Consider the following 115,343-nt stretch of genomic DNA (forward strand, 5'->3'; position numbering starts at 1 on the left):
ATAACCAATGAGTCACCCTTATGTACCAGAAAGTCCTGAAATTCGAAGAAGCTTAGATAGCGTCGGACCATTACCCAATCGGACTGGGTCGAATAAGTTGCTACCTTGTTTTTTGCTATTTCATTAAATCGAAAATCTATTCGATCAAAACTGTCATATAAAGCGATATATTCAAGCCTTCCTCTATTGGAATTAGTTTTGGTCTTTAACATACTGTTGAACTCCGGCTTGTCAACGAACTGGATATGAATAACGCCGGGTCCAGTCCTTTCATCGCTACTTTCAGTGGCTGCTGTAGTGGCAACATGTTCCTGGGAATGCTTCGTACAACCAAGAAGAAGAATGAAAATAAGTATCTGGGTTAAATTGAAAAAGCAAAGTGCTAGAGGCTGCATAGTCAGATAGCTTTTTTGAAGTTGTGTGGCAGGTTCATAAAGTTTAACCAAGGCTTTTGCGAATGGAGATTAGGATGCAGTAGAAGTTATGGAGAGGGGATAACACACTCTTTCCAAAGAACGGAGATTGACTTCCTTAGCAGTATAAATTAGAACTAATTTCTTAGTTTTTTTATCTAACGGTCATTATACCGCCTATGTTCAGGATCTACCCTAACCGAGCTGCTCTTGAACGGATATTGTACTCAACATTGAAATACGCCCGTTTTTGTAAGTGATGCTTTACAACAAAGGCTGCTGTAGTAGTACCTGCAGTGGTGTCAGGTAAGTAGTAGTAGCCGTGTGCATGGTTCGCTCTTAGTCTTGATCTAACTCTTCTTTACTCGCGCCACCCTACCGGCATGGCCGAGGTTTGCTTCTCGGTATCCAGGCAGATAGCCGTGTAGGGACGACTGCGAGAGGAAGGGTCTAGTATTTCAATCATAGGGGATACCGGGTCCAAGGGAGAGGGTTCGGGGTTAGGCAGCCGACGGAACATAGCATAGAATATCTGGTCCACTCCCGATATCATATTGCCGCTTTCGTCCACTCCTCCTCCATAGGGGATACCACTAGTATCTTTACGATCTAGCCAGTATCTCTTCGTCGAGACGGCAGAAGCCGTAAATAAGCCCACTACTAGTTCCTGAGGATCTGCCCCATTCTGCACATTGCCGACAGAAGCGGTGGGAGGTAGATCGGCCACACCTCCATTGTTCTGGGTCTGCTCCTGCAACTCTTTGAAAAAGCGATAAGCAGAGGACGTCAGACTAGACTGCCGTAGCTCTACCAGAGAACCGTGTTGTTGGTAGAATGGAATCTTGGCTGCAATATGGTTAGCAATGGGAGCTCCGTCTGTATAGCCGTCAGCAAATATGTTAAGTTCATTATTAAAAAAGATAGCCCAACACTTGGTCCGGCAGCGATAATCATATACCCAATATGGTAATACTCCCCCATTATATTGTGGTGGTGGAGGTGGTGGATAATAACAATCTTCCAGAATAGAATCGCCTAATATAAAGTACCAATAGCCATTAGGATCGTATTTTACGATAACGTTATTTATAGAATATAACCCTCTCTCGCAGGTTCTGCACCATTCCTGCTTTTCCCATAGCTTCCAATCCCACTTGTAGTAGTTAGGCTGCCCCTCCGGGTCCTGCGTATCAATGTAGAAATCGTGTGCCGCACGGTAGCCGTTCAATAGTGTAGGAGAGAGGCTGTTGGGGTTGAATTCGGCCCGCACCTGTCCGATGGAGGGTACATCGGGCATGATCTGTTGCGTGGACTGGTAGGAAGTACCATCACCATCACTGAGGGTGAATCGTAGCTGGTAGGCATGGCCCACCTGCCCCCGAACATCAGCGGGAAGGGCGTACACGCCATCGTATGTTTCGTGGGCTTCAATGACTTGCGAAGAATCTACCACAACCTGTACTTTAGCCTTGGTAAGAGCCATAAAGCCGGGCCGGCCAGTAACGGGGTCACTCTTGGAGCGGTTGAGCCGGATGATCTGCGGCTCGGGCAGATTGGTGATGGTACCATCTACAATAACAACATTCAGATTACCTGGTAGTTGCGGATCGTAACTATCTACGCAGCCGGAAAGCAGGAGCAAAGTCAGAAGTAGAGGTAAAATGGCCCTGGAAGACATAGAGTGAGGTAGATGGTGGGAAATAATTGGTGCTAAAAAGGTAAAAATTTTCAGTAGTAAATAAAAGTTTAATTATATTTCTTCACCTTATTACACTACGGTTCCTTCCTACCCTCACCACCACACTATGACCCGACTGTACCTGCTGCTGTCTTTCCTCTTCCTATTGACCATTCCGGCACTGGCCCAGCTGAGCCACACCCTCTCGGGTACCGTCCGTGACTCGGCTTCGGGGCGCCCGCTGATGCGCGCCGCTATCATCATTGATTACGAGAGGACCACTACTGGTACCTACACCGACAACGACGGCCACTACGCCATCAAAGTACCCGCCGGACAGCGCATCCTGGTGGTACGCTATGTTGGCTACGTCCCCTTCCGCACCACCATCCGCGTCACCGGCGACACCCGCTACGATGTAAATCTGCCCAGCGTGGCCAGCCAGCTCGAAGAAGTAGTAGTGACCTCCAAAGCCTACGACCGCACCGTACGCCAGCCCCTGCTGGGCGTCACCCAGATCAACATCGCCACTCTCAAACGCATGCCTGCCGCCCTGGGGGAGGTAGATATCCTGCGCAGCCTGCAGATGCTACCGGGCGTGACCAGCGTGGGCGAAGCCGCCAACGGAGTGAATATCCGCGGTGGTACCACCGACCAGAACCTGATTCTGCTGGACGATACCCCCATCTTCAACCCCACCCACATGTTCGGCATGTTCTCGGTGTTTCCGCCCGATGCCGTCAGCGGTCTGGACCTCTACAAGGGCAACGTGCCCGCCCGCTACGGCGGAAGGGCCGCCTCGGTGCTGGACATCAGCCTCAAGTACCCCGACCTGGAGCAGACCCGCTTCAACGGGGGAATCAGCCTGGTCGCCAACCGGCTCACGCTGGAGACGCCCCTGATCAAGGGCAAGCTGGGCTTGCTGGTATCGGGACGCGGCGCCTTCAACGACTACCTGCTGCGGATGCTTTCGCCCCGCTTTGACCACATCCGGGCCAAGTTCGGCGACGGGACCACCAAGCTCTTCTGGCGGGTCAACGACCGCAATACCGTCACAGCTATGGGCTACCTGAGCTATGATCTGTTCCAGACCAATCTGCTGGGGAGCCTGGCCAATGTCAACTCGGTAGCTACCAAGTATGAGCACAAGACCGCTAACGCCATGGTACGCTGGTTCCACGCTTTCTCGCCCCGGCTCAACCTGCAGACGACGGCTCTGGTGGCGCAGTACGTACCCAGCATCCTCTCCATTGAGGATAGTACCAACAATGAAGTGGTACTCAAGCAGGCGCTGCTGCAGCGGCAGCTCAAAACCAACCTGAACTACCAGCTCGAAAACCAGAAGATCGAGCTGGGGCTGAGCAGCACCCACTACGGGCTCAATCCGGGGGAGCTGATCCCTAACCAGAGTCCGGCGGTCAGGTACCAGCGCACGCCCCCGGAGCAGGGGCTGGAGCTGGCCATTCACCTGGAAGACGAGATCAGCCTGACCGAGCAGCTGGCCGTGTCGGCGGGGGTACGTTACTCGCACTTTCAGAACCTGGGACCATCGGTAGTGCGACGCTACACCACCGGAGAGATCGTGGACGTAACGACGGTAGTGGACTCGGTGCGCTACGGAGCCGGTAAGGTGACGGCGCAGTACGGGGGCTTTGAGCCGCGGCTGGGTCTGCGCTACGCGCTGGGGGCCAATGCCTCACTAAAGGTAGGCTACAACCTGATGCGGCAGTACCTGCAGGTGGTCTCCAATACCACTACACCGCTGCCTACCTCCCGCTGGAAAACCTCCGATGCTCATATCCAGCCGCAGGTGAGCCAGCTGTTGTCAGCGGGCTACTTCTTCAATTCAAAAAACAGTATCCTGGAGCTGTCGGCGGAGGTGTACTGGCGCACTACCCGGCACGTGCTGGACTACAAGCCGGGAGCTAACTTCCTGCTGGACCCCTACCCGGAGACCAGCCTGCTCTCGGGCCGCAGCCGGGCCTACGGGCTGGAGACCATGCTGACCAAGAAGAAGGGGGAGCTGACCGGCTGGGTCAACTACACCTACGCCCGCACCTTCAACCAGGTGGTGACCGGAGCGGACTTCCACCAGCGGATCAACGGCGGCGACTGGTACCGTGCCAACTATGACCGCCCCCACAGCCTCAACGCCAGCCTGACGATCAACCAGGGCAAGCACCACAGCTTTTCATTCAACATCGCTTACAGCACGGGCCGTCCCTACACGGCACCCGAGGGTTTTATCCGCTACCAGGACAGGACCTATCCCTTCTACAACCGGCGCAACATGCAACGGCTGCCCGACTACCACCGCCTGGACTTCGCCTGGAACATCTATAACCCCAGCATGCGCTCTAAGCGCTGGCAGAGCCACTGGACCTTCACGGTCTACAACCTGTACGGTCGCAAGAACGCCTACTCGATCTACTACCGCACCGAGGGGCAGGCGACCAACCCCTACCGGCTGGCTATCTTTGCCGCCCCCATTCCGAGCCTAACCTATAATGTTAAGTTTGAGTAGATGAAAAAGCTCCTGTTAAACTTAAAAGAAAAGGCATGGGTGGTCGTGATGGCCATATGTCTTGTGCTGGCGGGTTGTGTAGATGCTTTTGATCCACAGGTAAAAGCTACGGTGGATGTACTGGTGGTAGATGGTATGATTACTAACCTGCCCGAGCCGCAGATTATCCGCCTCAACCGCTCCCGCGCTGATCCGGTCACCGGTCGCTTTGGTACGGCTCCCATTACGGATGCTACTGTGGAGGTAGTTGTCGATTCGGCACAGGTGGTAGCCGCTCATGAAACCGTGGCTGGTAGCTACCGGCTCCCCAGTGACTTCCGGGGGCAGGTGGGACGTGCCTATCAGCTGCGAATCCGGCTCACAGATGGCACTACCTACCTGTCTTCCCAGCAGATAATGCCTTCAGTATCACCCATCGAACGGGTGCAGGTGGAGTTTAACCCGCGAGTACCACGACCGAATCATAGCATTCACACCATGGGTGCCCATGAGTTCTATCTGGACATGCAGGACCCCGAAAGTCAGCACAACTACTACAAATGGGACTGGACGCTCTACGAGAGGAAGGAGTGGTGCAAAAGCTGCGCAAATGGCGTTTATGCGGTTTACAATATCCTGCCCAACTATTACTTTCACAAGATGTTTGTATCGGGGAACGAGCTATTTGAAGACTGTTTTATACCTTCCCCTGTACCCAGTGGTAGTGGCGATGTACCTTCGGTTCCGAGTAGGTACTGGGTGTACGACTACCGCTGCCGAACCCGCTGCTGGCAGATTATTCACAACTACAACCTGAATCTTTTTAATGATGCCCTGAGTAACGGGGGCCACATACAGCTACGAAAAGTAGGCGTGGTGCCCTACTACCAACGGTTGCCGGGTTTGGTGGTCATCCGGCAGTCAGGCATTACTCCGGAAGCCCACGCGTTTTTTACCTTGGTCGAAACCCAGACCCAGAACTCGGGTGGCCTGGCGGACACGCCACCCACGGCTCCTATCGGAAACATCCGGAACGCGGCCAATCCGAAGGAAATAGTAGTCGGTTTTTTCTCGGCTTCTTCGGTTACGGAATTACGCTACTGGCTCGACCGAAAGGACGCTACTGGCTTACCCATTGGAGCTTATGATGAAAACGGTGAAATTCTGAACTGGGACGAAGAGCTGTTTTATGCCCTTATTGGCCGTCGTCCTACTCCCGAACCGACACCCCCCGATCCGCCTGCAATCAATATATACGGAGGTCCGCCCCGTGTACCTACGGCTATTTGTGAGTACAGCAATACAAGTACTCCGTTTAAGCCCGAAGGCTGGCGCGACGAGTAGGGCTGTTGTCAGATAATGAAATAATACCTATTAGTACGCCGCGCCACTACCTCCGCCCCCAAAGTCTCCGCCGCCGAATTCCGGACCTGACTGCGGCTGGGGGAGGTCACCGGCTACCTGCATTGCTACGATGTTTCTGGTCAGTACCGCTATTTCCAGGTCTTTCTCCAATGCGTATATAAATCCGTTTCTGGGTACTTTCAGCCAGCGCATCAGGGATATGGCAGTACCAAACCCTACCAAACCCAGCAGGGGAAGCGCCCACTCGCCGGGTAGGATGGGGTGGTAGTGGTGCAACGTACCCAGAGAGGCGACCAAAGCCAGGCTACCTACCACCAAAAAAGAAAGCTTCTTCCAGCGCAGAGCCGCGAACAGGTAAAGTACGGGAATGGTAAAGGTCAGGAGCCAGAACAAGCCGGCGAAGGCAATCTGCGGAGAAGGGCCATAGATGGAGTTAATCATGGCGTTGCCCTCCCGCACTACCAGGTAGTTGCCCGCCGCATAAAATAGGATCAAAGTGGCCATGTGTACCCAGTTGAGGCTAACTTTCCAGTAAAAGCTTTCATCACGTTTCCGGAACCGATGTACATACAACCAGACTAGCCCGGCGTAGATCATGACCAGAAAAGGTAACAGCAGCTTACCCCACGGGCTTTCCATAGCCAGCGATGCAAGTACATAAAGACCCGTCAGATAAGTACCCAGGGCGATGACCGGTTCGCCATAGCGGTAGGTAAAGAAGACGGGAAAGGGCAGGTACAGCAGGGCCACAAGCCAGGGAGGGGTATCAAACGCGGACGTAATGTCAAGAACCGGTGGTAAAAAGGAAAGTACAATGGCGTACAGCAGGGCGTTGTCGATACCCGAAAAATAGAGCTTACGGTCTTTAATCAGGTAGTTGAGAAAGTAGAAAAGCCCCAGGCCGTACAGAGGCGGGAAGTAGTTTTCGGAACCGGGCAGGTCGGCGAAGGGAAGAAAAAAAATGGCTCCTGCCGAAATACTGATGAGCGAAAACACGAACAACCCAATCCAGACAAACCAGTGGGGGATGTAAGGTACTTCGGTGTATTCCCTGGTAATGGACCGTTCTGCCTCTTCGGATATTAAATTTTTGGCTGTCCAGTCGCGGACCCGTTTCCGGACCCATCTATTTTTCAGAAGCACTTCATTGTAGGCTTTCATGGGATTGGGGGGAAGGTTTACGAAGTAATTTCTTAAAATTCAGAAAGAACCAGATCACCCCGCCAGCGCTCAGCATAAAGTACAGAGAACCCAGAAAGACACCGATCTCGGCGGGTAAATTAGTAAAAAGCAGGTAGGTGAATCCGATATAGCCAAAAAGTACGCTGATCAGCAGAAACAGGAGTGAACTCTCTTCCCGGGCATTCTGAAAAAAATACCAGCACCCTATCCCCAGCAGCAAAGCAAATACCGCCTGCCATGCATCCATGGTAAACATACCTCCAAGGCAAGCAACCAGATAGAGGGTACCAGCTACCAGCAGGTAGGTATAAGAAAAATGCCGCTTGATCCCCCGCTTTTCCAGGAGCCAGCTGAGAGCCACTACCAACAGTCCGAAAGCAAGGGCCGTTTGAATCACCGCCGGGTCAGAAAAATCATTTTTGACCAGTACCTGATCGGGCGTGGCCGTAAGCCCCACCCACGAGGCCAGCGCCGTAAGCCCCAGCGAAAGTACCCCCTGATGGTCGAAGCGGTAGGCCAGAAAGAGAAAGAACAGGGCGGGCAGGAAAACCGCCAGTCCGTAGCGGGTACCAAACAGGCCGTACTGGTATTGCGCGTAGCCCTCCAGCGCCAGGAAGAGCAGACACCCCAGCAGCAGAACTACCTCGACAAAGGACGAGCTATGTACTACTTTTCCGAAGCTGAACGATTCACCTTTTTTGAAAACATAGACGAAGCAGGCGGCTGTCAGCATGGCCAGTAATGCCATTAGTACGGTATGGCCCAGGGTATCGATATTCTGGTAAATAAGTACTCCCGCGCCTGTCACGAAAGCACTTAACGACACGTACAGCAGCATGCGCAGAAACCCAAATAGGGAAACGGGCTTCTGTTGCTCATACTGGCTCAGGAGTTGCTTTTGCCCCGACTCAATATGCTGCTTTTGTTCCAGTTCCGATAGTAATTGCTGTATATTCATAGGTGGCCGAAAGTGAGGTAAGTTGTCTGATGTTCAGGTGATTGGCGCACTTTGGTGTAAATATCAAAAACTGTTTGTAAATAACCACGTTTATTTATTGAGTATACGTCAGTTTGTATTATTGATACTATCTTATAAATCCCCTAAATAACTTCATCATGAAAATTACCTATTTCGGACACTCCTGCTTTGGGGTCGAAACCTCCCACGTTAAGCTCTTGTTCGATCCGTTCATTACTCCTAACCAGCTGGCGGCTAACATAAGCGTAGACGATATTGAGGCCGACTATATCTTTATCTCCCACGGACACGAAGACCACGTAGCCGATGCCGTACATATAGCCAAACGGACGGGGGCTACCGTAGTGGCTGCCTTCGAGATAACGCAGTGGCTGGGTAAGCAGGGGGTGGATAAGGTACATCCCATGAACACGGGAGGCAAGTGGACGTTTGATTTTGGGATGGTGCAGATGGTGCCTGCTTTTCATTCGAGCAGCCTGCCCGACGGCAGCTACGGAGGCAGTCCGATTGGATATGTGATACAACTAGGTGGGTATAGCTTTTACTTTGCCGGTGACACTGCGTTGTATTCAGATATGCGGCTAATCGGGGAACAGTACAATCTGGATTTTGCATTCCTGCCCATTGGCAGCAATTTTACCATGGATATACACGATGCCCTGCGGGCTACCAAACTGCTGGATACTGATAAGGTATTTGGTATGCACTATGATACATTCCCCTACATCAAGATAGATAAAGAAGCGGCTGTGAAGCTGGCTGAGGAGAAGCGTGTGGACCTGCACCTGCTACCGGTAGGAGGATTCCATCTGATGCAGCAGTAAGTCAGAAGCTTATTATACCTATTTAAAACAGCCAAGGCGTTGGACACCCTGGCTGTTTTATTATTCATCGTTGTCGCTGTACCGGTCATTTCGCCAGGGGTAGGCGGTGTTGGAGTAGCCTCGGTCTTCCCAGAAGCCAGGTTTATCTTCACTCATGAATTCTATTCTTTTTATCCACTTGGAGCCTTTCCAGGCGTACAATTGGGGGACAATCATCCGTACCGGTCCACCGTGCTCTAAGGAAAGAGGCGCTCCATCGGCCGTATGTACCAGCAGTACATCCGGTTTCAGGGCTTCTTCGAGGGAGATGTTGGTGGTGTAGGTATCGTAGCCATAGCACATGATATGGGTAGCCGTCTCCTTAGGCTGCACCAGCGCTGCCAGGTCCATGAGCCGGACACCTACCCAAGGTACATCCATACGCGACCAGGTGGTGACGCAGTGAAAGTCACTGACATCTTCCGTCTGGGGCATTGCCATGAAATCATCCCATGTGAGTATGACCGGGTTTTCCACCTCGCCTCTAATGGTCAGCCGCCAGCGTTCCAGCGATACGTCCGGGTGATAGCCAAGGTCCAGCACGGGCCACTTCTGGGTCAGGTACTGACCTACCGGCAGCTTAGGCATACCATGCCGATTAGCAGGTCCGGTACCCAGGGGACGATCATCAGCCACGGAAGGGGTAGCTTTCATCTTCTCCTCAAACCGGGCTTTCAGCTTCATCCGGGCCTCTATGATCTTATCGAACTTGTTGTTTGCTTCCATAAGCTTTATATTGATTACAAGTTACTTACTTATTCAAGTACCCTTTGGCTTCTTTGATAATGGATTTATAATAGGTGATATCCAGACTTTTCTTATAGTAGTCTCTGGCCTGAGACTTGTTACCGGCCCGGTCAGCGATGCGGGCCAGTCCCGCGTAGGCCATCGCGTGGTACTCCCGCGTAAACTGCTCATCGTAAGGTGTACGCAGGGCAGCCAGGTACTCCCGCTGGGCCTGGGCATCATCTTTCTCCTTTTTTTCTTCCACCAGCCCCTGAAAAGTGCGCCAGGCTATCGGATAAAATCCGCCGGTGTAGCGTTTAAGAAAGTTAATTTCATCGGTAGCCTCGTCGTATCGTCCGGCTTGTATCAAAGACTCGGCATATACCATTTTGTACACGGGGTTCTGCGGGTACCAGCTATTGAGCTTACTGCTATATACCGTGGCCTGGTCAGGTCGGGACTCTTGCTCGAGGTAGATACGTGCAAGGTAATAGCTGGCTTCGGCGCGGGTGATTACCCCAACGCGGGTGGCGGTATCGACCTGCTTGATGCCTAATGCTTTATTACCACTCTTAAAAAAGAACATGACGGGCTTGACTATAGGGTGGTCGTTGGGGTACACCTCTACGTAGTAGTTGTACATGCCGGTGGTGAAGAAGAACTCAGGGTTCTTGTCAGTGAGTTTCATGCCGGCCATGAGGGCATTATAAGCACTTTTGGCTTCGGTCGCTGCTTTGATCAATTCCCTTTGGTAATTATACATCAGTGCGCGGAAGCCATGCGCCGCCATGGTAAAAAACACAGCCTCGGGGTTGGTACTTTCCCTACCGTACTGCTTATCTACCGCTGCCAGGCATTGATTAAGGGTAGCGATGTACTCCTGCGACTTCGCTTTGTTGTTCTGGATGGGTAGGTACTGCCAGTACATCTGAAAAGCCTTCAGTAGGTGAGTGACGGGATGATTGGGGTAGCGGGCCCTGACCTGCTGGCTGATCTTGTTAGCTTCTTCAAAGTCGTAGTTGTAGATATGGTCAATGCTTTCCTGAATAAGTTTCATACCGGCCGGATCATTGAGTAGCTGTGCCTGGGCCGTTGGAGGAACTGTGAGATAGAAGAGGAAAAGTAAAATGGAGTAGAGGGTTTTCTTCATGGCTATGATTAATGCGGTATTGAGATTTGGCTGATTACAGCCGGAACATTAGCTTTGTTGATAACGTTAAAAATAGAGTCTGCGTTTCTCAGGCTTATTATTTACTACTACGATATATGATCAGATACGAACATTTTGTTTTAAGTAATGGCTTGCGTGTGTATGTACACGAAGACCATTCTACACCGATGGCCGCGGTGAATATACTATATAATGTAGGCTCACGGGATGAAGATGAAAAGCGCACCGGATTTGCGCACCTGTTTGAGCACCTGATGTTTGGTGGCTCACAGCACATCCCCAGCTACGACGAACCCGTACAGAAAGTGGGGGGGGAGAACAATGCCTTTACATCCCCTGACATCACCAATTACTACATCACTCTCCCCGCTGATAACCTCGAAACGGCCCTCTGGCTGGAGTCAGACCGGATGCTGAGTCTTTCCTTCGACCCTAAGGTGCTGGAAGTACAGCGGAAAGTAGTGATAGAGGAGTTTAAGCAGCGGTACCTCAATCAGCCCTACGGTGATATCTGGCTGAAGCTTCGTCCGCTGGCCTACAAGGTACATCCCTACCGCTGGGCTACGATCGGCAAAGATATTACTCATATTGAAGAGGCCGTTATGGAAGATGTGCAGGATTTCTTCTTCCGCTTTTACCGCCCCAATAATGCCATACTGGTAGTTGCCGGTGCTGTTAATCCAGAGCAGGTAAAGCAGTTGGTGGAGAAATGGTTTGGTCCTATTCCGGCCGGTGAACCAAACGTGCGTCAGTTGCCCAATGAGCCGGTTCAAAATGAGCCACGCTTCCTGGAAACTTCCGCCCAGGTACCTCTCAATGGACTAATCAAGGCCTGGCACATGCCCGGACGCTTTGAGGAGGGTTTCTTTGCGGGTGATCTGCTAAGTGATATATTAGGTAGAGGAAAGTCGTCGCGGTTGTACCGCCACCTGTTGAAAGAAAAGCCGCTATTTAATAGCGTGAGCGCCAGTATTACCTCTTCTTTGGATCCGGGACTGTTTTTGGTGCGTGGTTTCCTGAATCCCGGTGTTACGCTGGAAGAAGCCGATGCGGCCGTCAATGAGCTGATCGCTGACCTGGTACAGAACGGAGCAACGTCTGATGAGGTAAGTAAAGTGAAAAATCAGTCGGAGGCTACCCTGGCATTTTCGGAAGTAGAGCTACTCAACCGCGCGATGAACCTGGCCTTCGCGGCCAACGCCGGTAATGCCGAATGGGTCAACGAAGATGCTGACAAAATCCGGGCGGTAGATGCCGAGGCTATCTACCAGGCGGCCCGTACGATACTTCGCCCTGAAAACTGCTCAACGCTGTACTACCGGGCCGAAGCTAACTAAGAGCCTACATTCTTAAAGTAGAAAGCAGCAACTACCGGTACCTCTGAGCCGGTAGTTGCTGCTTTTTATAGCCTCCTGCCTCACATACTACCTCCGGCTGTTGTCTTTTCAGTTGGATCTTCCCAATTTGCAGAGTAGATTTCCTGACTGTGCCCTTTCCGGTAAGAGCCGGTTCTACATCTCAGTCCCATTCTTTACCGTTTAATCTTATAGTATGATTCCTTTCCGCGTAGGGCTAGGCTACGATGTACATCAGTTTGAAGAAGGCCGCCCTTTCTGGCTGGGAGGTATACTTATTCCCCATACCCACGGTGCTAAGGGACACTCCGATGCGGATGTGGTGTGTCATGTACTGTGTGATGCCCTACTGGGGGCCGCCAATATGCGGAACATCGGGTACCACTTCTCCGACAAGGACCCACAGTGGAAGGGAGTAGATAGCAAGCTGCTACTGACCAAAGTACTCGAGATGATCCGTGACAAAGGCTACGAAGTAGGCAATGTAGATGTAACGGTAGTACTGCAGCAGCCTAAGCTGAACCCGCACATACCCGCTATGAAGGCGTGCCTGGCGGGGGTAATGGGTGTAGATGAAGAGGCTATCTCTATCAAGGCTACTACCTCGGAACACCTGGGATTTGTGGGCCGGGAGGAAGGTATTGCTGCTCATTGCGTGGCTCTGATTTACCGACCCTAGTTAAGAATATTACAATACCACCATAACCTTTCCTTTTTTACGACATGAAAAAACTATTGTTTTTGTCGCTTGCTCTGGGAGTAGTACAAGGGGTCGCAGCGCAGACCGGTACTGTTCCTGAACAACCCCTGGGCTTTGAAGAGTACGATCCCGTTTCTACCCTGAAAGTAGAGGAGCACGTAGTCCGTAAGGCTAAGTTCCCTTTTATAGATGTGCATAACCACCAGATGCGCATGGCTGATCAGGATGTGAACCACCTGGTGGCGCAGATGGATAGTATGAATATGGCTGTGATGGTAAACCTGAGTGGCCGGGGCTGGTACCAGGAATGGAACGAAGGTACTGCCCACCTGAAAGGCTCATTAGACAACGTAAAGAAGAACAACCAGGCCAAGCGACTGACCGTTTTTACCAACCTTCAGTTCAAGGGCTTCGGCGAGCCCAATTGGACGGCTAATGCCGTGAAGCAGCTCGAAGAGGATGTGAAAATGGGCGCTAAGGGCCTAAAAATATACAAGAGCCTGGGCTTTAGCGGGATCAGGGATGACAAAGGCAAACGTGTAAAGGTGAATGACCCGCGTCTGGACCCGGTATGGGCCAAGTGTGGCCAACTGGGTATACCTGTGCTGATCCATACGGCCGATGTACCTTCGTTCTGGGACCCGCTGGACCGCTACAATGAGCGTTGGCTTGAGCTAAAGACGCACCCCAACCGCAAGCGTGATGCCAATGATCCGGCTCCATTTGAAGACCTGATCGGGGAGCAGCACGACGTATTCCGCAAGCATCCTAATACTACCTTTGTCAACGCCCACATGGGCTGGTACGCCAACGACCTCCGTAAGCTGGATAGCCTCATGCAGGTATTCCCAAATATGTACGTGGAAATCGGAGCGGTAATAGCCGAACTGGGCCGTCAGCCTCGCAGCGGTAAGAAATTTTTCGACAAGTGGCAGGACCGCATCCTGTTTGGTAAGGATAGCTGGGTACCAGCGGAGTACACTACCTACTTCCGGGTACTCGAGACCGAAGATGAGTACTTCCCCTACCACAAAAAGTACCACGCGTTCTGGCGTATGTACGGCTTAGGTCTTTCGGATGATGTCCTGAAAAAGGTCTACTATAAGAATGCCCTGAAGATCATCCCCGGATTAGATAAGTCTCAGTTCCCGAATTAAATAGGCAGGTAGTAAGCTAGCAGAGACAAGCAGTACTTACCTATGATTAAATAGAACGGGTTGCAAAAAAGCTCTGTAAGGACGATTCACTACAAGGTGTCGCCCCTACAGAGCTTTACTTTTTTTATAGCTTTTTCTTCTACTAAGATCTGGCCCCGCTGGGGCCGGGGAGCGATCTCATCTCAGCATAAGAAGCGATAATGTTGAGCTGGATTTTTGAAAATGTCTGGTCAGAGGTTTTATTTTTGGCTTTGTACACGGTTCCTGTGGCACCCCTTTTGAAAAACTCTTCAACCTTCATTTCTTACCCAATGACTATCACTCGCGTTGAAATATTTAAGCTCAGCATCCCGCTCAAGGCACCCGTAACCATTGCCATTGGTACCATTGAGGAGTCCCGGAATATAGTAGTAAAAATCCATACTGAGGACGGTATCTACGGGATAGGAGAGGGCTCGCCCTTCTGGATGATCGTGGGTGAAACGCAGGAGACTTGCTTTGCCGCTGCTCAGGATTTCGCGCGCCTGCTCATTGGACGTAACGCTTTGGATATAGAGGGTTGTCTTGCCGCCCTGGACCGGTACCTGACCCGAAACTACACCTGCAAAAGCGCCTTTGATATGGCCCTGTATGATCTGGCGGCCAAGCAGGCCCGAATGCCCTTGTATCAGTACCTGGGAGGGGAAAAACGCAGCATCACCACCGACGAGACCATATACATAGGTACACCGGAAGCTATGGCCGCTGATGCGGTGCAAATCAAAGCACGCGGCTCGGAGGCCATCAAAGTCAAGCTGGGTACCAATGCCCCGGATGACATCCGGCGGGTAAAGGCTATCCGCGAAGCCATCGGAGCGGAACTACCTATACGGGTGGATGCGAATCAGGGCTGGGATTACGTATCAGCCGTGAAGGTACTTAAGGCCGTAGCCGACCTCAATGTGGAGTACTGCGAGCAACCCGTGAAGCACTGGAACTACGAAGACATGGCGCGGGTACGGCATAATTCACCCGTACCGATCTGTGCTGACGAATCCCTCTTTACGCATACCGATGCCTTCCGTCTGGCTCAGATGGGGGCTGTGGACTACTTTAATATCAAGCTTTCCAAGAGTGGAGGCATCAACAATGCCCTGAAGATCAATGCAATCGCCGAGGCGGCGGGTATCTCCTGTATGATCGGCTGTATGTCTGAGAGCCGCCTGGCCATCACGGCTAACGCGCATCTGGCCTCCGCCCGTACCAATATCCGTTTTTACGACCTGGATTCCGCTTTCGAGCATGCGGTGGACCCCGTTCTGGGCGGAGCCCAGTACCACAACCATTACCGGCTGGAATTACCCGAGTCCCCCGGTCACGGGGCTGATCTGGATGATAAGTACCTGAGCCGGATGGAGCGGGTGGAGATAAAGTAGCAGGCTTTACCTGGCTGGTTATACCTCTTCGGTCTGAAGCTGTTTTTCGTAAAGCTCGCGGTAGGCGCCGTTCTTTTCCATGAGTTCGGTATGAGTCCCCTGCTCTACGATCTTCCCATCATCCAGCACTATGATCCGGTCGGCCAGTTTGGCGGAGGACACCCGGTGCGAGATGATCAGGGACGTACGGTGGTCCATGATCCGCTTCAGGTTGTTCAGGATGATGTTTTCGGTATTGGTATCTACCGCCGAAAGACAGTCATCCAGGATCAGGATCTTCGGATCGCGGGCAATGGCGCGGGCAATCGAAAGACGCTGCTTCTGCCCACCGGAGAGTGTAATACCCCGCTCGCCCAGTCGGGTGTCAAAGCCCTTGGGCAGGTCTACGATATTCTGGTAGAGGTCAGCGTCCTTAACTGCCTGCTCTATTTTATCTTCCGAAATGTCCGGAGAACCAAAACGGACGTTGTTGGTAATTGTATCCGAGAATAAGAACACATCCTGTGGTACGTAGCCCATCTGCTGACGCAGGTACTGCACATCGTAGTCCCTGATAGGCTGTCCGTCGATCAGGATTTGACCCTCGGTAGGATCGTACAGGCGGGTGACTAGCGTAGCCAGGGTACTCTTGCCCGAGCCGGTAGTACCCAGTATGGCTACTGTTTCACCGGCTGCTATATCCAGGTTAAAATCATGTAGTGCCCGGATACCGGAATCAGGATAAATAAAGCCTACATGCTGGAAGTTAACAGCTCCCTGCACCGGAGTACGCAGATTCTTATCGGAAACCAGGTGGTTTTTCTCTTCCATGAACTCATTGATACGTGCCTGGGAAGCAGCCGCCCGCTGAATCTGGCTGGTGGTCCAGCCCAGAGCCATCACAGGCCAGGTCAGCATGTTGACGTACAGGATAAACTCCGTAATATTACCGGGGGTCAGGTTGCCGTTGATGATCTCCTGACCACCCACATACACTACCAGGACGTTGCTCAATCCTACCAGTAGCAGTACCAGGGGGTAGAACAGTGCATCTACCTTGTTCAGGCGAAGTGATTTATCCTTGAAGTCTTTGGTCTCCCTCTTAAAATTATTAATAGAGTGCTTCTCCTGCACAAAGGCTTTTATAACCCGTATACCCGAGAAAGCTTCCTGTACGTAGGTAGAGAGGTTGGAGAGCTGACGCTGAATCTCCTCTGACCGCTTTATAATAATACTATTAACAATATAGATACTTACTGAAAGCAGGGGCAGGGGCAGCAGCACATAAAAAGTCAGCTTAGTACTTACTGTTAGCATGTAGGTGATCACCAGTATAAACAGTACGATCAGGTTCATGCCGTACATCAGCGAAGGTCCCACATACATCCGCACTTTACTGACATCTTCCGAAATTCGCGCCATAAGGTCTCCCGTGTTGTGACGGCGGTAGAAGCTCATCGGTAGCGACTGGTAGTGCTCGTAGATGTCGTTCTTCAGATCATACTCGATATGCCGCGACATCACAATAATGGTCTGACGTACCAGGAAGAGGAAGATCCCTTTGAGCAGCGCCATGAGCAGGATCAGAAGACCGTACAGCAGGATAGCGTTTTGGAATACATCGTACATCCGGCCCTGGATGGCTGCTCCATCAAAAAGGTAATAAATATCCAGTGTTTCGCGTACCAGGTCCAGCGCATAGCGTACCAACTGAGCTGGTATAATTCCAAAGAGGTTGGAGATAATGGTAAATACAGTGCCTAATATCAGGTACCACTTGTATCTAATAAGGTATTTGTTGAGGTACGCCAGTGCTTTCACGTGAACAGTATTTGAGGAACAGGGAAGAATTCAGCCTACCCTTTAACAGGTTTCTAACACAGATAAATCCTAAATCGTTGCAAAAATAACCCCCATAGAGTGGGAGTATCTTCCGATTGTGAACAAAAAAATCTAATTTTGCAGATAAATAAAATTATCTGAAGTATTCAGGCAATTGGGGGTTCTTTAGTAACCAATCTGTCGTTGCCTGTGTTTTGTTCACAGTAAAGGTACAAGTGAAGTAAGGAATTGTGAACTACTTTTTTTAAAACATACATCGTTCTTTGCTTTACTGCCACATTCAATTACCAATAGTAGTCCGGTTAGATGCTGAATAGAAGATTATTAAGAACCAAGGCTGTACAGGCCCTGTACGCCAGCCGTTTAGCGGCTGATGCCAACCGTCTGGTAGCCATTGATGATATTGCCGAAGTGTATGCTCCCGACCTTAACTCCATGGAGCCCCAGAATCGCGAGAAACTGGAAGGTCTGAAGCGACTTGCCGTTATGACCTTTGATGAGATCATCAAGAATGGCAAACCCAATGAGGACGAAGATATTCCTTTCGAAGTCATTCAGACGGCCCGCAAGGTGTTCAATGGATACGAAAAAAAGCTTGATCCCAAGCGTGACAAAATAGCGGGTATCTATCCTTTCTTCAACGGATACAAGAAACAGACTGAACTGGATCGTCAGAAAATGGTACGCCGGGTACTGGACGAAACGGAGGCGATCTACGACGAGTTTCTGAACGTACTTCTTCTGATGGTTGAGTTGGGGCATCAGTCCAAAATAGACCGTGAACGGGAGTTTGTCGATCCGGAATCAGATTTCCCGAGGGAGTCAGGCCTGGATAACAATGTGGTAATCCTGAAACTACAGAACCATGAGCCCCTGCAGCAGGAAGTAATCCGGCGCGGCATCAGCTGGGGGAATGATATGGCGATTGTACGTAAAACGTATCGCGAAGCCCTTCGTAATGACGAAGACTACATAGAGTACTGCAAGAAGAACAAGCACACAGCAGAGGAGGATGAGCAAATGGCCCAGCATGTGTTGCGTAAGATTATCCTTAAGCATGAAATACCCGTTGAATTCTTCGAACAGCGTGACCTGTACTGGGTAGACCACAGTGAGCTCATTCGTAGCCTTGCTATCAAAACATTAAAATCAGCCGAAAAGAACGGAGAGCTTCAACTGGCCACTCTAACCGACGATTGGGAGGGAGATCGCTACTTTGTGGAAGAACTTTTCCGCCGGGTAATCGAGAATGATGAGCAGTATGAAGCCTATCTTAATGATCAGTTGAAAAACTGGGACCTGGAGCGCATAGCCCTGGTGGATATGATCATCATGAAAACCGCTCTGGCTGAGCTGATTTACTTCCCTGGTATACCGGTAAAGGTATCTATCAATGAGTACATCGAGATAGCTAAGCGGTACAGTACTCCCAAGAGCGGAAAGTTTGTAAACGGGGTACTGGATGTACTGGCCGAAAAACTAAAAGCCCAGGGTATCATTAAGAAGAGCGGACGAGGACTGATTGATAATAAGTAAGAGTACTCTTCCGAATTGGAACATTGGGAAGAGTATTGTTAATTTATAGCAGCGAACTAAAAACTGTAATCAATATAACCATGAGTTCAACTAGCCGTACACTACTGGCATTCCTGACCGGCTGCGCTACAGGCGCCGTGCTGGGTCTACTATATGCTCCTGATAAAGGAGAAGTAATGCGTGACCGACTATCATATCGCCTCTCCAAATACCGGGAGGAGCTCGAGCAACTGATTGCGGACCTGATTGAAGGAAAAAATCTTCCTGAAAGTCTTGCCAAAGTTGAAGGCGAACGCGTCGTAAGCGATGCCCGCGAAAAGGCAGAGCGACTGCTTGAGGATGTGGACCGGCTGATGGCCCAGATAAAAAGTCAAAACCATTGATCTTAGCTGATTTATGAAAAAAATACTAGTTGCCATAGTGGCCCTGGGCCTGGGTGGATCAGTGGTATCGTGTGGAGGTAGTGATAGCAAGGGAGGTAGTAACGAACTACGGGATAAAATGCCGGTTCTGGCCCTGCAGGATAGTGCCGCCTATAACTTCGGTACTATCAAGGAGGGGGAAATAGTAGAGAAAAAATTCAGCTTCCGTAATACGGGTGAGTTTCCTCTGATCATTAACAACGTAACCGCCTCCTGCGGATGTACCATTCCGGAGTGGCCACGCGACCCCATTGCTCCCAACGAGGAGTCAAGCATCATGGTGCGTTTTAACAGCAAAGGCAAGCCCGGACCTCAGGTCAAGACGGTGACCGTCTATGCCAATACAGAACCGGCTATATCTGAGCTGCGACTGCAGGGTATTGTGGAGAGTGTGCCGGATTCCACGCTGGCTCAGCAGTAAATTATTATTTAATCATCCGAAACAACGACTAGAGTTAATTAATCGTACTATGCAACTTTCACTTCTGGCTCAGGCACAACCCGGTGGCTCACAGGCTATGATCTATCAGATCGTTATGTGGGTAGGTATTATCGGTGTGTTTTACTTTTTCATGATACGTCCGCAGCAGAAAAAGCAAAAAGATCAAAAACAACTGCTGGAAAACCTGAAAAAGGGTGATAGCGTCGTGACCATAGGAGGCCTGCACGGTAAAATATATACTGTAGAAGCCACTACCGTCACCCTTGAACTGGATAAAGGGGTTAAAATGACCTTTGAAAAATCTGCCATCGCTCGTACGGTTACCGCCGCCTGACCGGACTTTTAAGGATACATTAGATTCACCCTTCTCCAACCCCCGTTGGTACTATATCTTAAGAAGTTTTGAACAATCCTACTTCACGGACTGGCAAGTTAAAGACAATTGTAGTGTGCCTTCTGGCCGCTACTTTTTTCTGGTTGATGAATGCGCTCAATAAGGATAATTACTCCCTGCGCCTCAGCTATCCTATCAACTTTGTCTATAACGACTCTGCCTTTATTCCTGTGCAGCCACTCCCCAATACCGTTTCGGTAAATGTATCAGGAGATGGCTGGAATCTGCTCCGAAAATCATGGTTTAACTTCAATGCGCGTCCGGTAGAGTATAGGGTGACCAATCCTCTGACGGCCAGCTTTATCAACTCCACATCGCTTACAGATCAGCTCATCGAGCAGTTTCCCGGCATGCGGGTCAACTACGTGGTGGCTGATACCTTCGAGATTGGTTTTGAGCGGAAGATCAGCCGTACCATTCCTGTTCTGGTGGATAGCGCAGCTATCAGCATGAACGATGGCTACGTCATTTCAAGCTTCATTAACCTGTCGCCGTCACAAATTACTGTAAGTGGACCGGCCTCAGTCATTCGGCAGTACCCTGATTCCATCATTCTGGAGGTACCTGCTCGTCGTATCCAGAATAACTACGACGAAAGGTTACCTGTCCCGCTGCCTTCTCATCCTCTGGTTACGGTCAGTGAGCAAGGCGTGCTGGTAAGCTTTGAAGTAGCTCAGTTGCTCCGACCCATGCCTACGCGCTAGCGGCTATGGACAGACCTCTGCAGATAGGTATCACGGGAGGGATTGGATCCGGCAAAAGTGTCGTTTGCCGGATCCTGGCCTGTTTGGGGGTACCTATCTACGAGGCAGACGAGCGGGCCAAGTGGCTTACTAATCACGATCCTCAGCTTCGTAAAGAAGTAGTAGAGCTACTGGGGCCGCAGGCCTATAATGCGGTTGGCGCCTACGACCGCGCGTACGTAGCTTCCCGTGTATTCAGTGATCCGGTACTGCTGGAAAAGCTCAATCATATCGTACATCCCCGCGTTTTTGCTGACTCAGATCGTTGGATTGCTCGCTACGCACACGTACCCTACGTAGTTCGTGAGGCGGCTCTCATGAATAAAGCCGGACAGAAAAATAACCTTGATTATGTAGTGGTGGTGAATGCGCCGGTACAACTTCGTTTTGAGCGCACCCGCAAGCGCGATCCGCAACGCACGGATGAAGAGATCCGGGCCATTATGCAGCGACAGGTACCCGATGAGGAGCGATTAAAAATTGCTGACTTCGTTATTTACAACGACGAGTCATCCGCCCTGATCCCTCAGGTACTCTATCTACATCAACTCATTCTGGAAAAGCGGAGCTTGTAGTCTACTCTCTTAGAAATCGACATCCAGCCCCAGTGACTGCTGCAACTCCCGCAGGTAGGGGTTTTTCTCAGCCATGTAGTTGAATTTTTCCTGTGGCGTATAAGGCATACGCTTTACTTCCTGCGGGGCTACACGCGGCTCTATATTGAGCGATGATTCCTGAAAGCGCTGACGCAGGAAAGTCAGCAAGTCTCCCCTGAGAGCCTGTATAGTTTCTTTCTGCAGATCATTATCCAGTGCCATACGTATGGTAGTACCATCCAGCTCTACCTCCCGGTTCAGAGTTACTTCTTCGGTAATGGAGTCACGTTCCTGCTTACGAATCTCAATAAACTCCTTCCAGGCTGCATTCAGATTTTCTACGGTAAGCGGAGTGGCCTTTTCTGGATGATAGTGCTGCGGTTTGCTGTTTTCCTTAACGGGAGCTGTTTCCCGTATATGATCTTCGGAAAGGGTAGGGGTAAGTAGTTGCATGGTACTCCGGAGCTTGCTCACAGCCGGCCGTGGAGGGGCTGCAGTAGCTACGCCCTGAACGGCAGGCTCTGACACCGCTGCTACGGGAACAGGAATACCCGTGGGAGCGGGAGGGTGATGGGGAGCTACGGGAGGTGGCGTCCCGTTCATTATACCATTGCTTTTGGCGTAGGTGGGGGAGGCTGGCTCGGTAGTTACCGGCTGGCGAGGCTCATCTTTTTTTTTTGCCGTATCATCTACGGCTATCAGGTGGTCAAGATTAAGTACATGGCTTAAGTTAGCGAGCTTCATCAGGCACAGCTCCACGTGCAGGCGCTGGTTCTTGGCCGCTTTGTAGTTGATGTCACACTGGCTGCCCACGCTCAATGCCGACAGCAGGAAGCTCATCGGTGCCTGGGCCGACTGCGACAGGTACTTCTGGTGAGCGGTCGTTGATACCTGCAGGAGTGGTATGGTAGCCGGATCTTTGCACACGAGCAGGTTGCGGAAGTGTTCCAGCAGGCCCACCACAAACAGGTGTCCGTCGAAGCCCTTGCGCACTATTTCATCAAACAGGACCAGCGACTGCGCTACATTTCCTTCCATCAGGGCATCTGTAACCCGGAAATAGTAGTCATAGTCGAGTATGTGCAGGTTTTCGAGTACTGCCTGATAGGTAAGCTGATTGCCGCTTGAGAAGGTCACGTTCAGGTCGAACATTGAGAGAGCATCCCTTAATCCTCCATCGGCCTTCTGACCAATCAACTCCAGTGCTTCTCGTTCGGCATCAATGCCTTCCTTTCCAGCGATATTATCCAGATGGTCAGCGATGTCAACAGATCGGATGCGGTTGAAGTCAAAGATCTGACAGCGCGACAGGATCGTGGGCAGTATCTTGTGCTTCTCGGTAGTAGCCAGGATGAATATAGCATAGCTGGGGGGCTCTTCCAATGTTTTCAGAAACGCGTTGAAAGCCGCCTGCGACAGCATGTGCACCTCATCTATGATGTAGATCTTGTACGAGCCGGTATGGGGTGGGTACCTGACCTGGTCAATGAGGTTACGGATATCTTCTACAGAGTTGTTTGACGCCGCGTCAAGTTCGTGAATATTGAAGGAAGCATTGTTCTGAAAGCTTACACATGATTCACACTGACCGCATGGTTCTACGTCATCACCCAGGTTCTGGCAGTTGATAGTCTTGGCCAGAATACGGGCACAGGTAGTCTTACCAACCCCACGCGGACCGCAGAATAGGAAAGCCTGCGCCAGGTGATTGGTACGTATTGCGTTCTTTAAAGTAGTAGTGATATGTGATTGCCCCACCACCGAATCAAAGGTGACCGGGCGGTATTTTCGTGCCGATACGACAAAATGCTCCATGGGTGCAAGTTACTGCCGCGCCGCGGATTTTCAAAGCGGATTGTTATCGATCAGCTCATAAATCCGGACGTAATCCACGACCATTTTCTGGGGGAAAATACTGTCATCCACTCCCTTTTCACCTCCCCAGGTACCTCCAATGGCTACATTCAGGATCAGATGAAACGGCTGGTCAAAGGGCCACTCCCGCCAGGTATATTTGTCTTCCCGCTTATACGTAAAATTCGTCTTGCCATCTACTTTAAGCGTTATCCTTTCAGGAGTCCATTCGCAGGTATAGGTATGAAAATCAGAGGAGGCGCTCTTGATGACCATGCTGTTGCCTTTCTGAGAAAAGGCTTTATTATGAATATTGCTGTACACCCGGTTCTGGTCAAAACCAGCGTGTGCCACCAGGTCTATGCCCCCGTTATCGGGCCAGAACTCCGTACCATAGGTATTCTGACTAGCTAGAGCCCAGATAGATGGCCAGGTACCCCGGCCACTAGGCAGTTTGGCCCGTACCTCTACCTTTCCGTAGGTAAAATCCGCTTTGTCCTTAGTCACTAGTCGTGCCGAGCTGTACTGCCTGTTGGCAGAGGCCTCCTTGCGGGCTGTGATAATCAGCATGCCATCTTCGACCCGGGCATTTTCCAATCTATCGGTGTAGTTCTGTAGCTCGTTGTTGCCCCAGCCGTGTCCGCCCAGCTCGTAGCTCCACTTCTCCGCATCAGGCTTACCCGTATAGCTGAACTCCTCGCTCCACGAGGGCGTACTACCAAATGAATAATTGGATGAACTGTCGATTTCTTTCTCTTTGCATGATATAAATAAGAAAGCCAGGAAGCAGGGGTAGAGTAGGGGGGTAATCTTCATTGAATAGAGTGAGTGGTACAGATGTTTCTAATGGAACAAAGTGCTCCTTATAGTTACTGTACCACTAATCGTGCCATGTTATAGATTTAATTAAATTATTAGGGATTAGAGCCGTATGTATCTGATCCAGATGCTACCTATACTGCTTCTCTACCAGCTCATAAACCCGCACATAGTCCACGAGCATTTTTTGAGGGTATACCGTTTCGTCTATCCCTTTTTGTCCGCCCCAGTTACCACCAACAGCTATGTTCAGGAGCAGGTGAAAAGGCTTGTCAAAGGGCCACTCCTGCCAGCCGTACTGGGCCTCCTTCCGGAAGGTAAAGTAGTCTTTGCCGTCTACCAGTATGGTTACCCGCTCCGGTGTCCATTCACAGCTGTATATATGAAAGTCTTCAGAAGCTCCCTCTACCATTATGTTGTTGCCCTTGTTGGTTTTGATGGAGTGGTTAAAGGCCTTGGTGTGGATGTTGCCATGTACCCGGTTTTGATCATAGCCTACGTGCTCCATAATATCGATCTCGCCGTTATCGGGCCAGAATTTGTCCCCGTAGGTATTCTGGCTGGCCAGGGTCCAGATGGCTGGCCAGGTACCCCGGCCGCTCGGCAGTTTGGCCCGAACTTCAAATTTCCCGTAGGTGAAGTCGCCTTTACCCTTGGTGACCAGGCGGGCTGAGCTGTATTGTCTGTTGGCAGAGGCTTCCTTGCGGGCTTCAATAATCAGCATTCCATCTTCGACCCGGGCATTTTCCAATCTATCGGTGTAGTTTTGTAACTCGTTGTTGCCCCAGCCGTGTCCGCCCAGGTCGTAGCTCCACTTTTCCGGATTGGGCTTCCCTGTATAGCTGAACTCGTCGCTCCACGTAGGTGTAGTACTAAAAGTATATTCTTTGACCGGACCAGGATTGACTAAGGAGGATGGTAAGGTATTTGTTTCCTTTCCGCGGAAGGCCAGGAGTATAGATAGTAAAGAAAATGCGCCACTTACTACTACTATTGTTCGTTTCATAGGGATAAAGGGTGAGTTGGTGTTACTAATAAAGAAGATTAATCAGAAATATAATGAAGTCATTACAACTTCGGACCGAAGTAAGCATAAAGCCATCGGAGTGGAAACTCAGCAAGCAGTCGGCTATTCTGACCATGGGTTCCTGTTTTGCGGAAGTACTGGGTACACAGTTAAAAAATTATAAGTTCAACGTACTATCAAATCCTTTTGGTACTGTTTTCAACCCGGTTTCGGTAGTTAAGCTGGTGCGTATGTCATTAAACGAAGAATTGCCGCTTATGGGGCATTTCGTGATAAACAATGACGGCATCTGCCTCCACCACGACTTTCACTCGTCACTCTGGGCCCCCGACTCCCAGACCCTCGACGTAAAGCTACGTACCCGGATGGCAGAAGTAAAACAGTACTTGCTACAGACCGATACGCTGGTACTTACTTTGGGTACTTCCTTCGTGTACAGATCAGTCCGGACGGATGAATTTGTGACCAACTGCCATAAAATACCTTCAAACTTATTCAGGAAAGAGCTTCTGTCACTGGATGTCATCAACCGGGAGCTGGAAACGCTGGTAGCTATGCTAAAAAGCTATAACCCTAACCTGCGCCTGATCCTGACCGTAAGTCCGGTCCGGCATACCCGGGATACGCTACCTCTTAATCAGGTTAGTAAGTCTATCCTGCGGGTGGCCTGTCATATGCTGTCGGAGGCACATGAGCACGTGACCTACTTCCCCAGCTACGAGATTATGATCGACGACCTGCGCGACTACCGCTTCTACGAGCCTGATCTAATTCACCCCAATGAGGTGGCCCAAGACCATATCTTTCGTACTTTTGCTGAGTCATTTATGGAAGCCACTACGCTTGAATTGATCGAAGAGTGGGATGCCATACAGCGCATGCGGCAACACCGGCCTCAGCATGGTATGACCGAAGCACACCGGAAATTACTGCTGAATCTGTCCGAGCGACTGCAAAATTTGAGCGGGCAAATGGATGTGCAGCAGGAACTCATGGAGGTAGAAACGGAGCTACGCAACTTTCCGGCCCCGGAGTAAACTCATTTGAAAAGATAGGTGTTGTCAGTAGTGGACCCAACCAGATATTATTAATTAATCTATACCTCAACTACGCTTACCTCAGCCCCGGCTGATTAGTTACAATGGGAGAATTTACTGTCAATAAAGAAAAAGTACTGAAGGCCCTCAGCACCGTAGAGGAGCCCGATCTGAAAAAAGATCTGGTAACCCTTGGGATGGTGAAGGATATTGAAGTGGGCGTCGATCAGGTGAGTTTTACGGTCGTATTGACTACACCTGCCTGTCCGCTCAAAGAACTGATTCGTCAGCGTTGCGTTACGGCCATTCATACGCACATCAGTCCTGATATCGAAGTAATCGTTAATCTGACTGCCGATGTGACATCCAGTCGTCAGGGAGCGGTGATGATACCGGGAGTAAAAAATGTCATAGCCGTAGCCTCCGGTAAAGGTGGTGTAGGTAAGTCTACAGTAACTGCTAACCTCGCCATGGCACTGCACCGATCGGGTGCGAAGGTAGGTATCATTGATGCTGATATATACGGCCCCTCAATACCGGTTATGTTCGGTGCGGAGGATATGCAGCCTACTATTACGCCACGCGACGGTAAAAACTTTATCAACCCGATCAGCCAGTACGGAATCAAGATGATCTCCATTGGCTTCCTGACTCCGCCCGATAGCGCGGTAGTATGGCGTGGTCCGATGGCGAGCCAGGCACTGCGTCAGTTCTTTGCTGATACGCACTGGGGCGAACTGGATTACCTGCTTATAGACCTGCCTCCGGGAACCAGCGATATTCACCTGACCCTTGTTCAGACGGTACCCGTGACTGGTGCTGTGATCGTAACGACACCTCAGAAAGTAGCTCTGGCTGACGCGAATAAAGGTCTGGCCATGTTCAAGCAGCCCCAGATCAATGTACCTGTACTGGGTGTGATTGAGAACATGGCCTACTTCACTCCGGAGGAGCTACCTGATCATAAGTACTATATATTTGGTAAAGGAGGAGGTCAACAACTGGCCGAGCGCCATGAGGTACCCTTCCTGGGGCAGATTCCTCTGGTACAGAGCATTCGGGAAGCCGGGGATGAAGGTCGTCCGGTCGTGATGAATGACGAACCGGTAACCAGTGGTGCATTCAAGGAGGTCGCTGCTGTACTGGCTCAGTACGTTTCTATCCGGAATGCCTCGGCCGATAAGACCAAAGTAGTAGAAGTGCGCGTTTAAGAATTAACGGGTCCGTTTGATTATTTCGTAGAAATGTTGCATTTTAGCGCATATACTGATACAATGAACACAATCGAAAAAGAAAAGACAATGGGACTGATCGAGCAGGCACTCGATTCGGTACGTCCCTATCTGATAGCGGATGGTGGCAACGTGAAGCTGGCTGAACTCACAGATGACTTTATAGTGCGCCTGGAATTGACCGGTTCGTGTCAGACGTGCCCCATGAATGCTATGACCTTCCGCGCCGGCCTCGAAGAAGCCGTTCGTAAGGCAGTGCCACAAGTGCAGAAGGTAGAAGCCGTGAATGTTCCGGCCTTAGCCTGATATACTATCATTCAATAGCAGGTTTACCTACGTAAAGATTTACTATTCATAAATGCCGGCTGTACACAACTAGTATGTGTACAGCCGGCATATTGTGTTTTAAGGGGGCCAGGTTGCATAATTTGGTCGGCCTAAATCCACAGGTCCAATGAACTTACGGTGGTGCTTTTCAATTACCCCGTCAATCCCTATCTTGCGCCCTCCTCATAAAACATTGGTTACGTCATGCGTATTGGCATTTTCTTCGGGGGACCTTCCCGTGAGCGTGAGATTTCTTTTGCCGGTGGTAAAACCGCCTTTGAACACCTGGATAAACAACTATTTGAACCGGTTCCGGTATTTGTAGATAGCTTTGGGCGTTTCATTAAGCTGGACCCCCGATGGATGTACGAGGCCAGCATCCGTGATTTTTTCCCGAGCCCGGTTCAGCAGACGGATGGGTATCGCGTTTATATCGAATCATTACCCCACCTGGCGCACGTAGCGGTTTCACCCGAGATAGGTGAACTGATTACCCCCGATAGATTCAGCGATCATTTTGACTTTGCCATGCTGGCCATGCACGGTCCTGACTGCGAAGACGGAGCCATTCAGGGACTACTGGAGTGGTACCGTATCCCGTACAGCGGACCGGGACTGATGGGCTCGGCGGTAGGTATCGACAAGGTACTTCAGAACGAGATGATCGCCCTGGCCAACGGACAGGACAAGCGCATGATGGTAGTACGGTACGACCAGTGGCAACAGCAGGACCGTCAGCAACTATTTGAAGAGGTAAAGCAAAAGCTGGGAGTACCTATAGTCGTGAAGGCGCCTCACCAGGGGTCTTCCATTGGGGTAGCCATAGTCCGGCAGGATAGCTACGATGAATTTGTGATCGCTCTTAATCAGTGCTTTTTCCAGATGGAAGTAGCGGCTGACCAGTGGCAGGCTATGGACCAGGAGGCGAAGCAGGCCTGGGCGCAGCGCATCGCTAATCTGGACGAGGGGATCGGCTTTCCGGTGGTAGTGAATGATATATTCCTTTACCATCCCAAAGAACTATTTACCTACCTGAATCAGGCCTTCGCAACATCCAGCAATACGCTTACGCTATCCAGTACTAACGCCGAAGACCAGGTACTGCTTGAGACCTACGTAAGCGGGCAGGAATTTTCGTGCGGGTGTATTCAGCACGACGACGGATCTACGCTGGTACTGCCCCCAACCGAGATCATCAAAGTAGTAGAGGTATTTGATTTTAACTCAAAATATAAGCCCGGAGCAACCCGTAAGCGTATTCCTGTTACTACTACCCTGGCTAATAACCAGAAGATCCAGTACAACATCGGCCTGGTGTTCCAGCGATTAGGTATTAACGTATGCGCCCGTATTGACGGCTTCCTGACGCCGGAGGGGGAGGTTCTTCTTCACGATCCGAATACCATTCCGGGTATGTCGCCTACGTCACTTATCTTTAAGCAGATGGCTGAGATAGGGCTGAATGTTACCCAGGCTATTACTTACTTTATCAGGCAGTCAATCCGGGAGCGTATCCGTAGCGGCAAGGATACCTGGCACCTGCGGCAACTACTTCAAAAGCTGGATGATAAGATCAGTTCGCAGCAAGCTGTTAGCCGACCGGCCAAAGGCATACTCTTTGAAGCGACCGATGAGCAGTACGCCAGGGCCCGCCAGTGTTTCGGGAAGTACAATGCCGAAGGTAAATGCACGCCTGTGCCGATACTGAAAGTAGCTGATACTACGTACTATCAGCTACCCGTACAACTGATGTTCAAAGACTACGTAGAGGACTTACTGGCACTGGTTAGCGAGGAGCGTGACCCACTTCTGGTGGAAACCTCGGAGCAGGCTGCCCCACTCACTGCTTTCTACGCCGGTATGGTTGAGTATGGCATAAAAACGTATAGTAGCCTTGATAGCATCACTCCCATAGAAGATTGGATTGTTCTGGGGAGCGAAAAGATTTAAATTACTTATAGGATATATAAACCAGAAAAAGAGCTGCATAGGCTCTTTTTTTATGAGGTTCCCATTGCTATTTTTTTATATTTGTGACTGAGGGCAAGGAAAGAGTGGGTGAAATTTAGTTATTAACAGGAATAGGAATAACCAAACGCAATATGGCTAATGGCGCAGAAAAAGTAAGGCTAGCTCTACAGAAGGAGAATAAGGGTTGGAAAAAATGGGGTCCCTACTTATCCGAACGCCAATGGAGTACCGTACGGGAAGACTACAGTGGCAATGGCGACGCCTGGAGCTACATTACACATGAAATGGCTCGCTCCAAGGCCTACCGATGGGGTGAAGAAGGAATTGGTGGTTTCTCGGATAACAAGCAACATATATGCATGGGGTTTGCGTTCTGGAACCACCGGGATAAGTTTCTTAAAGAACGTCTATTCGGCCTTACCAACCGCGAGTCCAATCATGGCGAAGATGTAAAGGAGATGTACTACTACCTGGATAGTACTCCTACGCATTCGTACATGAAAATGCTCTATAAGTACCCTCAGCAGGCCTTCCCTTATGATAAGTTGCGCCAGGAAAACGCTCGACGTGGCAAAGCCGATCAGGAGTATGAGATCATGGATACCGGTGTATTCGATGAGGATGACTACTTCGATATATTTATGGAATACGCCAAAGCCGATCAGGAGGATCTTCTGATGCGGGTGACGGTGCATAACCGCGGGCCAAAGGACGCTCCCATCACGGTGCTGCCTACCATATGGTTCCGCAATACCTGGTCGTGGGGCTATGAGGCCTTCAACTACAAGCCCATGATGAACGGTATCTCTAACCGGCTGATCGAGGTGACGCACCGCAAGCATGGTAAGTTTAACCTCTACCTGGAGGATGCTGACCAGCTCCTTTTCTGCGAAAACGAGACCAACTTCAAGAAGCTCTACGGTACTAATAATACGACTGCCTATCCAAAGGATGGCATCAATGACTACATAATCAGTGGCCGGAAAACAGCTACCGTTAATCCGAATCAGATAGGTACCAAGGCGGCGGGTAGTTTTACCCGAATGGTGCCAGCCGGAGAAAGCGTAACGATTCGTATTCGGTTGGTGAATCAGACCAAGTCGGAACCTTTCAGTGGATTTGATGATATTTTTGCCAAACGTATCCGGGAGGCGGATGAATTTTATGGCGATCTGCAGAAAGATGTAGATGATATAGAGCTGTGTTCTATTCAGCGGCAGGCCTACGCGGGTATGCTATGGAGCAAGCAGTTTTACTACTACAATGTATACGAGTGGCTGAAAGGCGACCCTTCGCAGCCGGAGCCGCACCCCTCGCGCAATTGGGCACGTAACTCATCCTGGCGGCACCTGTATGCGGCGAACTTGATCTCGATGCCCGATAAGTGGGAGTACCCGTGGTTTGCGGCCTGGGATCTGGCTTTCCATTGTATACCTCTGGCGCGGGTAGATGCGGACTTCGCTAAACGCCAGCTCGAAATCCTGCTCCGTGAGTACTACATGCATCCCAACGGGCAGATACCGGCCTACGAGTGGAATTTTTCGGATGTAAATCCGCCCGTACATGCCTGGGCTACCTGGAAGGTGTACGAGATAGACCGCGAGCAGAATGGGGGAGTAGGGGACATAGAATTCCTGGAAAAGATATTCCATAAGCTCCTGCTGAACTTCACCTGGTGGGTCAACCAGAAAGACGAGACAGGCAACAACATATTCAGTGGTGGCTTCCTTGGGCTTGATAACATCGGGGTATTTGACCGCTCTACGCCCATGCCTTTTGGTGGGAAGCTGGAGCAGGCCGACGCGACCGGCTGGATGGCCATGTATACCCTTAACATGCTGCGTATCGCGGTAGAGATATCGCTGAAGCAGCCTGTGTACCAGGACATGGCCTCTAAGTTCTTTGAGCACTTCCTGCACATAGCCGGTGCCATGGAATCAATGGGGGGCGAAAATCTTACCATCAGCCTGTGGGACGAGGAAGACCAGTTCTACCACGACGTCATTCACATTCCCAACGGACAAAGTATCCTGCTCAAGGTACGTTCTATCGTAGGACTTATTCCGCTCTTTGCCGTTGAGATCCTGGATCCGCAGATGCTTGACAAACTACCTGTATTCAAACGCAGGGTAGAGTGGGTAATAGCCAACCGACCCGATCTGGCGCGCCTGATATCGCGATGGTTTGAGTCCGGTAAAGGGGAGAACCGTCTGCTTTCGATCTTGCGGGGACACCGCATGAAGATGATGCTGAAGCGGATGCTCGACGAGCAGGAGTTCCTTTCGGACTATGGTGTACGGGCGCTCTCCAAGTACCATAAGGATAATCCTTACAAGTTCTTTATTAATGGTGAGGTACTGGAGGTGGAGTATACCCCGGCCGAAGCCCTGACCGATATTATGGGTGGTAACTCCAACTGGCGGGGGCCCATCTGGTTCCCCCTGAACTACCTGATCTTTGACTCCCTGCTCAAATTCCACTCCTACTACGGGGATGACTTTGAGGTAGAGTACCCTACCAATTCAGGCAACCTGACTACTATTAATAAGGCGGCCATGGGTATTGCCGACCGCCTGATCAATATTTTCAGACGTGATGAAAATGATCGCCGGGCTGTTTATGGTGATTGTGAAAAGCTTCAGAATGATCCTCACTTCCGCGATCACATCCTGTTCTATGAGTACTTCCACGGAGACAACGGGCGAGGCTGTGGAGCCAGTCACCAGACCGGCTGGACGGGGCTGGTAGCTGAGCTGATCCTGCAGGTAGCGCGTTCCGGGGAGATTTCACAGCCAAAATCTGAGATGATGTTGGACAAACATTAAATATTAAGTTTCTTTACCCGGTTTAAATATCCAACCATAACGCATACACTCATAACACATCTTCCGATCACATGGCCGTACAACTTGAAAGTAATGTTCTGGATAAAGTAAATTCCTGGCTTAATGGTAATTATGATATTGATACCAAGGCCGAAATCCAGGATTTGATTGATAATGAAAAGACGACTGAACTCACCGACGCTTTCTATAAAGATCTTGAATTTGGCACTGGTGGTTTGAGGGGGCTGATCGGCATTGGGTCCAACCGCATGAACCGCTATACCATCGGAGCGGCTACGCAGGGGCTTGCCAACTACCTCAACAAAACATTTGCCGGCGAAATGATCAAAGTAGCCATCGCGTACGACAGCCGTATCAAGTCCGATGAATTCTCGCGTATCACGGCGGATATCTTCTCGGCCAATGGCATCAAAGTATACCTTTTTGAATCACTGCGTCCTACGCCTGAGCTGTCTTTTGCCATTCGGCTACTGGGCTGTCACAGTGGTGTAGTGGTGACTGCTTCGCACAATCCCAAGGAGTACAATGGCTACAAAGCCTACTGGGTAGATGGCTCACAGGTAGTAGCTCCGCACGACAAGAATATCATCGATGAAGTAAATGCTATTACTTCAGTGGATGATATCAATTTTGATGGTGATGATTCACTGATTGAAATCGTCGGTAAGAATGTTGATGAAAAGTACCTGGACCAACTCCTGTCACTATCGATTTCCAAAGATGCGATCAGCCGTCAGAAGGCTTTGAAAATCGTATATACTCCCATTCACGGTACAGGTATTACGCTGGTGCCACAGTTGCTGCAGCGTATGGGTTTTGAAAATGTAACGGTAATCGAAGAGCAGGCCGAGCCACAGGGTAATGGTCAGTTCCCGACTGTAGTATATCCTAATCCGGAAGAGACCGAAGCTATGAGCATGGCTATGGAAAAAGCCCGTGAGATAGACGCTGATCTGATCATGGGGACTGACCCTGACTCAGACCGCGTAGGGATCGGTGCCAAGAACCAACATGGCGAGCTGCAACTACTTAATGGTAACCAGACCGCCAGCCTGCTCATCTACTACCTGCTAAATGCCTGGAAAGATGCGGGCAAACTAACCGGTACTCAATTCGTTTGTAAAACCATTGTAACTACTGACCTGATTGATCGTATGGCTGAGGCTTACGGGGTGAAGTGCTACAACACTCTGACCGGCTTTAAGTACATCGCGCAGGTGATCCGTGAGAAGGAAGGAATAGAGCAATTCATTGGTGGTGGTGAAGAGAGCTACGGCTACCTGATCGGTGATGCCGTTCGGGACAAAGATGCCATTGCTTCCTGCGGAATGATCGCTGAGCTAACGGCTTATGCCAAGGATAAAGGCCTGAGCCTGTTCGATATGCTCATGGAAATCTACAAGCAGTTCGGGTTCTACTACGAAGGCTTGATCTCGCTGACCAAGAAGGGTAAGTCAGGAGCGGATGAAATCCAGCAGATGATGGCTGATTTCCGCACTAGTCCTCCCAAGACGCTGGCCGGTTCGGAAGTGATCCGTATGGATGATTACAAAGCACTTACTACGACCGATCTTCGTACGGGTAACAGAGAGGAAATACCTTCCGGAGAGATGGGTATTGAGCCTTCAAACGTACTCCAGTTCTTTACTGCCGACGGTACCAAGTTTACATGTCGTCCGTCAGGTACTGAGCCTAAGATCAAGTTCTACGTGGGAGTACGTGCCGCATTAGAAAGCAACGAAGACTTTGATGCCGTATACGATAGCCTTAAGCAAAAGGTAAAATCAATTGGCGAAGAGCTGGGGCTACAATAACAGTCCAATCCCGCTCGAATAGATTAGTCCTCCGGGGTATTGGCCCCGGAGGATTTTTTTTATTTTATACAGGCAAAATCGTTCTGTCGCGGCTGCTTTGCCAGGCCAGGTCTATTACCCGGGTGGTGAGGAGTACCTCTTCCGGCTTTACGGCAGGTTCAGATTTATTCACGATTACATCATATAGGTTGTCGTAGTAGGGCATATAGTTGCCGGGCAGGCTCTTGTGTACGCCGGTATAATCTTCGGAAGAGAGGTGTCCCCAGCGATCCTCGGGCTCTTCACCCCAGGGAGTAGTGTCGGGTAGTACATCCTTACGCAGCGTTTCCTCCTGTACATCCAGTCCGGTTTTAATAAATGAGCCGGCGGTTCCGTGTAAGGTGTAGCGTAAGCTATTGTCATAAACCATCAGGCTGGACTTCAGCTGTACGCTCTTATCAGAGTAGTGCAGTCGAATCGAGAAGAAATCATCAATCAGGCTACCATCACGCAGGGTTTTTATCTCAGCCGATACTGCTTCGGGTTTTCCAAATAGCGCCAGGGCCTGGTCAACCAGGTGTGGTCCCAGATTATACAGGTTTCCACCTCCGTCACCCGATTGCTCCTTCCAGGTATTGGTAACCGGAACGGGACGGTAGCGGTCGTAGCGGCTTTCAAATTCAACAATTCGGCCAATAGTACCCTCGTCAATGATCTGCTTGATGGTCAGGAAGTCCGAATCCCAGCGGCGGTTCTGGTAGGCAGTGATCATGAGGCCTTTCTGAGCGGCTAGTTCAACCAGTTCGCGTGCTTCCTGCTCAGTATTGGCAAATGGCTTCTCGATCACCACGTGCTTACCTTTTTCAAGCGCAGCTTTAGCGTAGTCAAAGTGGGTGTCGTTGGGGGTACAGATAAATACCAGATCTATGGCCTCGTCGGCCAGTAGCTCATCTACCGACCGTACCGTTTCTATGGATGAGTCAAACTCCTGAGCCTCATTCTTACTTCGCTCCACTACTTTTTTTAACCGGAAACGAGGATTTACCGAAAGAAAGGGAGCATGAAAGTAGCGCCCCGATAGACCAAAGCCGATAAGGCCAACTTGTAGTATTCTGTCTGACATTTTATAGTATAGGTTAGTATGAGTTAGTGAGTGGTACAGTTGATAAAGCAGGTACTACCCTGCATATAACAGTGCCTTGCCCGTAAAACTACGGGAATTATGGAATTACAGCGAGCTCTTCCACTATAAATAGGTAGGTGTAATGCTATGGTTCGAAGTGTACTACTGCTTCTTCAGGAGGTCATCAAACGTTATTTTTAAAGGCAATACTGCTGAAGTTGTTTAGGGTACTGGTAGCCTAATCAGGCCATATGCTGGATCAGTTACAAGGGGTAGAGCTTTCGTGGCAAAAAAATCATACTTTTGCGCTATGAAAGCCCCTGACGTCACTATCCGGTTCAAGGATCTGTCTGAGTTAGATTCTGTTGCTTCCCAGCTACTAGCGGTAGGGAATGAGGTACCTGTGTGGCTATTTGAGGGGACCATGGGAGCCGGAAAAACTACCATTATTAAAAAACTTTGTAGTCAGTTAGGGGTTGTTTCAATTGTACAAAGCCCTACTTTCGCTTTGGTTAATGAATACGTGACGGATCAGGAAAGAGTAATCTATCACTTCGATTTTTATCGGATCAAAAACGAGGAAGAAGCTCTTGATATGGGAGTTGAAGAATATTTCTATTCTGGTGATTTTTGTTTTGTGGAGTGGCCCGGAAAAATTGCTTCCCTATGGCCATCCAGCTATATGCTTGTTGATGTCACTTCCGACGAAGACGGAGAACGTACCGTACAAGCCACTATCATTTCTAACGAATTAAATGCTACGCAATGGGACAGCCTCAGGTAACAGGTTTTGAAGAATTAGCCAAACAAACTGTCCTGTACCCTCAGGAGTCGCTGGCGGCGGTTAAGACCAATAATAACTCGCTGCACATCGGACTCCCCCGCGAAATATCTCTGCAAGAAAACCGGATTGCTCTGACTCCCGACGCGGTGTCAATTCTGGTCAGGAACGGGCACGATGTATGGGTAGAAAAAGGAGCCGGTGAAGAAGCCAATTATCCCGACCACGAGTATAGTGAGGCCGGAGCCCTGATCGTACCGGGTCCCGAAGATGTGTACAAGTCCAGCCTTATTCTGAAAGTAGAGCCCCTGGTTGAAGAGGAGTTCAAGTATATAAAGTCCGGTTCGACCGTAATCTCGGCGCTTAATCTGCCCAGTCTTGAAAGGGGGTATTTCGAGAAGTTGAACCAGAATAAGATTACCGCCATCGGGTACGAAATCATAGAAGATCAGGTGGGAGGTATGCCCGTAATCCGGGCTATGAGTGAAATTGCGGGGAGTGCAGTACTGCTTATTGCAGCCGAATACCTGAGCAATGTAAACGGTGGACGCGGTGTAACGCTGGGAGGTATTACAGGAGTACCACCCACCAAGGTAGTTATACTGGGTGCCGGTACGGTAGCCGAATACGCCGCCCGGGCAGCTCTGGGTCTGGGAGCTGATATTAAGGTATTTGACAAGCATATATACCGGCTTCAGCGTCTGAAGTACGCCGTAGGGCAGAACCTGTATACCTCTATCATTGACTCCGATACCCTGACCGAGGCTATCAGCCGGGCCGATGTGGTGATAGGAGCTATGCGAGGGGAGGATGGATGGAGCCCCTGTGTGGTCACAGATGAGATGGTGTCACGAATGAAACCGGGCTCTATCATTATAGATGTCAGTATTGACCAGGGAGGCTGTTTTGAATCATCCCGTATGACGACGCACCGGCAGCCGGTTTTTCGTCACCATGGTATAGTCCACTACTGTGTACCTAATATTCCCTCACGGGTAGCGCATACGGCCAGTGCCGCTCTGAGTAATATATTCTTACCTTTTTTACTGCAGACAGGTACTATAGGAGGGATTGAGGAAATGATTTATGCCAATAGATGGTTTATGAAAGGGGTGTACAGTCACAAAGGAACCCTTACTAATTCATCCATAGCACGTAAGTACAACATGCGTTACAAGGACCTGACCCTATTGCTGGCAGCCCGCATGTAAATAATGAAAGGTACTTAGCAGGTGCTCTAAACATAAGCTAACACTATGATTAACCATAGCAACGAAAATGTATTGATGGATGATGCCAACTCGCCGGAAGTAAACAAACGGCTTCTGGGGATGGTATCGGAGGATTTTGTGAAAGTGGCCGATCAGCTAAAAGAGGCTTCTTATCAGATCAGGAAACGAGGTTTTTCGGAACATCCTGTATTTGTAACGTCCAGGGACCAAATGGAACTGGGTGTCCTGCTGCTCGGGGCGAATGACCTTACCAATCAGTGGAACTACCGCGCCAGCTTTTTGCAGGAGTTCATTGACCGTAATCTGGTTGGGAAAGAGTCCGAAGAGTTATTCAAAGAAAATTACAGGAATGCTGATGAATATTGTTGCCTCTTTGTAGTCAATGGCGACTTTGCCGGTTTTATCTTTGTTCCGTATCCGGAAGATTAGCAGGCGACAGATCTTGTTATATTATAAATAGGTATGATCATTCAGACGAAATCACTCTAAGGCAGATACAGTATGTATCTGCTTTTTTAGTGAGTACCATTACCTATACCATATCTATCCCATACAGCTTACCTTTGCAGGTACATAGGTAAGATGTAAATACAGCAAGGTACAATAAGAGGGGAGAGAGGGGCAGAATGAAGAAGGAAAGCTCTTGCCGGACCAGATTGATTATTATTAATAGCTACTAAACACTTTATCGACTTTGATCCTAAAAGGAAATACAATGAATAGTAAACCCAAATCTTTCCTTCTTTCCATTGCCATACTGTTTCCTGTTGTTATTTACCTCATCTATGTTATTGCCAACGCCGTTCCGGTCTTCTTCGCGGATGATTTTCACCTGTTAAAAACCATAGTATGGGGGCAGGAAGCTCCAACCCTTTCTGAAAAATACATGCTGCTGATCCAGCAGCACAACGAGCACCGTATCCTGATTCCCCGCCTGCTCACCTGGGTGGACTACCTGCTGGAGGGGAGTATCAACTGGGTAAGCCTAATTGTATTTGGTAATCTCCTCTGGATCGGTACCCTCTGGTTTTTCTGGAGGGCCTTTAAGGCATTAGATGTACCCTACTGGTTGTTTATCCCCCTGCCCTGGATCCTGTTCCAGCCACAGTACTATGATAATGTTACCTGGACCATCAGTATCCTGCAGCAGTCGGTGATTGTGTTCTGGTTTAGTCTGATTGCTTTTCTATGCGCACAGGGCAAGTACCGCTGGGCCGTGGCCGTAGCGGTATTGGCGACTTTTACGCATGGCAATGGTATATTTAGCTTTGTGGTGATAGGCGCCATAATAGTACTTGAGCGCAAGTGGAAAGAAGCCATCATCTGCTTTGTGGTGATGGTACTGGTAGCTCTGCACTATTTCTGGGATTTCGGGAAAGGTCCTAATGCCGACTTCATGCGCAGCCTTTCCAATCCGGTACGTCTGGTGGCTTCGTTCTTCGCCTTCTTTGGTACCATGACCAAGGTACTCCTTGCCAATCCGCTCTATGCCGCAGCACTGGGGGCGGTACTGTTCCTGATCCCGGCCTTGTACCTTTTGCCCCGATTTTTTACAGTATTTCGAAAGCCGCTGTCCCTTACCTTCTTTGATAAGATCCTGCTGGGTAACCTGCTGTTCCTGGCTATTACCGGTGCCCTGGTGAGTGTGTCCAGAAGCTGGGGAGGCATTGAGACAATTATAGCTCCCCGGTACCAGCACTACTCGCCCTACGTGAGTGCCTGGACGTACCTGGTGTTGGTCAGGCTTACCGCAGGATATCTCCGCAATGCTGTGGGGCTGGTGTTCTTGCTGGGAGGTATAGCGTTTAATGGATTAGCCTACTTTGTATATGATCAGGAGATCAAACTTCGTCGTAATTGGTTGCTGGCTGATGATACCAACTGGACCAACCATAAGCGGTTTCTGCAGTACAATGATTTCTTCAATGATAACGTCATCAATGAGTACAGTCAGGCCCAGTCCCGGGGCATCTGTACGACCAGGAGTCACTTCAAGCCACTCGGTACGTATAACCTGGGGAGTAGGGTAGTGCCCATTGATTTTTCAACCAATGAGTTTGTGATGGAAGCGGCAGACTGGCGCGAAGAGCATCAGAATCTGCGAATTACCAACACCACCCTGGAGGCAGACCATGTTTTTCTTTGCTTCAAGTCTAATAACCGGAAGGAGTACTGGGTGCCCGTACAGAAGTATAGGACTTCTGTTATGAACTTCCTGACCACCGGTAGCCACTACAAACCCGGCTTTATTACGGACCTATTACCGGAGAACTTAGCCCCGGCTGAATATCGTATAGGAGTATTGGTTGGAAACACTTTTTACTGGACTGATTCGAGAGTAGTTATTCAGGCGGATAAAAGTGTTTTAATAAAAAAAGGTACTATCTAAGATCTGTAAAATTTTATTCTGTTCTTGATTAGATAGAGTGACTTGCTCTTACTGTGTTACCTAAAATATCTAGTGACTCATTTGGCTGCTGATGAAGATGCTGCTCCTTTGCGTTTTGAAGCTAATGTTAAATAAATTGTATTATTCGAAGTGATATTGCGCTCAATGTGTTACTAAAACACGAATGATTTGTAATAAAAATTAATTTGTTGTAACTGGTTATGTAAATATTTAATTTTCATACCAGTCTTAACAAATCCTTCGAATATCTATGTCCAAAAAACTACCTCTAAGGTTGCTCTTATGTCTATGGGCAACCTTTTTTGTTACTCATCTATTTGCCCAGGATCGACAGATCGCTGGACAGATCCGGGATGAGGGTGGCTCCGGTATGCCGGGTGTGAGCGTACTTGTAAAGGGTACCAACCGAGGTACTACTTCTGATGCAGATGGTAATTTCACAATTGGGGTAGCTGGTAGCTCCGCTACTCTGGTTTTTTCATCGGTTGGGTATGAAACCAAAGAAGTACCCGTCACAGCTTCGACCTCTACTCTGAACGTGACCATGTCACCGGATGTAAGGAATCTGGGTGAGGTAGTAGTAACGGCTCTTGGTATCGAACGTAGTGCCAAAACACTGACCTACTCAACCCAGCAGATAAGTGGAAAGCAGCTTACTGATGTACGTGATGCTAACTTTGTGAATACGCTTTCCGGTAAAATCGCCGGGGTGGTGATCACACAGGGAGCTTCCGGCCCCGGCTCAGCTACCCGCGTAACGCTGCGTGGCAACCGCTCAATAAGTGGTAACAACAACGCCCTGTTTGTAGTAGATGGAGTACCTATCGATAACACCGTACAGGGGCAGGTAGGTAGTGACTTCGGAGGAATTAACGGTAGTGATGGAGCAGCCAACATCAACCCGGACGACATCGAGTCGATGAACGTACTGAAAGGAGCGGCCGCGGCTGCGCTTTACGGTAGCCGGGCTGCCAATGGTGTGATCATGATTACAACCAAGAAAGGTAAGGCCGGACGAGTATCCGCCGACATCAACTCAGGGGTAGTAGTAGAATCACCCTTCCTGTTGCCGGCGCTTCAGAATACGTATGGCCAGGGTAATGGCGGGGTAACCAGCGACAGAGCCAGCGGCAGCTGGGGAGCCAGAGGTACTACCTATCCTAATAACATCAGCGACTTCTTCCGGAACGCTATTTCGACCAATAACTCCATAGGAGTAGCGGGTGGTACTGACAATGTACAGACCTACCTGTCGTACACCAACAACTACAACCAGGGTCTACTTCCCAATAATGATCTGTCGCGTCATACGCTGAACCTGCGTATCAATTCACAGATCTCGAAGCGTCTATCTACAGATGCCAAGATCACCTACACCAATCAGGTGATCAATAACAAGCCCCGTTCGGGTGAAGAGAGCGCGGTAGTAATGAACCTGTACAAGATACCCCGCAGTGTAGATCTGAACCAGTACCAGAATTTCCAGGATGAGAATGGCAATCCGACTTACTGGACCACCTCATCTATCTACATGAACCCTTACTGGACCACCAACAAAACCTCAGATCTGGAGCGTCGTAACCGTACCATCCTGTTGGGATCGGCCAAGTACCAGCTGACTGACTGGCTGAATGTCCAGGGACGGGTAAGCTTCGACCGCTACGACGACCGCTATAACCGCAGCTGGTCTGACCGTACCCTTCTCTTTGCCGGACCCGGTGGGTCGTACCAGGATTTTACCAACGATGTACTGGAACGTAACATGGACGTAATCGTATCCGGTAACAACAATATTGGTCAGGATATCAACATCTCGTATAACTTCGGTGCGGGTCAGACTTACAAGAAGTTCTCGCAGGTAGGAGCCAACGCCAATGGTCTGCTGGTACCTAATAAGTTTGACTTGTCTTTTGCGAGAGCGCTTAGCCAGATTGCCGGCTTCTCCGAAAAGGAGTTGCAGTACGTATTTGGTACGGCTACGTTCACGTACAGAGACTACCTGACGCTGGATATGTCGGCCCGTAACGACTGGTCGTCGACCCTGCCTGCTCCTCACTCGTATTTCTATCCTGCCTTTGGTGCTAACTTCATCCTGTCGGATGCTATGCAAATGCCGGATTGGGTAAGCTTTGCCAAGGTACGTGGTTCATGGGCTCAGGTAGGTAACGATACAGATCCGTATCTGATCGCCCAGACTTACTCATTCTCACAGGGTGGTACAGGAGGTTTTATTTCAAGAGACCCGACACAGCCTGCAACTAGCCTTAAGCCTGAAATATCGTCATCAACTGAGTTTGGGGTAGACCTGCGCTTCTTTGGTGGCCGTCTGGGTATTGATGCTACCTACTACAACAGCAACACCGTGAACCAGCTACTGACACTAGGTCTGGCGCCTGCCTCAGGTTTCTCTAACCAGTTTATTAACGCCGGAAAGATCAATAACAAAGGTCTTGAGTTTACCATCACCGGTAAGCCTTTGCGGAGTAACGATCTCAACTGGGACATGACCCTGAACTACGCCCGTAACGTCAACACCATCGTCGAGCTGCATCCTGATATTAAAGTTGCATTCCTGGCCGGTGGATTCGGTCGTACGGCTGGTCCGGTAGTAGCGGAGGGGGGGTCATACGGTGATCTGTACGCGCAGCGCTGGAAGCGTGATGAACAGGGACGTTTTGTGGTGGATGCTAACGGTAAGCCCGTAGCTACTTCCAACGAGAAGATTGGAAACTTTAACCCTAAGTTTACCCTGGGCTTCAACAACTCATTCAGCTACAAAAACTTCGTCGCCAGCTTCCTGATCGATGGTCGCTTTGGTGGGGTGATGACCTCAGGTACCCAGGCTAACCTGGCTTTTGACGGTAATGCTGACTATACCCTGGCCAACCGTGAGGGAGGTTGGGTACTGCCAGCCGTGACCGCATCGGGCGAAACCAATACCAAGGCCATTGATGCTGAGACCTTCTGGACTACGGTATCGGGTGGTCGTTACTCGTGGGGTGAGTTCTTTACCTACTCAACTTCCAACGTTCGTCTGAGAGAGTTGTCGGTAGGTTATTCGTTCAGAACGCCAGACAACTTCTTCATCAAGAATGCCCGCCTGTCGCTGGTAGCGCGCAACCTGTTCTTCCTGTACCGTGGCTATGCTACCCTGGACATCCCGGGTGTTGAGAAGCGTAAGCTACCGTTTGATCCGGATGTGAACATCGGTGCCGGTAACTTCCAGGGAGTTGAGTACGGTAACCTGCCTTCCTCGCGTACCGTGGGTCTTAACCTGAAGCTAGGGTTCTAATTATCTATCTGTGCCAAAACATTGTCAATAAAGAGTTTTATGAAACTACTACATAAGAAAAGCTTTCTCAAAATAGCAGCCATGGGCCTAATGGTGAGCTCTGCCGGACTCTGGTGGGGCTGTACAGAGCATTTTGAGGAAATGAATACCAGCAAGACCAAGCTGACTTCGCTGGGTAAAGATGAGCTACCCTTCCTGTTTTCACGGGCGGAGCAGCAGGCCTCTTACGCCGGAGGTACCTATCAGATTGCCCAGAACCTGTTCGCTGATCTGTACGCGCAGTACTTTGCGACTTCCGCTACCTACTTCCCCTCGGACCGCTACGTAATGCGCTTTGACTGGCTCACTGGTCACTGGAACCCGATCTATACGCAGGTAGTACCTCAGCTCAAAACCATCATGAGTTCGGTAGAGCCGACTTCTGCGGAGTATGCACTCACTGACATCATGTGGGTATTCGCGTTCCACCGCCTGACTGACTACTACGGTCCCATCCCTTACTTCGATGCCGGTGAGCCTGCCCGCTCCGTCAAGTACGACCCACAGGATAAGATCTACGAAGACTTCTTTAAGCGCCTGGATGCGGCTACTACCATACTGAAAGGTAAAACAGCCGAGAAGCCTTACGGTAACTTTGATCTGATCTACGGCGGCGACGTCAACAAGTGGATCAAATTTGCCAATACGCTTCGTCTGCGTCTGGCTCTGCGTATCTCTAAAGTGAATCCGGCTGAGGCTAAGAAACAAGCTGAGGCAGCCTACGCGGGTGGCGTAATGACAGACATGGCTGATGCCGCTTTCATGGTGAAAAATCTGGCTGGAGACGACCACAACGGTCTGGGGCGAATCGCTATCTGGAATGAGTTCCGGATGAGTGCTTCCATGGAGTCAGTACTGAAAGGCTACGATGATCCCCGGATTGGTATCTACTTCCAGCCTGCTACGGCTACCGGTACCTATGAAGGGTTGCGTAATGGCTTACTTCCCGCTCAGCTCAACCAGGCTGGTAACGGCAATAATGATAACTCTAACGTAGGTACCCGCTGGGCTACCGGTAGCGGTGCCGCTTGGACCAGCCAGCTCACTGTACCTCAGGATATCATACATACCTCAGAAGCGTATTTCCTGCGGGCCGAAGGAGCCCTGAACGGCTGGAACATGGGTGGTACTGCTCAGGAGCTGTACGAGGAGGGAATCGAGATGTCGATGCGTCAGTGGGGTATTACTAACGATGCGGCTATTCAGGCGTACATTAATAGCTCTAAAACCCCCGTTGCTCCCGGCGATCCTTTGAACTCCCCGGCTCTGTCCAACATACCAGTGAAATGGGATCCGGCCTCAACCGAAGCCGTGAAGCGTGAGCAGATCGGTACGCAGAAGTGGCTGGCACTGTACCCGGATGGTATCGAAGCCTGGGCTGAGTTCCGTCGTACCCGCTATCCCAAGCTGTACCCTGTCGTAAGTTCAGATAACGCCGATCTGCCAGCTGGCAGCTTTATTCGTCGTATTCCGTTCCTGGATCTTGAAAAACAGACGAATGGTGATGCGGTGAAGGCGGCCGAAGGTCTGCTGAACGGACCCGACAAGGCCAGTACGCCTTTGTGGTGGGATAAGAACTAACAGCCTACTTATCAACAAGGATTTATAGCAAGAAAGGCAGGCAATTAGTCTGCCTTTCTTTGTAAATTGCATTACCAAATACTCCCTCTTCCTAGTGGCATGAACCGAATTACACTCCTCTTACTCTTTGCCTTACTCACCACAGGCTGTCAAAATAAAGACACGCTCTTTACCCTGCTTGATCCGGACGATACCGGTGTTGAATTCAACAACTTCATTGACGAAGATGCCGAGAATAACGTACTAGAATACGGCTATTTTTATAATGGGGGTGGGGTAGCGGCCGCTGACTTCAACAATGACGGGCGGGTGGATTTGTACTTCACCGGGAACATGGTGGCCAATAAGCTGTACCTGAATCAGGGCGAGATGAAGTTTAACGACGTCTCTGAACAAGCGGGAGTAGCCTTGAATGAAGGATGGAAGACGGGTGTATCACTAGTAGATATCAATGACGATGGCTGGATAGACCTGTACGTCTGCCGATCCGGAGCGTCCAATCCGGCGCTACGTCGTAACCTGCTCTATGTAAATAACGGAAAAACCGCTGACGGCATCCCCACCTTCACCGAAAAGGCGGCTGAGTACGGGCTGGATGACCCATCATATACCACGCAGGCCGCTTTCTTTGACTATGACAAAGACGGTGACACGGATTGCTTTCTGCTGAATCACTCGGTGCAGGATTATGCCGGCTTCAGCAATCTCCTGAGCAGCTATCGGCAGCAACACAACCCTGCCTATGGCAATAAGCTACTTCGTAACGAAGGCGGGAAGTTTGTGGATAGAACGGATGCATCGGGCATCGTATCCAATGTACTTAGCTTTGGCCTGGGCATCAACGTCAATGATTTTAACAACGACGGCTGGTCGGATCTTTATATAGCCAACGATTATAACGAAAACGACTACCTGTACCTCAACCAGAAGGATGGTACCTTTAAGGAGGTCATACGGCAGGCTACCGGGCATGTTTCGCTCTACTCCATGGGTACCGATGCCGCTGACCTGAACAACGATGGCTGGTCAGATATAGTCACGCTGGATATGCTGCCCGCCACCAACGACCGGATCAAGCTTACCGCGGGAGATGATAACTACGACAAGTACCAGCAACTGCTGATGGCGGGCTTCCACGACCAGACCATGCGCAATATGCTCCAGCTCAACAACGGGACCAACGCCGAAGGAGTACCGGTATTCAGCGAAGTGGGGCAGCTGGCGGGTATCTCCAACACCGACTGGAGCTGGTCGGCGCTGATGGCCGATTTTGACAACGATGGCTTTAAGGACCTGTTCGTGACAAACGGCTACGCCCGTGACTATACCAACATGGAGTTCTTGAAATATTCCACGGATGTTCAGCTCAACTCACGTACCTCGGGCAAGACGCCGGAGCAGATGGATATCATTGCTGAGATGCCCCCCATTAATCAACCCAACTATATCTTCCGAAACGAGGGAAATCTGAGCTTTACTAAAAAGATTGAAGACTGGGGCTTTGACAAAAACAGCCAGTCCAACGGTGCCGTATACGCTGATTTGGATGGGGACGGTGATCTGGACATAGTCACAAGCAACGTGAACGAAAAGGCTTTTATCTACCAGAACAACAGCGAAAAGAGTGATTCCAACAAGTACGTAGCCCTACAGTTGCAGGCCCCCCGCTTCGCGCAGAAGGCGGGAGCCAGGGTAGTACTTTATGAATCGGGAGGAGCGGTACAGATGCAGGATTTTATGCCGGTGCGGGGATTTCAGTCAGCCATGTGGGGACCGGTGCACTTTGGCCTAAAAAGTACCACTACCATTGATTCCATCCGGATAACCTGGGCAGATGGAAAGGCCCAGACGCTAACGGGGGTGACAGCTGGTAAAAGCGTAGTTGTTTACTATAAAAATGCTACTACTTCCGGACTACCCGAGGCAGAGGTTGAACCTCTTTTGCAGGAGGTAGCATCCCTTCCCTTTATCCACCGTGAGGACAAACACAATGACTTTAGGATGCAGACCCTGCTTCCGACCATGCAGTCGTTCCAGGGGCCCGCTATGGCCCAGGCAGACCTGAACCAGGATGGTATACCCGACGTGTACGTGGGAGGAGCGAGAGGGCAGGCCGCTGAGCTATTCCTAAGTCAGGGCGGTAGTTACAAGTCGGCTTCGGTACCGGCCTTCGTGAGTGATGCCCTTTTTGAAGATTCGGATGCCGCTTTCTTTGACGCCGATGGCGATAGTGACCCCGACCTGCTTGTGACAAGCGCAGGCTATGAGCTGAATCCGACGGATACGCTGCTTCACCCCCGGCTGTACCTGAATGAGGGCAGCCGGTGGACTAGAGCCGCCTTTCCGGCTTTGTCTGTAAATGCTTCCTGTGTGGCGGTAGCCGACCTGGATGGGGACAAGGATCTGGATCTGTTTATTGGTGAACGAGTGTCGCCGGGGCGTTTCCCGCACAGCCGGGGTGGCTACCTGCTGCTCAACGATGGCAAGGGCAGATTCACCGACAGGACTACTCAGCTTCTGCCGGGGCATGAGTCGCTGGGGATGGTTACTGGAGCCAGCTTTCAGGATCTAAATACTAATAAAGTACCCGAACTGGTCACAACAAGTGACTGGGGAGGCATACAGGTGTGGGAGAGAGATAGCAAAGGCGTATGGCAGAACACCAGCCAAAAGTGGGGTACTACCTCGCTGACCGGCTGCTGGACAGCACTGGAACCGGCCGATCTGGATGGAGATGGCGACGTGGACTTTGTAGTTGGTAACATGGGCACTAACTGGCAGTGGAATCTGACGGCTCCGCAGGGCTTAAAACTCTATACGGATGAGTCGTCGGAGCGTACGGTCCCGGTAGTAACCATGCGGGCTGACGGCAAAGAGTACCCTTACGCCAGCCGTGATGAACTCCTGGATCAGGTACCTGGTCTGAAGAAGAAGTTTACGGATTATGTAAGCTATTCCAACGCTTCCCTGCAGGATCTTTATTCTGCCGATCAGCTGCAGAAAATGCACCCCCGGGAAGTAGCCGAATTCAGGAGCGGAATATTGGAGAATACTAATGGGAAGCTCATCTTCAGACCCCTGCCCATTCAGGCTCAGTTTTCACCCGTACACGCGGTGTTGTTAGTAGATCTGAATGGTGACGGTAGCAAGGATATCCTATTGGGAGGAAACCAGACTAAGGTACGGGTCAGGCTGGGCCGAAACGATGCTAATCTGTTGCAGGTGTTTCTGAATAAAGGAAAGAGTGGCTTTCAATACCTTTCTCAGGCGCGTAGTGGGCTCTATGTGACGGGTGATGTACGAAGCCTGGTAGTCCTGAGTCGTTCGCAGGATTTTGTGATACTGGTGGGTAGAAACGATTTACCTATAAAAAGCCTTCAAATAGTGAAAAAGAGGTAGGAAAAACGGCTAAAAAATTGTATATTTACACGATTAAAAAACCCATAAAACGGGTGCTTTATATTTTAGTGTAAAATAACCTATATGGCAAACGAAGCAACGCTGGAAGTAAGTAATTATCTAGCTGATAACATTCAAGTACTGGAAGGCCTGGAGGCCGTGCGTAAGCGCCCGGCGATGTACATTGGCGATACTGGTTTCAAAGGAGTTCACCACCTGATATGGGAGGTAGTAGATAACTCCATCGACGAAGCGATGGCTGGCTATTGTGACACCATTGACGTCATCATTCGTGAAGATAATTCAATTACAGTAAAAGATAACGGTCGGGGTATCCCTACCGGAATACATACAAAGGAGAAACGCTCCGCGCTCGAAGTGGTTATGACTGTACTTCACGCTGGAGGTAAGTTTGACAAAGATACCTATAAGGTATCGGGTGGTCTGCACGGGGTAGGGGTATCCTGTGTAAATGCGCTTTCTACCGACCTGCGGGCCGAAGTACACCGCGAGGGTAAAGTGTTTGAGCAGGAGTACCAGAAAGGACATCCTCTCTATCCGGTGCGTGTAATTGGTGATTCGGACCGTACCGGTACGATCATTCACTTCAAGCCGGACGATACCATATTCACTGTTACGGAATACAAGTATGATACTGTAGCGACCCGTCTGCGTGAGCTTTCATTCCTGAACAAAGGTATCAAGCTTACCCTGACGGATGATCGGGAGCTGGATGAGAATGGAGTACCCCGTCATGAAGAGTTCTTGTCACAGGGTGGTCTGGTAGAGTTTGTAAGCTACCTGGATGCTACCCGTCCTCCGCTGATCCCTGATCCAATCCACATGGAGAATGATAAGGGAGTAGTACCTGTGGAGGTATCGATGATTTATAATACTTCGTACAGCGAGAACGTGTTCTCGTATGTAAACAATATCAATACGATCGAAGGAGGTACCCACGTATCCGGTTTTCGGGCCGCTCTGACCCGTACGCTAAAAGGCTACGCGGATAAGTCAGGAATCCTGGCCAAGGAGAAAATTGAAATCAGCGGCGATGACTTCCGGGAAGGATTAACGGCGGTAATATCGGTAAAAGTAGCCGAGCCGCAGTTTGAAGGACAGACTAAGACCAAGCTGGGTAACTCAGATGTAGCCGGTGCAGTGAGCCAGGTTGTATCAGAAATGCTCGAGAACTATCTGGAAGAGCATCCAAAGGAGGCCAGGATTATCGTAGATAAGGTTGTACTGGCGGCCAAAGCCCGTATCGCAGCCCGTAAGGCTCGCGAAATGGTACAGCGCAAGAACGTACTGACCGGTACCGGACTACCCGGTAAGCTGGCCGACTGCTCCGAAACAGATCCTAACCTGTGTGAGCTATACCTCGTGGAGGGGGACTCGGCGGGTGGTACAGCCAAGCAGGGACGTAACCGGGCATTTCAGGCGATTCTGCCGCTCCGTGGTAAAATCCTGAACGTAGAGAAAGCCCAGGAGTACCGCATCTATGAGAACGAAGAGATCAAGAACATGTTCACCGCAATGGGTGTACAGATCGGTAAGGATGGGGATGAGCGGGCGCTGAATATCGACAAGCTGCGTTACCACAAGATCATCATCATGACTGATGCTGATATTGACGGTAGCCACATCCGTACACTGATCCTGACGTTCTTCTTCCGTTATATGAAGCTCCTGATCGACAATGGTTACGTGTACATCGCCCAGCCACCTCTGTACCTGATCAAGAAGGGCCGCGAAGAGCGTTACTGCTGGACCGAAGCTCAGCGCGAAGCTGCCGTACGCGAGATGGGTGCCGGACGCGAAGAGTCAGTACACATACAGCGCTACAAGGGTCTTGGAGAGATGAATGCCGAACAGCTATGGCAGACTACCATGAACCCTGAGAACCGCAGCCTTAAGCAGGTAACTGTGGAGTCAGCTGCTGAGGCTGATCACCTGTTCTCGATGCTGATGGGTGATGAGGTAGGCCCTCGCCGCGAGTTTATTGAAAAAAATGCCAAGTATGCTCGTGTAGATGTGTAGAAGCTCTTTTTTTGATCGTACACATCTTGAGTAAACAATACTGAACGGATGGCTGAATGTAGTTCGGCCATCCGTTTTTTGTGGAATTTTATTGGAAGGAGAGAGTATACAATTGCGTTAGCTAAAGAAGTCCGGCAGCTACATTTTTTGGAAGTACTGTTGTAGTATACCCAACGAGGATGGTAGTTTTCGGGTAGTAAAGAAGGTGGGAGGCTGGCGCATGGTAGCTGGAAAGAAGTCCTGTTTTTTATGATAACCAATAATGAATAGGATTGACGCATCGTTTTCCGATAAAGTACCTGACTGGTCCTGTAACCAGTACCCCTTTTTTTAGTTATATGTACAATTGAGAATATACCCTTTAGCCTATGAATAACGATTCTGATCATATATCCAGCAGTGAAAAAAAACATACATTTTCTAATCTGCTATCCTTTTTTAGTGACCGCCGCGACAGCCATGAAGAAGGCAGGTTTATGCGCTCTGATGAGAAAGTAAATAACGTCATTGAGCAGAGCGATTTTATCAGCCGGGACCTTAGCTGGCTGCGATTCAACGAACGGGTGCTGGATCAGGCCCAGAACCCGGAGCGTAATGTGTTTGACCGCCTCAAGTTCCTGGCTATTACTTCATCTAATCTTGACGAATTCTTCACCATCCGGATAGGTAGTCTGTATAATTATCTAGATTACGGAAAGGAGCGGGTAGACTACTCAAGTCTGCGTGAGGTACCCTTTCGTAAAACGCTCTTCAAGGCGGCTCAGCAGTTTGTCAAAGAGCAACACGACTGTTACAATCAGCAACTGGTGCCTTTGTTTGAGGAGCACCGCTTTCGTCTGGCTAACATTGCAGATCTGGATGGAGAAGAACAGCAAAAGGTATCCGACTACTTTGATCGAACGGTATACCCGATGCTGACGCCCATGCTGTACGATTATACGCACGTGTTTCCGGTACTGCTGGCCAAGGTACTTATCTTTGGAGTCATCACACAGACTGCTGAAACTACCTCCGCCGACGATCGCAAGCTATCGTTTGTGCAGTTGCCTCCCAACCTGCCTCGGTTCTACGTTATCGAGCGTGACGAGGAGATCCTCTTCCTGCCCATCGAGAACATCGTGCGGGAGTACATCACTAAGCTGTACCGCAATGTTGATATTGTATCGGTGAATCTGTTCCGGATCATGCGGAATGGTGATTTTTCACTCGATGAAAGCGATGATATCGAAGCCGGATTGATCGATGAAATAAAGCAGAAAATCAAGAATCGCCGGCTGGGTAGAGTAGTTCGGGTCGAGATAGAACCCGGACTGGATAATGAACTCCTTAACCTGCTCAAGAAGCGCTGGGAGATTGATGACTACAACGTGTTCAGAACGGATGGATTCCTGGACTACACGGCTTTCTGGCAGATTATTAAACATCCGGAGTTCAAAGATCAGATTCCACCTATCCATCCTCCGGTACCACCTCTGGGACTGGGCAAGGAGCGAAATAACGATATATTCGAAGTTATGCGGGAGCGGGACATTATGCTGCACCATCCCTACAACAACTTCGAACCGGTACTGCAGCTCCTGGAGCAGGCTGCCGAAGATCCTAACGTTCTTTCTATCAAACTGACTATTTACCGGCTGGCCAAGAAGTCACGGGTAACTGAGGCCCTGCTGCGGGCTGCCGAAAACGGCAAGCACGTAGCGGTACTCTTTGAAGTAAAAGCACGCTTTGACGAGGAAAATAATATCCGGGAGGCGCAGCGTCTGCAGAAGGCTGGCTGTTTTGTGATCTATGGTATTGGGCTCCTGAAAACACATACCAAGCTGCTGCTCATCGTCCGCAACGAAGGGGACCGGGTAGTGCGCTATGCGCATATGTCCAGCGGGAATTATAATGAAGAAACCTCCCGCCTCTATACCGATATAGGTATCCTGACCACCAACGAAGAGTATACCCATGATATCTCCGAGTTTTTTAACGTTATCACCGGCCATTCGTTGCCCAGCGAATACCGGAACCTGATCACGGCTCCCCGGGATATGCGCAAAAAGCTCATTGAACTGATTACCTGCGAAGCTGACAATGCCCGGCAGGGACTTGACAGTGGTATATGTATCAAGATCAATTCGCTGGAAGACCGCGAGGTGATCGAAGAGCTATACAAAGCCTCGCAGGCCGGAGTAAAAATACGGCTTATCGTAAGAGGAATCTGCTGTCTGCGGCCAGGTCGCAATGGACTAAGCGAAAACATTACGGTACGCTCCATCGTAGGTGATTTTCTGGAACATTCGCGCCTGTTTTACTTCCACAATAATGGTAATCCGCTGGTGTACGGTGGTAGTGCCGACGTCATGGTTCGTAGCTTTGACCGGCGTATAGAGTCGCTGTTTGCTCTGGTGGATGAGCGTGTGCGGCAGGAGGCCATTCATATGCTGGCCTACAACCTGCGCGACAACGTCAATGCCTATGAGCTTAAAGAAGATGGCTCGTACATAAAGTGTACCGAAGACAGCCAGAACAATCCATTTAATATTCACAAGGAGTTCTTCAATGTTACGATGGAGGAAGTGATGGAGGCCAGGCTTTTTGGACCTGATATTGCCGACCCAACGGACACCGTATGTAATATTGCTACTGAGAAAGAGGAATAGGAAAAGCATATAAATATATACCAATAAAAAGGCCAGCAGGGAGTATTCCTGCTGGCCTTTTTATTGGTAGTATGTCTACTTCATAAATCGGAATGAAAAAGGGTAGCGGTATACACTGCCATTGTTTGCCCTCACACTACCAACGATCATGAGAATAATGGCCACCAGCATAATCAGAAAGTAAACCACACCTACTATAATACCGGTACCTACCATACCCATTACACCCGCACCGGATGCCGCTTCGTTGCCAGTAGTGCTTCCCATCAGCATACTAATCATTGACCCTCCAAAGAAAAACATGGAAATAATAAGGATGGCAAAACCGAGTATAGTAAGGGTAATCTGGAAATTGATAGATTCAATGCCGTTGGCTCTAGCAAAGGTACTTTTGTCACGATACATGTAGTACAAGCCTACTGCTACTATGAGACTCAGGAAAGGAATAGGTATAAAAACATTGAGCAAAATAGCCAGTAAAGGGCCCAGATGCATCCACATACCTAGGGAATGATCGTCGGAGCTGCTTTCATGAGGCGTAGAGGACGAATACGGCTGGTTTTCCATGAGTATGAATTAGTTAAAGGTTTAGTGAGCATATTGAAATATACAAAGAAAATGATATAACACAAATTCAGATAGATAGGTCAAAATTGCCTAATTTTGCGGCTTCGTGGCTTTTAATAACTGATCATTGATGGAAAGATTAACCGGGTTAATTGGTGTAGTACTTATTTTGGGAATAGCTTATGCGTTATCGAATAATCGTAAAGCAATAAATTTCAGAACAGTTGGTGTTGGATTAGGGCTTCAGTTTGGATTGGCAGTATTTATTCTAAGAACAGAAACAGGACAGGCAGTTTTTAAGTGGTTGGGCGAAAAAGTACAAAAACTGCTCTCTTTCTCCGATCAGGGAGCGGACTTCGTATTTGGTACATTGGTTCGCAGCGATCAGATGCGCAGAGCCTTTGGTGAGGGGAATGATTATATATTTTTCTTCAAGGTAATACCTACTATTATTTTCGTGGCAGTACTGGTCAACATGTTGTATCACATTGGTATCATGCAGCGTGTGATTGGTGTCATCGCCAGAGGTGTATACTGGTTGATGGGTGTTAGTGGTGCCGAGGCCCTTTCCAACGTAGCCAGTACATTTGTGGGGCAGGTAGAGGCGCAGATCATGATCAAGCCGTACCTGAAAGGGATGACAAACTCCGAACTAATGGCATCGATGTCAGGTAGTTTTGCCTGTATTGCCGGTGGGGTGATGGCCGTATATATCTCTCTGGGAGTACCTGCACCCTACCTGATAGCGGCTAGCTTAATGGCGGCTCCGGGAGCGTTGGTTATTTCCAAAATTGTTTATCCCGAAACAGAAGTGTCTGAGACAAAAGGCGCTGTAAAACTAGAGATCAAGAAAACGCACGCCAACCTGCTCGACGCGATCGCCGCCGGTGCCAGTGAAGGTCTGAAAGTAGGATTTAACGTGATAGCAATGCTGATTGGTTTTATCGCCTTGGTAGCCCTGTTTGATTACATACTTGGACTGGTAGGAGGTTGGTTTTCGTTCCCTGAACTAAGCATGAACTACTTACTGGGTAAGGTATTTTCTGTATTTGCATGGGCAATGGGTGTGCCTTCTAAGGACGTGGAAGTAGCTGGCGCTCTGATGGGTACCAAGATGGTAATCAATGAGTTTGTGGCTTACCTGGATCTTGTTAAAGTGAAAGAAACACTAGACCCAAAGACCCTTGTCATTACCAGTTTTGCCCTTTGTGGATTTGCCAACTTCAGTTCAATCGCGATTCAGGTAGGAGGTATTGGCGAGCTGGCCCCTTCACGTCGTTCTGATCTGGCACGTCTGGGCTTTAAGGCTTTGATATGCGGTACACTGGCCTCTTATATGTCAGCTACCCTGGCTGGTATTCTGATGTAAAGAATCAGGAACAGTAGTATAAAAAAGCCTCCTACGACTAATCGCAGGAGGCTTTTTTACTTTAATTATTTATCAGATATTACTGAATCTTTAATTCATAAGGCAGGCGTGCCTGCATACCTTCCATACGCATCACCTGCTGGTACATCTTAACATACGGTGCCAGTTCTCCCAGGTGTTTGGCCAGTACTTTTTCTTCTGAATTGCCAGTAAGTTTACCCAGGATATCTTCGAATGGATTGATCTTTTCAGGATAGAAACGAACGCGGTAATCTCCCTCTGTGAGTTTAGCCGATTTGGCAGCTATCTGAATTGCTTCATCCAGACCTCCCAGTACATCTACCAGACCGTTTGCCTTGGCTTCAACTCCGGACCATACACGGCCCTGAGCCAGTTCGCGCAGCCTCTCAACCGGCATGTTACGGCCTTCGGCAGCTTTGCGGGTAAAGGTATAGTAGCCTTCGTTAACGCTCTTCTGGAACATGTCCTTTTCAAACTCAGTCATTTCACGCGTAACGGTAGGCCAGTCGGCGTGCTTGTTGGTCTTGACGCGGTCAAAAGTAACCCCCAACTTGTTATTCATAAAGTCTTCCACGTTGAAGAGCAGTGCGAATATACCAATAGACCCAGTGATGGTATTAGGCTGGGCTACAATGGTATCGCAGGCCATAGCTATGTAGTAGCCTCCCGAGGCAGCCATGTCGGACATAGAAGCTATGACGGGCTTTTTCTTAGCCGTAAGCTGTACTTCACGCCATATCACATCCGAGGCCAGTGAACTACCTCCGGGTGAGTTGATCCGTAGTACGACCGCTTTTATCTTATCGTTTTCACGCGCTTTTTTAAGCTCTTTGACCAGCTTTTCAGAACTGATTACACCTTCGCTACCTTCACCGGATACGATCTCTCCTTCGGCCACCAGTACAGCGATACGATTATTGAAATCACCCGGCTGGGCTTTGTGGTCGGCTTTAAGGTACTTATCGATGGATACGTAGCTGATATCTTTTTTGTCATCCAGCTTTATTTCCCGGCGCAACGCAGTTTCAAATTCATCCTGGTAGCCCAGGTGAGTAACCAGCTTGGTTTCAAGCGCCGATGTAGGATTACGAATGCTCAGCGAATCCGCCAGATCAAGCAGGCGGGTGGGGGAGAGCTTACGGGCTGTGGCTATATTATTGATAAAATGACCATTGATCGCCTGTAAGAGCTCGGCTGTTTGCTTTTTGCTGGCTTCGCTCATGTCTTTGCGTGAGAACATCTCTATGGCGCTCTTGAACTCACCTACTCTGAATACAACTGGCTTAATGTCCAGCTTATCGAAAGTCCCCTTGTAGAATTCATATTCCGCCGACAGACCGTTCCACTCCATGGCTCCGGCCGGGTTGAGGTAGATCTTATCAGCTACTGAGGCCAGGTAGTACCCCTTTTCGCTGTAGTACTCACCATAAGTATATACAAACTTATTTGATTTCTTAAACTCAATGAGTTCGTTCCGGATCTCTTCCAGGGTAGCCCAGCCGGCGGTAGGAGACTCTACTTTGAGGTATACCCCTTTTACATTATCATCTTCACGAGCGTAGGTAAGAGCGGCACGTATATCTTTGAGCCCTATAACATCCTTTGGATTGAAGAAAGGACCGCCGAAGTCAGAAAATGGATTCTCAACGCCGACTTCCTGAACGGGTTTATTCAGATCAATTTTCAGAACAGAATTGTCATTTATGACAACTTTATCATCCGATGAAAACAGCGAACCTATACCAATCAGCAGGAAGAGGGATAAGAAAGAAAAAAGAAAGATACCCACTACGGTAGCGAGTACGTACTTCAGAAATTGTAACATAACTAAGTCTGTACTAAAGGATAGTTTTTATTTGGTATAGTAATTGAACAAAAATAGTAATTAATTCCTCCCTAAATGAGTTAGAATTTAGGCAAAGGTTTATAAAGAGTTACAAGCGGTAAAATAGAAGTACCAGTATACTTAAAGCTGATTTAGATCCGGTACAGGATAACTTTACGTGTATAGATTTGTTGTATAATTGCCAAAAAATTATCTATGAAGAAAACGCTTTACTTAGTTCGTCATGCGCATACAGAAGATCGTGCTCCCATGTTCAAGGATTTTGAACGTGAGCTGACCGGTAGGGGAGTAATGGACGCAGCAAGAATGGGCCGACATCTGGCTCAACAGGAAATAACCGTCAATAGGATCGTGACCAGTAGCGCCGTACGGGCTTACCAAACGGCCAAGGTCATGGCCGAGCAGCTGCATTTTGATGTGGATGCCATCGAAAGTTGGGATAACCTGTATGATGGCGGCCCCCAGGCGTACCTCAAGGCAATCAACGCCACTCCCGAAGACTGTCAGTGGCTGATGTTGTGTGGGCACAATCCGGACATATCGTATTTTGCAGAATATCTCACCCGCTCGGATGTAGGGTCCATGGAGAAGGGAAGTGTGGCGATTTTTGAATTTGAAGATCTGAACTGGGCAGAGGTGTCCGGCAAAACAGGTACCTTTGTGAGATACGAATCTCCTAAACAATTCAGAGATAAGCATTAAGGTATGGCTGAACCTAACCGTAACCGTAAGATATTCATTGCCGTTTTTATAGTATTTACGCTGCTGATAGCTTTGCTTACCATCGATATGGCACGAAGGACTACAGCACCCTGGAACAAACCAAAGCAACTGGAACGGGCCCTACCGGGAGCTCTGCCTTCTTCGGATACTATCCTGCTTGATTCTATACTGGGTGGCGATAACATAAAGGATAGCTGATACTACCTTACGCGCTAATCTCTTACAAAAAAGCCCCATATCCTGCCGGATGTGGGGCTTTGATATGGTTAGATACCAGATTACCCATTCACAACCCGGCCACCATTGGGGTGAAGTACCTGACCGGTCATGTACGAGGCATCCTCACTGGCCAGGAATACGTAGCAGGTAGCTACTTCGCAGGGTTGTCCGGGGCGTCCGAGCGGAGTGTTCTGTCCAAAGCTGGCTACCTTTTCCTCGTTAAAGGTAGCCGGGATCAGAGGCGTCCAGATGGGACCCGGAGCTACGGCATTGATACGTATACCTTTTTCGGCCAGATTTTTCGATAGTGAACGGGTAAAGGCTACGATCGCTCCCTTGGTGGAGGAGTAGTCCAGTAGCTGAGGACTACCTTCATAAGCGGTAACAGACGTAGTATTGATAACATTATCCCCTTCCTGCATGTGCTTTAAAGCGGCTTGTGTAAAGTGGAAGAACGAGAATATGTTCGTGGTAAAGGTAGCAGTCAGCTGTTCGGCAGTAATCTCTTCTAGTTCTTCTTTGGGATGTTGCTCTGCGGCATTATTCACTAGAATATTCAACTTACCAAACTCCTGTACCGTTCTTTGTACAGATTCTTTACAGAATGATTCATTCCTGATATCGCCGGGTAGCAGCAGGCACTTCCGGCCTTCGGCTTCTACCATCTGCTTTGTTTTTTGGGCGTCCTGATCTTCCTCCAGGTACACAATGGCTACATCAGCGCCTTCGCGGGCAAAATGTACCGCTACTGACCGACCAATTCCACTATCACCACCCGTAATCAGGGCTACTTTTCCTTCCAGTTTTCCACTTCCCCGGTAGCTGTCCCGTATCACAACCGGTTGGGGATCCATCTGCGCTTCAATACCGGGTTGTTTGGACTGCGTCTGTCCTTTCACTTCTTCTGGTAAGTTCATGAGTAGTCTAAGGTTTAGAATTATAATTTTCGTACAACCTTGACTATCATAAAAAACACGTACCAAGGGGCAGTGACCAATGTTCAGTGACCAATGAGCGGCCACCGTAGTGGCGATTTAGGCTCTCCCTGCCCCTTTACTTTCCTCCCTTCCTCCTTAAATCCTTTCCTCCTCTACTAAGCCCTTGGATGGAATTCGGTGATGACTTGACGGAGGTAGTCGCGGTCGAGGTGGGTGTAGATTTCCGTAGTGGTGATGGACTCGTGGCCCAGCATCTCCTGCACTGCCCGCAGGCTGGCGCCACCCTCTACCAGGTGAGTAGCAAATGAATGACGGAAGGTATGAGGGCTGACGTTCTTACTGATACCCGCCACTGCTGCTATATCTTTGATAATCATGAACACCATGACGCGTGATAACTGCCCGCCCCGTTTATTTAGGAACAGGATATCTTCGCTGTCCTTCTTGACGTCCAGGTGCGATCGTACGTGGTCGAGGTAGAGCTGGGTGTACTTGATGGCATCACGGCCAATGGGTACCAACCGTACCTTATCGCCTTTACCCAGTATACGCAAAAAGCCCACGTCGAAGTGGCAGTTGGTCAGTTGCAGGTTGACCAGTTCCGACACCCGCAGACCACAACTGTACAGTACTTCCAGCATGGCGCGGTTGCGGGTACCTTCGGGGGTAGAGTGGTCAATGGCTTCCAGCATCCGCTCGATCTCCGGATAGCTTAATACATCGGGTAGCTTGCGGGGCAGGCGGGGTGACTCGATCAGTTCCGTCGGGTCTTGGGTAATGGCGTTCTCTACCATCAGGTACTTAAAGAAGGCCTTAATGCCTGATAGTAACCTGGCCTGTGAATGGGCCGAAAGACCCAGTTCGGTAAGGTACTTAAGGAAACCCAGCAGGTGTTCTTCTGTGATATCCTTAGGGGAGGTGGCCACTCCCGTCAGCTCGGCGTACTCACTCAACTTTTCGGCATCGTGTACATAGGCCTGCACCGAATTGTCCGACAGGGAGCGCTCAAGCCGGAGGTAATTTTTAAAATGTTTGATGTAGCTTTGCCACATGAGAGCTGTTAGCTTTTAGGTGTTAGTAGTTAGCTGAGTTAGCTGATTGGTCTGCCACCAAGTGTGATGGAAAGTAGCAAAATGGATTCATTCCTGCACCAGAATTACAAAGCTAATAGCTAAAAGCTAATACCTAACAACTACCGATGAAGCAGATATTAATCCTGAACGGACCTAACCTCAACCTCCTAGGTAAGCGCGAGCCTACTGTATACGGCAATCAGACTTTTGAAGGGTACTTCGAGTCGCTGAAATCACAGTTCCCCGAGGTACAGCTGCATTACTTCCAGTCTAACCACGAAGGAGCCATGATTGACAAGATCCACGAGGTAGGATTTACGTTCGATGGCATTGTAATCAATGCCGGTGGCTATACGCATACATCCGTAGCCCTGGCCGATGCGCTGTCGGCCGTCACAACACCGGCTGTGGAAGTACATATCTCCAACATTCACGCTCGTGAGACCTTCCGTCACCACAGCTACCTGACCAGCCGCTGCAAAGGGATGATCTGCGGCCTGGGCCTCAAAGGGTACGAACTAGCGGTGAGGTATCTATTGGGTGAATGAGAGAGTGGTGAATGAGCGAAAGAGCGTTGTAAGGAGAAAAGGAGGAAAGTGACCATGTCGACTATTCAGGCTACCTTTCCTCAAATACCCACCAGTACTCAATCACCACTACGGTAGTCACTAAATCACAATTCACTAAATCGCTCATTCATAATTTTAGAACGTATACCGTACGGTAAGCGCCAGGCCTCCTTCATGGTAGCCGGTCCGTCCGATCAGGTTGATGGCGGGCTTCCAGTCAAGGCTACCCGTGATGGGGGCTCGTGGCAGGTGGTACTCAAGGCCAAGTATACCATCAATGCCGATAGCACCGCGGCTTTCGTAATAGTAGTTGCGCCGGTACCGCTGGTAGCGTCCCAGGTACAGGTGTCCGCCGAAGCCGTAGTAGAAGTTTAGTCCTTCGGTTCGGAAAGCCTCTTTGTGCCACTCCATCAGTCCGGTTACGCCTATGCCACCCCAGCGGGCGCTTAGTATGCCTTCTACGGCGTGGCGTCCATCCATAAAGTGTTTGACAGATATACCTCCGGTGTTACCCATCCGGATACCTACCCCTGTCTGGTAGGACCCAGTCTGGTAGGTCTGTGCCTGGCTCGGAGTGACTATAATAAAAAGCAGCAGGGACAGGATGATTAGTATAGCTCTATTTTTCATAGTTGATAAATTTTATATCCCCATGACAACTGTGGTGGAGTATTCCCCTACGGTAGCTTGTTTAACTTTACCCCAAATCCTGTATTTTCTATAAGCAGGTACAGTACTTTTGTCCCTAGTCTCTATTACTAATCTACTCCATACCCTATGAGCCACTTCTGGACCAACTACCATAGTCACAACTACTACTGCGATGGAGTCGAGTCGCCGGAGGCGCAGGTGCAGGCGGCCATACAGCAGGGCGTACAGACCTTCGGATTTTCTTCCCACTGTCCGGTCCCTTTTACGAATGGGTGGAGTATGAAGCGGGATAGGTTGGATGAGTACCTGTCTGAAGCACGGGCTCTTAAAGAGAAGTACAGAGGTAGCATCGAGCTGTATGTAGGTCTGGAAATTGATTATATCCCGGGAGTATGTGGTCCAGCTGACTTTGCCGATCAGCTCGACTATACCATTGGCTCGGTACATTACCTGGGTACCAACTGGAATGGGGAGCCCTGGGAAATAGACGGCGCTACCGAAGGATTCATGAAAGGATTGGTGGAGGTACACGATGGGGATATAGAGGGTGTACTCCGTCAGTACTATGCCCTCCTTCGACAGATGGTCCAGCAGGACCGGCCGGATGTAGTGGGGCACCTGGATAAGATCAAGATCCACAATATTCAGGGTAGCCTGTACGATGAAGAGTCGGACTGGTACAAGGCGGAGATAGACCAAACACTGGATGCTATTGCGGAAGCCGGATGTATCGTGGAGGTGAATACGCGGGGTGTGTACAAAAAAACGCTGGACATTTACCCATCAGAGGCTATCCTGAAAAGGATGCGGGAAAGAGATATCCCCATCATGATCAACTCCGACAGCCATACCCCCGCTGAGATTACCCTGGCCTTTGTTGATACTGCCCATCAACTCCGCCAGATTGGCTACAAAATGGTACGGGTACTGGTACAGAACGAGTGGAAAGACATACCTTTTGACAAAGACGGGTTATCTTTGGGCAACTAACTATGGCCCAAACTATGATTACCTTCTATCCCGGCCCGTCCAAGATATATCCGCAGGTGGAGCAGTACCTGACGGAGGCTTACCAGTCAGGTATCCTGAGCATGAACCACCGCAGCGAGGCCTTCATGTCGATGCTGGAGAATGTATTTAGGCAGATGCACCTCAAATTAGGGCTTCCCGATGGGTACGAGATCTACTTCACCTCCTCCGCTACCGAGTGTTGGGAGATCATAGCTCAGTCCCTGATCAAGTGCAGGAGCCTGCACCTGTACAACGGAGCTTTCGGGAAGAAGTGGTACGAGTACACCCACCGGCTGTGCTCCGAGGCCCAACCTTATGAATTTGACCTCAATAACCTACCTGCGCCGACTTCACTGGGAGCCGTATTGGAAGGAGCCGAGGTTATATGCCTGACCCATAGCGAAACCTCCAACGCTACCATGATACCCATGTCGTTTCTGCGCGAGCTACGTGAACAGACGGATCAGATTATAGCGGTGGATGCTACCTCGTCCATGGGGGGCGTTGAGATGGATTGGGAGGCTGCTGATGTGTGGTATGCTTCGGTGCAAAAGTGCTTTGGGCTACCACCGGGGCTGGGGGTGATGATCGTGTCGCCACGGGCTATCCAGCGGGCGGAGGAGCTGGGCTCACGTAACCACTACAACAGCCTGCTGTACATCCGGGAGAATTTTCAGAAACATCAGAGTCCGCATACACCCAATACCTTGGGTATATACCTGCTGGGGCGGGTTATGGAGCAGGTGGCTCCCATACAGGAAGTTAACGCCGTGACCGAAGCCCGTGCCGATGACTGGTACCGATTCATAGAAAGGAGCCGGTATAGTCTGCTGGTAAAGGAGGAGGCGGTACGCTCAAGCACCGTCATCGCGGTCGAAGGAACCAAAGAGGAGATAAAATCCTTAAAAAAAGAGGCACTGGAGGCAGGCATCCTGCTTGGCAGCGGCTACGGTCCTTGGAAGGAAACCACCTTCAGGATAGCAAATTTTCCGGCGATAGAATCCGTTGAAATCGACCGTCTGAAAGATTTCCTCCGGAAGTATTCAAAATCATACAAAGAGTAGTATTCTATCTCATAGTGTCTTTTGTACATTAAAAACGTAACTACTCTCTTTTATTACTACGTGACTACCAGGATGTTAGAGCAGTATCAGGCACAAGTAAAATGCCTGGTAGCCCTCGATTCCATCATTTTTGGATTTGATGGGGATGAGTTAAAATTATTACTTGTAAAAAGGGGCATTGAAGAAAATGACGTGACCTGGTCGCTCATGGGGGGATGGCTACGCCCTGATGAAGGCCTTGAAGAGTCGGCCGCCCGCATCCTCTTCCAGCTCACCGGCCTTACCAATATATACCTCGAGCAGCTCTATAGCTTTGGTGCACCCCAGCGCGATCCGGTGGAGCGTACCGTAGCCGTGGCCTACTTCGCGCTGATCAACGTCAACGACTACCAGGAAAAAATATCTGACTCGTACGAAGCGCAGTGGTTTTCAATGCACGAGTTGCCCAATCTGCTTTTTGACCACCGCCAGATGGTGGACATGGCCATCCGCCAGCTCCGGTACAAGGCTACTCAGCATCCGATTGGCTTCGAGCTACTGCCTGAGAAATTTACGATCCCGCAGTTACAGAAGCTCTACGAAGCCATATTTGCTACTACCTTTGATAAGCGCAATTTTAGCCGGAAAATCCTTTCGACCAACCTGCTCATCAAGCTCGACGAAAAGCAGAAAGGCTTTTCTAAAAAGGGAGCGTATCTGTACATCGTGGACAACACCCGGTACCAGCAGCAGTTTAACTCCTTCCTTAATTTCATATCAAGCAACTAATGGTGAAGGGGAGGCCACTGGTGCAAGAGGAGAGGAATTATGGGAGGATAGAGGGTCTATCTGGTATTTAATGAATATTCTTACTGCCAAATAAAATTTCCTCCTTTTGGGGCTTTCTTCCTGTCTTACCTTTCTCAAACTTTGCGGAGATAATCTATCCTTCCGCTGTATGTTTAGTTTTAAAGAAATCCTTTCGGTAACGCTCATTTTATTCTCCGTTATTGATATCATCGGCTCCATTCCCCTGATTGTGGACCTGCGTAAGAAGACGGGCCACGTCCAGTCGGAGAAGGCCACACTGGTAGCCGGTATGATCATGATCGTCTTCCTGTTTCTGGGCGAGCGCATCCTGAGCCTGTTCGGGGTAGATGTATCTTCCTTTGCCGTAGCGGGTGCCTTGATCCTCTTTCTGATTGGTCTTGAGATGATCCTGGGACGAAGCATCTTCCGCCATGACAACATCGATACAGGTACAGCCTCCATCGTACCCATTGCTTTTCCGCTTATAGCCGGGGCCGGTACCATGACTACCCTCATCACCCTGCGGGCCGCCTATGCCATCCCCAATATTCTGATAGGTATAGTTGCCAATCTCGTCTTTGTATATATTGTACTGAAGTCATCCAACTGGCTCGAACGAAAACTGGGACAGGCTGGGTCGGATATTCTCCGTCGGGTGTTTGGGATTATCCTGTTGGCTATCTCCATCAAAATCTTCAAAACACACTTGATAATAGGAGGCATTTAGGCCTTAGGTACTTAGCCTATGCTTTGACCGCTCTGTAAATAATAGGCTACGTAGGAGAAGGGAGAGTACGACAAATTCCCTTTATTTTGCAATTCAGGGTGATGATAAAAGCGCAGACCTGCCTAGCGGAGTCGCTACTAATCTACCACCTGATTCCTTACCAGCTAACAAACTACTACCCATGCAACAATTAGATAGCCTTAACCAGGTAGCCGATTTTCACCGTACATTCAAACACCCCATACTTGACTCACCCCAGATCCCTTCCGAAGAGCGTTGCCGTCTGCGGGTGGCCCTGCTGGCCGAAGAGCTGAAAGAACTGGAAGTAGCCATTCTGGAAAAAGACATCGTGGAGGTAGCGGATGCCCTTTGTGACCTGCAGTACGTACTGTCGGGAGCGGTACTTGAGTTTGGACTAGGGGAGAAGTTCCGGGAGTTGTTTGACGAGGTACAGCGGTCCAATATGTCCAAAGCCTGTAACACCGTGGAGGAAGCCGAAGCTACCGTAGCCCACTATCAGGCGCAGGGTACCGAATGCTACTACAAGGAGGACAACGGCAAGTACCTGGTGTATCGCACCATCGACAACAAAACCCTCAAAAACGTAAACTATTCACCCGCTAACTTGTCTGGTTTACTGGGATAGTAAGTAATGCAGAATGAATAATGTAAAATGTATAATGTATAATGTAGGGCGGGATAATGCTACCCAACCTTCATTATTAATTCTTAATTATACATTATCAATTAACAAATCACGCCATGTCTTCCGTACTCGAACGCTTCCTGAAATACGTACAGATCGATACCCAGTCGGACCCCCATTCGACCAGTTTTCCATCCACCGAAAAGCAACGAAAGCTAAGTCAGTTGCTGGTGGCGGAGTTGCAGGAGCTGGGTATAGATGATGCTCATCTGGATGAGCATGGCTACGTCTACGCTACCATTCCGGCTACGACTACCAAGGACAATGTACCCGTGATCTGCTTCTGCTCGCACGTAGATACCTCACCCGACGTGACGGGAGCCGGAGTAGAGCCGATTGTGCACCATAACTGGGACGGCAGCGATATAGTACTTCCGATGGATAAAAATCAGGTGATCCGCCGTAGGGAACATCCGGATCTGGAAGCACAGATTGGTAACGATATCGTCACGGCCAGTGGTAATACGCTGCTTGGTGCTGACAACAAGGCCGGTGTAGCCGAGATTATGGCCGCCGCCGAGTACCTGATCCGCCATCCCGAGATCAAGCACGGTGCGATCAAGATCCTGTTTACGCCCGATGAAGAAGTAGGTCGGGGGACCGAAAAAGTAGATATAGAAAAACTGGGTGCCGACTACGGCTATACCATGGATGGCGAAACCGTAGGTACGCTGGAAGACGAAACCTTCTCAGCCGACGGAGCGGTCATTACGATCGAGGGTGTAAGTACCCATCCGGGCTTTGCCAAGGGTAAGCTGGAGAATGCGCTGAAAATAGCGGCGGAGATACTGGCGGCCTTACCCAAAGACCAGCTTTCGCCCGAAACGACCGAAGGCATGGAGGGCTTCATCCATCCAGTGCATCTGGAAGGTATTCAGGAGAAGGCTACTATTGAGTTTATTATCCGTGACTTCAGGGAGGAAGGGTTGAAAGAAAAAAGAGACTTTCTACGCTCGACCATGGAGAAGGTACTCACACAGTATCCCTACTCCAAGGCTACCCTGACAGTAAAGGAGCAGTACCGTAATATGAAGGTGGTACTGAATAAGCACCCTGAGGTAGTGGACTATGCCCTGGAGGCTATCCGTCGGGCGGGTATGGAGCCGGAGCGCCGCAGCATCCGTGGGGGTACCGATGGCTCGCGCCTGTCGTTTATGGGCCTGCCCTGCCCTAATATCTTCGCGGGGGAGCATGCGTTTCATTCCCGTCTGGAGTGGGTATCCGTACAGGACATGGAAAAAGCGGTAGACGTCATAGTCCACCTGGCACAGGTGTGGGAAGAGAAGACGGTATAACCCTGAGGGACTAATTCTTTTTGTGAAATAGGGGCAGAATAGCCGAGAATATGAGGCCGGTGACGACGTTAAATACCAGCACCACGGTTTGGTACGACTTCATCTGGAAGTAGTCTTCCATCATTTTTATAGAGTTATTAAAATTATCCTCGGTAGTCGCCGAGACGGTTAGCCACTCCCGGCCTTTGATCATGATGTTGTTGAAGAAGTCAGGATTGATCAGGTCATAAAACAGCCAGCGCGACAGGACGAGCATCGGCAGGGCCAGCACGGTTGTCAGCATAGCCGTACGGAAGCCGCGGCCGTAGTTCCAGAAGGTGGTGGTAGGTAGGGTTCGCTTCTCCTTTATTTCCCGGTTTAGTACGAGTCCCCATATTACTACGGTCAGTAGGGAGGTGAGGGGCAGGTAGTCGACCATCGCGTCGTGAAAACCCAGCCAGAATTCGAGACATAGCCAGAGAAACAGGATAGCGGTCAGAATAGCAGCGTATTTGAATTCAGTTTTCATGAGGAGTAGAGTGTGTAAGGTTTGGGGCTTGGTAAGCAAATATCTGTATAAACTACCGAAAAACCCGTAGGAGTGTTTTATTTGCGGTAATATGTCAAAGAAGCAAAAGTACTATGTGGTCTGGCAGGGGCGTCAGACGGGGGTATTCACCGATTGGAAGGAGTGCGAGGCCCAGATCAAAGGATTTCAGGATGCGCGTTATAAATCATTTGATTCGCTGAAAGAGGCTGAGGCGGCCATTCAGCGCAATTACTGGGAGTTTGTATCCAAAAAAGAAACGACAACCACCGTAAAAGATGCACCCGCCAATATAGGGCAACCCATTAAGGAGAGCATAGCCGTAGATGCGGCCTGGAATACCGCTACCGGCGACATGGAGTACCAGGGCGTGTACCTGCGTACAGGCGAGCGGATATTTTTACAGGGGCCTTTTCAGGATGGTACCAACAATATTGGGGAGTTTCTGGCCATAGTACACGGCTTAGCCTACCTGCAGAAGCATAACTCCAATCTGCCGATCTACTCTGATTCCAAAACTGCCATAAGCTGGGTAAAGAAGAAGCACGCCAATACCAAACTGGTACTTACTCCCCGCAACAAGCCGGTGTTTGAACTACTGCAACGCGCCGAGCGGTGGCTGGCCGACAACAAGTACTCAAACCAGATATTGAAATGGGAGACCGAGTACTGGGGGGAGAATCCTGCTGACTTTGGCCGAAAATAATATCAACAACCCGTGGCACGGTTCAAAACCGTGCTACGGGTACTCCGACAAAAATGCCGCGTAACCATTCCTTCCGATTCAAGCAGTTTACCGTACAGCAGGACCTGTGCGCCATGAAGGTATGCACCGATGCCTGCGTGCTGGGGGCGTGGGCGGAGGTAGATGGGGCCCAAAAAATCCTGGACATTGGCACCGGGACCGGACTGCTATCCCTGATGGTAGCGAAGCGTACCACCTCCGCCCGGATTGATGCCATCGAGCTGGATGGAGCCGCCGCGCAACAAGCCCACAATAATGTAGCCAAGAGCCCTTTTGCCGAACGGATACAGGTCATTCCTACCGCTATTCAGCAGTACCGGCCGGGGGAGCTTTACGACTGCATTATTACCAATCCACCCTTCTATCAGGCTGATCTTCGTTCACCCGACGCGGGTGTCAATCAGGCGCACCACGCGCAGGACCTAACCTTTGCCGAACTGCTACTAGCCATAGACAGGCTCCTGAAAAAGAGTGGCGTATGGAATGTGCTGCTACCGGTGGAGGAGAGTGATCTGTTACAGCAACTGGCAGAGGCAAAGGGCTGGGTACCCAGGCACCAGCTACTGCTTACTCACCAGCCGGGCCGGAAGCCATTCAGGATGCTGAGTACCTACGTGCATAATGAACGGGGGGCTGTAACTAATATGAAAAAAGAATTGTTTATTTACGAAACCGATGGCCGGACCTACTCCCCGGAGTTTCGTGAGCTGTTGAAAGAGTTTTACATTATTTTCTGAATAAAGATATTTCCGTGTCCGAAAGAGAATCCATATCGCTACGGCAACCCAATACCAGTATCCGCCCGTCCAAATCCGAACCATCCGTTCAGGTATCGGTAGTGGTGCCTCTCTACAATGAGGATGAGTCATTGCCTGAACTTCACGATTGGATCGTGCGGGTCATGAAAGAAAACGGGTATACCTACGAAATCCTGTTCATTGACGATGGCAGCCGCGACCGCTCATGGAGTGTTGTTGAAGCGCTATCAGCCCGGAATCCGCACGTGCGTGGTATCCGTTTCTCCCGTAACTATGGCAAAACTGCTGCTCTGCAGACTGGCTTTCAGACCATCAACGGCAGAGTGGTCATTACTATGGATGCTGACATGCAGGACAGTCCTGACGAGATACCGGGCCTGTACAAGATGATTACTGAGGAAGGCTATGACCTGGTATCGGGCTGGAAAAAGAAACGCTACGACCCCCTGAGCAAAACCATTCCGACCAAGCTATTCAACGCTGCTACGCGGGCTATTTCGGATGTACATCTGCATGACTTTAACTGCGGCCTCAAAGCCTACCGCTGCGAAGTGGTCAAGAATATGATCATCTATGGGGAGATGCACCGCTACATACCCGTAATAGCCAAGTGGAATGGCTACGACCGCATCGGCGAAAAGGTAGTACAGCACCGAGCCCGCAAGTACGGTACCACCAAGTTCGGATTAGAGCGCTTTATCTACGGCTTTCTGGACCTGCTGTCTATTGCCTTTGTCAATAAGTTTGGCCGTCGTCCGATGCACTTCTTTGGTAGCATGGGCATCCTGATGTTCTTCTTCGGGTCACTGATCACTGTGTGGCTCATTGGTGAGAAGCTCTGGAAGATATACATGCTGCAGCCTTACCGAAACGTTACCGACAACCCGCTGTTTTTCCTGGCGCTGGTCGTGATCATCCTGGGGACTCAGTTCTTCCTGGGAGGCTTTATCGGCGAGTTATTCGTTAAGCAATCCGTCAAGAAGTCGGGGGATTATGTGATTGCTGACATCGTTGGCGAAGAGCAGAATCAGTAAGCAGTATTCAATAATAGTACTGACTATATATCAAGAAAGCGCAGTCTTCCCGGAAGTCTGCGCTTTCTTATTAGTGTGGATATAGCAGAAAGTATTCTTTTAATGAAGCAGGGCTTCTATTACCTCATCTTTTAGGTTCTCAGTCAGTCCTACAAATTGGCTTTCGGTTACGGTGCCTACATTAGTGGCCAGGAACAGGTACAGGTCGTGCTCGGGGAAGTAGAGCATAGCACACCCGGCTCCCAGTCCGGCTCCACCGTGACCATAGGCGACGTGTCTGCCTAGCTCAATATGAAACATCCCCATGCCGTAGGTAGGCTTGCCGTTCTTGTCGTTGACCCAGGTTTTCATCAGCGCCAGGGATGAGGGCTTCAGCAATTTCCCTTCCATCAGAGCTTTATTGAATTTAACCACATCCAGGGGCGTCGCTACCATTCCATCATCCCCGATCATGGAGCTCACATTCGCCTTCTGCATGGCTGAGTTATTCTCCAAAGTACCCGTTCCAAACCGGTCCCAGTAGGTATTGACCAGCCTGGGAGCCTGTAAATAGTTAGGCGTGTTGTAGTACAGGGTATTGTCCAGGTGGAGTGGGGCCAGGATGTTCTGCCGGATATAGGCGGCGTGGTCGTCGGTAATGGCATCAACAGCCAGAGCCAGCAGCATGTAGTTGGTGTTGGTGTACTGGTACTTTGCCCCCGGCTCATACTGCAGGGGTTTTCCTTTGATAAAGCCGAGCAGTTCTTCCTTCGAAAACGTATGTCTGGGGTGCTGCAGCAGGTACGTTACATAGCTCGGATCTTCGGTGTACTCGGTGACGCCGGAGGTATGATTTAGCAGCATCCTCACGGTGATCTTTTCTCCATCCGTCGGGTACCCTTTGTAGGGCAGAGGTAAGTAGCTGCTGATGGATTGGTCCAGATCTATCTTGCCCGCTTCGTACAGTTGCAGTACCGCTACGGCCATGTACGTTTTGCTTACACTTTGCAGGTACTGCAGCTGACAGATCTGCATGGGAGTCTTATCCTCTATTTTAGCGAAGCCCGAGCTACCTGCCCAGAAACCTTCCTGAGGAGAATAAACAGCCATTGCTACGCCGGGCAAGCCCAGACGGGTGTACTTGTTCATTAGGTTCTGGAGGGCTTCGCTGCCTGAGTACCCGCTGTTGATCGGATCGTTACTGACGCAGACCGATTCGACGGGTTCACTGAATTGTTCGGGCGTACAGCCTTTGGCCAGTAGCACCAGTAGGCTTAAAATTAAGATATGTTTCATGGCTAATGAGTAGTAGGTAGAGAGTTAAAAATGGATTCTGGATCCGGCCTGTAGGAGTTGGTTAGGAATAAGGGGGGCCGACGGGTTGTAGCCGCCCGCTACGAACAACTGGTAGCTGATAAAGGGAGAAATAGGCAAACCTCTGGAAGGATTCAAACCTACCGAAATACCTACCGGCACTACGGGAAGCCACTTGCCGCTGTTCCTGGCCTGCACCCACTCTCCGTTGGCAGGGCGCCAGCTATCGGTTGGGTGGTGGATGTACCAGCTACCTATACCTGCTTTCACCTCCGTGTAAAGGGCACCGGCTATGTGGGGGCACCAGGCGGTTTGTGTCATGACGATCATACCGCTGCCCACCGGACGGTTGCTTTGCCATCCCACGCTCAGCTGTTGTACGAGGGTACTCTTTCGGTTTAGGCGAAGCTCGGTTCCGACAAATACCCCTACATTCGAAAAGCTGCTCCTGACGTCCCGGAGCGGGAGGGCCAGGGAGTGAAACTGTATACCTACCGTTAAGGGGAAGTTGCGGTAGGTGGGAGAGTATTTTTCCTGTGCTAAAGCGCAGGTGGTAGCCCAAAGGCAGAAGCTAAGAAGAATAAATTTTTTCATGGCTATAAAGTTTTGATCTGGCAAACTTACCTGCCACTTAGGGCTCAAAACAAGCCATGAAGCGCCAAATCCGGCGAAATGCAGCATTTATTCCCATGTAATGCAGTCCAGCAGACTACGAAAGTGCAAACCATTCCTTGAAAGCAGGAGCTTTCAGACGACTGGCCGTCACAGAATCCGGGAGTGTTGGCGAGGGGAGTAGCAGTACATGGATCTTGCTGTGGTCGGCCCGCTCGAAGCCGCGGATCATACCGCGATGGATAATGTACTGCCGGTTGATTCGGAAGAAAGAGTGTCTGGGTAGTTGCTCTTCTACCTTGTCCAGCGACTGGTCCAGGAGGTACTTTTCGCCGGTCCCATTGCAGACTACCGTATATTCACCATCTACATAAAAGCCTGAGATCTCTTCAAAGTGGAGGAGGAGGTCCTTCTTACCGAATCGTACCATCAGCCCCGTCTGGTCCGGCTTTGGTTCTTCTACGACAGGTACCGGGGCTCTTTGCTCTTCTGCCTGTTGCCATAGGTCATAGAAGAAGAAACCAATGTATATGCCATTGACCACGAAGTTCCAGATCACAAAGAGAAACATGGTCTTGGTGTAGAAGCCCAGCGGAATAGGATCTCCTCCGGCCAGCCAGTTGACCAGCTCGGTAAGGAACGACAGGACCACCACGGTAGACAGCGAGGTACCTATAAGCTGGAGCAGGATTCGTTTGAGGGGCGCTTCGGTGTAGGGTAGGGCATCGTCCAGGTAGCGAATGATGCTGCGAATAGCCCCCCAGGCAGCGTAGCCTTCCAGTGTATCGATACAAAAGGTAGCGACGTAAAACCAGCTAAGCGAGATGGTATCGTAGGTAAGGTAGAAATTCAGGGAGTTGATGAGCGGAATCAGGACCAGGAAGAGCTTGACGTCATTGACGCTTTTCCGGTAATAAAAACGGGGGTGATCCATTGCTAACATCATTTACTCAATTTACTAGTCTGGTGCTATCTGCTCCACTATATCCGGGTTACTACACCCAGAAGTACCTGTTCTCCGACCAAGATCCTGATTCTATTCTTTTACCTGCTCTACCAGTTCCAGTCTTTTTACAATACTTCCCTTCGCTAAGAGAGTACCTGGTGACAGAACGGCGTTGGCTCCGATCTTGGAATTGTCTCCTACCAGAGACCCAAACTTAGTCACTTTTGTGTCGATGGGTTCGGAGTTGATGAGGACAAAGATAGCCTTATTCTCTCGTTCATTGTAGTGGTTGGCGGTGACCGAACCTGCTTCAAAGTTTACGTTACTGCCGATCAGGCTGTCGCCGATAAAGTTGAAGTGAGCGATGGCGCTGTTTTCAAATAGAACTGCTGATTTGATCTCACAACCTGCCCCAATCTTAACGTTTTCGGTCAGGTATACTCCATTGCGCAGGTACGAGTTAGCGCCAATAAAGCAGTTTTTCCCGACTATGACCGGCGGCTTCAGTACCACGTTGGGTTCCACCACGGCTGTTTTATGAATGGCAACAGAACCGTCTATGACAAAATCCTCATCAAGTGTGGGAATGATGTCCTCTATCAGGTGCGTAATCTCCGATATGATTTCCCAGGGGTTTTTTCCCGGTTGATCCAGCCATTTCAAGAAGCTGGCTATGTACTCACTGCTATCTAACATAGTCACTATTTTTCGAAAGGTACTTAGCTGTGGAATCTTTATCAGCAACTATATCACTTTTCAACCACCATGGTTCTCCAGGTTGGGCCAGGTTTTGCGGTCCCGGAGGTAGGTGTCAAACCAGTTGATGGTTTGCTGTAAGTAGTCGGCTCGATGTTCGATGAGCGAGTGCTGTCCACCTTCGTACAGAATGAACCTGAACGGTTGCTTGATCTGGTGAAACTTGTGGACAAGATCCAGTACCTGATCGGTAGGTACCCGCCAGTCGGCCGTGCCCTGAAGCATCAGGATCGGGGTTGCCTTGCTGATCTTCTCCGCTACATACACCGCGGAGCGCTCTTTCAGGACGGGTGAGTGTATATCGGTATAGCCGGGTATGAGGTCTTTGTATACTTCATCAAAGTCGGGGCGGCTTTCCATGAGTTTGACCAGATCAGTAATCCCACTGCCTACCACGGCGGCTTTGATTTTGGAAGTACGGGTAAGGGCCAGGTAGGTCATCATGCCCCCCCGGCTCCAACCAAACATCCCGATGCGGGAGGTATCGGCCTTGGGTACTTCCGCGAGTGCCGGTATCAGGTTTAGTATATCATTCACATCTTTTCCGCCAAACTCTTCTTTGCCTTCGCCGCCATCATTTCCCCTGTACTGGCTGGCTATGATCACATACCCCTTACTACTCAGATCCCCCAGGCCTCGCAGGATAAAGCTTTCGTCTGTAATCTTGCCAAACTCTTTGTTGCCGCCCCTGTTATAAATAATACCTGGGTAGGTACCCGCCTGTCTGGGCACCGCCAGATACCCCTTCACCTTCAGTCCATCTGAGAGGTACGTAATATGGTAGAAGTCGACGGTGGAAAGTATAGACCTGATACGGGGAGCGATCTTCGCCAGGCTATCTATGCTTTTAGTGGAGAGGGTAATAGGTACCTGCTCAATGATCTTTTTGGTCTGTGACCGGGCCGAAAGGCAGAGTAGTATAAGCAGTAGGGAGTAGACGTATTTCATAGTGGATGTTATATAGGTACAAAGATAAGAGAGTCACCCATTGCTGCTCGCGGCGGTCAGGCTGATAACAATAAATAATGTACTGCTCTGAATCAGGAAGTGGACTGGTACTTGTACTGACTCATATACTGAATAGGATCAAGTCTTTTGCTGGTATACTCTTAACCCACTTTTTGAGGGTATTTGTTCTTGTTTAATCTTGAAATAGTAACATATTCTCTAAGCCTGCCTACGTTCGGGAGTAAATGTGAATTTTTTCAGGTATGACTGCTTAGCAGACCCCTTTGTATAAACAGGTAACTTATTTTATTCATTTACTGGTATCGTCATGTTCACTCCGAGAGAAAGAAAAAGAGAAGTAAAGAAAGTATATGGTAACCTGTTGGGGTTACTTTGTTTGAGTCTCCTTTCTTTCCAGTCATTCTCACAAGGTGTAACTATACAAGGCTCCGTTCAGAACGCTTCGGACAAGTCCATGATGCCGGGCGCAATCATTACTATTCAGAAAGCTACCGAAGAAAAAGCTACCAATGGTGTGATGACCGATGGCAATGGTGATTTTAAGTTTGATAAAATAGCACCCGGGCAATACCTCGTAAAAATAAACTACCTGGGCTTCAAAGCTCTTTCCCGGTCGGTAGATGTGGAGGATGAATCCATTGACCTGGGCGTATTGCTATTGGTAGAAGATGCGAATGACCTGCTGGAAGTACAGGTAGTAGGGCAGGTAGCCACCGGAGTGCAGCGGGGGGATACCACCCAGTTTAATGCCGCCGCTTTCAAAACGGCCGTGGACGCCAGCGCGCAGGAGTTAATTCAGAAGCTCCCCGGCGTTACGATGGAAGATGGCAAAGTACAGGCGCAGGGCGAAGACGTACAGCAGATCCTGATCGATGGAAAACCCTACTTTGGTACGGATGTAGCGAAGGCTTTGCAGAGTCTGCCGGCGGAGGTAATAGCCAATATTCAGATATTTGATAAGAAGAGTGACAAAGCCGAACTAAGCGGATTTGATGATAATGAGCAGCTCAAAACCATCAATATTGTTACCAAGCCCAACCGGCGCAAGGGGCAGTTTGGCAAAACAACGGCCGGGTATGGTACCAACGACCGCTATATGCTGGGAGCTAGTGTCAACCTGTTCAACGAAGACCGCCGGTTCACCATTACCGGGCTGAGCAATAACATCAATACTACTAACTTCACGAGCGATCAGAGTACTCAGGGAGGCGACCGGCCCCGCAATGGGATAATAAAAACCAATCTGATCGGGGTGAATTACTCGGATATGTGGGGCTCCAAAGTGGAAGCCAGCGGTAGCTATACCTATAACAATCAGCAGAATTTTGGGGTACAGTCCCGCTTTCAGGATTTTGTGAGTCCGGCTGATTCCGGACGGTTTTATAGGGAGAATAGCCAGACCCTGGATAAAGATGCCACGCACCGCGCCAACATGCGGATAGACTACAAGATCAATGAGAATAACCGAATCCTGATCCGCCCCAACCTGACTATTCAGGGGGAGGATAACTTCGCTTATTTCCTGGGACGTACCGAAAATATAGTCAGTCCTCTGAATCAGACGGAGAATACGTCCAACTCCGACAATGCCAGCTTTAACTTCCGAAACATGCTCTTGTACAGCCACCGGTTTGGCAAGCCGGGGCGTAGCGCTACGATACGATTAAATACCGGATACAGTACCGACAATAACGAGAATTTCCGCCTGGCCGACAATGTCTACTTCCGGGAGCCAGATCGGAGCAAGGTACTTAACCAGTACACGGATTACAACCGGACCGGCTATTCGTGGGAAGCAGAACTATCCTACACCGAGCCCATCGGCAAAAACGGTCGCATTGAGCTGGAACACGAGCGGGGTAACCGCTTTGATGATTCTGACCGACGGTTGTACGATTACGATGAGCTGACCGGTAACTATTCGTATCTGAACGTGGGCCTGAGTAATTCATTCAAGAGCGAGTACCTAACTGAAGAGACCGGACTAAGCTATCAGTACCGTACCGATAAGGTCAGGTTTCAGGTGGAGGGGGAGTACCAGCGGGCTAAGTTAGAGAACGATCAGTTGTATCCAAGTGAGTTTGACATGAACAGGACCTTCAAAAACTTCCTGCCCTCGGCCCGGTTTGAGTACAAGTTCTCCAAGACCAATAACATCGAGCTCGACTACCGCACCTGGACCGACGCCCCATCTATCAGCCAGTTGCAGAGTGTATTTAATATCTCAAATCCGCTGTACGTCAGGACGGGTAATCCCAATCTGGTGCAGGCGGTCCAGAACCGGTTCCGGGGCCGGTACCGGGCGCAGAATCCCGAAAACAACCATACCTTCTTTGCTATGGTAGAGTCGTCGGTGGTGCCTAATTACATAGGTACCAGTACCATCACCGCCCGACGTCCCATCCCTCTGACAGTGATAGATACTCTTCAGATCGGTTCACAACTTTCCCGCCCTGTCAACCTGGACGGCTACTGGACCATCCGTACCTTTATGAATTACGGACAACCGATTAACTTTGTTAAGTCCAAACTGAGCTTGTTTGGCTTTATCAATCACACCCGGCTTCCCAGCCTGATCGATTCCCTGACCAACTACACCTCTACGACCAATTTCCGGCTGGGCGTATCGCTGAGCAGCAATATCAGCGAATCGCTGGATTTCTATGTAAGCACCCGGTCGGGCTATAATATCGTGAATCGGTCACTTCGGCAAACCACCGAAAACTACTTCAACCAAAGTACCCGGATGCGATTGACCTGGGTGGCCTGGAAGGGCTTTGTGTACCGTACCGACCTCATTCACCAGCTCAACACGGGTCTATCGGCAGGATTCAATACCAACTACATGATCTGGAACATGAGCATCGGTAAGAAGGTGTTTGCTAATCAGCGCGGCGAGATTAGCCTGAGTGTGTATGACCTTCTAAAGCAGAACGTCAGTATCCGCCGCAATGTGACGGATATCTACGTGGAGGATGTACAGTCCAATGTACTACAGCGCTACTTCATGCTAACCTTTACCTATAATCTGCGGCATTTCAGCGGCGGAGCTACTGAGAAGGACTTTGAGCGGCAGCGGTAATCAATTGGTGTAAATAGCAACTATTTAACGCCCGGCCTCGGCCGGGCGTTTTTGTTTTATATAGTTATTTCAGTAGCGCATCCAGGTTTTCGTGCGCAGCCGCAAAACCGGTTTCAAATCCCATTTCAACTATTTTTTCCAGGTCGGCCTGGGTCGGAAATGTGATCCCGATATCTACCCGGGTACCGGCATTACTTGGGGTAAAGGTAGTTGTCCAGTACATGCGTGGGAAATCCGGATTGACATTGCCCTCCTCATCACAAAAGCTATCCACCGTTTCATAGCTCGTTTGCGGTTGTATGTTTTTAAAATCTGCCTGGTTCCATGATTTTTCGCCTTCAGGTCCTTCCATACAATACAACCAGGTACCACCTTCCTCAAACTGCATCGTTTTGGTTTGAGCTTTCCAGGGTTTGGGAGCCCACCACTGGTCCAGAAGCTGGCTGTCGGTCCAGGCGTGCCATACCTGTTCCGGTGCTGCTGCAAACTCACGGGTCACATACAAGATCTTATTGTCGGGGCTTTTGGTATATTGGGTTTGGGTCATAGTTGGTTTTGGGTAGAATGGGTAAGTACTTGTAGGATTATTGCTCTGAAATCTGTTTCAGGATGTGTAAAGCCTTCGGGAAGGTATCCTGAAAATACCCCTGAAACTCATCCGTAGCATCAAGTTCCACCTCTACTTCTATAGTATGGTCAGTTACTGCTTTCAGGGCATAACTCTCGCGGGCTCCGGCCCAGTCTTTGGTTTCCTGCTGGCCGTTTTTTAATTCACCCAGGTGTTTGAAGGTCATCACTTCCAGAGGTACTTTTTTCTCAATGACTCCAAACATACCGTCTCCTTCGGGCGAAAGAAACAGGATCGTACTGCCTTCTTCCCAATCACTTTCGACGTAGGAGCCTTCACAAAAAGCGGAGGTCCACTGCCGGTACCCCGCATCACTCCACAACTGCTCCCACACTTTTTCCCGGGGAGCCTCAATCTGAACAGAAAATTTGTAAGTTTTCATACTACTACCAGTTAAAGGTTACAGTGGTAAAAGTACGGGAAACAGGATCAGATTTGGGGGAGAATAACGACAATTAAAGGGTTGTTTACGACAGTGACGAGAGTCACTTTCTGTAAGAGCGAGAGGTACTTACAAAGGTGGTTTAGGTACTTACTTCCGTTGCTGGGCAAACAGCCAGTCAAGTACCCCCGGTGTCTCGTTGATCTGCTTCCAGATGTCGTGGCCCCGGTCCGGGAACTCGGTGTAGCGGGGTGTACCTCCTGCTTTTCGGATAGCCTCTATCACATCACGGGAGCCGCTGACGGGTACGTTCTTGTCCAGCCGACCGTGGAAGGCCCAGATGGGTACATCTACCAGGTTAGTGGCCAGGGCCGGATTGCCTTCACCACAGATAGGCAGCGCAGCGGCAAACAGCTCCGGACGGGTACCCGCAAAATGCCAGGCACCATAGCCCCCGAGTGACCCACCCCCTACGTACCTCCTCGTTTCGTCAATGGAGTACTCCTGTTCCAGAGCGTGTATGGTTTCGAATACCAGAGAGTCTATGGCTGGTCGTCCAGGCAGGCCACCCCAACTCGCATTGGGCGGACACTGGGGCACAAACAGAAAAGCCCGGTACTTCTGGCGGTTGGCCGGTTCGGACAGCGTCTTCGCCTCCCACGACCCATCTACCTGCCGGATGTTGTCGGTACCCCAGCCACCGCCCCCGTGCAGGCATACCACCAGCGGGTACTTCCTGGTCGGGTCATAATCCAGCGGTTTCAGGAGGCGGTACCGTAGCTCTTCGCCCCGGGTGTTCAGGAAGGTATGGGCTTCAAAGGTTCGGGCCAGGGCTTTGCCTGCGGGCGAGGCGTGCATATTCTGATAGGTGGCGGTAGCTAGCCGGAGGCCAAAAAGCAGCGTAAACCCAATGGAGGCTACCGTCAGAAATCCCAGCATACCACCTGCTGCCTTAGGAAAAGGGGGGAGTACCTCCCGGGTGGGCAGATGCCGGACCTCCTCCCGGAAGTTCAGGATAAACAGGAGGGGAACCATACAATTGATTAAGGAAGCCCATTCAGAAATTCTTCGCCAGGTCCCCTGCATGGCTACATCCCAAGTGCTGATCGCCCCGATAAAGGTTGCGACTAAGATGGTATACATAAGAAGCATACCTATCCCGGCTCCCCTGAGCCAGCTTTTCTCCCTCGCCGGGGACGCCAGCAGACTACTTCCATGCAGCAGACCCGCCCCTACGGCCAGCAGCGTAGCCGGTATAAACAACCCTCGTAGTTCCCCCTGTATCCGTACCGCCAGCATAACGCCAACCTGGAAGGTGGTAGCCAGTAGAAGACCTGCCCCCGTCGTAAAAGCAAAGCGGTACCCCCTTGCGTAATAGTAGTTTATTAGAAGCAGTAAGGTCACCAGCGTTAGGATGTACATGCCCGATAGCCATACCGTCAGGGAAGGTAGTGACAAAAAATGAGGCCCCGCCCACATACTCAGCACCCCCTGCAGCAAACCCGCCACTACGGACACACCCATAAATACGTTGGCAAAGAGGTAGAAATCCCGGTTGAGGGGTAGTGTTCTCATGAAGTAGCAGGACAGGTATCAGTCTAATGTAGTGTACTGGTACCAGTACCCAAACCCTTTCGGGATGAGTGGTCAATAGGAAGGGGTTGGTGGGGCTAAGTACCTCAGGTAAATAGGAAACTACCCGGCTCTTCGGTCGAATAGGAAGCCGGGTAGTAGAACTCGATGAAGCTACTGATGGTTCTGCAGAAACTGTTCAAAACTAGTTAGCTGAGGATTTACTTTCCTAACTTCGTCCAATCCGAAGTGCCAGCCCTGACTCCTATTCCATTTGAGCTGCCGGGACATCTCCGCGTTCAGCAGACCCGACAGCCAGGAAGGTATCGAGTAGCCGGGAGCTTTTTTGGGCATCACCCGGTTATAGATATCCTTCATTTCGGGAAGGGTAAGGCAGTCGCCGGCTATATTGATCTTTTGGCCGATGTACAGGTCAGGATTTTGAAAAATTGTGGTGGCGATGGCACCGATATCTTTTACTGACACCATATGAAAACGGGTCTCTAACCCAAAGTAGCCCCCAAGCATTGGAAACATCATGGAGCCGTAGTTAGGATCAAAGAAGTTTTCCATAAAAAAGGTCTCACCCAGAATAGTAGTACCTAGTTCTGACTCCTTTAGGGCTTTTTCCAGTACGGCCTTGCATTCAAAATGCTTCACGCCCGGAGCCTTCTCCGCGTCTGCCACCGAGGCCTGCACAAAATGCCGTATGCCGGCTTCCCGGGCGGCAGCTATCAGGTTTTTACCCTGTCTGACTTCGCCCTCGTACCCAACACCTTTTTCCCAGTAATTCTGGACCGAGAACACTCCGTAGGCACCTGCCAGCGCTTTAACCAGAGAGTTTTTGTCTTCCATATCAGCGGTCACGAGTTCGGCTCCCTTTTGCTTCAGCTTTTCGGCCGCGGCACTGGCCGGATTTCGGGTAATGGCCCGCACCTTAAAACCCGCTTTAAGAAGTTGGTCTGCTACGGCTCCACCCTGTTTGCCAGTGGCACCGGTTACGACAATAAGTTGGTCAGCGTTCATGGATGTACTGTTCTTTTTCATGGCTTGATAGTATTTTGATCTGATGTACGTACCTGTTGACAGGAGTGAAGCATATCCTTCTCATCGCCAGGCAGGTACGCTGCAAAAGTAATGGATATAAGGAAGGCCCCGGGCTACTTCGGGACGAGTGGTTAATTAGGGGTATTTGATGGGCTAAAAATGGTATCAGTGAAGGCGAGCGGGTCTGTTGTCCAGATACTTACGCAAGTCATCAATAAAAAAGGGTGCAATCTTCTATTGACTGCACCCTTTGCTCTACTACCACCTTTTTCTGGATAGTATGTTTAGAAAATGATCCTACTAAAATCAGGGCTTTGGCTCGGCCTTTACCCGCTTGTACTTCTCTACGATAATTCGGTCAATACCCAGCTCCTCTATTTTTTCCACACCTTTCTGGATCAGGGTATCGTTCTGGATTTTGACCACAAACTCGAAGGAGTGATTTTCCCAGGCGGGGTCACTGTAGTAATTCAGGTTCTCCGTATAGGTACTATCCACCAGCGTATAAGTACCTCCCCCGGCCGAATAGGGGGCCGCCGTGGATGCGGCTGCCGTGGAATCCTTTTTAGCCTTCAACGCGTGATTCAGGAAAGCGAAGTGCGACTTGTTTAGTATCTTGATCATACTGCGCCCGGCATCGAAGGTCGAAAAAGAGGTGTCTCCTTGTATGGTTGTGGCCGAGACTAGCTCCCAGGTACCTTCGATGGGAAGCTGGTCCGATTTGGGATTGCAGGAAAACAGCAGGCTGGTAAATAGAAAAACAACGTAGGTAGGTGTACGCTTCATAGTAAAGAGGGATTCAGGAGTAGGATGGTTTATGAATAAGCAAGGTAGGGAGAAAATGGCTACAATACATAAAGCAAAACACCTACCCCCGAAGGAGATAGGTGTTTTGTACGAGCAGCTAATAACATTACTTCGCCGCAGGCGTAATGATGATATTGCGGTACTCCACCGGACCGTGGTCACCCTGGATATATATAGGGCCGGGCTCGCCTTCGTTGCTGTCGAGGGCTCCGCCGGTAATACCCGGAATCTCCTGATTGGTAATGACCCGCTTGCCATTGACATCCAGCGTGATCATACGACCAACCAGCGTCACGTCAAATGTCTGCCATTCGCCGGGCTCCTTCGCTACCATTTCGCTGGGAACAATAAAGCCATACACGGCTCCCAACTGATCCAATGATGGCTCCATGCCTTTGCTATCCGTTACCTGTACTTCGTAACGTCCGCGCAGGTACAGACCGCTGTTGCTTCCCTTCGGTATCCGGAACTCCGCGTGCAGTTTGAAGTCATCGAATTTCTGGTCGGTGATCAGGTTCGCACCAGATTTCTCGCTTTTCAGTACACCATTCTGGATCATCCACTGGTTAGTCCCTTCGGTATGCCAGCCTTTGATGGTATTGCCTTCGGTTAACTTGATCGGCTTACCCCAGGTAGGCTGAGTCGTTCTGCGGAGGGAAGGCGCCCGTACACCGGTCCAATTGTAGGTTTTTCCGTCGGGTACTTTTACCGTACCGCTTATCTTGTCACCCTGTAAGGTACCTTCCAGCGAGAAGTCTCCGTCGCCCTGTTCCCATTGCGGCGGGATGGTGAAGTTGAACTTACCATCTTTAAAGTGTACCTCCGAAATAGGACGGGCGCTACCCGATACCGACGTAAACTGACCTATCAGGGTCTTGTTGCCGGAGTGTCTGACTTCCAGCCATGACGGAGCTGGCTTGCCGTTCATATCCACCGTAATATCCCAACGGCCTTCCAGCGGGGAAGCCAGCGGTTTGGCATAGGAATTAATGGTAAGTACTGCCAGCAGCAGCATAAGGGCCGATAGCGAAAAGTACCTGTAAATGGAGTAAGGTTTGGTTTGGAATAATCTGTTCATAATGATTCGTAGAATGGAAAGGCCACAATTTACAGATAAAAATAGAATACTCGTATAGGTTTACCTGTGACGGGGCAATGGCCAGCCCATAAACAGTAGGCTCGGATAAAAAATCCTTTTACTGAATAGATCCACCGTTAAGACCCAATCCCCATGAGGCCGCTCAACCTGCTCCTGCTCTTCCTCTTTTTTGTCTCGGTTTCTCCGCACGCTTTTGCTCAGAAAAAGTGGCAGGAACTTACTACCGTGGAGGATATATGTACCTACATGCCCGAAACAATGAAGACGATGCTGGACCAGTTTAATCTGGAAACACCGGGGATGGAAAAGGTGAAGCAGGCCTATACAAACGGGGATCTGGTGCAAGCTTGCAAAGAGTTGCTGGTCTATTACCGGAACGGGAATACAGCTTCCTACCTGCGGAAGACTCAGCCGACAGCCTCTATCAAAACCGTAGCGGAGGCGGATACAGTACTGAATTACGTATTTTATGTCCAGAATGTGCGGGGCCAAGTACCCCTCCTGACCGATGGGCACCGCGACTGGCACTACCAGGGTCCCAACAATGACAAGGAGTGGGCCTGGTTATCTAACCGGCATTCTCAGTTGGGGGAGGTATACAACGCGTATATGGAAACCGGTAACCCGAAGTACGCTCAGTACATGGATGAGTTTCTGCGGGATTTCATTATCAAAAGCATGCCGTATCCCGGCGCCAAAAGCAGTACGCCGGTATGGCGCGGGCTGGAAGTAGCCGCCCGGGTCAAGACGTGGTCACGGATATTCTACGGCATGATCAACAGCCCCTACCTATCCCCGGCTACGCAGCTGTTGGTCCTGAGCAGTATGCCCGATCACGCGCATTACAACCGGTACTTTCACGCCGGTAACAACTGGCTGACGATGGAGATCTCGGCGCTAGCTACGGCCGCCACCAACTTCCCGGAATACAAACAGGCCGATGAATGGCTCACCTACGCCATAGGTACCATGACCGAAAGCATGAAGGGGCAAGTATATCCCGACGGCATCCAGACCGAACTCACCTCGCACTACCACAACGTGTCGCTGGCTAATTTTGAATTGTTCAAAGAGATCTGTGACCGGGCCAACCGACCCCTACCCGATTTTTTCAACCAGACCATCGTAGGCATGTACGACTACATCGCCCGGGCGGTACGTCCGGACGGGCATCGGATCCTGAACAACGACGGCGACCGGGGCAGCGACCGTGAATTGCTCCTGAAGGCGGCCCAGAAATACAGCAAGCCCGAGTGGGCCTACCTGGCTTCCAACGGAAAGAAAGGTACCAAACCAGCACAGGGTCCGTCGTACTTTTTCCCTTGGGGAGGTCAGTTGGTGTCCCGCAGCGGCTACGATGCCCAGGCGCACTGGTCGTATTTTGACATCGGCCCCTGGGGAAGTGGGCACCAGCACAACGATAAGTTGCACATCTCCATCTCCGCCTACGGGCGAGATCTGCTCGTGGATGCCGGGCGATTTGCTTATACCGGAGAGGTAGCCCGTAAATTTCGCCCCTACGCCACCGGCAGCGCCGGGCACAACCTGATTTTGATCGATGGCAACGGACAAAACCCGGGTCCCAAACTGGCCGATGCTCCGGTGGATAGTAGCTATATCAGGATCACCCCCGAATTTGATTACGCCACCAACCGCTTTTCCGACTTCAAAAATGTAGAAGGTACCGCCAGCCATACCCGAGCGTTGCTGTATATACGGGGAGAATTCTGGGTAGTAGTAGACCGCATCCAGACCGACAAGCCCCGAAAAATAGAGACGCTGTGGCACTGGCACCCCGACTGCCCCGTAACCCAGGCCGGTACTACTGTAAAGACTACCAATCCCAAAGGAAACCTGGCGGTAGTGCCGGTTGGAAATCTGGTTGGAAACCAGAAAATGGAGGTTCGCTTTGTGAAGGGACAGGAGCAACCGGACATACAAGGCTGGTACAGTCCGGAATACAATGTCTATTCCCCCAACACCACCGCCATTTACAGCACCAACATCACGCAGGACCAGACTTTTGTGTGGCTACTGTTCCCCTCCGAAGGCCAAATGCCCCTTGTAAAAGCCCGGCTGCTGGCTGAAAATGAGGAAGGAGTAGAGGTGGAGGTAAGTACCAACGGCAAAACCTGGAAGATGATGGTGCCTTACCGGGATAGTAGAGGAGTTGTGGTGAGGAAATAAATATTAAGTATCAGTGGTACTTTGCTCGTGTTGAAAACGCTAGCTCTCGCTAACCCCAATTACAAATTGGAGTTAGCGAGAGCTAGCGAGATATTTTATAATCTACTTAGCAACCGCCTTTGCGAGGGGCACGCTTATAAATTATTTTACTATCGCGTTCTACATAGTCGCCCGCTATTACTAGATATGAATACTTGGGCGCGTGCGATACGTTATGACTTCTTATAATTATCTTGTCGTTAACTTTCAGGCTATGTAATTGCTCAAATTCATTGTTACCATTCAAACTATTCTTGCCAGACTTTTCTGACCCAAAAGCAAGAATATAATCGTCACCATTAATCCTGACCATTACTCCGAAACCTAATCTTGATCCTGACGGAAGAGAAAGAGAGGTTACAACAGCCTCCATATTGGTAAAAGCATTTAAATGCTTCCTTATTTTAGCTTCACTGGCATACACTTTTTTGCCCGCAGGAGACGCTTTCCATTCTGTGAACATCATACCATCAGGGGTAGCCTCCCATTTTTTCAATTCAGCTTTCCTTTCAGTAGCAGAGAGTGGCTTTGGTGTTGACTTTTTAGAAGCTTCATTTTTAATTTCACGATTAGCAAATACCAGTCCGCTTACCACAACCAGCGGTATGATCAGTGAATAAATGATCTTTTTCATATTTTTTGTAGGTTTATCTAGGATAAATCTCTGTCCTGAAAAATCAAATCCGTTTATAGAATTTCATCCACAGCGGTGGGCCGTAAAGCTAAACGTTTCTATCCTGTTATCTGTTAATGCCCTGTAAAAGAATGTTAACGAAGCGTAAAAGCAGCTTTTACAGACTGCTATGGATTTTGGCCTCTAAGGAGTTGGATATACTATACCGCTGCGGCGGGCCAACTTGGTTGCAAATCAGGGCTAGCGAGAGGGTACTTAAAACCGCCACATGAATATCTTTCAGTAGCGGTCCATTATTTCCTGCTCCGGTTTTTTCTAGAATTGATCTGATGATTCAGTTGATCCAGGTACTTTCCATTTATGAGATTTTTTCTGAATGTTGATAACGTAAAAAAGGTATTACCCAACTTTGGGCAACACCTTTTGGTATGGATAAAACTGATTGTATGCTAGGAAAATAGCTGTATAAGATTATTCTATTATCATTATTTGTTCATGACCACAAATATATTCAAGTCTATTTTGTACAGTTTTGCGCCATTCTATAAAATTATTATTGAGCTGAGGGGCTCTTTTCTGAATATAATAATCAAAAGTTCTCATTGAAATAACTATTGAAGTACTAGTAACGGATTGAGCCTCTTTTGGAAATCTTATCTGATAGATCTCACATTTTCCATTAGCTCCTTCTACGATTTTACCATGAAGTATATCGTTACCGTGTATAGAATTAGATAAGTTTCTATAAAACACTTCATAAAGGGTTGGTATTTCAAGTGTGTCACATAGACGTTCCACGTCGCTCGGGCCTGAAAATAAGCGATACCAATTTGGATTCCTTTCCTTATTCTTATAAAGAATTTGGTATTCGTTTTCGGCTTTGATGTATTTTGGCGTCAGTAACAAGTCCTCCTTGTATTTTATTTTATATTCAAGGTCATCAGGGGTTGGGAGGTTCACTCCTTTTGTATTGACATCTTTTTTAAATATTAATCTAAATCTTTTTCCAACTTCGCTATTAGGATCATGTTTCTTAAGGTCTTTAATTTCTTTATGAATTTGGCATACTAAAAAAGCCATAGATCGATCTTCTGTATTTTCTCTAAGCATATACTCTAAACCAAATGAAGTTTCTAAGGCTGTGCGAAGGATTATTTTACTTGGATCAATTGATGAATTTTTTATTAATATTGATATAGAGTCTATTAGCTCAAGGAAGTTTCTAAATAGTAACATAGGGGGTAATTGTTCATCACCACCCCTTGCATGATTTAAGTCCCAATCAAGAATATGAGTACCAAAGTTTACAAATTCTTCAAGTGTATTAGAAAATACTTGAAGAATTTTATGTTGTTGTTCGTCACTTATCTCCCTTGGAAGAATTTCAGGTATAGCCTTGTACATTTTTAATATAAGTTATCAGCTTAAACAAGATGAGTTACCTCCGCTAACCCCGATTTGCAATCGGGGCAAAATCAGGTAGCGTTTGTAACGCGATAGGTGCTATGCTACATTATAACGAACACTGGTCACTAGTAACAACTAGGAAATCCCACCTGAATCCCAAAGTTGAAAGATATATCAGGCTGCATTACTTTCAAAATGCCTGATATTTTCAAGAGCTACCTGCTTGTTCGTCAATTCTTCTTCAATATCATAGTCATCCTGCAACCCTAACCAGAACTTGGGGGAATTTCCGAAATAGTAACTCAACCGCAGGGCGGTATCTGCCGTAATACGCCGCTTTTCTTTCAGGATCTCGGATACCCGGGTTTGGGGAATACCGATAGCTTTGGCGAGCCGATAGGCGGTGATTTGCAAAGGCACAAGAAACTCCTCCTGAAGTACTTCGCCCGGATGTATGTTTGGTAATTTTTCCATAAGCCGTCTTAGTGGTCAATGATAATCTATGATTTCTACCTCAGAAGCTTGCCCATCGTTTCACTGGAAGATTATTCTCCATTGGTCATTGATCCGAATACTGTAAAATTCGGAAGTAGTACTAATTGTTTCTACTTCTTTGCCGCCGCCCACTGCCGGTACTTCTGTGGCGATAGCTGCATGATTTCCTTGAACTGCCGGTTGAAGTACGAGAGGCTGTTGAAACCCGCTTCGAAGCAGGCTTCGGTGACGGTGTAGTTGGGCTTCTGCAGGAGCTTACAGGCGTAGGCGATGCGGATCTCATTGAGGTAGCGGGTAAAGTGCTTGAGTGTGCGGCTCTTGAAGTACCTACAGAAGGCTGTTTCGCTCATGTTGGCGATGGCGGCCACGTCGGCAATGGTGATGCGCTCCGTAAAGTGCCGGTACACGTACTGGTTGATCTGCCACATGCGCTCCTCGTCGCGGCTGTGGTCAAAGTGGTAGCCCTGGTGGGTGAGGTAGTCGTAGTCGACGGTTTCGGACAGGGTCAAGAGTACATGCAGGATACCCATCAGTTTGCGGCTGTCGGGCTGGCCGGGCATCTCGTTGAGTACGTGGGCTACCTTCTGGCTGGCCTGTCTGCCAAACCGGATGCCCCGGCGGGCCCGCTCAAAGAGCTGCTTCATGCCCTGTAGCTCAGGACAGTTGATAAAAGCCTCCCCCAGAAAACAGTCGGTAAACTGGATGATCAACCCAAAGGGACGGGCGGTAGGGTACTGCTGCGTGTACTCGCTGTGAGGCTGCAGTACGTGCGGAAAGTTAGCTCCCAGTAAGACCACCTCCCCTTCGTCAAACTCCCTGAATCCATCCCCCATGACGCCGCTTACTTTTCCCTCGATGAAGTAGATCAGTTCCAGCTCCGGGTGGTAGTGCCAGCGCGTGGTTAGGTCAAAGGGCTCCCATTTAAATATAAAAGAACGATTCGCTTGCGGGTTGATCAGGCGGTAAGATGGCGATACCATTGGTATACGTTAGTAATATTATGACGTGAACGTTCATAAAAGCACCACACCTTGCTAAAATACTTCAACTATCAGTAAGAAAACTGGTAGCGTCTGAACTAACGGTAGTGGATATTTGCATAAAAATAGATAGAATATTTTGGATTTAGGCCTTAGTACGTATTCCTTTCCGTGGGCGGTAGGAATACCCGGTTCGAAGCCGGAGCGTCCGATTACGCCGGTGGAGCTGGTACACCAGACGGCCAATCACGGGCTGCATCACCTGCAGTTCGGGGACAACCTTCCCCTGCACCAGCTTTCGGAGGAGGAGTTAACGGAACTGCTGGCGGCCGCGTCCGCGTCAGGAGTCAATCTGGAAGTAGGTACGCGCCGGCTGACAAAGGAGCACATCACCCAATACCTGGGTCTGGCTGGGCGTTGCGGTTCACCCTTTCTGCGGGTGGTGATTGATGACAACTGCTTTAAGCCCGGTAAAGATGAGGTAATCCGGATTATCAACTCTCTGTTGCCTGACTTGCAGGCGAACGGAGTCGTACTGGCCATCGAAAACCACGACCGTTTTCCGGTGCGTCAGATCGAGGAGATCATACTGGCTACAAGTACCCAATGGGTAGGCGTATGCCTGGATACAGCCAACTCACTGGGAGCCGGGGAAGGCGTGCGGGAGGTGGTGGAGGTACTGGCCCCCTATACTGTTAATCTGCATATCAAAGACATTACGATCCGCCGCGTTAGTCACAAAATGGGCTTCGAGGTAGACGGCTGTGCCGCCGGAAAAGGTATGCTGCCCATCCCCTGGATCGTGGAACAACTTAGCCAGCACAACTGCTGCCGAACCGCTACGCTGGAAGTATGGTCACACCCTGAAAGTACCCTGTACGGTACCCTGGCCAAGGAAGCCAGCTGGGTAGAAGAAAGCATTGCCTATCTGCAGTACGTGATGGGGCAGGCAGATACTGACATGTCGTAGCGTGTCCCGACAAAAATCTTCATTTAGAAAAAGCATAACACAAAAGAGCTAACACCTACTAGCTAAAAACTAACATCTAAAAAATGAGCAAGACAAAAGTAGCCCTGATAGGAGCCGGAGGTAAAATGGGATGCCGGCTGGTTGACAACTTCCTGAAATACGACCAGTACCAGGTTGACTGCGTGGAGATAGGCGAGCGGGGCATCGAGAACCTGGCCCAGCGGGGCGTACTGACTACCGGGGCAGAGGTAACGGTACCCGAAGCCGACGTAGTAATCCTGGCTGTACCTGATGTGACCATCGGGCAGATTTCCCAGGAGATCATTCCCCGGATGAAACCCAACGCGCTGGTGATGACCCTGGACCCGGCCGCTCCGCTGGATGGCGTGATCGCCCACCGCGACGACCTGGGCTACGTGATCGCGCACCCTTGCCACCCGTCCATCTTCAACTGGGAGCCTACTGAAGAGGCCTTCCGGGATTTTTATGGCGGTATTTCGGCCAAACAGTCCATTGTGGTAGCCCTCATGCACGGCAGCGAGGAGCATTACGGGCTGGGCGAGCAGGTAGCGCAGGATATGTACGCCCCTATCAAGGACACGCACCGCATTACGCTGGAGCAGATGGCGATCCTGGAACCGGCGATGGTTGAGACGCTGGCGCAAACCTGCATGGAAGTAGTGAAGGAAGGCTATGATCGTATTGTAGAGCTGGGGGTACCTGAGGCAGCCGCCCGTGACTTTGTACTGGGTCACCTGCGTATCCAGATCGCGGTACTCTTCAAGGAAGTAAACGGTACCTTCTCCGATGCGGCCTACAAGATCAGCAAGCGCGCCAAGCCGCTGCTGTTCCGCGATGGCTGGCAGAAGATATTCGAGATGGATGATATCAAAGAGCAGGTGCGGGATATTACGAATAAGTAGGTTTTAGGAGTTAGCTAATAGCTATTAGCCACTAGTTTCGTCTTATCAGCTTGAGCCGGGCTTGGTACCATTTCACTTGAATTAATCTCTATTTCAAAATCATGAAACGAATAATTTCTCTACTACTCCTTTGCAGTTGGCTGGCTCTGCCTTGCTTTGGCCAACTCAAAGTCAGTGATAACAAACGGTACCTGGTGACGCAGGATGGCAAGCCTTTCTTCTGGCTGGGTGATACGGCCTGGGAACTGTTTCACCGACTGAACCGCGAGGATGCCGACCGGTACCTGAAGAACCGGGCCGATAAAGGATTTACGGTCATACAGGCGGTAGCACTGGCCGAGCTGGATGGATTGCATACCCCCAACCCCTATGGCGAGGTACCTCTTGAAAACGACGATCCTACTAAACCACGCGAAGCATACTTTCAGCATGTCGATTATATTGTAGACAAAGCGGCTTCGCTGGGTCTGCACATTGCGCTGCTTCCTACCTGGGGCGACAAGTTGAATAAAAGTACGTGGGGAGCAGGACCTGAAATATTCACTACCAGCAATGCCCGCGCCTTCGGGAAGTACCTGGGCAACCGCTATAAGAATAGGAAGAATATCATCTGGATCATGGGCGGCGACCGGAATCCCCGCGATAACAGCCAGGATGTGGAGGTATGGCGGGCCATGGCCGCCGGTGTAACCGAAGGCGTAGGTAGTCCCAATGCCGCGCTGATGTCGTACCACCCGCAGCCTAATAGTCTGGAAGACGCGGGCTCAGCCAAGTGGTTTCATAACGATGCCTGGCTGGATTTCAATATGTTCCAGACCGGCCACTGCCGCGAAAACAACGTGTGGGACCGCGTGCAGGTAGCCTACAACAAGACGCCCATTAAGCCCGTCCTGGATGGTGAAACCCTGTACGAAGACCATCCGGTATGCTTCAATGCGAAGGATCTGGGTACCTCCAGTGCCTACGATATCCGCAAGCACGCTTATCTAGACCTGTTTGCCGGTGCCTTCGGACATACCTACGGCTGCCATCCGGTATGGCAGATGTACGGTCCCGGTCGTCAGCCCGTCAATGGTCCGCACTTCTACTGGTACGATGCGCTGGACCTGCCTGGAGCTACCCAGATGACTTACGTGCGTCGTCTGATGGAGTCTCGACCCATGCTGGACCGCGTACCCGACCAGTGCCTGATCACCAACGCCCGCGAAGCGCACGACCGCATCCAGGCTACGCGTGGTAAAGATTACCTATTTGTGTACACCACGCAAGGCAAAGACTTTACGGTGAATATGGGTAAGATATCCGGACAGAACCTAAAGGCTACCTGGTACAACCCCAAAAATGGTGAAACCAAAGAGGGAGAGTCAGTAGAGAACAAGGGACAAAAGAAATTTACCCCGCCCAGCAACGGCTACGGCCACGATTGGGTACTGGTACTGGACGATGCCTCCAGAAATTATCCTAAGCCCTAAGTACTTCCAAAAAGGGGCAGGCTGTGGATCCAATGGGTAAACGGTCTGTCCCTTTCTCTTTTATCCTGACAAGACTCCTTACAAATAGGTTGACTGATTCACTTTCATGAAGAAATTGCGCTTTGCGGTACTAGGAACCGGCTTCTGGGCCAACTACCAGATCCCTGCCTGGCAGGAACTGGAAGGCGTGGAGCTGGTAGCCGTGTACAACCGCACCCGCTCCAAAGCCGAGGCCATAGCTAAACGCTTTGGCGTACCCGGCGTCTATGACGATGTGAATGAGCTGCTGAAACAGGAGGAGCTGGATTTTGTAGATATTATTACGGACGTAGATACACATCCGGTATTCGTGAAGCTGGCCGCTGAGCATGGACTGGATGTAATCTGTCAGAAGCCTATGGCCTCGTCGCTGGCTCAGGCCCAGGCGATGGTGGATGTATGTCAGCAGGCGGGAGTAAAGTTCTTTATTCACGAAAACTTCCGCTGGCAGGCGCCCATTCGGGCCGTTAAGAAAGCCCTGGACTCGGGAGTGATCGGTGAGCCTTTTAAGGCGCGGGTGACCTTCTGCTCGGGCTTTCCTGTATTTGACAACCAGCCCTTCCTGGCCGAACTGGAGCAGTTTATCCTGACGGATATTGGTTCGCACGTACTGGACGTATGCCGCTTCCTGTTTGGCGAGGCCCGGAGCCTGTACTGTCTGGCCCGTCGGGTCAATCCGAAGATCAAGGGCGAAGATGTCGCTAATGTGCTGATGGAAATGGAGAGTGGCCTGCACTGCTACGCCGAAATGTCCTACGCCTCCATTCTTGAAAAAGAAGCCTTCCCCCAAACGCTGGTACTGGTAGAAGGAGAAAAGGGCTCCATCTGGCTAACCAATGATTTTGAGTTGAAGATAACGACCCGGTCTGGCAAGACACGCGAAGGTACTACTTCGGAGTTCATTAAGCCGGACCTGTACTCCTGGGTAGATATGGATTATGCCGTGGTACACTCGAGCATCGTCGACTGCAACCGCGATATCCTGAGAGGTTTACAGGGCGGTCAGGCCGAAACCACCGGCGAGGACAACTTTAAGACCATGCAGCTCGTGTGGGGAAGCTACCAGTCCGCGGCGGAGGGTAGGGTACTTATGCTATGAATTTATCTAAACCATAGAGGGAAATGAGTTTTTCGCTGTGTCCTCTGTGCTTTACCCTTTTTAACTCTGTGGTAGAAAAATAAAATTAACTAAAAGCTATCGGCTACCAATGCTCCGGCTGGAAAACATATCGAAAAGCTTTCCCGGCGTCAAGGCGCTGGATGAGGTTTCGCTGGAGTTTCGGGCCGGAGAGGTACATGCCGTTTGCGGGGAGAACGGTGCTGGCAAAAGTACTCTCATGAACATCATTACCGGCAACTATCAGCCGGATCAGGGACGACTGGTATGGAACGGGCATGAGATTTCCATTCCCAACGTACAGCACGCCCAGCGCCTCGGCATCAGTATCGTATATCAGGAACGAAGCCTGGTGGACTCGCTGAGCGTAGCCGAAAATATTTACCCCATCAATAAGCCCCGGTACCGCTGGGGCATTATCAACTATTCTGCCCTTTACCAAAACACCCAGCAGCTTCTCGACCAGTTGCAACTGACAGAGTTCTCTCCCCGCACACCCGTATCCCTGCTATCATCGGCGCAGAAACAGATGGTTGAAATAGCCAAAGCCCTGGCCACCGGCCCCAAACTCCTGATCCTGGATGAACCTACGGCCTCCATTACCGAGCGCGAAACCAAACTCCTCTTTAGGATTATCCGTAGGCTGAAAGAAGAGGGCGTAGCTATTATCTACATCTCCCACCGTATGGCCGAAATCAAGGAGGTGGCCGACCGGGTGTCGGTCCTGAAAGACGGCAGGCACCAGGGAACCGTAGAGGCAAGAGACACTACTATTGATACCATTATCCGGATGATGGTAGGTCGTGACATGACGCACAAGGCCTACGCCTCTGATGCCGGTGAAGAGGTAGTACTGTCGGTACGAAACCTGTCGGGCAGGGGATTTCGGAATGTAAGCTTTCAACTGCATAAAGGGGAGATACTGGGCTTTGCCGGTCTGATGGGAGCGGGCCGAACCGAGGTGGCCAAGGCTATCTTCGGAGCCAATCCTGTCAGTGAGGGAGAAGTAGTATTACGTGAGCAAGCGGTACAGCTTACGCATCCGTCCCAGGCCATTGGGCTGGGTATTGCCTACGTACCCGAAGACCGTAAGCAGTCGGGACTCTTTCTGGATAAAACCATCGCTGAAAATATAGCTTCAGCCCGCCTGCAAGACTTGTTTTACGAAGAGGAAGCTACGGTACATACAGCCCAGCAGTTGCAACAGCAGTTGGGCATCCGTACACCTTCCGTGAAGAACAAGGTCATCAAATTAAGTGGTGGTAATCAGCAGAAGGTAGTACTGGCCAAGTGGCTGAATACCCGGCCGGACATCCTGATCGTGGATGAACCTACGCACGGAGTGGACGTGGGAGCCAAGAGTGAAATATACGACATACTCAAAAAATTAACCGCCGAAGGCAAAAGCGTGATCGTGATATCCAGCGAACTACCCGAACTACTCACGCTGGCGGATCGTATCGCGGTCATGCACGAAGGACGACTGGTGCGGATACTCAATAAAGATGAAGCCTCCGAAGAACTGATTATTCAAATCGCCTCCGGGCAAACCTTATAACCCGATGGAACAACTGGAACCAAGTGTATCTGTCAAGAAGAGTACTGCCGGTACCTCCGGTGCCGGAAATAGTCTGATGGCCGAGCGCCTGCAGGACCGTGTTTTTACGCTGGGCGTGACGACCCTGCTGCTATGCATAGGTATGTCAGTCGTGTTCCCTGACCAGTTTCCACGGGTCGAGAACCTGTCGCAGCTCCTGCTCAACCTGTCCGTTGATACCATCGTGGCCGTCGGGATGATGGTGTTGATGATCGCGGGTATGTTTGACCTGTCGGTGGGCTCGGTCGTGGCCTTCTCGGGAGGTATGGCCGGGTACCTCATGTACTACCACAATACCAATTTTCTGCTGGCAATACTGGCGGGACTGGTGGGAGCGGTAATGGTGGGGGTGATCAACGGCTGGCTCATCGCTAGGGCGCGCATCAACCCCATGATCCAGACGCTGGCCATGATGGGCATCGTACGGGGCTTTGCCCTGATGCTGAGCGGTGCCGGTATCCAGAACTTCCCCTACGAGTTTATCTACATCGGGCAGTCCAAGCTACTGGGCCTGCAGGCTCCGATCTGGTACATGCTGGCGACGGTGCTGCTGTTTAGTTTTCTGGTCAACCGCACTACCTTTTTTCGCAAGTACTATTTCATCGGCGGCAACGAAAAAGCGGCTGAATTGTCGGGGATCAACGTTCAGAAGATGAAGATATGGGCCTTTGTTATCTCGGCTACTCTGGCGGGTATAGCGGGTATCCTGCTGGCTTCTCGCTTAGGCGCAGCCCTTTCTACTTCGGGTCGGGGGCTGGAGCTGCGGGTAATTACCGCCGTAATCCTGGGAGGTGCTAGTTTGTCCGGTGGCTACGGGAAGATCTTGGGAGCTTTCCTGGGAGCCCTCTTCATGGCTATCGTTAACAATGCGCTGATCATCGGGCGGGTGTCAGGGTATTGGCAGGAGGTAATCCTGGGCGTGATCCTGATTGCAGCCGTGGGGATTGACCAGTGGCTGATCCGGCGTTCGGAGCGGGTGAAGGGGTAGTGGATTGTCGAGTTGCGACGGTTCGCCGCCGCGATTGGAGATTGTTGCGTTTTGTTTAAACGCGGAGGTACGCGGAGGAGGAGTGGAGCCGATTCCAGCCCCGTAGGGGCGGTACTTTAGTAGTAATAGCAGAAGTAGAATAGACATCCCCATTAGCCCCAGCGGGGCGACACCCTTTTTGCCAGAATATTTAATAGCTATTTTCTTAATGTAGATGAAAAATTTATTTGCCATAGCCGCAATCCTAACTACCCTCACCGGCTGTGAACCGCCGCCGCGGGCGGGGTCAGTAGCTTCGTCGGATACGCTGGGGGCGGAGCAATTTATTACGGCCGATGAAGTGATGCCCAACGAAGAGTACGTGATGGTCACTACAGCCATTAACCTGCCGCTGTTTGTGAACCATGACCAGGCGGCCTTTCTGGAATGGGGCAAGAAGATGGGCGTACGTACGACTATCCTCGGTCCTTCGGAGTGGGATGTGCCCGCTCAGATTGCCACCATTGAACAGGTTATTCCGTCCAAACCGGCCGGTCTGCTCATCAACGGGACTGATCCGGGGATAGCTCAGGCTATCAACAAAGCCGTTGAAGCGGGCATCCCAACGGTGGTATATGACTCAGAAATCTCCAACTCCCGACGCCACTCCTTCATCGGTAGCAATTGGTACGAGATGGGGCGCCTGCAGGGGGAGCGCATGGCGAAGCTCATTGGTGGAAAGGGCAAGGTAGCCGTGATGGGTATTTTAGGCATGGAAAACATGGAAGCTGGATTCAAGGGCTTTCAGGATGCCATTGCCAAACATCCGGGTATTATATTTCTGGGTAAATATGATGATAAAGCTAACGTAGAAACCGCCGCCAAAATAGCCGCCGACATCATCGCGGCTAATCCGGATCTGGCCGGGATGGGTGGCTTTGACTCCAACTCCGGGCCGGGTATGGCCCTGGCGGTGAAGGAGGCTAATAAAGTAGGCAAAATCAAACTCACCACCGTTGACGCCGAACCCGAGCACCTGCGACTGGTAAAGGAAGGCGTCATCCACTACCTGGTGGGGCAGAAGCGCGAGCTATTCACCTACCTGGGCGCTCAGATGCTCTTCGACATGCGTCACAAAACGGTACAGCTCTCGGCCAATGACTCCCGGGCGGGCGTGGTACCTATTCCTTCCACCGTCACCACCGGCTCTATTGAGATTGACAAAAACAACGTCGATATATTCCTGTTGACCCAACAACAGTAGGTTATAATTTCCTGTTTATCCCTAAAACTCCTTACTTAGGCACCTGTGGCACGGTTTCAAACCGTGCCACGGGCATTATAACCAGCTATCAGTACCATGGAACATACTACCTACTTTGGAACCAATCAGCCCCTACCACCCCATAGAACGCTAAAAGCCGGACAACTCACGTGTCTGTACGAGCACGGTAACCTCCGCTACATCCGGATCGGACAGGCTGAGGTACTGCGGATGATCTATTCGGCCGTACGCGATGCCGACTGGCAGACGGCTCCGTACAGGATTGAAAATGAGGTAGTGGAGGAGCAACCCGATAGCTTCCGGATTACCTACACCGCCCGCTATGAAATGGGGGAGGTCAATTTTAAAGGCACCTTCCTGATAGAAGGCAGGGCGGACAGCAGCATTACCTTCCGGATGGAGGGGGAGGCGCTAAGCCCCTTCAAGCGAAACCGGATCGGGATATGCGTACTGCATCCTATTGTGGAGTGTCAGGGAAAGCCCGTGCAGATCACCCATCCCGATACCAGTACAGAAGAGGCCCGTTTCCCCGATGCCATTAGCCCTCACCAGCCCTTCCTGGATATCGTACAAATGGCCTGGCCGGTCACGGACGGAGTAGAGGCAAGGGTCTTATTTGAAGGAGATATCTTCGAAACTGAAGACCAGCGCAACTGGACTGATGCCTCCTACAAGACCTACAGTACCCCTCTGACCCTACCCAAGCCGGTACAGATATACACAGGAGATACCATCAGTCAACAGGTGACGCTACAGGTTGTATTATCTGCAGGGGCACCAGTAGGAGAGGTTGATGATGCTATATCCTTTGATCTGGGAGAGGAGAGAAAGCCATTCCCCCGCCTGGGTTACGCCAGGTCTACCACACAGGAGGGGCTGACTGATAGCCAGGTAGAGTTGCTGCGGGAGCTCCCCTTTGATCATTACCGGGTAGAGGTAAAGCTGTACGAGGAGTGGGAGAAAAGTTTTCTGCAGGCAGCAAGAGAGGCGCAAAGGTTGCAGGTACCTATTGAGCTGATTGCCTATTTCAATAATGAAGCAGCCGAACAACTCCCCCGGATTCTGGCAGGAATTAGGGAACAAAGTGTGATCGTAGAATCCATACTGGTGTTGCATCTGGATTCTCCCCGTACTCCCGAAGATCTGTTGCGAAAGGTATATGCTCCGTTGAAAGATGCCTTTCCCGGGGTTCGTATCGGCTACGGTACCAATGAGTTTTTTACCGAACTCAATCGCAACCGACCTGCTACTGACCTGTACGACTTTGTCAGCTACTCCCTCAATCCGCAGGTACATGCTACGGATGCCCGCTCGCTGATTGAGAATGTAAGCGCGCAGCAGTATACCATTGCTACGGCTAGTCTATTTGCGCCGGGGAAGTCCATCCATGTATCACCCGTTACCTTAAAGCTACGGCAGTACCCGGGTGAAGAGAACCATACCGGTACCGGACTGCCCCCCTCGGCTGATGAGCGACAGTTTACCGAATTGGCGGTAGCTTGGACCTTATTAAGCATTCGCTATCTGAGCGGCGCTGATCAGATCACGTATTTTGAGACGGTAGGCACCAAAGGAGTACTCCCCTCTGATATCGTGGAAGACGGGGCACCGGCTTCGCCCCTATACCAGTACCTCAAAGCGCTGAAAGACTTCGGTCCCCGCTGGATTATAGACAGCCGTAGCGGTCAATCGTTGCGGGTAGATGGGCTTGTTCTGGAAAATGAGAAAGGTGAGCGCATGGCCATTCTGGTGAATTTTGAAGAACGGGCTAATGGGCTGATTATGAATGAAGGCGGATCGGAAGTTACACTTCTGGCTACCTCTATTAAGATTATAAGACTTTAGGTACCTAAATATTTTACAATAAAATAATGAGTTGCTGCGGGCATATTGTGTAATTTCGGCCGAAAATTCAATTTTACGTAACAATGTGAGAGATGGAGTCTCCCATTCTTGATGAGAATATGAACGCAAACGTACACAAAGCACACCCCTGGCACGGTATCCCCATCGGAGATAAAGCTCCGGATATCGTAACGACCTTCATTGAAATTGTACCCACCGACACCGTTAAGTATGAAATCGATAAGCAGACTGGTTATCTGAAGATTGACCGTCCGCAGAAGTACTCCAATATTGTTCCTGCCCTTTACGGTTTTATCCCCAAGACCTACTGCAGCGAGCTGATCGCTCAGTTAGCCAGAGAGCGTTCGGGCCGTGATATTACGGAGGGCGATGGTGACCCACTGGATATCTGTGTACTGTGCGAAAAGATTATTTCACACGGAAATATCATCTGCGAAGCCCGCCCTATCGGTGGTATTCGCCTGATCGACGGTGGTGAAGCGGATGACAAAATCATCGCCGTACTGAAAGGTGACGAAGTGTACGGGGCCTACAATGACCTGCACGAAGTACCTGCCAACGTGGTAGAGCGTCTGAAGCACTACTTCCTGACCTACAAGAACCTGCCCGGTGAGGAAGCCAAAATCGAAATTACCAATGTATACGGCCGCGAGGAAGCGCTGGAAGTAATCCGTACTTCGGTTGAAGATTACAAGCAGAACTTTTATTGATCCTTAGATCGGTATGAATGGAATGGCTCTGCCCTCGGCAGAGCCATTTTTTATGCCTATCTTTGCGGAAATTTTTAGAAGCGAATAGGTGTTAGATACGTAGTGATTAGCTGGTTATGAGTCTATTAATAACGAGTATCGCTTAGCCGCTCAATCACCAATCGCCCAATTTGTCGAAAAAGATGAGTAACATTCAGGAAATAAAAAAGCGTCGCACGTTTGCGATCATTAGCCACCCCGATGCCGGTAAGACAACCCTGACTGAGAAGCTGCTGCTTTTTGGTGGAGCTATCCAGACCGCCGGTGCCGTAAAATCCAACAAGATCAAGAAGACAGCTACGTCTGACTTCATGGAGATTGAGAAACAGCGGGGTATATCGGTGGCTACGTCCGTGATGACGTTTGAGTACAAAGACCTGCTTATCAATATTCTGGATACGCCCGGTCACAAAGACTTTGCCGAAGATACCTATCGTACCCTCACGGCGGTGGATAGCGTTATCCTGGTGATTGACTGTGTGAAAGGGGTAGAGGAGCAGACCGAGCGCCTGATGGAAGTATGCCGGATGCGTAATACGCCTGTGATCATATTCATCAATAAGCTGGACCGCGAAGGACAGAATCCCTTCGACCTGCTGGATGAGCTCGAGACCAAGCTGAACATCCGGGTACGTCCGTTGACCTGGCCTATCAATATGGGCTCTGACTTCAAAGGCGTATATAGTCTGTACGAACAGAAACTGTATTTCTTTAAGATCAACAAGACCAAAATAGAAAGCGACGTAGCTGAGGTAAGTCTGGACGATGAAAATCTGGAATCGCTGGTAGGGGAGCGCGACGCGTATCAATTGCGTGAAGACGTTGAATTGGTAGAGGGGGTATACGATCCCTTCTCGGAGGACGCGTATCAGAAAGGGGAGCTGGCTCCGGTATTCTTCGGTAGTGCCATTAATAACTTCGGGGTAAAGGAGCTGTTGGATACATTCTGCCAGATTTCGCCTACGCCGCAGCCGCGCCCAACCGACGCCCGCAAGGTAGAGCCTACCGAGCCTAAGTTCAGCGGATTTATATTCAAGATACACGCCAACCTGGACCCGCGCCACCGCGACCGGATCGCGTTCCTGCGTATATGTTCGGGTAAGTTTGAGCGGAATAAGTTCTATCACCATGTCCGTCTGGACAAAGACGTTCGCTTTGCGAGCCCGTTCAGCTTTATGGCTTCTGCCAAGAGTGTGATGGATGAAGGCTTCCCCGGTGACGTGGTAGGTCTATATGATACCGGTAATTTCAAGATAGGTGATACCCTGACCGAAGGCGAAGACCTGATGTTCTCGGGTATCCCAAGCTTCTCACCTGAGATTTTCAAAGAGCTAATCAACCTGGACCCTATGAAATCCAAGCAATTGGAGAAGGGGATACAGCAGTTGACAGATGAGGGGGTAGCGCAGCTATTTACACTTGATTTGGGTAACCGTAAGATCGTAGGTACCGTGGGTGAACTACAATTTGATGTAATCCAGTACCGCCTTGAGCATGAATACGGGGCCAAGTGTCGCTGGGTACCTATTAATACCGCCCGTGCCTGCTGGATTACATCGGATGATAAGCGTAAGCTGGATGAATTTATCCGTCTGAAGGGTAACCAGATTGGCTACGATAAAGACCGCAACCCGGTGTTCCTGGCGGAGTCGGAGTGGATGATTCGGATGAACCGCGACAACAATCCGGATATTCAGTTCCACTTTACCTCTGAATTCAAAACCGAGAGTGTCGTTTAGTCCATCTGGGCATAACAGATCTATAAAAAAGTCCGGTCGGATCTCCGACCGGACTTTTTGTATTCACAACCTTCACTTATAACCACTTATTAATTACTTACGGGCATCTTTGCTTTTCAGCGCTTTTTCGCCCTGCTGACCTGACTGGTGCTTTGGGTGGTCTTTCTTCTGACCATGGTAATTACGGCCTCTTTGTACATTACCACGCTGACGCATTTCCTGGCGCAGGGTCTTATACTTGTCCTGCTGGGCCGGAGTCAGAATAGCCGAAAGCTCTTTCTGGTAGCTCTCATGGGCGGCCTTCATCCCTTCACGATCCTCATTCTTCCGTAGGTCCTGCATTTTCTGCATGCGGCTTATATTCAGCGCGTATACCTGCTTTTGTTGCTTATCACTAAGTTCCAGTTTTTCGGTCATAAACTTTGTCTGGTTCTCGGCACGCTGCTCGGGGGTAGGTCTGTCACCGCCACGCTGAGCGAAAACTGTCATGCTGGAAAGAGCCAGCATCATGGCTAACATTACTGTCTTCATTATCCGGGTTTGTTATAGTTTACAGGGGTTAGATAATGGGAAAGCAGGAAGGTTTAATAGGGTTACAAAAAAACTTTTACAGCCATCTTTTTACCAGCGCTTCCCACTCTTCCTTTAGCGTTTTGTCCGGCATGGTGGCTCCGGCCCGGCGGTACCAGTAGTTGGCATTCCAGGTATCTCCCTCTACCCGGTGCAGGTAGGCGTGCAGTAGGTCATAGTCGCGGGTACCTTCGCGGCTTTGGGCTATTTCGTGGGCGGCGGTCCAGTCGCCGTTCGCATCGTGCCACAGGGCAGCTACTACTTCGGACACCTGCGCGGGAGGGGTGGGTTGTTCAAGTGAGGCTACAAATTGATCGTAGGTCATGGGTAGGTTAGTTAAATCCGTTTACTAAGTCAAAACCGTATCGCCAAAAATAAGGAGTAACTATTTAAAACCAATTGACAGGCAGGCTGGTTACGTTATTCCCCTCTAACAAAACGGAGCAGGATGCAAATAAGTGGAAGTGAGCAACGTAGAGAGACAGGTATAGTAACCGGCCAAAAATTTAACACATTTTTTAGGGTTTCGGGTGGTATTTTTGATTTGTGATTACTATATTTACTCAACGACAAAGCAAATCACCCGTACTGTCTATGTATTTTGCTCAAAATATCATCTTCCTTCGTTCGCAGCATCCGGAACGTCCATCCCAGCAAAAGCTGGCTGATGTACTAGGTTATAAGAAGTCAACGCTGGCAGCCTGGGAATCCGGACGCGCCAAGCCCTCTTTTGAAGACCTGCTGCGACTGGCGGAGTATTTTGGCGTATCAACGGACGACCTACTGAAGAAGAACCTGATCGAGAAGCAGGTGCGTCCCTGGATGAAGGAAGAAAACCTGCGGGTACTGGTAACAACCGTGGCACAGGACAACCGGGAGAACATAGAGTTTGTACCGGTCAAAGCCATTGGTGGATACCCCGAAGGATATGGTGATGTAGACTACGTAGCCCAGCTACCCATCTTCAATCTCCCGTTCCTATCTAATGACCGCAAGTACCGCGCGTTCCCCTATGAGGGCGATTCGATGCCCCCCATGCGGGAGGGAGCCATAGTATTTGGTGAGTATGTGGAGTATTGGGAAAAAGTAAAGAGTGGTACCCTGTGTCTGGTTGTAACCAAAGATGAAGGGGTGGTGCTCAAAAAGGTATTTAACTACCTGGAAGAAAAAGGAGTGCTGGTACTGAAATCATTGAATGAGCGCTATGCTCCGTATCCGGTACGTAAGGAGGATATACTGGAGGTATGGCAGTTTGCCGGCTATTTTGACCGGGAGTTTCCGGCGTCCTGAGTTTACTGTGCTTTTGGGTCTGACTGAATATATATGGTTCATTTATACACTTGGTTATGAAAAAAGTTGATTTAGTTCTCCAGGACTTCAGGATCATTACTCCTTACTTCACCGTCAAAGAAGCAGACGAATTTATCTGTTTTCTCAAAGAGGCATTTGGTGCTAAGGTAGAGTTCTGTGAGCGTCGTTTGGATGGTACTATTGACAATGCGCTGGTACTCTTAACGGACATACTCATCGAAATCTGCGACGCCAGCGCCAAACATCCCCCCAAATCCATCTTTATGCACCTGCCGGTTGACGACGTAGAACTACACTACGCCAATATGGTGGCAGCAGGAGCCCGACCCGTCACGGAGCCAACGCGACAGAATAATGGCTCCAGTGACTCGCTGCTGCTGGACCCCTGGAACAACCACTGGCACCTTACTACCTGGGAGTAATCGGGACTATGGAGGCTGGACCTGACAAAGAATACAGCCGTAAGATCATCCATATCGACATGGATGCTTTTTTTGCGTCAGTCGAGCAGCGTGACAATCCCGAACTGCGCGGCAAACCCGTAGCCGTAGGAGGCGGTAGTGAGCGAGGCGTAGTAGCCGCAGCCAGCTACGAGGCCCGTCGCTATGGGGTACGATCAGCTATGTCATCTCGAATAGCCAAGCGCAAGTGTCCCCATCTGATTTTTGTGAAGCACCGGTTTGAGGTGTATAAGTACGTGTCGGGGCAGATCCGTGAAATATTCGCCGAGTACACCCCGCTCATCGAGCCTCTCTCGCTTGATGAAGCTTACCTGGACGTAACCGAGAACCTGAAAGGCATGCGTTCGGCTACGCATATAGCGCAGGAGATCAAGTACAAGATAAAGAAAGCTACTTCACTGACCGCTTCGGCGGGAGTATCCTACAATAAATTTCTGGCTAAGCTCGCCTCTGACCATCGTAAGCCGGATGGGCTGTTTGTGGTCAAGCCGGGCGAAGGGGAGGCCTTCGTGGCTAACCTGCCTGTGGAGCAGTTTCATGGTATAGGTAGGGTAACGGCCGAACGGATGCACCAACTGGGTATCCGCACCGGGCTAGACCTGCGGGCCCAGACGGAGGATTTTCTTCGGAAGCACTTTGGCAAAGCCGGAGGCCACTACTACAAAATTTCGCGCGGGCAGGACGATCGTCCCGTAGAGCCGGACCGGGTCCGGAAATCGGTAGGATCAGAAAATACATTTGAACGCGATCTGGAAACGCTGGCCGAGATGCAGCTTGGTCTGGCTCCGCTGATTGATGATGTATGGAAGTGGTGTGAGCGGACACGTATCTTCGGTCGTACGGTTACGGTGAAGATCAAACTCAACGACTTTCAGAATCTGACCCGCAGCCGATCCTCTCTCTTACCCATCAAAGATTACGCCTTCATTGAGCAGATGGCTTACGATCTGCTCGAAGAGAATTTTCCTACTCCCAGGCCCGTACGTCTACTAGGCGTATCCATCTCTAACCTGGAAGATACGCAGCCCTACGAGGGAAAACAGCTTACACTTAATTTTTAGGAAAAAGTTTTTACTATTTTCGGGGCTGCATGCTGGAGTTATCTATCCGATAGCGGCTTTCAGAAGTTGTAGTCAGGGTATATTTTTAGGTGCCAGCGTTGGCGGATTGGCTATAAGCTCCTCCTGAATACTAGCAGGAGTAAGAAAGGCGAAGACTCGCCGTGAATCAAAAAGATAGAATTAATCGTTTAACTACCATTACACTTTTACCATAGCTATCAACACTTTAAACCAATTCTTTAACCTAACCACCATGAAGCAAACGCTTAGAATAGTATTTCTCTTCTTTATATCGGTACAGCTATACGCTCAGATACCGGATACCTTCCAGTGGTTGCCGGATGGGAGTGGCTTTCGGGATGCCGATAATAACGAGATCCTGGAAGTAACCCTGCCTGGACGTACGCAGAAAAGCATCGTTACCCGGCGGCAACTCACTCCGGCCGGTGCCCAGGCCCCACTTGATATCCGTAGCTATACTATGTCGGAGCAGGGGGATAAAATCCTGATCTATACTAATACCCAGCGGGTATGGCGCTACGATACCCGGGGTGACTACTGGCTGTACAATCGTACCAACAACACCCTCAAGAAACTGGGCAGAGGACGTCCGGAATCGTCCCTGATGTTTGCCAAGTTTTCGCCTGATGGAAACAAGGTAGCGTATGTCAGCGAACACAACGTGTACGTAGAAGATCTGGCTTCGGGCGAAGTAAAAGCCCTTACTACCGACGGGACCGACCGTGTTATCAACGGTACCTTCGACTGGGTATATGAGGAGGAATTTGATGATCGGGATGGTTTCCGGTGGAGCCCCGACAGCAAGTCTGTTGCCTACTGGCAGATCGACGCCCGTCAGATCCGCAACTTTCTGATGATTAATAACACGGACTCTATCTACGCGTACAATGTACCTGTGGAGTACCCTAAGGTAGGTCAAACTCCTTCGCCGTATAAAATTGGTGTGGTGGATATCGCTTCGGCAACTACCAAATGGATGAATATACCCGGCGATCCCAAAAATACCTACGTGCCCCGCATGGAGTGGGCTGGTAATGCTCAGGAGCTGGTGATCCAGCAGTTGAACCGCAAGCAGAACGAGAGCCGCCTGATGTACCTTAATACGAAGAATGGCAACGCCGATCTCTTCTATACCGAAACCGACGCGGCCTGGATTGATATCAAGAGCCGCTGGGAGGATACGCCCGAAGGCTGGACCTGGCTCAATAACGGCAAGGAGTTTCTGTGGGTGAGCGAGAAGGATGGCTGGCGCCACGCTTACCGTATTAGCCGTGATGGTAAAAAAGAGACTCTGATTACCAAGGGAGATTACGACATCATCAATCCGGTGCGGGTGGATGAGAAGAACGGCTACTACTACTTTACGGCTTCTCCCAACAACGCTACCCAGGCCTACCTGTTCCGCACCCGGCTGGATGGCAAAGGACAGGCCGAACGCCTGAGTCCGGAAGATCAGAAAGGTACCCATGTATACGATGTTTCGCCCCAGGCCAAGTACGCCCGTCACCAGTTCTCAAACGCCCAAACGCGTCCCATCATGGAGTGGATCACCCTGCCCGACCACAAGTCACTTGATCCTAACTCAGGGGTAAGTAAGGTACTGGCTAATCAGGGAGCTCCCGATATTAATATTGAGTTTTTCAAGGTAACTACTGCCGAAGGTGTTGAACTGGATGGCTGGATGGTAAAGCCCCAGAACTTTGACCCGACTAAGAAGTACCCGATCGTGTACTTTGTATACGGTGAGCCTGCTTCAAGTACCATCGTAGATCGCTACGGTACCGGACGAAACCGGTTGTACGTAGGGAATATGGCCAATGATGGCTACATCTATGCCTCGCTGGATAACCGAGGTACTCCAGCGCCCAAAGGAAGAGAATGGCGTAAGGCCATCTACCGGAAGATCGGTATGATCAATATCCGTGACTACGCCGAAGGTACCAAGGCTATGTTCCAGAAGTACCAATTTATCGATACCAGCCGGGTAGCCGTACACGGATGGAGCGGGGGAGGTGCCTCTACGTTGAACCTGATGTTCCAGTACCCCGATATTTATCAAACGGGAATTGCCGTAGCGGCCATTACTAACCAGCTGACCTACGACAACATCTATCAGGAGCGGTACATGGGCTTGCCCCAGGAAAACCTCGAGGACTTCGTCAAAGGCTCTCCGGTGACCCACGCCAAGAACCTGCGTGGAAACCTGCTGTACATCCACGGTACCGGTGATGATAACGTACACTACCAGAACGCCGAGATACTGGTCAACGAGCTGGTAAAGCATAACAAGCAGTTCCAGTTTATGGCGTACCCCAACCGCACCCACGGCATACGGGAAGGGGAAGGTACCAGTCTGCACCTAGCTACGTTATTCACGAAGTTCCTGAAAGAGCACTGCCCTCCGGGAGCCAGAGAAGCCAATAATGTTAAATAACATGGTATAGTACATAAAGCAAAAGGGGCGGTAACCGCCCCTTTTGCTGTTTTATAGCTACCTGATTAAGCTCCACCCATGCGACGCCACATCTCAGCGCAGGCGCGGGCATTGTGGTAGGGACCTTTCCAGAAGTGGACCTTATCTCCCTTGACCGGTGAGCCTGTGCCCGTTGCTTCGTCGTAGGTCACAGTGCTGTACCATTCGCCTTTTTCTTTGTCTATAAAGTGGGCCTGTATATAGTCCCAGCTCTTTTTGGCCTTGTCCAGGAAGTGGTTCTCTCGGGTTAGCTGGAAGGCATTGTAGAATCCCACCAGTTGTTCGGCTGCTACCCACCAGCTCCGGTCGTACTGCGTATGTCCGGTAGAAGGGTCGTATTCGTAGTGGAGAGCGCCATCTTTGCCCAGTCCCGTAGCCGCGGCTTCCGCCATCTTGATAGCCCGTTCCCGTACGCGGGCCGTCATGGCTTCGTCGTGCAGTACTTCGGCGGTTTCGTACAACAGCCATGATGCCTCGATGTCATGACCATACGAGATGATCTGGTCCTTAGGCTGCCAGTCGGTGTTGAAGAAGAGCCGCATCCGGTGGGTCTTGTCACTCACGATGTGGGTCAGTATCTGGTCCATCATGCCTTTGATCTGCTCCTTTAGCTTGGCGTCGGGCCAGGCGCGGTACAGATTGGTATAGGCTTCGATCAGGTGCAGGTGCGTGTTCATGCTCTTGTTCCAGGGCGCCTTGCTCAGGATGTAGTCGTCGGTCTCGCTCCAGTCCTGCGCGAATGCCTCCCGGTAGCCGCCCTGCTTTGGGTCGAACGAGTACTTTTCTACCAGTTCGTACAGCTTCCTGGCTTCGGCCAGGGCGGGGGCATGGTTGCTGGCGAGGTAGTATTCGCTCAGACCGTATATGGCAAAGGCCTGGCCATAGATCTGCTTCTTCGTATCAAGCGGTGAGCCATCGGCCTTTACTGACCAGTATACCCCGCCATGCTGCTTGTCCATAAAATGGTTGGTCAGGTACTGGTAGGCATTTGCCGCATGGGTAAGATACCTTGACTTGTGCAGGTACTGATTGGCCATTGCGTAGGTCCACAGGATGCGGCTGGTAACTACCACCGAGCGGGGAGAGTCCGCTACAGGTTGGTTGCTGTAGTTGACGCGTCCGTGGAAGCCTTGCTGTCCATCGGGTGTATATTTTTCCCAGTAATCCAGAATGTTGACCAGTTCCTGACGAAAGGCGCGGGCAGTAAAAGGGGCTAGCATAGGTGAGGTAGGTAGATAGGTTTAGTCGTAGTAGAATAGCTAGGATTGTGGCAAAGTTAACGGATGGCCATCTGGTCCATCAGGCGGGCTATTTCGTTAACGTCAGCACCGGGCTTCAGGATGACGTACTCATGCAGACTATCCCGGTCAGTGCGCCACTGGTTGCTGCCGTCTTCATTGACGTGACAGTAGCCCTCTTTAACGGTATCAAAGTACTTCTTTGACGCATCCATCAGCAGAAACACTGCCACCTGATCCCAACTAGCCCGCCCCTGAAAGCTATTGTACAGCTCGTAGGCCCGGTACACCGGACTGCTGGTAGTAAGTTTACTCTTGAGATAAGCGCCACCGGTCTTTATCTTGTCACCTACTTCCCAGCCGGCAAATACTACCGGCTTCTTCCACTCCTGCAGGCAATAGACGGTTGAGCCCGGATCGGGACGGTAGAAGTTGGCTTCCTTACCTTCGGGGTAGGTACCTCCCATGCAGAGCCACCTGGCCACCTTATTCTGCACCAGTTCTTTGCCACTCAGGGGTGAGTACTTGTCACTGCCTGACTGGAGCAGGTTCTGCAGGTTGGTCAGGTGCCCTACCGTAATGATCACTACCGAGCCATCCGGACTTTTACTGAGTAGCTGACGATACAGTTCGGTAGCATCCTGAGTTTTCTCTTGTGAGTCAAGCGAGTGGGGGTATTCCTCACTGAGTTGTCGGGTATATTTTGAATGGTTCTTAAGCGCAGGCTGGTTTTTCAGAAAGCCTACCGGTAGATTAGGACGGCCGTAGTACTGATTGATGACAGCGGTACAGGTAGGCGCATATGGATCATCACTGGTCACGATGACCCCTTTGAAGTGGATCTTCTTCTGGTCAGCCAGGGTATGCAGCATGGCCAGGGCTTCTACATCATCCACGTCGGAGTCGATGTCCGTATCCAGTATGACACTGTACCGCTGTGCCTGGGCATTGAAGCCCATCAGCAGACTCAGACTAAAAAGAAAAGCCTTCAGGTAATGATTCATGGGGGAAAGCGTTTTTTGCAGGTCTGGATGGCCCGGTACCGTATCCCATCTGTTATAGGAAGTATACCTGCCGGGGATGTTACAGAGCCTGCTGTACTAGTTAGTTGTTTTTAGAAATATTACAACGGAAAGGGTAAAAATGGGTCTTTATACCCAACAATGAAGAAACGCACTCCAAAATTTCTTACATTGGCATTATCCATCACTACTTTATTTCTGTACAAAAAAAAGCTCTTATGAAGCGTATTTTTCTGAGCCTTCTGCTGTTATCATCTTCCGCAGCCTGGGCACAAACATCCACCACTATGTCCAATACCACCAAGGATTGGATTAGCTCCAACGGTATGTCGTTACACCCCGCGGGAGTAATTTGGGCGGTGGCTTCTTCCTCAAAAGGAGAGGTGCTTGGCGAAACCTATCACGATTCCGTGTGGGCCAAGGGCAACATCAAGTTTTACAAAAGCATTCAGCCGGTAGGAGGGGAGCCTGTCGATAGTATCCTGGGGCTGGCCCTGCGCTATAATGTCCATTTCAATGAGCTGGAAGTAATGCTTAATTCGTATAAGGATATCAAATCCATCGAAGGAGCCCGTATCAAAAACTTCTCCCTTGAGAAAGATGGCCGTTCGGTACTTTTTGTCAATACACAGGAATTTAAATCCGAAAAGCCCACAAAGGGATTTTATGAGGTACTGGTGCCGGGCAAGGTACAGTTGCTCCATAACCAGCGCACCACAGTACGGAAGCCTACCTATAACGCTGCCCTTGACGTTGGAGATAAAAACGAACGCATTGCCCTGAACAGTGACTACTATGTACTGCGTGGAGGTACGATCAATAAGCTGAACCTGAACAAAAAGGGGCTACTGCAAGCCATGGGAGATCAGTCTGAGGAAATGAGTAGCTTCTTAAAAGCCAATGAACTGGACCTTAAAAATAGGGCTGACCTGATCCGGGTTTTTGAGTACTACAACAGCAAATTATGATCTTATGATAAACGAGGTTGAATAGTAAACAGTTGAGAAAATCTATGGGGAGCTATTCATACATTTATTATAAAAATCAAATTTTATTTTGTGAACGGTATGTATATATGATTTACACATCTTATTTTTGACACAAATAGTGTGTGTATAGTGTCAGACACCTGGTAGGAGCTTTCCGGCCAGGTGTTTTTTTATGGTCAACTACCTTACTACAAGTCTGGTTAGAGATGTAGGTTGGGTGTTCTGCTCAATACGCTAGCATCTCGTGATGTTCCGGTACCGCCTTTGACAGTCTTTTTAGTTGTTGCATTATGAGAGCACATTGCTCGTACTCTTCTTTTGTTTCAAAAAATTTGATCACCTCCTCAACGAACGGGACTCCAAAGAAAAGCGCCATTGTATAGTAGTCGGCCTGGTATAGATAAATAGCAATGGTGCCGATCTGATTATTGATAACTCTGAATTGTAAAGAATGGGCTACTTCTGAATTGAAGTATTCTACGAGTTCTTCGGCCAGAGCAAAAGAATTGTTGAAGTTGTTCATCAGGATGATAGAGGGTATAGTGTATGCGTAGAGGTAAATGTAGTTACAAAAAGCGAAACAGAGTAGCTTTAATAAAAATTTAATCTTGATTATAAATAGAGAGCCAATGACCTATCCTGCGTGTGAAGTTGCTGACTTAAAAAGGGGTGGTCTGGTACAATTTTTAAGACGTATAGTTGAATAAAGGTCAGACATTGCCTGAATAACAGGTGCTGAATTTGACCAGCGAATGAGGAGATTGATTTTTCAACTAAACCGAAGTACAATGGAACTACTCATAAAAGACCCACATAACGACGCCGAACTAAGACTGTCAGTTGAACCCGAAGACTACAATGGTGAGCAGGGGGTTCGAATAGTATATCCCAATAAAGATTCGTTTGTGATGGTACAAAAAGATGGCGATTGGGAAGTAGTAGATGAGGATTTTGTCAATCCCGAATTGATTGAAGTGATAGGAAAAGCTTTACAACCCCGCGCCAGATATAATTCACTTTCCTGAGGGAGGTTGTACCCATACTACTAGTATGATTCAAAGTCAATAACCAATGGTTTAGATCATATAACCAGCCCCGCACAGGAGCTCTCTTGCGCGGGGCTGGTTAGTAAGGGACAACTTCTAAATACGTTTTTTATACCCGCATTAGGCCAGTAGCAAATTACAGCCTTCCCGAATATAGGTTTATCAGCAGAATGCTTAGAAAATGCAGCAGCTATTCCTGAATATACTAGCTTAGGAAGGATTCCCACGATGAGAAAATTATTACGCAGGCAGAACTACCCACAACAATTCGTATCCTTTCCAAAGCCGTTGATAAATAAATCTATTAGTAGGTAACTACAGATACAATAGACTATGTATCTGCTCAGGCCAGGCGAATGGCACCGCTGGCGGGTACCCGGTGTTTATCAACCCAGTATGCCCACAGGACCAGGATCCACTGCAGTTGCCCGGCCCATGCAATATCCATAACATTAGTAGGAGGCGGACCAAAAAGATTACCCAGGTGGATAAGGGCCAGAAACCCAACCAGTGACCAGAAGCCAATGCTGCCCACCTTGTCCAGTGCAGTGGTACTGCGTACATACAAGACCACTCCGGTAATGAACAGTATACTCTCTACGGCCACGCTACCTGCCAGTGAGTTCCACAAGCCTAGCCCTACCATAGGAGAGTCACCGGGGTACAGCGGCAGGTCAGGACGGTGCATGATGACATCCAGCAACCAGTGACTCAGCACACAGAACCCAATAATTAGAGCATCCTGTATGGCTCCTTCCCTTTTTCTTCTGATAATCCAGTACAGGACTCCTGCCAACAGGCTCCAGCCCAGCACCACCAGCAGACTATGGGAGATGGGGTAGTGGGTAAAGTCAAGGGGGGTAACCTCAGTAATACCAGGTTGGATGGTTACCTCTTCCAGCCCCAGGAGCAGAAAAGTCGGCCAGAGCAGATCGAGTAGCTGAGAGGCCAGAAACAGAGTACCCAGCGAAATGGCAGGCCGGACTGACTTGGCTCCGAAACCTACCCCAAAATGTCCAATAAACATAGCGCGTAAAGATTATGAGGATTAATAGATTATGACAGGTATTAGAATGGTATCAGACCGTAAAACTGATAGTCAAAGGTACAGGGGGGAGATTAGTAAAATCCAATAAAATTGGATGAAATGGCTAGAAAAAAGGAAGAAACCTACAATTTAAATGATGAAGCAAACTAACTACTTAGGAAGTAGTGTCGGGTATTCTATAATTATATTCCTTTGCACCAAATATCAGTCAGAAGCTCCCTTTGGGAACAGGATTTGTAATGTGATAACGGTAGCTGGCCTGAACCTTTAGGTAGCTCATAAGTTTGAATGAGATAGACAATTGTTAAATATACAATAGAATGACAGCCCAAAGTAAATCCATAAAAGGTACAAATCCCGATGTGGTTTTGATCGGTGCGGGAATCATGAGTGCTACTCTTGGTATGCTACTTAAAGAGTTACAGCCTGATCTGACCATTGAGATTATTGAAAGACTTGACGTAGCCGCCGCTGAGAGTTCCGATGCCTGGAACAATGCCGGCACCGGCCACGCGGCTTTCTGCGAACTTAACTATACACCCCAGCGTGCTGATGGGTCCGTTGATACCTCCAAAGCGGTCAAGATCGCAGAGTCGTTTGAGGTGTCACGGCAATTCTGGGCCTATCTTATTCAGAAGGAGCTCGTGCAGTTGCCCGATTCATTTATCCGGAGACTGCCCCACATGAGTTTTGTATGGGGGGATGAAAACGTAGATTATCTGAGGAAGCGGTACGAAGCCATGCGGGAGTGCCACTTGTTTGAAGATATGGAGTACTCGGAAGATCCCCGTCAGCTCAAAGAGTGGATGCCCCTGGTGATGGAAGGACGTGACCCCAACCAGAAGGTTGCTGCTACCTATATGCCTATCGGTACCGACGTAAACTTCGGAGCCCTGACCCGCAGTATGTTTGAAAGTCTGCAGCAGATGGAAGGAGTAACCCTGCACTTCGACCAGGAGGTAAATGACCTGGATCGCAATAAGAATGGCTGGGAAATACGTGTTAAGGATACAAGGACGGATAAGAAAAGAAAGATACGGGCCAAGTTCGTGTTTATCGGTGCGGGTGGTGGCTCATTGCCGCTGCTGCTGAAATCCGGTATCCCCGAAGGAAAAGGTTTCGGTGGATTCCCGGTAAGTGGTCAGTGGCTACGTTGTACCAATCCGGAGGTGATCAATCGTCACCATGCCAAAGTATACGGTAAAGCTTCGGTAGGCTCACCACCGATGTCGGTACCTCACCTGGATACCCGCATGATCAAAGGAAAGCAGGAGCTGTTGTTTGGCCCTTACGCGGGCTTTACGACCAAGTTCCTCAAGCAGGGCTCGTACTTTGACCTGCCGCTTTCGGTGAAGCTGCAGAACATCCGCCCCATGATCTCGGCGGGTCTGCACAATATTCCCCTTACCCGGTATCTCATTGACCAGGTACGCCAGTCGCCCGAAGACAAGTTTGAGGCCCTGAAAGAGTACTTCCCCGAAGCCCGCATGGAGGACTGGGAACTGGAAGTAGCCGGAAAACGGGTACAGGTAATCAAGAAGGATCAGAAAGGCGGTGGTGTACTGGAGTTTGGTACCGAGGTAGTAAGCGCCGCCGATGGTAGCATTGCAGCCCTGTTAGGTGCCTCACCGGGTGCCTCTACGGCCGTGTCCATCATGCTGACCCTGCTGGAGCGTTGCTTCCCCAATCAGCTCCAGTCGGAGGCCTGGCAGCAAAAGCTCAGAGACATGATACCGTCCCACGGAAAGTCTCTAGCCAAAGATGCCCAGCTCTGCCGCGAAATACGTGACTACACCAGCGAAGTACTCGGCCTGGAAATGGTAGGGTAGTGGCTAGTTTAAGTTTAGTTTATAAACACAGAGAGCCTGTCAGTTGCTGACAGGCTCTCTGTGTTTATGGAGATCAAAGCTTAGTGCTTTTGTTTAGCTACAAAAATATCATTCGAACGGGATATAAGGGTAGTTGTTCCGAAAGTAGCCTAGCCTGTACCTTACTCTTTGTACGTAGCAACAAAATTATCTGTTTGTCCCGCGGAGGTCAGGTTGGTGCCTGCTATAGTGGGAGTACCTTCGAAGGTACCCAGGAGGTGGATGATGCCGCCTTTACCCAGCACAATCTTTCTAACTGCTTCATTCTGGAGACCTCCTTCGCGTATTACCCATTTCAGAGAGCCGTTTTTATCATACTTTGCTATCATCACATCGGTACCTCCACTGGAAGTAAGCGTTTGTCCCTCAATAGTTTTGGTACCACTAAAAGTAGCAGCTAAATAGAAATCTCCATTTAAACTAACAACTATATCACTTACGGTAGACGTTTCCTTGTGCCATTCTATCCCTCCATTACTGTTTAGTTTTGTAGTTACAGCTCCGGTCTGAACATAGCTGTTACCAGCGCCATCTACTCCTATATGCCTCCCCTCTCCCCAATTAGCCTGGCGTACCGCGTCTATCCACTGCTGTGTACCGTCGGGAGTATATTTTACTGCAAAGGAGGTATATCCATTAACATCTATACCCTCGAACGTAGGGCCTGAAGCAGTAAAGCCGGACATAAATACGTTACCTGCCTGATCAAGGGCTAATCCAAAGCCAAAATCCGCACTGTTTCCTCCTAGCTGCTTGACCCATTGTAGGGTACCTTCTTTGGTCACCTTGAGCAGAAAGATATCCTCTCTGCCTCCCAATTTTACATCCGGTGATTTTGAAGTTAGCTCAGTTGAACCAAAGTTGACAGTGCCAGAAAACCAGCCGGTCATATAGGTGTTTCCAGCCTCATCAGTAACAATATTAACTGGGAGCAAACTGCCAGAACCTGTTTTAGATAGAATCCACCGGAAAGTGCCGTCCTTGGTATAGCTAGCGAGGTACACCGCACCCTCCCCGGATTGTCCAAAGTCAT

99 protein-coding genes (2 of these 99 cut by a window edge) are annotated in these 115,343 nt (G+C 49.9%); 60 read left to right on the forward strand and 39 right to left on the reverse strand.

Features of this window, described 5'->3' with window-relative positions; genetic code table 11:
- On the reverse strand, nucleotides 1–395 hold the beginning of the coding sequence (locus tag JUB14_RS09110) for a TlpA family protein disulfide reductase (protein WP_207505546.1). The gene continues 1,207 nt to the left of window position 1, outside the view; 395 of the gene's 1,602 nt are visible here — the first part of the coding sequence; its start codon is at nucleotides 393–395; its stop codon lies off the left edge, out of view.
- Between the two features lie 379 nt (nucleotides 396–774).
- Nucleotides 775–2,055, reverse strand: coding sequence for a DUF4249 domain-containing protein (locus tag JUB14_RS09115; RefSeq protein WP_229367601.1), 1,281 nt, complete (start codon nucleotides 2,053–2,055; stop codon nucleotides 775–777).
- Nucleotides 2,056–2,218: 163 nt separating this feature from the next.
- Here JUB14_RS09115 and JUB14_RS09120 point away from each other — a divergent pair, with 163 nt between their 5' ends.
- Nucleotides 2,219–4,615, forward strand: a complete 2,397-nt coding sequence (locus JUB14_RS09120) for a TonB-dependent receptor (RefSeq protein ID WP_207505548.1) — start codon at nucleotides 2,219–2,221, stop codon at nucleotides 4,613–4,615.
- Entirely contained in the window at nucleotides 4,616–5,938 is a 1,323-nt protein-coding gene (locus JUB14_RS09125) for a DUF4249 domain-containing protein (protein WP_207505549.1), read from the forward strand.
- Between the two features lie 30 nt (nucleotides 5,939–5,968).
- On the opposite strand, the gene JUB14_RS09130 is transcribed toward JUB14_RS09125, so the two are convergent.
- Both JUB14_RS09130 and JUB14_RS09135 read right to left on the reverse strand, forming a co-directional pair.
- Nucleotides 5,969–7,120 carry a hypothetical protein gene (locus JUB14_RS09130; protein ID WP_207505550.1) on the reverse strand — a complete coding sequence of 384 codons (1,152 nt, stop codon included), beginning with the start codon at nucleotides 7,118–7,120 and terminating at the stop codon, nucleotides 5,969–5,971.
- On the reverse strand, nucleotides 7,104–8,099 hold the full coding sequence (locus JUB14_RS09135; protein ID WP_207505551.1) for a DUF2157 domain-containing protein: 996 nt from the start codon (nucleotides 8,097–8,099) through the stop codon (nucleotides 7,104–7,106). Before JUB14_RS09135 ends, JUB14_RS09130 begins: the two co-directional genes overlap by 17 nt.
- A 158-nt stretch (nucleotides 8,100–8,257) precedes the next feature.
- Between JUB14_RS09135 and JUB14_RS09140 the strand changes: the two genes are divergently transcribed.
- A complete protein-coding gene (locus JUB14_RS09140) occupies nucleotides 8,258–8,944 on the forward strand; it encodes a metal-dependent hydrolase (protein ID WP_207505552.1) in 687 nt (228 codons plus the stop codon).
- Nucleotides 8,945–9,004: 60 nt separating this feature from the next.
- Here JUB14_RS09140 and JUB14_RS09145 read toward each other — a convergent pair whose 3' ends face one another.
- Both JUB14_RS09145 and JUB14_RS09150 read right to left on the reverse strand, forming a co-directional pair.
- Nucleotides 9,005–9,709: a sulfite oxidase-like oxidoreductase gene (locus tag JUB14_RS09145; RefSeq protein WP_207505553.1), complete on the reverse strand. Its 705-nt coding sequence runs from the start codon at nucleotides 9,707–9,709 to the stop codon at nucleotides 9,005–9,007.
- 25 nt (nucleotides 9,710–9,734) lie between these two features.
- Complete coding sequence (locus tag JUB14_RS09150) at nucleotides 9,735–10,859, reverse strand: tetratricopeptide repeat protein (RefSeq protein WP_207505554.1); 1,125 nt, start codon at nucleotides 10,857–10,859, stop codon at nucleotides 9,735–9,737.
- Nucleotides 10,860–10,975: 116 nt separating this feature from the next.
- On the opposite strand from JUB14_RS09150, the gene JUB14_RS09155 reads away from it, so the two are divergent.
- The 4 genes from JUB14_RS09155 (at nucleotide 10,976) to JUB14_RS09170 (ending at nucleotide 15,507) form a co-directional block, all read left to right on the forward strand.
- The gene (locus tag JUB14_RS09155) at nucleotides 10,976–12,217 is read left to right on the forward strand and encodes a M16 family metallopeptidase (RefSeq protein WP_207505555.1); all 1,242 of its coding nucleotides are present in this window, start codon (nucleotides 10,976–10,978) and stop codon (nucleotides 12,215–12,217) included.
- A gap of 217 nt (nucleotides 12,218–12,434) precedes the next feature.
- Nucleotides 12,435–12,914, forward strand: a complete 480-nt coding sequence (gene ispF / locus JUB14_RS09160; protein WP_310586130.1) for a 2-C-methyl-D-erythritol 2,4-cyclodiphosphate synthase — start codon at nucleotides 12,435–12,437, stop codon at nucleotides 12,912–12,914.
- A gap of 44 nt (nucleotides 12,915–12,958) precedes the next feature.
- Nucleotides 12,959–14,092, forward strand: a complete 1,134-nt coding sequence (locus tag JUB14_RS09165) for an amidohydrolase family protein (protein WP_207505557.1) — start codon at nucleotides 12,959–12,961, stop codon at nucleotides 14,090–14,092.
- 311 nt (nucleotides 14,093–14,403) lie between these two features.
- Nucleotides 14,404–15,507: a mandelate racemase/muconate lactonizing enzyme family protein gene (locus JUB14_RS09170; RefSeq protein WP_207505558.1), complete on the forward strand. Its 1,104-nt coding sequence runs from the start codon at nucleotides 14,404–14,406 to the stop codon at nucleotides 15,505–15,507.
- Nucleotides 15,508–15,525: 18 nt separating this feature from the next.
- Here JUB14_RS09170 and JUB14_RS09175 read toward each other — a convergent pair whose 3' ends face one another.
- Entirely contained in the window at nucleotides 15,526–17,307 is a 1,782-nt protein-coding gene (locus tag JUB14_RS09175) for an ABC transporter ATP-binding protein (protein ID WP_207505559.1), read from the reverse strand.
- A gap of 327 nt (nucleotides 17,308–17,634) precedes the next feature.
- Here JUB14_RS09175 and nusB point away from each other — a divergent pair, with 327 nt between their 5' ends.
- The 6 genes from nusB (at nucleotide 17,635) to coaE (ending at nucleotide 21,440) form a co-directional block, all read left to right on the forward strand.
- Nucleotides 17,635–18,864: a transcription antitermination factor NusB gene (gene nusB / locus JUB14_RS09180; RefSeq protein ID WP_207505560.1), complete on the forward strand. Its 1,230-nt coding sequence runs from the start codon at nucleotides 17,635–17,637 to the stop codon at nucleotides 18,862–18,864.
- A gap of 80 nt (nucleotides 18,865–18,944) precedes the next feature.
- Nucleotides 18,945–19,247, forward strand: coding sequence for a YtxH domain-containing protein (locus JUB14_RS09185; protein WP_207505561.1), 303 nt, complete (start codon nucleotides 18,945–18,947; stop codon nucleotides 19,245–19,247).
- Nucleotides 19,248–19,260: 13 nt separating this feature from the next.
- A complete protein-coding gene (locus JUB14_RS09190; protein ID WP_207505562.1) occupies nucleotides 19,261–19,707 on the forward strand; it encodes a DUF1573 domain-containing protein in 447 nt (148 codons plus the stop codon).
- 49 nt (nucleotides 19,708–19,756) lie between these two features.
- Nucleotides 19,757–20,062, forward strand: a complete 306-nt coding sequence (gene yajC, locus JUB14_RS09195) for a preprotein translocase subunit YajC (protein WP_207505563.1) — start codon at nucleotides 19,757–19,759, stop codon at nucleotides 20,060–20,062.
- A 68-nt stretch (nucleotides 20,063–20,130) separates the two neighbouring features.
- Nucleotides 20,131–20,826 carry a YbbR-like domain-containing protein gene (locus JUB14_RS09200; protein ID WP_229367604.1) on the forward strand — a complete coding sequence of 232 codons (696 nt, stop codon included), beginning with the start codon at nucleotides 20,131–20,133 and terminating at the stop codon, nucleotides 20,824–20,826.
- Between the two features lie 5 nt (nucleotides 20,827–20,831).
- On the forward strand, nucleotides 20,832–21,440 hold the full coding sequence (coaE, locus tag JUB14_RS09205) for a dephospho-CoA kinase (RefSeq protein WP_207505564.1): 609 nt from the start codon (nucleotides 20,832–20,834) through the stop codon (nucleotides 21,438–21,440).
- Nucleotides 21,441–21,449: 9 nt separating this feature from the next.
- Here coaE and JUB14_RS09210 read toward each other — a convergent pair whose 3' ends face one another.
- From JUB14_RS09210 to JUB14_RS09220, 3 genes are all read right to left on the reverse strand, one after another.
- On the reverse strand, nucleotides 21,450–23,276 hold the full coding sequence (locus JUB14_RS09210; RefSeq protein ID WP_207505565.1) for a DNA polymerase III subunit gamma/tau: 1,827 nt from the start codon (nucleotides 23,274–23,276) through the stop codon (nucleotides 21,450–21,452).
- 30 nt (nucleotides 23,277–23,306) lie between these two features.
- Nucleotides 23,307–24,131, reverse strand: a complete 825-nt coding sequence (locus JUB14_RS09215; protein ID WP_207505566.1) for a glycoside hydrolase family 16 protein — start codon at nucleotides 24,129–24,131, stop codon at nucleotides 23,307–23,309.
- A gap of 133 nt (nucleotides 24,132–24,264) precedes the next feature.
- Complete coding sequence (locus JUB14_RS09220; RefSeq protein WP_207505567.1) at nucleotides 24,265–25,140, reverse strand: glycoside hydrolase family 16 protein; 876 nt, start codon at nucleotides 25,138–25,140, stop codon at nucleotides 24,265–24,267.
- A gap of 53 nt (nucleotides 25,141–25,193) precedes the next feature.
- On the opposite strand from JUB14_RS09220, the gene JUB14_RS09225 reads away from it, so the two are divergent.
- From JUB14_RS09225 to JUB14_RS09250, 6 genes are all read left to right on the forward strand, one after another.
- Nucleotides 25,194–26,198, forward strand: coding sequence for a GSCFA domain-containing protein (locus JUB14_RS09225; protein WP_207505568.1), 1,005 nt, complete (start codon nucleotides 25,194–25,196; stop codon nucleotides 26,196–26,198).
- 104 nt (nucleotides 26,199–26,302) lie between these two features.
- The gene (locus JUB14_RS09230) at nucleotides 26,303–27,409 is read left to right on the forward strand and encodes an Mrp/NBP35 family ATP-binding protein (protein WP_207505569.1); all 1,107 of its coding nucleotides are present in this window, start codon (nucleotides 26,303–26,305) and stop codon (nucleotides 27,407–27,409) included.
- Nucleotides 27,410–27,472: 63 nt separating this feature from the next.
- Nucleotides 27,473–27,736, forward strand: coding sequence for a NifU family protein (locus JUB14_RS09235; protein WP_207505570.1), 264 nt, complete (start codon nucleotides 27,473–27,475; stop codon nucleotides 27,734–27,736).
- 225 nt (nucleotides 27,737–27,961) lie between these two features.
- The gene (locus tag JUB14_RS09240) at nucleotides 27,962–29,707 is read left to right on the forward strand and encodes a D-alanine--D-alanine ligase family protein (protein ID WP_207505571.1); all 1,746 of its coding nucleotides are present in this window, start codon (nucleotides 27,962–27,964) and stop codon (nucleotides 29,705–29,707) included.
- 152 nt (nucleotides 29,708–29,859) lie between these two features.
- Nucleotides 29,860–32,553, forward strand: coding sequence for an MGH1-like glycoside hydrolase domain-containing protein (locus tag JUB14_RS09245; protein ID WP_207505572.1), 2,694 nt, complete (start codon nucleotides 29,860–29,862; stop codon nucleotides 32,551–32,553).
- Nucleotides 32,554–32,624: 71 nt separating this feature from the next.
- Nucleotides 32,625–34,388, forward strand: a complete 1,764-nt coding sequence (locus tag JUB14_RS09250) for a phospho-sugar mutase (RefSeq protein WP_207505573.1) — start codon at nucleotides 32,625–32,627, stop codon at nucleotides 34,386–34,388.
- A gap of 64 nt (nucleotides 34,389–34,452) precedes the next feature.
- Here JUB14_RS09250 and JUB14_RS09255 read toward each other — a convergent pair whose 3' ends face one another.
- Complete coding sequence (locus tag JUB14_RS09255) at nucleotides 34,453–35,490, reverse strand: Gfo/Idh/MocA family oxidoreductase (protein ID WP_207505574.1); 1,038 nt, start codon at nucleotides 35,488–35,490, stop codon at nucleotides 34,453–34,455.
- A 310-nt stretch (nucleotides 35,491–35,800) separates the two neighbouring features.
- Between JUB14_RS09255 and tsaE the strand changes: the two genes are divergently transcribed.
- From tsaE to ppk1, 9 genes are all read left to right on the forward strand, one after another.
- Nucleotides 35,801–36,274 (forward strand): tRNA (adenosine(37)-N6)-threonylcarbamoyltransferase complex ATPase subunit type 1 TsaE, encoded by a 474-nt coding sequence (gene tsaE / locus JUB14_RS09260; protein ID WP_207505575.1) that lies wholly within the window; start codon nucleotides 35,801–35,803, stop codon nucleotides 36,272–36,274.
- Nucleotides 36,256–37,482, forward strand: a complete 1,227-nt coding sequence (locus JUB14_RS09265) for an alanine dehydrogenase (protein ID WP_207505576.1) — start codon at nucleotides 36,256–36,258, stop codon at nucleotides 37,480–37,482. Before tsaE ends, JUB14_RS09265 begins: the two co-directional genes overlap by 19 nt.
- A 45-nt stretch (nucleotides 37,483–37,527) precedes the next feature.
- Nucleotides 37,528–37,932 (forward strand): hypothetical protein, encoded by a 405-nt coding sequence (locus JUB14_RS09270; protein ID WP_207505577.1) that lies wholly within the window; start codon nucleotides 37,528–37,530, stop codon nucleotides 37,930–37,932.
- A gap of 286 nt (nucleotides 37,933–38,218) precedes the next feature.
- Entirely contained in the window at nucleotides 38,219–39,892 is a 1,674-nt protein-coding gene (locus tag JUB14_RS09275) for a hypothetical protein (RefSeq protein ID WP_207505578.1), read from the forward strand.
- Nucleotides 39,893–40,163: 271 nt separating this feature from the next.
- Entirely contained in the window at nucleotides 40,164–43,205 is a 3,042-nt protein-coding gene (locus JUB14_RS09280; RefSeq protein WP_207505579.1) for a SusC/RagA family TonB-linked outer membrane protein, read from the forward strand.
- Between the two features lie 39 nt (nucleotides 43,206–43,244).
- Nucleotides 43,245–44,825, forward strand: a complete 1,581-nt coding sequence (locus JUB14_RS09285; protein ID WP_207505580.1) for a SusD/RagB family nutrient-binding outer membrane lipoprotein — start codon at nucleotides 43,245–43,247, stop codon at nucleotides 44,823–44,825.
- Between the two features lie 99 nt (nucleotides 44,826–44,924).
- Entirely contained in the window at nucleotides 44,925–48,224 is a 3,300-nt protein-coding gene (locus JUB14_RS09290; RefSeq protein ID WP_229367606.1) for a VCBS repeat-containing protein, read from the forward strand.
- Nucleotides 48,225–48,308: 84 nt separating this feature from the next.
- The gene (gene gyrB / locus JUB14_RS09295; RefSeq protein WP_207505581.1) at nucleotides 48,309–50,264 is read left to right on the forward strand and encodes a DNA topoisomerase (ATP-hydrolyzing) subunit B; all 1,956 of its coding nucleotides are present in this window, start codon (nucleotides 48,309–48,311) and stop codon (nucleotides 50,262–50,264) included.
- A gap of 368 nt (nucleotides 50,265–50,632) precedes the next feature.
- Nucleotides 50,633–52,912 carry a polyphosphate kinase 1 gene (ppk1, locus tag JUB14_RS09300; protein ID WP_207505582.1) on the forward strand — a complete coding sequence of 760 codons (2,280 nt, stop codon included), beginning with the start codon at nucleotides 50,633–50,635 and terminating at the stop codon, nucleotides 52,910–52,912.
- Nucleotides 52,913–52,987: 75 nt separating this feature from the next.
- Here the strand turns inward: ppk1 and JUB14_RS09305 are convergent, their stop codons facing one another.
- The gene (locus JUB14_RS09305; RefSeq protein ID WP_207505583.1) at nucleotides 52,988–53,479 is read right to left on the reverse strand and encodes a DUF4870 domain-containing protein; all 492 of its coding nucleotides are present in this window, start codon (nucleotides 53,477–53,479) and stop codon (nucleotides 52,988–52,990) included.
- Between the two features lie 130 nt (nucleotides 53,480–53,609).
- Here JUB14_RS09305 and JUB14_RS09310 point away from each other — a divergent pair, with 130 nt between their 5' ends.
- Complete coding sequence (locus tag JUB14_RS09310; protein ID WP_207505584.1) at nucleotides 53,610–54,848, forward strand: NupC/NupG family nucleoside CNT transporter; 1,239 nt, start codon at nucleotides 53,610–53,612, stop codon at nucleotides 54,846–54,848.
- Between the two features lie 79 nt (nucleotides 54,849–54,927).
- On the opposite strand, the gene sppA is transcribed toward JUB14_RS09310, so the two are convergent.
- Nucleotides 54,928–56,694 carry a signal peptide peptidase SppA gene (sppA, locus tag JUB14_RS09315; protein WP_207505585.1) on the reverse strand — a complete coding sequence of 589 codons (1,767 nt, stop codon included), beginning with the start codon at nucleotides 56,692–56,694 and terminating at the stop codon, nucleotides 54,928–54,930.
- A gap of 216 nt (nucleotides 56,695–56,910) precedes the next feature.
- Here sppA and JUB14_RS09320 point away from each other — a divergent pair, with 216 nt between their 5' ends.
- Nucleotides 56,911–57,417 (forward strand): SixA phosphatase family protein, encoded by a 507-nt coding sequence (locus JUB14_RS09320; protein WP_207505586.1) that lies wholly within the window; start codon nucleotides 56,911–56,913, stop codon nucleotides 57,415–57,417.
- 3 nt (nucleotides 57,418–57,420) lie between these two features.
- On the forward strand, nucleotides 57,421–57,636 hold the full coding sequence (locus JUB14_RS09325; protein ID WP_207505587.1) for a hypothetical protein: 216 nt from the start codon (nucleotides 57,421–57,423) through the stop codon (nucleotides 57,634–57,636).
- 80 nt (nucleotides 57,637–57,716) lie between these two features.
- Here JUB14_RS09325 and JUB14_RS09330 read toward each other — a convergent pair whose 3' ends face one another.
- Both JUB14_RS09330 and xerD read right to left on the reverse strand, forming a co-directional pair.
- Nucleotides 57,717–58,574, reverse strand: a complete 858-nt coding sequence (locus JUB14_RS09330) for an SDR family oxidoreductase (RefSeq protein ID WP_207505588.1) — start codon at nucleotides 58,572–58,574, stop codon at nucleotides 57,717–57,719.
- A gap of 176 nt (nucleotides 58,575–58,750) precedes the next feature.
- Nucleotides 58,751–59,647, reverse strand: a complete 897-nt coding sequence (gene xerD, locus JUB14_RS09335) for a site-specific tyrosine recombinase XerD (protein ID WP_207505589.1) — start codon at nucleotides 59,645–59,647, stop codon at nucleotides 58,751–58,753.
- A gap of 146 nt (nucleotides 59,648–59,793) precedes the next feature.
- On the opposite strand from xerD, the gene aroQ reads away from it, so the two are divergent.
- Nucleotides 59,794–60,216, forward strand: a complete 423-nt coding sequence (aroQ, locus tag JUB14_RS09340; protein ID WP_207505590.1) for a type II 3-dehydroquinate dehydratase — start codon at nucleotides 59,794–59,796, stop codon at nucleotides 60,214–60,216.
- Nucleotides 60,217–60,372: 156 nt separating this feature from the next.
- Here aroQ and JUB14_RS09345 read toward each other — a convergent pair whose 3' ends face one another.
- The gene (locus tag JUB14_RS09345; RefSeq protein WP_207505591.1) at nucleotides 60,373–60,867 is read right to left on the reverse strand and encodes a hypothetical protein; all 495 of its coding nucleotides are present in this window, start codon (nucleotides 60,865–60,867) and stop codon (nucleotides 60,373–60,375) included.
- Nucleotides 60,868–61,014: 147 nt separating this feature from the next.
- Here JUB14_RS09345 and JUB14_RS09350 point away from each other — a divergent pair, with 147 nt between their 5' ends.
- The 6 genes from JUB14_RS09350 (at nucleotide 61,015) to pepT (ending at nucleotide 66,480) form a co-directional block, all read left to right on the forward strand.
- Nucleotides 61,015–61,878 carry a histidinol-phosphatase gene (locus JUB14_RS09350; RefSeq protein WP_207505592.1) on the forward strand — a complete coding sequence of 288 codons (864 nt, stop codon included), beginning with the start codon at nucleotides 61,015–61,017 and terminating at the stop codon, nucleotides 61,876–61,878.
- Nucleotides 61,879–61,880: 2 nt separating this feature from the next.
- Complete coding sequence (locus JUB14_RS09355; protein ID WP_310586123.1) at nucleotides 61,881–62,963, forward strand: aminotransferase class V-fold PLP-dependent enzyme; 1,083 nt, start codon at nucleotides 61,881–61,883, stop codon at nucleotides 62,961–62,963.
- A gap of 72 nt (nucleotides 62,964–63,035) precedes the next feature.
- The gene (locus JUB14_RS09360; protein WP_207505593.1) at nucleotides 63,036–63,731 is read left to right on the forward strand and encodes an NUDIX hydrolase; all 696 of its coding nucleotides are present in this window, start codon (nucleotides 63,036–63,038) and stop codon (nucleotides 63,729–63,731) included.
- A gap of 169 nt (nucleotides 63,732–63,900) precedes the next feature.
- On the forward strand, nucleotides 63,901–64,479 hold the full coding sequence (locus JUB14_RS09365) for a MarC family protein (protein WP_207505594.1): 579 nt from the start codon (nucleotides 63,901–63,903) through the stop codon (nucleotides 64,477–64,479).
- Between the two features lie 181 nt (nucleotides 64,480–64,660).
- Nucleotides 64,661–65,125: a pyrophosphohydrolase domain-containing protein gene (locus tag JUB14_RS09370; RefSeq protein WP_207505595.1), complete on the forward strand. Its 465-nt coding sequence runs from the start codon at nucleotides 64,661–64,663 to the stop codon at nucleotides 65,123–65,125.
- Between the two features lie 116 nt (nucleotides 65,126–65,241).
- Nucleotides 65,242–66,480: a peptidase T gene (pepT, locus tag JUB14_RS09375; RefSeq protein ID WP_207505596.1), complete on the forward strand. Its 1,239-nt coding sequence runs from the start codon at nucleotides 65,242–65,244 to the stop codon at nucleotides 66,478–66,480.
- A gap of 10 nt (nucleotides 66,481–66,490) precedes the next feature.
- Here the strand turns inward: pepT and JUB14_RS09380 are convergent, their stop codons facing one another.
- Nucleotides 66,491–66,988 carry a DUF4199 domain-containing protein gene (locus tag JUB14_RS09380; RefSeq protein WP_207505597.1) on the reverse strand — a complete coding sequence of 166 codons (498 nt, stop codon included), beginning with the start codon at nucleotides 66,986–66,988 and terminating at the stop codon, nucleotides 66,491–66,493.
- Between the two features lie 91 nt (nucleotides 66,989–67,079).
- Between JUB14_RS09380 and JUB14_RS09385 the strand changes: the two genes are divergently transcribed.
- The 3 genes from JUB14_RS09385 to JUB14_RS09395 are packed head-to-tail and all read left to right on the forward strand — an operon-like array spanning nucleotide 67,080 to nucleotide 69,543.
- Nucleotides 67,080–67,712 carry a ribonuclease H1 domain-containing protein gene (locus JUB14_RS09385; RefSeq protein WP_207505598.1) on the forward strand — a complete coding sequence of 211 codons (633 nt, stop codon included), beginning with the start codon at nucleotides 67,080–67,082 and terminating at the stop codon, nucleotides 67,710–67,712.
- Nucleotides 67,713–67,765: 53 nt separating this feature from the next.
- Nucleotides 67,766–68,488, forward strand: a complete 723-nt coding sequence (locus JUB14_RS09390) for a tRNA1(Val) (adenine(37)-N6)-methyltransferase (protein ID WP_207505599.1) — start codon at nucleotides 67,766–67,768, stop codon at nucleotides 68,486–68,488.
- 59 nt (nucleotides 68,489–68,547) lie between these two features.
- Nucleotides 68,548–69,543 carry a glycosyltransferase family 2 protein gene (locus tag JUB14_RS09395; protein WP_207505988.1) on the forward strand — a complete coding sequence of 332 codons (996 nt, stop codon included), beginning with the start codon at nucleotides 68,548–68,550 and terminating at the stop codon, nucleotides 69,541–69,543.
- Nucleotides 69,544–69,642: 99 nt separating this feature from the next.
- Here the strand turns inward: JUB14_RS09395 and JUB14_RS09400 are convergent, their stop codons facing one another.
- From JUB14_RS09400 to JUB14_RS09420, 5 genes are all read right to left on the reverse strand, one after another.
- On the reverse strand, nucleotides 69,643–70,818 hold the full coding sequence (locus JUB14_RS09400; protein ID WP_229367608.1) for a serine hydrolase domain-containing protein: 1,176 nt from the start codon (nucleotides 70,816–70,818) through the stop codon (nucleotides 69,643–69,645).
- 24 nt (nucleotides 70,819–70,842) lie between these two features.
- Nucleotides 70,843–71,430: a hypothetical protein gene (locus tag JUB14_RS09405; protein WP_207505600.1), complete on the reverse strand. Its 588-nt coding sequence runs from the start codon at nucleotides 71,428–71,430 to the stop codon at nucleotides 70,843–70,845.
- Between the two features lie 115 nt (nucleotides 71,431–71,545).
- Nucleotides 71,546–72,382 (reverse strand): LytR/AlgR family response regulator transcription factor, encoded by an 837-nt coding sequence (locus tag JUB14_RS09410; protein ID WP_207505601.1) that lies wholly within the window; start codon nucleotides 72,380–72,382, stop codon nucleotides 71,546–71,548.
- 102 nt (nucleotides 72,383–72,484) lie between these two features.
- Nucleotides 72,485–73,090, reverse strand: a complete 606-nt coding sequence (locus JUB14_RS09415) for a DapH/DapD/GlmU-related protein (RefSeq protein WP_207505602.1) — start codon at nucleotides 73,088–73,090, stop codon at nucleotides 72,485–72,487.
- 60 nt (nucleotides 73,091–73,150) lie between these two features.
- Nucleotides 73,151–74,098: an alpha/beta hydrolase family protein gene (locus JUB14_RS09420; RefSeq protein WP_207505603.1), complete on the reverse strand. Its 948-nt coding sequence runs from the start codon at nucleotides 74,096–74,098 to the stop codon at nucleotides 73,151–73,153.
- 328 nt (nucleotides 74,099–74,426) lie between these two features.
- On the opposite strand from JUB14_RS09420, the gene JUB14_RS09425 reads away from it, so the two are divergent.
- Nucleotides 74,427–77,201 (forward strand): outer membrane beta-barrel protein, encoded by a 2,775-nt coding sequence (locus JUB14_RS09425; protein WP_207505604.1) that lies wholly within the window; start codon nucleotides 74,427–74,429, stop codon nucleotides 77,199–77,201.
- 64 nt (nucleotides 77,202–77,265) lie between these two features.
- Here the strand turns inward: JUB14_RS09425 and JUB14_RS09430 are convergent, their stop codons facing one another.
- From JUB14_RS09430 to JUB14_RS09455, 6 genes are all read right to left on the reverse strand, one after another.
- Nucleotides 77,266–77,748 carry an SRPBCC family protein gene (locus tag JUB14_RS09430; RefSeq protein WP_207505605.1) on the reverse strand — a complete coding sequence of 161 codons (483 nt, stop codon included), beginning with the start codon at nucleotides 77,746–77,748 and terminating at the stop codon, nucleotides 77,266–77,268.
- 37 nt (nucleotides 77,749–77,785) lie between these two features.
- Complete coding sequence (locus JUB14_RS09435; protein WP_207505606.1) at nucleotides 77,786–78,211, reverse strand: SRPBCC family protein; 426 nt, start codon at nucleotides 78,209–78,211, stop codon at nucleotides 77,786–77,788.
- A 150-nt stretch (nucleotides 78,212–78,361) separates the two neighbouring features.
- The gene (locus tag JUB14_RS09440) at nucleotides 78,362–79,786 is read right to left on the reverse strand and encodes a carboxylesterase family protein (RefSeq protein ID WP_207505607.1); all 1,425 of its coding nucleotides are present in this window, start codon (nucleotides 79,784–79,786) and stop codon (nucleotides 78,362–78,364) included.
- 171 nt (nucleotides 79,787–79,957) lie between these two features.
- On the reverse strand, nucleotides 79,958–80,830 hold the full coding sequence (locus tag JUB14_RS09445; RefSeq protein WP_207505608.1) for an NmrA/HSCARG family protein: 873 nt from the start codon (nucleotides 80,828–80,830) through the stop codon (nucleotides 79,958–79,960).
- A 306-nt stretch (nucleotides 80,831–81,136) separates the two neighbouring features.
- Nucleotides 81,137–81,616: a lipocalin-like domain-containing protein gene (locus JUB14_RS09450; RefSeq protein ID WP_207505609.1), complete on the reverse strand. Its 480-nt coding sequence runs from the start codon at nucleotides 81,614–81,616 to the stop codon at nucleotides 81,137–81,139.
- 127 nt (nucleotides 81,617–81,743) lie between these two features.
- On the reverse strand, nucleotides 81,744–82,715 hold the full coding sequence (locus tag JUB14_RS09455) for a 3-keto-disaccharide hydrolase (protein ID WP_207505610.1): 972 nt from the start codon (nucleotides 82,713–82,715) through the stop codon (nucleotides 81,744–81,746).
- A 153-nt stretch (nucleotides 82,716–82,868) separates the two neighbouring features.
- On the opposite strand from JUB14_RS09455, the gene JUB14_RS09460 reads away from it, so the two are divergent.
- Nucleotides 82,869–84,923 (forward strand): alginate lyase family protein, encoded by a 2,055-nt coding sequence (locus JUB14_RS09460; RefSeq protein ID WP_207505611.1) that lies wholly within the window; start codon nucleotides 82,869–82,871, stop codon nucleotides 84,921–84,923.
- A 106-nt stretch (nucleotides 84,924–85,029) separates the two neighbouring features.
- On the opposite strand, the gene JUB14_RS09465 is transcribed toward JUB14_RS09460, so the two are convergent.
- From JUB14_RS09465 to JUB14_RS09480, 4 genes are all read right to left on the reverse strand, one after another.
- Nucleotides 85,030–85,596, reverse strand: a complete 567-nt coding sequence (locus JUB14_RS09465; protein WP_207505612.1) for a hypothetical protein — start codon at nucleotides 85,594–85,596, stop codon at nucleotides 85,030–85,032.
- Between the two features lie 471 nt (nucleotides 85,597–86,067).
- Nucleotides 86,068–87,000 (reverse strand): DUF5677 domain-containing protein, encoded by a 933-nt coding sequence (locus JUB14_RS09470; RefSeq protein ID WP_207505613.1) that lies wholly within the window; start codon nucleotides 86,998–87,000, stop codon nucleotides 86,068–86,070.
- Nucleotides 87,001–87,177: 177 nt separating this feature from the next.
- Nucleotides 87,178–87,477: a HigA family addiction module antitoxin gene (locus tag JUB14_RS09475; RefSeq protein ID WP_207505614.1), complete on the reverse strand. Its 300-nt coding sequence runs from the start codon at nucleotides 87,475–87,477 to the stop codon at nucleotides 87,178–87,180.
- 131 nt (nucleotides 87,478–87,608) lie between these two features.
- Complete coding sequence (locus tag JUB14_RS09480) at nucleotides 87,609–88,478, reverse strand: AraC family transcriptional regulator (RefSeq protein ID WP_207505615.1); 870 nt, start codon at nucleotides 88,476–88,478, stop codon at nucleotides 87,609–87,611.
- A gap of 139 nt (nucleotides 88,479–88,617) precedes the next feature.
- Between JUB14_RS09480 and JUB14_RS09485 the strand changes: the two genes are divergently transcribed.
- The 10 genes from JUB14_RS09485 to JUB14_RS09530 all read left to right on the forward strand — a co-directional run bounded on the left by JUB14_RS09485 (nucleotide 88,618) and on the right by JUB14_RS09530 (nucleotide 101,202).
- Nucleotides 88,618–89,448, forward strand: coding sequence for a sugar phosphate isomerase/epimerase family protein (locus JUB14_RS09485; protein ID WP_207505616.1), 831 nt, complete (start codon nucleotides 88,618–88,620; stop codon nucleotides 89,446–89,448).
- Between the two features lie 83 nt (nucleotides 89,449–89,531).
- Complete coding sequence (locus JUB14_RS09490) at nucleotides 89,532–90,371, forward strand: phosphogluconate dehydrogenase C-terminal domain-containing protein (RefSeq protein ID WP_207505617.1); 840 nt, start codon at nucleotides 89,532–89,534, stop codon at nucleotides 90,369–90,371.
- A 101-nt stretch (nucleotides 90,372–90,472) separates the two neighbouring features.
- Nucleotides 90,473–91,843 (forward strand): glycoside hydrolase family 140 protein, encoded by a 1,371-nt coding sequence (locus JUB14_RS09495; protein WP_207505618.1) that lies wholly within the window; start codon nucleotides 90,473–90,475, stop codon nucleotides 91,841–91,843.
- A 106-nt stretch (nucleotides 91,844–91,949) separates the two neighbouring features.
- On the forward strand, nucleotides 91,950–92,981 hold the full coding sequence (locus JUB14_RS09500; protein ID WP_207505619.1) for a Gfo/Idh/MocA family protein: 1,032 nt from the start codon (nucleotides 91,950–91,952) through the stop codon (nucleotides 92,979–92,981).
- 109 nt (nucleotides 92,982–93,090) lie between these two features.
- Nucleotides 93,091–94,557 carry a sugar ABC transporter ATP-binding protein gene (locus JUB14_RS09505; RefSeq protein ID WP_207505620.1) on the forward strand — a complete coding sequence of 489 codons (1,467 nt, stop codon included), beginning with the start codon at nucleotides 93,091–93,093 and terminating at the stop codon, nucleotides 94,555–94,557.
- 4 nt (nucleotides 94,558–94,561) lie between these two features.
- Nucleotides 94,562–95,584 carry an ABC transporter permease gene (locus tag JUB14_RS09510; protein ID WP_229367610.1) on the forward strand — a complete coding sequence of 341 codons (1,023 nt, stop codon included), beginning with the start codon at nucleotides 94,562–94,564 and terminating at the stop codon, nucleotides 95,582–95,584.
- 214 nt (nucleotides 95,585–95,798) lie between these two features.
- The gene (locus JUB14_RS09515) at nucleotides 95,799–96,827 is read left to right on the forward strand and encodes a substrate-binding domain-containing protein (protein ID WP_207505621.1); all 1,029 of its coding nucleotides are present in this window, start codon (nucleotides 95,799–95,801) and stop codon (nucleotides 96,825–96,827) included.
- Nucleotides 96,828–96,923: 96 nt separating this feature from the next.
- Nucleotides 96,924–98,693, forward strand: coding sequence for a D-apionate lactonase family protein (locus JUB14_RS09520; RefSeq protein WP_207505622.1), 1,770 nt, complete (start codon nucleotides 96,924–96,926; stop codon nucleotides 98,691–98,693).
- Nucleotides 98,694–98,812: 119 nt separating this feature from the next.
- Entirely contained in the window at nucleotides 98,813–99,424 is a 612-nt protein-coding gene (locus JUB14_RS09525; RefSeq protein ID WP_207505623.1) for an inorganic pyrophosphatase, read from the forward strand.
- Between the two features lie 182 nt (nucleotides 99,425–99,606).
- The gene (locus JUB14_RS09530) at nucleotides 99,607–101,202 is read left to right on the forward strand and encodes a peptide chain release factor 3 (protein ID WP_207505624.1); all 1,596 of its coding nucleotides are present in this window, start codon (nucleotides 99,607–99,609) and stop codon (nucleotides 101,200–101,202) included.
- A gap of 93 nt (nucleotides 101,203–101,295) precedes the next feature.
- Here JUB14_RS09530 and JUB14_RS09535 read toward each other — a convergent pair whose 3' ends face one another.
- Together JUB14_RS09535 and JUB14_RS09540 are read right to left on the reverse strand one after the other, a co-directional pair.
- Nucleotides 101,296–101,733: a DUF4890 domain-containing protein gene (locus JUB14_RS09535; RefSeq protein ID WP_207505625.1), complete on the reverse strand. Its 438-nt coding sequence runs from the start codon at nucleotides 101,731–101,733 to the stop codon at nucleotides 101,296–101,298.
- 76 nt (nucleotides 101,734–101,809) lie between these two features.
- On the reverse strand, nucleotides 101,810–102,097 hold the full coding sequence (locus tag JUB14_RS09540; protein ID WP_207505626.1) for a hypothetical protein: 288 nt from the start codon (nucleotides 102,095–102,097) through the stop codon (nucleotides 101,810–101,812).
- Nucleotides 102,098–102,366: 269 nt separating this feature from the next.
- Here JUB14_RS09540 and JUB14_RS09545 point away from each other — a divergent pair, with 269 nt between their 5' ends.
- The 4 genes from JUB14_RS09545 (at nucleotide 102,367) to JUB14_RS09560 (ending at nucleotide 107,060) form a co-directional block, all read left to right on the forward strand.
- Nucleotides 102,367–103,062 (forward strand): XRE family transcriptional regulator, encoded by a 696-nt coding sequence (locus JUB14_RS09545; RefSeq protein ID WP_207505627.1) that lies wholly within the window; start codon nucleotides 102,367–102,369, stop codon nucleotides 103,060–103,062.
- Nucleotides 103,063–103,118: 56 nt separating this feature from the next.
- A complete protein-coding gene (locus JUB14_RS09550) occupies nucleotides 103,119–103,505 on the forward strand; it encodes a VOC family protein (RefSeq protein WP_207505628.1) in 387 nt (128 codons plus the stop codon).
- A gap of 8 nt (nucleotides 103,506–103,513) precedes the next feature.
- The gene (dinB, locus tag JUB14_RS09555; protein ID WP_207505629.1) at nucleotides 103,514–104,605 is read left to right on the forward strand and encodes a DNA polymerase IV; all 1,092 of its coding nucleotides are present in this window, start codon (nucleotides 103,514–103,516) and stop codon (nucleotides 104,603–104,605) included.
- Nucleotides 104,606–104,858: 253 nt separating this feature from the next.
- A complete protein-coding gene (locus JUB14_RS09560) occupies nucleotides 104,859–107,060 on the forward strand; it encodes a S9 family peptidase (RefSeq protein WP_207505630.1) in 2,202 nt (733 codons plus the stop codon).
- Between the two features lie 65 nt (nucleotides 107,061–107,125).
- On the opposite strand, the gene JUB14_RS09565 is transcribed toward JUB14_RS09560, so the two are convergent.
- Nucleotides 107,126–108,319, reverse strand: coding sequence for an AGE family epimerase/isomerase (locus tag JUB14_RS09565; RefSeq protein WP_207505631.1), 1,194 nt, complete (start codon nucleotides 108,317–108,319; stop codon nucleotides 107,126–107,128).
- Between the two features lie 56 nt (nucleotides 108,320–108,375).
- Nucleotides 108,376–109,341 (reverse strand): nucleoside hydrolase, encoded by a 966-nt coding sequence (locus JUB14_RS09570; protein WP_229367612.1) that lies wholly within the window; start codon nucleotides 109,339–109,341, stop codon nucleotides 108,376–108,378.
- A gap of 236 nt (nucleotides 109,342–109,577) precedes the next feature.
- On the opposite strand from JUB14_RS09570, the gene JUB14_RS09575 reads away from it, so the two are divergent.
- Complete coding sequence (locus tag JUB14_RS09575; RefSeq protein ID WP_207505632.1) at nucleotides 109,578–110,327, forward strand: hypothetical protein; 750 nt, start codon at nucleotides 109,578–109,580, stop codon at nucleotides 110,325–110,327.
- Between the two features lie 247 nt (nucleotides 110,328–110,574).
- On the opposite strand, the gene JUB14_RS09580 is transcribed toward JUB14_RS09575, so the two are convergent.
- Nucleotides 110,575–110,871 (reverse strand): hypothetical protein, encoded by a 297-nt coding sequence (locus tag JUB14_RS09580; protein ID WP_207505633.1) that lies wholly within the window; start codon nucleotides 110,869–110,871, stop codon nucleotides 110,575–110,577.
- Nucleotides 110,872–111,136: 265 nt separating this feature from the next.
- On the opposite strand from JUB14_RS09580, the gene JUB14_RS09585 reads away from it, so the two are divergent.
- Nucleotides 111,137–111,373: a hypothetical protein gene (locus tag JUB14_RS09585; RefSeq protein WP_207505634.1), complete on the forward strand. Its 237-nt coding sequence runs from the start codon at nucleotides 111,137–111,139 to the stop codon at nucleotides 111,371–111,373.
- A gap of 364 nt (nucleotides 111,374–111,737) precedes the next feature.
- Here JUB14_RS09585 and JUB14_RS09590 read toward each other — a convergent pair whose 3' ends face one another.
- Nucleotides 111,738–112,421: a hypothetical protein gene (locus tag JUB14_RS09590; RefSeq protein ID WP_207505635.1), complete on the reverse strand. Its 684-nt coding sequence runs from the start codon at nucleotides 112,419–112,421 to the stop codon at nucleotides 111,738–111,740.
- Between the two features lie 341 nt (nucleotides 112,422–112,762).
- Here JUB14_RS09590 and JUB14_RS09595 point away from each other — a divergent pair, with 341 nt between their 5' ends.
- Nucleotides 112,763–114,271, forward strand: coding sequence for a malate:quinone oxidoreductase (locus JUB14_RS09595; protein WP_207505636.1), 1,509 nt, complete (start codon nucleotides 112,763–112,765; stop codon nucleotides 114,269–114,271).
- Between the two features lie 161 nt (nucleotides 114,272–114,432).
- On the opposite strand, the gene JUB14_RS09600 is transcribed toward JUB14_RS09595, so the two are convergent.
- A protein-coding gene (locus JUB14_RS09600) for an SBBP repeat-containing protein (protein ID WP_207505637.1) crosses the window boundary here: on the reverse strand, nucleotides 114,433–115,343 show its 3' portion. The gene runs 343 nt beyond the window's last position; only the last 911 of its 1,254 coding nucleotides appear in the window; its start codon lies off the right edge, out of view — the gene reads right to left on this strand; its stop codon occupies nucleotides 114,433–114,435.

The organism is Telluribacter humicola, from assembly GCF_017355935.1.
In the GTDB taxonomy this organism is placed as follows: domain Bacteria; phylum Bacteroidota; class Bacteroidia; order Cytophagales; family Spirosomataceae; genus Telluribacter; species Telluribacter humicola.

What these genes read in the sequence shown, in the direction of transcription:
- JUB14_RS09120 (WP_207505548.1), top strand. Translation starts at nt 2,219, where the DNA reads ATGACCCGACTGTACCTGCTGCTGTCTTTCCTCTTCCTATTGACCATT.
- JUB14_RS09125 (WP_207505549.1), top strand. Translation starts at nt 4,616, where the DNA reads ATGAAAAAGCTCCTGTTAAACTTAAAAGAAAAGGCATGGGTGGTCGTG.
- JUB14_RS09130 (WP_207505550.1), bottom strand. Translation starts at nt 7,120, where the DNA reads ATGAAAGCCTACAATGAAGTGCTTCTGAAAAATAGATGGGTCCGGAAA.
- JUB14_RS09135 (WP_207505551.1), bottom strand. Translation starts at nt 8,099, where the DNA reads ATGAATATACAGCAATTACTATCGGAACTGGAACAAAAGCAGCATATT.
- JUB14_RS09140 (WP_207505552.1), top strand. Translation starts at nt 8,258, where the DNA reads ATGAAAATTACCTATTTCGGACACTCCTGCTTTGGGGTCGAAACCTCC.
- JUB14_RS09145 (WP_207505553.1), bottom strand. Translation starts at nt 9,709, where the DNA reads ATGGAAGCAAACAACAAGTTCGATAAGATCATAGAGGCCCGGATGAAG.
- JUB14_RS09150 (WP_207505554.1), bottom strand. Translation starts at nt 10,859, where the DNA reads ATGAAGAAAACCCTCTACTCCATTTTACTTTTCCTCTTCTATCTCACA.
- JUB14_RS09155 (WP_207505555.1), top strand. Translation starts at nt 10,976, where the DNA reads ATGATCAGATACGAACATTTTGTTTTAAGTAATGGCTTGCGTGTGTAT.
- JUB14_RS09165 (WP_207505557.1), top strand. Translation starts at nt 12,959, where the DNA reads ATGAAAAAACTATTGTTTTTGTCGCTTGCTCTGGGAGTAGTACAAGGG.
- JUB14_RS09170 (WP_207505558.1), top strand. Translation starts at nt 14,404, where the DNA reads ATGACTATCACTCGCGTTGAAATATTTAAGCTCAGCATCCCGCTCAAG.
- nusB (WP_207505560.1), top strand. Translation starts at nt 17,635, where the DNA reads ATGCTGAATAGAAGATTATTAAGAACCAAGGCTGTACAGGCCCTGTAC.
- JUB14_RS09185 (WP_207505561.1), top strand. Translation starts at nt 18,945, where the DNA reads ATGAGTTCAACTAGCCGTACACTACTGGCATTCCTGACCGGCTGCGCT.
- JUB14_RS09190 (WP_207505562.1), top strand. Translation starts at nt 19,261, where the DNA reads ATGAAAAAAATACTAGTTGCCATAGTGGCCCTGGGCCTGGGTGGATCA.
- yajC (WP_207505563.1), top strand. Translation starts at nt 19,757, where the DNA reads ATGCAACTTTCACTTCTGGCTCAGGCACAACCCGGTGGCTCACAGGCT.
- coaE (WP_207505564.1), top strand. Translation starts at nt 20,832, where the DNA reads ATGGACAGACCTCTGCAGATAGGTATCACGGGAGGGATTGGATCCGGC.
- JUB14_RS09210 (WP_207505565.1), bottom strand. Translation starts at nt 23,276, where the DNA reads ATGGAGCATTTTGTCGTATCGGCACGAAAATACCGCCCGGTCACCTTT.
- JUB14_RS09215 (WP_207505566.1), bottom strand. Translation starts at nt 24,131, where the DNA reads ATGAAGATTACCCCCCTACTCTACCCCTGCTTCCTGGCTTTCTTATTT.
- JUB14_RS09220 (WP_207505567.1), bottom strand. Translation starts at nt 25,140, where the DNA reads ATGAAACGAACAATAGTAGTAGTAAGTGGCGCATTTTCTTTACTATCT.
- JUB14_RS09225 (WP_207505568.1), top strand. Translation starts at nt 25,194, where the DNA reads ATGAAGTCATTACAACTTCGGACCGAAGTAAGCATAAAGCCATCGGAG.
- JUB14_RS09230 (WP_207505569.1), top strand. Translation starts at nt 26,303, where the DNA reads ATGGGAGAATTTACTGTCAATAAAGAAAAAGTACTGAAGGCCCTCAGC.
- JUB14_RS09235 (WP_207505570.1), top strand. Translation starts at nt 27,473, where the DNA reads ATGAACACAATCGAAAAAGAAAAGACAATGGGACTGATCGAGCAGGCA.
- JUB14_RS09240 (WP_207505571.1), top strand. Translation starts at nt 27,962, where the DNA reads ATGCGTATTGGCATTTTCTTCGGGGGACCTTCCCGTGAGCGTGAGATT.
- JUB14_RS09245 (WP_207505572.1), top strand. Translation starts at nt 29,860, where the DNA reads ATGGCTAATGGCGCAGAAAAAGTAAGGCTAGCTCTACAGAAGGAGAAT.
- JUB14_RS09250 (WP_207505573.1), top strand. Translation starts at nt 32,625, where the DNA reads ATGGCCGTACAACTTGAAAGTAATGTTCTGGATAAAGTAAATTCCTGG.
- JUB14_RS09255 (WP_207505574.1), bottom strand. Translation starts at nt 35,490, where the DNA reads ATGTCAGACAGAATACTACAAGTTGGCCTTATCGGCTTTGGTCTATCG.
- tsaE (WP_207505575.1), top strand. Translation starts at nt 35,801, where the DNA reads ATGAAAGCCCCTGACGTCACTATCCGGTTCAAGGATCTGTCTGAGTTA.
- JUB14_RS09265 (WP_207505576.1), top strand. Translation starts at nt 36,256, where the DNA reads ATGGGACAGCCTCAGGTAACAGGTTTTGAAGAATTAGCCAAACAAACT.
- JUB14_RS09270 (WP_207505577.1), top strand. Translation starts at nt 37,528, where the DNA reads ATGATTAACCATAGCAACGAAAATGTATTGATGGATGATGCCAACTCG.
- JUB14_RS09275 (WP_207505578.1), top strand. Translation starts at nt 38,219, where the DNA reads ATGAATAGTAAACCCAAATCTTTCCTTCTTTCCATTGCCATACTGTTT.
- JUB14_RS09280 (WP_207505579.1), top strand. Translation starts at nt 40,164, where the DNA reads ATGTCCAAAAAACTACCTCTAAGGTTGCTCTTATGTCTATGGGCAACC.
- JUB14_RS09285 (WP_207505580.1), top strand. Translation starts at nt 43,245, where the DNA reads ATGAAACTACTACATAAGAAAAGCTTTCTCAAAATAGCAGCCATGGGC.
- JUB14_RS09290 (WP_229367606.1), top strand. Translation starts at nt 44,925, where the DNA reads ATGAACCGAATTACACTCCTCTTACTCTTTGCCTTACTCACCACAGGC.
- gyrB (WP_207505581.1), top strand. Translation starts at nt 48,309, where the DNA reads ATGGCAAACGAAGCAACGCTGGAAGTAAGTAATTATCTAGCTGATAAC.
- ppk1 (WP_207505582.1), top strand. Translation starts at nt 50,633, where the DNA reads ATGAATAACGATTCTGATCATATATCCAGCAGTGAAAAAAAACATACA.
- JUB14_RS09305 (WP_207505583.1), bottom strand. Translation starts at nt 53,479, where the DNA reads ATGGAAAACCAGCCGTATTCGTCCTCTACGCCTCATGAAAGCAGCTCC.
- JUB14_RS09310 (WP_207505584.1), top strand. Translation starts at nt 53,610, where the DNA reads ATGGAAAGATTAACCGGGTTAATTGGTGTAGTACTTATTTTGGGAATA.
- sppA (WP_207505585.1), bottom strand. Translation starts at nt 56,694, where the DNA reads ATGTTACAATTTCTGAAGTACGTACTCGCTACCGTAGTGGGTATCTTT.
- JUB14_RS09320 (WP_207505586.1), top strand. Translation starts at nt 56,911, where the DNA reads ATGAAGAAAACGCTTTACTTAGTTCGTCATGCGCATACAGAAGATCGT.
- JUB14_RS09325 (WP_207505587.1), top strand. Translation starts at nt 57,421, where the DNA reads ATGGCTGAACCTAACCGTAACCGTAAGATATTCATTGCCGTTTTTATA.
- JUB14_RS09330 (WP_207505588.1), bottom strand. Translation starts at nt 58,574, where the DNA reads ATGAACTTACCAGAAGAAGTGAAAGGACAGACGCAGTCCAAACAACCC.
- xerD (WP_207505589.1), bottom strand. Translation starts at nt 59,647, where the DNA reads ATGTGGCAAAGCTACATCAAACATTTTAAAAATTACCTCCGGCTTGAG.
- aroQ (WP_207505590.1), top strand. Translation starts at nt 59,794, where the DNA reads ATGAAGCAGATATTAATCCTGAACGGACCTAACCTCAACCTCCTAGGT.
- JUB14_RS09345 (WP_207505591.1), bottom strand. Translation starts at nt 60,867, where the DNA reads ATGAAAAATAGAGCTATACTAATCATCCTGTCCCTGCTGCTTTTTATT.
- JUB14_RS09350 (WP_207505592.1), top strand. Translation starts at nt 61,015, where the DNA reads ATGAGCCACTTCTGGACCAACTACCATAGTCACAACTACTACTGCGAT.
- JUB14_RS09355 (WP_310586123.1), top strand. Translation starts at nt 61,881, where the DNA reads ATGGCCCAAACTATGATTACCTTCTATCCCGGCCCGTCCAAGATATAT.
- JUB14_RS09360 (WP_207505593.1), top strand. Translation starts at nt 63,036, where the DNA reads ATGTTAGAGCAGTATCAGGCACAAGTAAAATGCCTGGTAGCCCTCGAT.
- JUB14_RS09365 (WP_207505594.1), top strand. Translation starts at nt 63,901, where the DNA reads ATGTTTAGTTTTAAAGAAATCCTTTCGGTAACGCTCATTTTATTCTCC.
- JUB14_RS09370 (WP_207505595.1), top strand. Translation starts at nt 64,661, where the DNA reads ATGCAACAATTAGATAGCCTTAACCAGGTAGCCGATTTTCACCGTACA.
- pepT (WP_207505596.1), top strand. Translation starts at nt 65,242, where the DNA reads ATGTCTTCCGTACTCGAACGCTTCCTGAAATACGTACAGATCGATACC.
- JUB14_RS09380 (WP_207505597.1), bottom strand. Translation starts at nt 66,988, where the DNA reads ATGAAAACTGAATTCAAATACGCTGCTATTCTGACCGCTATCCTGTTT.
- JUB14_RS09385 (WP_207505598.1), top strand. Translation starts at nt 67,080, where the DNA reads ATGTCAAAGAAGCAAAAGTACTATGTGGTCTGGCAGGGGCGTCAGACG.
- JUB14_RS09390 (WP_207505599.1), top strand. Translation starts at nt 67,766, where the DNA reads ATGCCGCGTAACCATTCCTTCCGATTCAAGCAGTTTACCGTACAGCAG.
- JUB14_RS09400 (WP_229367608.1), bottom strand. Translation starts at nt 70,818, where the DNA reads ATGAAACATATCTTAATTTTAAGCCTACTGGTGCTACTGGCCAAAGGC.
- JUB14_RS09405 (WP_207505600.1), bottom strand. Translation starts at nt 71,430, where the DNA reads ATGAAAAAATTTATTCTTCTTAGCTTCTGCCTTTGGGCTACCACCTGC.
- JUB14_RS09410 (WP_207505601.1), bottom strand. Translation starts at nt 72,382, where the DNA reads ATGGATCACCCCCGTTTTTATTACCGGAAAAGCGTCAATGACGTCAAG.
- JUB14_RS09415 (WP_207505602.1), bottom strand. Translation starts at nt 73,090, where the DNA reads ATGTTAGATAGCAGTGAGTACATAGCCAGCTTCTTGAAATGGCTGGAT.
- JUB14_RS09420 (WP_207505603.1), bottom strand. Translation starts at nt 74,098, where the DNA reads ATGAAATACGTCTACTCCCTACTGCTTATACTACTCTGCCTTTCGGCC.
- JUB14_RS09425 (WP_207505604.1), top strand. Translation starts at nt 74,427, where the DNA reads ATGTTCACTCCGAGAGAAAGAAAAAGAGAAGTAAAGAAAGTATATGGT.
- JUB14_RS09430 (WP_207505605.1), bottom strand. Translation starts at nt 77,748, where the DNA reads ATGACCCAAACCCAATATACCAAAAGCCCCGACAATAAGATCTTGTAT.
- JUB14_RS09435 (WP_207505606.1), bottom strand. Translation starts at nt 78,211, where the DNA reads ATGAAAACTTACAAATTTTCTGTTCAGATTGAGGCTCCCCGGGAAAAA.
- JUB14_RS09440 (WP_207505607.1), bottom strand. Translation starts at nt 79,786, where the DNA reads ATGAGAACACTACCCCTCAACCGGGATTTCTACCTCTTTGCCAACGTA.
- JUB14_RS09445 (WP_207505608.1), bottom strand. Translation starts at nt 80,830, where the DNA reads ATGAAAAAGAACAGTACATCCATGAACGCTGACCAACTTATTGTCGTA.
- JUB14_RS09450 (WP_207505609.1), bottom strand. Translation starts at nt 81,616, where the DNA reads ATGAAGCGTACACCTACCTACGTTGTTTTTCTATTTACCAGCCTGCTG.
- JUB14_RS09455 (WP_207505610.1), bottom strand. Translation starts at nt 82,715, where the DNA reads ATGAACAGATTATTCCAAACCAAACCTTACTCCATTTACAGGTACTTT.
- JUB14_RS09460 (WP_207505611.1), top strand. Translation starts at nt 82,869, where the DNA reads ATGAGGCCGCTCAACCTGCTCCTGCTCTTCCTCTTTTTTGTCTCGGTT.
- JUB14_RS09465 (WP_207505612.1), bottom strand. Translation starts at nt 85,596, where the DNA reads ATGAAAAAGATCATTTATTCACTGATCATACCGCTGGTTGTGGTAAGC.
- JUB14_RS09470 (WP_207505613.1), bottom strand. Translation starts at nt 87,000, where the DNA reads ATGTACAAGGCTATACCTGAAATTCTTCCAAGGGAGATAAGTGACGAA.
- JUB14_RS09475 (WP_207505614.1), bottom strand. Translation starts at nt 87,477, where the DNA reads ATGGAAAAATTACCAAACATACATCCGGGCGAAGTACTTCAGGAGGAG.
- JUB14_RS09480 (WP_207505615.1), bottom strand. Translation starts at nt 88,478, where the DNA reads ATGGTATCGCCATCTTACCGCCTGATCAACCCGCAAGCGAATCGTTCT.
- JUB14_RS09490 (WP_207505617.1), top strand. Translation starts at nt 89,532, where the DNA reads ATGAGCAAGACAAAAGTAGCCCTGATAGGAGCCGGAGGTAAAATGGGA.
- JUB14_RS09495 (WP_207505618.1), top strand. Translation starts at nt 90,473, where the DNA reads ATGAAACGAATAATTTCTCTACTACTCCTTTGCAGTTGGCTGGCTCTG.
- JUB14_RS09500 (WP_207505619.1), top strand. Translation starts at nt 91,950, where the DNA reads ATGAAGAAATTGCGCTTTGCGGTACTAGGAACCGGCTTCTGGGCCAAC.
- JUB14_RS09505 (WP_207505620.1), top strand. Translation starts at nt 93,091, where the DNA reads ATGCTCCGGCTGGAAAACATATCGAAAAGCTTTCCCGGCGTCAAGGCG.
- JUB14_RS09510 (WP_229367610.1), top strand. Translation starts at nt 94,562, where the DNA reads ATGGAACAACTGGAACCAAGTGTATCTGTCAAGAAGAGTACTGCCGGT.
- JUB14_RS09515 (WP_207505621.1), top strand. Translation starts at nt 95,799, where the DNA reads ATGAAAAATTTATTTGCCATAGCCGCAATCCTAACTACCCTCACCGGC.
- JUB14_RS09520 (WP_207505622.1), top strand. Translation starts at nt 96,924, where the DNA reads ATGGAACATACTACCTACTTTGGAACCAATCAGCCCCTACCACCCCAT.
- JUB14_RS09525 (WP_207505623.1), top strand. Translation starts at nt 98,813, where the DNA reads ATGAACGCAAACGTACACAAAGCACACCCCTGGCACGGTATCCCCATC.
- JUB14_RS09530 (WP_207505624.1), top strand. Translation starts at nt 99,607, where the DNA reads ATGAGTAACATTCAGGAAATAAAAAAGCGTCGCACGTTTGCGATCATT.
- JUB14_RS09535 (WP_207505625.1), bottom strand. Translation starts at nt 101,733, where the DNA reads ATGAAGACAGTAATGTTAGCCATGATGCTGGCTCTTTCCAGCATGACA.
- JUB14_RS09540 (WP_207505626.1), bottom strand. Translation starts at nt 102,097, where the DNA reads ATGACCTACGATCAATTTGTAGCCTCACTTGAACAACCCACCCCTCCC.
- JUB14_RS09545 (WP_207505627.1), top strand. Translation starts at nt 102,367, where the DNA reads ATGTATTTTGCTCAAAATATCATCTTCCTTCGTTCGCAGCATCCGGAA.
- JUB14_RS09550 (WP_207505628.1), top strand. Translation starts at nt 103,119, where the DNA reads ATGAAAAAAGTTGATTTAGTTCTCCAGGACTTCAGGATCATTACTCCT.
- dinB (WP_207505629.1), top strand. Translation starts at nt 103,514, where the DNA reads ATGGAGGCTGGACCTGACAAAGAATACAGCCGTAAGATCATCCATATC.
- JUB14_RS09560 (WP_207505630.1), top strand. Translation starts at nt 104,859, where the DNA reads ATGAAGCAAACGCTTAGAATAGTATTTCTCTTCTTTATATCGGTACAG.
- JUB14_RS09565 (WP_207505631.1), bottom strand. Translation starts at nt 108,319, where the DNA reads ATGCTAGCCCCTTTTACTGCCCGCGCCTTTCGTCAGGAACTGGTCAAC.
- JUB14_RS09570 (WP_229367612.1), bottom strand. Translation starts at nt 109,341, where the DNA reads ATGAATCATTACCTGAAGGCTTTTCTTTTTAGTCTGAGTCTGCTGATG.
- JUB14_RS09575 (WP_207505632.1), top strand. Translation starts at nt 109,578, where the DNA reads ATGAAGCGTATTTTTCTGAGCCTTCTGCTGTTATCATCTTCCGCAGCC.
- JUB14_RS09580 (WP_207505633.1), bottom strand. Translation starts at nt 110,871, where the DNA reads ATGAACAACTTCAACAATTCTTTTGCTCTGGCCGAAGAACTCGTAGAA.
- JUB14_RS09585 (WP_207505634.1), top strand. Translation starts at nt 111,137, where the DNA reads ATGGAACTACTCATAAAAGACCCACATAACGACGCCGAACTAAGACTG.
- JUB14_RS09590 (WP_207505635.1), bottom strand. Translation starts at nt 112,421, where the DNA reads ATGTTTATTGGACATTTTGGGGTAGGTTTCGGAGCCAAGTCAGTCCGG.
- JUB14_RS09595 (WP_207505636.1), top strand. Translation starts at nt 112,763, where the DNA reads ATGACAGCCCAAAGTAAATCCATAAAAGGTACAAATCCCGATGTGGTT.